This is a genomic window from Mesorhizobium sp. YR577, assembly GCF_900116595.1.
Lineage (GTDB): Bacteria > Pseudomonadota > Alphaproteobacteria > Rhizobiales > Rhizobiaceae > Mesorhizobium_M.
In genome coordinates, this window is sequence record NZ_FPBI01000001.1 from 167,420 (window position 1) to 282,005 (window position 114,586).

Sequence of the window (114,586 nt, forward strand, 5' to 3'; positions counted from 1 at the left end):
GGCGCCCTCCGCCAACACGGCTGCCCAACCCGCTGACGGCCCATCCATCATCCATGTCGAACCGCCGGAAGGGACTTCGAATGGCGTCGTCGTCATCCGCGATCCTTCGGCGCTGGGCCAGAACCTGCGCGTTGCGCATCTGCCGGACAAGGCGCTGATCGAGCAGAGCGAAACCGGGCCGCTGCCGATCCGCGGCGCAGATGGCAGGCGGCCGTTCGATGTCTATGCGCGGCCATGGTCAGGTGCGCGCGGTGCGCGCGTGGCGATCGTCATCGGCGGTCTCGGCCTGTCGCAGACGGGCACGCAGGAGGCGATCGGCAAGCTGCCGCCGGAAGTCACGCTGGCCTTCGCGCCGGCGGGCAACAGTATCGGCCGCTGGATGCAGGAGGGCCGCCGCAAGGGCCATGAGATCGTCATGCAGGTGGCGCTGGAGCCGTTCGATTATCCCAACGTCAATCCGGGCCGCAACACGCTGACGGTGGCAGCACCCGCCGCCGAGAATTTGAAGAACCTCCGCTGGACGCTGTCGCGTACGACCAATTACACCGGCGTGATGAACTATATGGGCGCCCGCTTTGCCGCCGATGCGGCGGCAATGGGGCCGGTCATGGCCGAACTCGGCAAGCGCGGCCTGCTTTATCTCGACGATGGCTCGACGGCGCGCAGCGTCGCGCCGGAACTGGCGCTGAAGAACCGCGTGCCGGTTGCCGTCGCCGATGCCATGATCGATGCGGTGCGCGACCGTGGCGAAATCCTCAAGAAACTCGACCAGCTCGAAAGCACGGCACGCGCCAAGGGCTTTGCCATCGGAACGGGATCAGCCTTCGACATGACAGTCGATGCCGTCTCCTCCTGGGTCGAGGAAGCAAAACGGCGCGGCATCGAGATCGTGCCGATCTCGGCACTCGCCACCGACCCGGAACGGGGCTGAAGGACATCATGGCAAAGAACAAGAAGATCGATCCGGAATCGCTTCCCTATCGCCCCTGCGTCGGCATCATGGTGCTGAATGGCGACGGGTTGGTCTGGTCCGGCCATCGCATCGCCGAGCCGGACAGCGAGATGGAAGGAACCGACAAGCTCTGGCAGATGCCGCAGGGCGGCATCGACAAGGGCGAGGACCCGCTGCCGGCGGCCCTGCGCGAGCTCTATGAGGAAACCGGCATGCGCAGTGTCTCGCTGCTGGCGGAAGCGCCGTGCTGGATCAACTACGACCTGCCCGCCGACAAGCTCGGCATTGCCTTCAAAGGCAAGTATCGCGGCCAGACGCAAAAATGGTTCGCCTTCCGCTTCGAGGGCAATGAGAGCGAAATAGCGATCAACCCGCCGCCGGGCGGGCATGAGGCCGAGTTCGACGACTGGGCCTGGAAGCCGATGACCGACCTGCCGGATCTGATCGTGCCCTTCAAGCGCAAGGTTTATGAGGAAGTCGTCGCGGCCTTCCGCCATCTGGCGCCGTGACATGCGCGCGCTGACGGCTTAGGCCTCCGCCGACATCTCCAATAAATTCCCCTCGCGCACGGCGTTTCGCCGTTGCCTGATCCAACGTAAGCTGCGCTTTCGCTGCAGGCTGATGTTGCAGTGCAACCTTGTTTGCATTATGGGTGATTTGCGCAGGATCATCGAACAATGCCCTATTTATTGAAAGGATTCTGCGTAAATTTTTAGTATGGCGCAAGCAATCATCTAAATACGGTGATTTTGCGCTGAAATCTGAGGATTTCGAGCGGAATGGACCGGGACAACGCAAGAATATGCGAAACATCGCAGCCGAGCCTTGCGGAAGCGGGCGCGGTGCTGACGATCGACCTTTCCGCTTTGCGTGAAAACTACCGGCTGCTGAAGAGCCATCTCGGCGGCACGCGCTGCGCCGGCGTGGTCAAGGCCGATGCCTATGGGCTGGGTGCGGCCGAAGTGGCGAAGGCCTTGGCCGATGAGGGTTGCGACACCTTCTTCGTCGCGCATGCCGGCGAGGGACTGGCCCTGCGCTCCGTGCTTGGCGATGGCCCCGAAATCTACATCCTCAACGGCACACCGCCCGGCGCGGAAACCGAAGCCGCTGCGGCTGATCTGATCACGATCGCCAACAGCCTCGAGCAGCTTGCCGCCTGGACAGCCGCGGCAAAGGCGCTCGGCAAAAGGCTGCCCGTGGCGCTTCAGGTCGACAGCGGCATGTCGCGGCTCGGCATGATGCCGGAGGAAGTCGAGACACTGGCGCGGAATCCCGGCCTGCTGGATGGCGTCGAGGTCAAGCTTGTGATGAGCCATCTCGCCTGCGCCGACGAGCCGGAGCATCCGGCCAATGCCGCGCAGAAGAAGGCTTTTGACCTCCTGCGTTCGCTGCTACCGGCAGCACCCGCTTCGCTGACCAATTCGTCGGGTATCTTTCTGGGGCCGGACTATCATTACGACCTCGCCCGGCCGGGTGCGGCGCTCTACGGCATCAACCCGACGCCGGGCAAGCCGAACCCGATGCGCGAGGTCATCCGGCTTTCGGCAAAGGTCATCCAGACGCGCATGCTGGAGACGGATATCGGCGTCGGCTACGGCCACACTTTCCGCACCACTGGGCAGCTACGCGCCGCAACGATCTCGCTCGGCTATGCCGATGGCTGGCATCGCCGCGCGGCGGCCGGTGCCTTCTTCAACGGTGTCAGGCTGCCCTTTGTCGGCCGCGTCTCGATGGACAGCATCATCATCGACATCTCGGCGCTGCCCGAAGGCGCGCTGAAGGCGGGCGATCTGGTTGAGATGATCGGCAGCCACCAGACCGTGGACGACGTCGCCGGCCATGCCGGCACCATCGGCTACGAGGTGCTGACCGGGCTCGGCCATCGTTTTCATCGGATTTACGAAGGCGGCTGAGGGGGCTCTCCCGCCGCAGGCAATTTTCAAGGGGTTCTACAATGAAGGTTCTTGTTCTGGGAAGCGGCGTGGTGGGCATCACCAGCGCGCATTATCTGGCGGAAGCCGGCCATGAGGTCGAGGTGGTGGACCGCCAGAGCGGTCCTGCGCTGGAAACCAGCTTTGCCAATGCCGGCGAAGTGTCGCCCGGCTATTCTTCGCCCTGGGCCGGTCCCGGCATTCCGGTCAAAGCGATCAAATGGCTGCTGATGCGCCACGGGCCGCTGGTCGTTCGCCCGAAATTCGATCCGGCGATGTGGTCGTGGCTTCTGAAGATGCTCGGCAACTGCACTTCGGCGCGCTACGCCGTCAACAAGGCGCGCATGGTGCCGATTGCCGAATACAGCCGCGACATGCTGAAGGCGCTGCGCGCCTCGACCGGCATCGCCTATGACGAGCGCAGCCAGGGCACGCTGCAGCTTTTCCGCACGCAGAAGCAGCTCGACGGCATCGGCGGCGACGTCGAAGTTCTGAAGCAGTTCGGCGTGCCGTTCGAGGTGCTGGATCCCGCCGGCTGCATCGGTGCCGAGCCGGCGCTGGCCGCGGTGAAGGGCAAATTCGTCGGCGGCCTGCGGCTGCCGGGCGACGAGACGGGCGACTGCCAGATGTTCACCGAGCGTCTGGCAGCGCATTGCGCCGGGCGCGGCGTGAGCTTCCGCTTTAACACGAAGATCGAGAAGATCATCAGCGAGGGCGGGCGGATCACCGGGATTGCCACCAGCGCTGGCCTGCTTACGGCGGACGCCTATGTCGTGGCGCTGGGCAGCTATTCGCCGATCATCCTGAAGCCGCTCGGGCTTTCGGTGCCGGTCTATCCGGTGAAGGGCTATTCCATCACCGTGCCCATCACCAATGCCGACGGCGCGCCGGTCTCGACCGTCATGGACGAGACCTACAAGGTCGCGATCACGCGCCTCGGCGACCGCATCCGCGTCGGCGGCACGGCGGAAATCTCGGGCTACGACCTCAGCCTGCATCAGGCGCGGCGCGACACGCTGGAGCATTCGGTCTCCGACCTGTTTCCCAATGGCGGTGCGGTCAAGGAAGCGAGCTTCTGGTGCGGCCTGCGCCCGATGACGCCGGACGGCCCGCCGATCATCGGCAAGACCCGCTATGGCAATCTCTACCTCAACACCGGCCACGGCACGCTGGGCTGGACCATGTCCTGCGGATCGGGCCGCGTGCTGGCCGACATAGTTTCCGGCAAGACGCCGGAGATCGATACGGGCGTACTCAATCTCAGCCGCTACGGCTGAGGCAGGCTATTTCAGCGATCGCGGCAGCGTTTCCGACTGATACATCGAGACCGTATGCCCGTCCGGGTCGGCTATCTCGGCCGACCATCCGCCGGGAGCGTGGCTGACGGGCGTGACGATGGTCGCGCCCTGGGCTGCAAGGCCGGCGACGACATCGTCGATGCCACCTTCGGCGAGTTCAAAGACGATGATCGGTGAATTGCCGGGCCGCGACTCCTGCTTGAAGAACAGGAGTTCGATGCCGTTCGCGGTACGCGCCAGCAGCCAGTCATTGCCGCTGCCATCGTCGCCCATATTGTCGACAGCGAGGCCGAGCACGTCGCGATAGAAGGTTTCGGTTCGCGCTATGTCCGAGACGTAGTAGCAGACGGCGCCGAGCTTGGATTTTCCGAACATTTTTCATCCCTTTGTTGTGGCTGGACGATCCCCTGTTGCCGCGGCCCGTTGTTTTGTGAGGCGAAGTTCATAATAAAAAGATGACCGTCCGGATCGTGGCTTCCCAGCGCAGCCTGATGACGATGCACCGGTCCCAATAGCGTGCGCCTGATTGTGCCATAAGACAGATACCCGGACAGGCCGGGCATATCGTCGATGCGGCCAGTTCCACTCAGGCGCCATCGCCGTCTGATCTCGCATATGCGCTGCCGAAAGGCGGCCTCCGAGAGGCGCTGCATCCAGATGATTTCGGGTTTCGTGTGGCCGGTAAGCGCAAGCAGGGCGGTCGTGCGCAGAGCCGGCGAAAGCGTGGCGAGGAAAGCCATCGGCAGCTCGCTGGGCTCGCTGGAGCCGGATGCGCCGTCCAGCCAACGGTCTTCACGCTTGCGTCGACGGATCGCCGTGCGCGCGTCGAATGCGGCTCGCTTGCGCAGTGCGCCTTGCATCCAGCGGCGATTTTCCGGGCAGGCGAGATCCTGCCGGCCCGCCTCCACCGCCGCCAGAAGCACGGTCTGCAAAAGATCTTCGGCCTCGTTGCTTTTGCGCGTCACGCGTCGTGCCTGACGCAGCAGTTCCAGATAAGGTCGTGACAGCATGACTGCTCCCCCAGTCCATCACACAAACAGCGCGCGTTCCGCTTCCACCGCCTTGGTGATGTAGCCGGCGACGGTCTGGATGCGGCGCAGCGGGCGAACGGATTCATGATAGACCAGCCAATAGGCGCGGCGGATCGGTTTTGCCGCCGGTACCGGCACCAGGTCGGGATGCGAGCGGGCGATGAAGGTGTGCAGCATGCCGATGCCTGCGCCCGCCCGTACCGCCTCCACCTGACCCAGGCTCGACGAGATCGAAAAGCCGGCGTTCCAGTCCGGGCTGAACTCGGCGGCATAATCCAGCGAGGGGCTGACGACGAGGTCCGGCACATAGCCGACGAGGCGGTGGTTGGCGAGGTCGACCACCGTCTGCGGCAGGCCGTTTTCCTCGGCATAGGCGCGCGAGGCGAAAAGGCCGAGCGTGTAATCGACCAGCTTGCCGGCGACGAGGCGCCCTTCGCTCGGCCGCTCGACGGTGATGGCGATGTCGGCCTCGCGCCGCGACAGCGAGAAGGAGCGCGGCACCGGCACCAGCTGGATTTTCAGGTCGCGATGCATGGCCGTCAGGGCGCCGAGGCGCGATGCGAGGAAGGCAACGCCTATACCGTCCGGCGCGCCGATGCGCACGGTGCCCGACACCGCGTCGCCTTCGCCGGCGATCTCGGCACGCGCAGAGATCATGTCGGCTTCCATACGTTCGGCGACTTCCAGAAACCGCTCGCCGGCGGGCGTCAGCTCGCTGCCGGTGGTGAGGCGCCGGAACAGCTTTGTATTGAGCGCTTCCTCAAGGGCTGCGACGCGGCGCGATACGGTTGCGTGGTTGAGCTCCAGCCGGCGCGCCGCACCGAGGATCTGCCCGGCGCGCGCGACCGCGAGGAATATTCTGACGTCGTCCCAGTTCATGGTTCCTCCGTTATCCCTCCCCCTTGAGGGGAGGGTGGTGAGGGAAGCGAGCCGGGAGGGGTCGTCGGTGAAACACTCGGCCTATAGAAATGCCGAGCGCTACCTTGACCGACCCCACCCCGATCCGCTTCGCGGATCGACCCTCCCCTCGAGGGGGAGGGAGACGCCGCGCCCTCTTATTTGCATTAAATCATATTCAGCAGCGCTCTGTACTCTACTTTTTGCACAACGGTTGGTTTTCTGCTCGCGTTGCAAAGTGGGCCGCAAAGCAGGACAATGGCCTAAATCAACAATCCCCAGGGAGAGAGAGCATGGTCGATTACGGTCATTTCATCGGCGGCAAGCATGTCGCTGGCACCAGCGGGCGCAAGCAGGACGTGATGCAGCCGATGGACGGCGCGGTGCGCGGCACGGTCGCGCTGGCATCTGCTGCCGAACTGCGTGCAGCGGTAGAGAACGCCAGGGCCGCCCAGGTCGGCTGGGCTGCGACCAACCCGCAGCGCCGCGTGCGTGTGCTGATGAAGTTCCTCGAACTGGCCAACCGCGAATATGACTCGCTCGCCGAACTTCTGGCGCGCGAGCATGGCAAGACCATCGCCGACGCCAAGGGCGACATCCAGCGCGGTCTCGAAGTGATCGAAGTCTGCATCGGCGCGCCGCATATGATGAAGGGCGAATTCACCGACAATGCCGGCACCGGCATCGATGTCTATTCGATGCGCCAGCCGCTCGGCGTTGTTGCCGGCATCACTCCGTTCAATTTCCCGGCGATGATCCCGCTGTGGAAGATCGGCCCGGCGCTCGCCTGCGGCAACGCCTTCATCCTGAAGCCTTCCGAGCGTGATCCAGGCGTGCCGCTGCGCATTGCCGAGCTGTTCATCGAAGCCGGCCTGCCGGCGGGCGTGCTCAATGTCGTCAATGGCGACAAGACGGTGGTCGATGCGATCCTCGATGATCCCGACATCAAGGCCATCGGCTTCGTCGGCTCGACGCCGATCGCGCAGTACATCTATTCGCGCGGCTGTGCCAACGGCAAGCGCGTGCAGTGCTTCGGCGGCGCCAAGAACCACATGATCATCATGCCCGACGCCGACATGGACCAGACCGTCGACGCCCTCATCGGCGCCGGCTACGGCTCGGCCGGCGAGCGCTGCATGGCGATCTCGGTTGCGGTGCCGGTCGGTGAGGACACCGCCAACCGCCTGATGGAAAAGCTGGTCCCGCGCGTCGAAAGCCTGAAGGTTGGCCCCTCGACCGACTCCTCGGCCGACTTCGGTCCCGTCGTGACCGCCCAGGCGCTGGAGCGCATCAAGGATTACGTCGACATCGGCGTCAAGGAAGGCGCCAAGCTCGTCGTCGACGGCCGCGGCTTCAAGATGCAGGGCTACGAGAACGGCTACTATATGGGCGGCTGTCTGTTCGACAATGTCACTGCCGACATGCGCATCTACAAGGAAGAAATCTTTGGACCGGTGCTCTCGGTCGTGCGCGCGCCGACCTACGAAAATGCCATCAAGCTCGCCAACGACCATGAAATGGGCAACGGCGTCGCCATCTTCACCCGCGACGGCGATGCAGCGCGCGATTTCGCATCCCGCGTGCAGGTCGGCATGGTCGGCGTGAACGTGCCGATCCCGGTGCCGATCGCCTATTACACCTTCGGCGGCTGGAAGGCCTCGTCCTTCGGCGACCTCAACCAGCACGGCCCGGACGCCTTCCGCTTCTACACCAAGACCAAGACGGTAACCTCGCGCTGGCCGTCGGGCGTCAAGGATGGGGCTGAGTTCGTCATTCCGACGATGAACTAGAGCCCGCTCGCTAACTCTACCCTGCCGGCCATCTGAGGCAATTTTCTGCGCTTCCGGTGCTCACGTACTTTAACGTACGCTCCGCTCCGGTTCTCGAAAACCACCCCATATGACTCGGCAGGGCGAGTTATCAAGCAGCCTCTGGGCCCGCGATGAACTGATCGAAAAGAGCGCGGCATCGTCCGCGCTCTTTTCGTTTGTGGCATGCACCGTTGGCGATTGGCGGTTCCTCGCCCCTACGAAGTGGGGGAGAGGTGGCTCGGGCGAAGCCCGAGACGGAGAGGGGGTCTCGTTGATCTCGGCCGCCCCGATATGATCGACGCCCCTCCGCCAACCGTACCGCGCTTCATCCTCCCCTCTCCGGTTTGCTGCGCAAACCACCTCTCCCCCGCAACAGCGGGGGTGAGGAACCGCAGCTTCGGCGTGGGAATCACCGCATCGCGGCTGCCTGCGCGTGCAGGCGCAGAAGCGCCATCAGGCGGTCGGCTTCGGTGCCGGCGGCTTCCTCGTCGCGCTCGAGGATGGCGCGGATGAGCGAGACGTGGTTGCCGGCGGCTTCGGCGAGGCCCGTTCCGCTCTGGAAGCGGAACCAGAACCGGCGGCTATGCGTCTGCAGCGGCGCGACGAGCTGGGCGGCAAAGCGGTTGTCGGCGGCGAGCGCCATGGCTTCGTCGAGCGATTTGTCGGCTTCGAGATAGCCGATCACGTCGTTGGTGAGGACCGCATCGTGCATGGCCATCGCCGTCTCCTGGAAACGGCTGGACATTTCAGCGGTGGCGAAGCGTGCCGCGGAGCGGGCCAGAATCACTTCGACGCCACGGCGTGCATCGAGCACGCGCAGCCAGTCACCCGCATGCAGCGGTGCGATCTCGAGGCCGGCGCGCGGGCGCACCGAAACCAGCCCTTCCCACGCCAGGCGCTGGATCGCCTCGCGGACGGGCGTTCGCCCGAGCGACAATTTTTCGATGAGCGCCTTTTCGGTGGTGACGCTGCCCGGCGCCAGTTCGAGCGTGACGATCATTTTTTCGAGCACGCGATAGGCTTTCGCGCTGGCGGATTCGGCTGTGTCCGCACGTTCCGGCTTGCTGTCGACGGTATTCAAGGCTGCTCATTCCGGTTAACATATTTTTGATATATCAGGCTGCAAAGCCAATTGACAGAAGGAATTCATTACTGATATATCTGTGGTATATCAGATGGAGCGACCGATATGTGGACCGGAGTTTTCCCCGCCGTAACGACCAAATTCACCGAGGACGACCGCCTCGACCATGCCGAGATGGAGCGCTGTTTTGCGCTGCAGATGGAAGCGGGTTGCGACGGCATCATCGTCGCCGGGTCGCTGGGCGAGGGGCCGATGCTGTCGGTCGAGGAGAAGCTTTCGGTGCTGAAGACGGCGCAGGGCGTGGCCAATGGCAAGCCGGTGCTTCTGACCATCAACGAGGCCGGCACACGCGAAGGTGCGGCCATTGCTAAGCAGGCAGCGGTGGCAGGGGCCGACGGTCTGATGATCGTGCCGAGCCCGATCTATCACACCAACCCGCAGGAGACGGTCGCTACGCTGAAGGCGATGGCCGCCGGCGGCGGGCTGCCGGTAATGATCTATTCCAACCGCGTCGCCTACCGCGTCGACGTCACCATTGAGGTGATGGAGGAACTGGCGTCCGATCCGCTGTTCGTGGCGGTCAAGGAATCGTCCGACGATATCCGCCGCTCGACCGAGATCATCAACCGCTTCGGTGACCGCTTCGACCTGTTCACCGGCGTCGATAACCTGGCCTTCGAGGCGCTCAGCGTTGGCGCCATCGGATGGGTTGCCGGGCTGGTCACGGCCTTCCCGCGCGAGACGGTTGCGATCTACCAGCTCATGAAGCAGGGTCGCCGCGATGAGGCGCTCGCCATCTATCGCTGGTTCCGCCCGCTGCTCGACCTCGACGTCTCGACCTATCTGGTCCAGAACATCAAGCTTGCCGAGGTTCACGCCATCGGCACGAATGACCGCGTGCGCATGCCGCGCCAGCCGCTTTCGGGCGAACGCCGCAAGGCTGTCGAGAAGATCATCAAGGATGCACTTGCAGTCAGGCCGGTATTGCCGTCCTTCTGATCACTGAAATCGCAGACGACGGGAGGCGTCATGAGTGTAGGCAGTTCAGGCGAGGTGGAAGTAGCCATCATCGGTGCCGGCATCGTCGGCATCTGTGCTGCGGCCCATCTCGCTGAGGCCGGGCTCAAGGTGACGGTGTTTGACCGCACCGGCATCTGCGAGGAGACGAGTTCCGGCAATGCTGCGGCACTCGCTTTTTCCGACGTGCTGCCACTGGCGCATAAGGGCATGCTGGCGCAGGTGCCGAAATGGCTTCTCGATCCGCTCGGGCCGCTCGCCATTCCGCCGGCCTATTTCCCCAAGCTTATGCCCTGGCTCTATCGCTTCTGGCGCGCCGGCGCGGCCGGAAACTATGAAGGCGGGCTGGTCGCGCAGGCCAGCCTGATGAAGCTCGCCGAGACGGCCTGGGCCGGACTGATGCAGCGCTCCGGCACGAAATCCATGCTGCGCGAAGACGGCTCGCTGGAGCTCTATGAGAGCGAGCAGGAGTTTCGCGATTCGCTACCCGGCTGGGCTGCGCGCGACCGCTTCGGCATCGGCTATCGCCATCTGGAAAAGGATGAACTCGCCGCCTATCAGCCCGGCCTGTCGCCGGACCTGGTACGCGGCACTTTCGTGCCGGGATGGAAGACCGTTTCGGATCCGAAACTGCTCGGCAAAGCGATCTGGCGCTATGCCGAAAAGCATGGCGCGAAGTTCGTGCAGGGCGACGTCGCGCTCGCCGTGCCTTCGCGTGACAGGATCGCGATACAGCTGAAGCAGGGCCGCACGATCCTGGCCGACAAGCTCGTTATTGCTGCGGGCGCGTGGTCGCATCTTCTGGCGCGGCAGTTCGGCGACCGCATCCCGCTGGAGACCGAGCGCGGCTACAACACGACGCTGCCGGCAACCGCCTTCGACCTGAAGCGCCAGCTCATCTTCTCGCATCAGGGTTTCGTCGTCACACCGCTGGAAACCGGCATTCGCGTCGGCGGTGCGGTGGAGCTTGGAGGGCTCAATCGGCCGCCGAATTTCGCGCGTTCCAAGGCGATGATGAAGAAGGCGCAAAAGTTCATGCCGGGGCTCGATCCGTCGGGCGGGCGCGAATGGATGGGCTATCGCCCGTCACTGCCGGATTCGCTGCCGGTCATCGGCCGCGCCAGAGGCCGCGACAATGTCTTCTACGCCTTCGGCCACGGCCATCTTGGCCTGACGCAATCGGCAGCCACCGGCGCCTTGATCCGCGACCTCGTTCTGCGGCAGGCTCCGGAAATCGACCTGTCACCTTTTTCCGCTCAACGCTTCTGAGGCATCATGGCTCGGCATTCCTTCTTCTGCATCGACGGTCACACCTGCGGCAACCCGGTCCGGCTCGTCGCCGGGGGCGGGCCGCAGCTTCAGGGCTCGACCATGATGGAGCGGCGCGCGCATTTCCTGGCTGAGTACGACTGGATCCGTACCGGGCTGATGTTCGAGCCGCGCGGCCATGATGTCATGTCCGGCTCGATCCTCTATCCGCCGACGCGCGAGGATTGCGACATCGCCATCCTCTTCATCGAAACCTCAGGCTGCCTGCCGATGTGCGGCCACGGCACCATCGGCACGGTGACGATGGCGATCGAGCATGGGCTGGTGAAGCCGAAAACGCCGGGCACGCTGCGCCTCGATACGCCGGCCGGGCTGGTCATCGCCGAATACAAACAGGTCGGCGAATATGTCGAGGAAGTGCGCATCACCAACGTCCCCTCCTTCCTCCATGCGGAAGGGCTGACGGTCGAGTGCCCGGTACTCGGCGAGATCAAGGTGGATGTCGCCTATGGCGGCAACTTCTACGCCATCGTCGAGCCGCAGGATAACTACCGCGACATGGCCGATCACTCCGCCGGCGACCTGATCGCCTGGAGCCCGGTGGTGCGCCAGCGGCTGAACGAGAAATACACCTTCGTGCATCCGGAAAATCCCGGCATCAACCGGCTGTCGCACATGCTGTGGACCGGCGCGGCAAAGCATGAGGAGGCCGATGCGCGCAATGCCGTCTTCTATGGCGACAAGGCAATCGACCGCTCGCCTTGCGGCACCGGCACCTCGGCGCGCATGGCGCAGCTTCACGCCAAGGGCAGGCTGAAGACCGGCGACGACTTCATCCATGAATCGATCATCGGCTCCCTGTTCAAGGGCCGGGTCGAAAGCGAAACGAAAGTGGCGGGAAAGACCGCCATCATTCCATCCATCGGCGGGTGGGCGCGGATGACGGGATTGAATACAATCTTCATCGATGATCGCGATCCCTTCGCGCATGGCTTCGTCGTCACATGAAGGGGCGCGCGGCACGCACGGGTTGCCGAAACAATGCTGCCGCGCTTGCTGCAACAATTCGTCGTGATTTGCCTATTGCGCGCATGATTGTACGATAGAATGGAAAAGGCATCACAAATTCAGCAAGGACATTGCGTTATGCCAATGATAGCTTCCGAGTAGTCCAGCAAGCCAGGATCAAAAACAAGCAGCTGGACGCATGCCTGAAATCTTTCCACCCGATCGCGAAAATTGACATTGCAATCCGGGTTCGAAACTTTAGGACTAGGGGAAATACGAAAAGGAATGCGACCCAAAAGGCGACATTCCAGGGGAGCCGCAGCTAGATGCAATATTTTATCCAGCAGCTTATCAACGGGCTGACGCTGGGATCGATCTATGGGCTGATCGCAATCGGCTACACGATGGTCTACGGCATCATCGGCATGATCAACTTCGCCCACGGCGATATCTTCATGGTCGGCGCGTTCACCGCGCTCATCGTCTTCCTCATCCTGGTCGGGCTGTTCTATTCGGTGCCGGTGGTCGTGGCGCTGCTGATCATGATGATCGTGGCGATGCTGCTCACCAGCCTTTACAACTGGACGATCGAAAAGGTCGCCTACAGGCCCTTGCGCGGCTCCTTCCGGCTCGCACCGCTGATCACTGCCATCGGCATGTCGATCGCGCTGTCGAACTTCGTGCAGGTCACGCAGGGCCCGCGCAACAAGCCGATCCCGCCGATGGTCAGCCAAGTTTACACGATCGAGGGCATCAGCGTGTCGCTGAAGCAGATCATCATCGTGGTGGTGACCGCGGCCCTGCTGGCGATCTTCTGGTATCTGGTCAACAAGACTTCGCTGGGCCGCGCGCAGCGCGCCTGCGAGCAGGATCGCAAGATGGCAGCGCTCCTCGGCATCGACGTCGACCGGACGATCTCCATCACCTTCATCATGGGCGCCTGCCTTGCGGCTGTCGCGGGCACGCTGTTCCTGATGTATTACGGCGTCGTGGTCTTCTCCGATGGCTTCGTGCCCGGGGTGAAAGCCTTCACCGCAGCCGTTCTCGGCGGCATCGGCTCCATACCGGGCGCCGTGCTTGGCGGGCTGATGATCGGCTTCATCGAATCGATGTGGTCGGCCTATTTCTCCATCGACTACAAGGACGTGGCGGCCTTCTCCATCCTGGCGATCGTGCTGATCTTCCTGCCATCCGGCATTCTTGGCCGGCCAGAAGTGGAAAAGGTCTGACATCATGGTTCAAACCGTCTCCACCAGCCGGGAAGAGGTCGCAAACCCCTTCCCGCAGGCTATCCGTGAAGCGCTCTATGCCGGCGCGATCTCCTTCGGCCTGTTCGTTCTGTTCATCGGCCTCAAGAGCGACCAGAACATCCGCAACGAGCTGATCCTCGTCCAGCGCTGGGGCCTGCTCGCCGTCGTCGTCGCGCTCGTCATGATCGGGCGTTTCGTCACCGTCGCCTATATCCGCCCGTTCGTGGCGAACCAAAAGATCGCGAACATCGCGACCGGCCTGTTTCCCGACAGCGCTGCGACACGCTTCTTCAGGCTGCCCTATTTCATCGCAGCTGTCGTCATTGCCGTCCTTCTGCTGCTCTTCAGCGGCACGCTGGCAGGCTCTCTCAGCCCGCAGTCGGCCGCCTATGTCGGTCTGCTGCGCGGCCTTGCGATCATCTATGCGCTGGCGTCGGTGCTGTTCTATTTCCGCAGCTTCATCCTGGCCCATTTTTCGCTGCTGTCGGTCATCCTCCTGGTGCTTTATCCGGTCGCCATGGTGCTTATGTTCGGCTTCCAGGGTTCGCTTAAATGGGTGGACAATTTCGGCATCCAGATCCTGATCTATGTGATGCTGGCATGGGGTCTCAACATCGTCGTTGGCCTCGCCGGCCTGCTCGATCTTGGTTACGTCGCTTTCTATGCGGTCGGTGCCTATTCCTACGCGCTGCTCGGCACGCATTTCGGCTGGTCGTTCTGGATATTGCTTCCGGCCGCCGGCCTGATGGCTGCTTTCTGGGGCGTCATCCTCGGCTTTCCGGTGCTGCGCCTGCGCGGCGACTATCTGGCGATCGTCACACTGGCCTTCGGCGAGATCATCCGCCTCGTGCTGATCAACTGGCGTGAAGTCACCAACGGGTCGGCCGGCATCTCCGGCATTCCCAAGGTCAGCTTCTTCGGCCTGTTCTCGTTCAACGTCAGCGATCCGAATTACATCGCCAAGGTCTTCAACATCGCCCAGTCCGGCGCTTATTATAAGATCTTCCTCTATTACCTGATCCTCGCTTTGGCGCTGCTCACGGCATTCGTCACCATCAGGCTGCGGCGCATGCCGGTCGGCCGTGCATGGGAAGCGCTGCGCGAAGACGAGATCGCCTGCCGTTCGCTCGGCATCAACACCACCACCACCAAGCTCACCGCCTTTGCCACCGGCGCGATGTTCGGCGGCTTCGCCGGCTCGTTCTTCGCGGCGCGGCAAGGTTTCGTCAGCCCGGAATCCTTCGTGTTCCTGGAATCGGCGATCATCCTTGCCATCGTCGTCCTTGGCGGCATGGGCTCGCTTACCGGCATCGCCATCGCGGCGCTGGTGATGATCGGCGGCACCGAGATCCTGCGCGAGATGCAGTTCCTGAAGGCGATCTTCGGCGACGGCTTCACGCCGGAACTCTACCGCATGCTGCTGTTCGGCTGCGCCATGGTGATCGTCATGCTGTGGAAGCCGCGCGGCTTCGTCGGCAGTCGCGAACCCACCGCATTCCTGCATGAACGAAAATCCGTTTCAGCTTCCTTCACCAAGGAAGGGCACGGCTGATGACTACGGGAACAGACATGAGCAAACCGATCCTTTCGGTCGAGCATCTTTCGATGAAGTTCGGCGGGCTGGTCGCCATCGGCGACCTGTCCTTCGAGGCCAAGCGCGGCGAAATCACCGCACTGATCGGGCCGAACGGTGCGGGCAAGACGACCGTGTTCAACTGCATCACAGGCTTCTACAAGCCGTCGGAAGGCATGATCCGGCTCAGCGGGCATGACGGCAAGGAGTTCCTGCTGGAACGCATGCCGGATTTCCGCATCACGGCGCAGGCAAAGGTGGCGCGCACCTTCCAGAACATCCGCCTGTTTTCGGGCATGACGCTGTTGGAAAACCTCCTCGTTGCCCAGCATAACAAGCTGATGCGGGCCTCGGGCTACACGGTGCTCGGCCTGCTCGGCATCGGCGGCTACCGCAAGGCTTCGGCCGAATCCGTCGACCTGGCGAAGTTCTGGCTCGAAAAGGCCGACCTGATCGACCGCGCCGACGATCCGGCCGGCGACCTGCCCTATGGCGCGCAGCGGCGCCTGGAGATTGCACGCGCCATGTGCACCGGGCCGGAGCTCCTGTGCCTGGATGAGCCGGCAGCCGGTCTCAATCCCAAGGAATCGCTGGCACTGAATACGCTGCTCAACGACATCAAGGACAATACCGGCACGTCGATCCTCCTGATCGAGCACGACATGTCGGTGGTCATGCAGATTTCCGACCATGTCGTGGTTCTGGAATATGGCCGCAAGATTTCCGACGGCAATCCGGAATCGGTCCGCAACGACCCGCGCGTCATCGCCGCCTATCTCGGCGTCGACGACGAGGAGGTCGAGGACGTCCTGATAGCGGTCGGCGACGATCACGTCATCGAGCAACTGGATGTCGGTCCGGACTCGGCGCATGGCCCCGGCTCGTCCTCTTCCATGCTCGCCGGGCCGGTAAGCGACACGATCGGCCACAGCGAAGGCGAGCGCATCACGGTGGCTGACGGCGCGTCGAAGGCTTCGCAGGTCGATGCCCGGGCAGCCAGAGCCGCATCTGCGCCCGCCGCCTTGGCGGCTGTGCCGGCAGCGGCGCCGAAGGCTGCTCCGGCCAAGCCAGCTGCCAAAAAGCCCGCTGCAAAGCCGGTTGAGGCGAAACCTGCTTACACTGCGGTAAAGGCAAAGCCGGAAGCAAAGGCAGCAACGCCGAAAGCTGCTGCGGTATCTGGTGCGGCGGCGAAACCGGCAAAGCCCACTGCTTCGACCAAGCCGGTCGCGGCAGCGAAACCTGCTACGACGGCGAAAGCTCCACCGAAGCCAGCAGCTGCTTCTGCCGGCAAGGCCTCGGCCAAGAGCGATGCTCCCGCAAAGGCTGCGCCTAAACCTGCGGCCAAGGCCGTTGCCCCAACCAAGGCCGTCGCCAGCAAGCCGGTGAAGGCTGCGCCCAAGCCGGCCAGCGCGAAGCCAGCTGCGAAAGCTCCGGCTGCGCCCAAGGCTGCCGGTGTTTCCAACCGGCTCGCCGCGCCGCGCGGCAACAGGGCCGACAACCTGACCCGCATCAAGGGCATCGGCCTCGTCAACGAGAAGAAGCTCAACGAGCACGGCATCTTCCATTTCGACCAGATCGCGGCGTGGAAGAAGGCGGATGTGGTTGCGGCGGAAGCCTATCTCGCTTTCGACGGGCGCATAGCGCGTGAGGAATGGGTGAAGCAGGCAGCGTTGCTCGACAAGGGCAAGGAGACCGAGTTCTCGAAGCGCGTCGACGCCGGCAAGGTCGCGACCAGTCATCCTTCGCAGAAGCCCAAAAGTGCCGCGCCGAAAGCGGCCAAGAGCGGGGAGCGTAAATAATGACCGGCAAGACCCTGCTCAAGGTCGAAGGCGTCGAGACCTATTACGGCAATATCCGCGCGCTCAACGGTGTCAACGTGTCGGTCAATGAGGGCGAGATCGTCGCCTTGATCGGCGCCAACGGCGCCGGCAAGTCGACGCTGATGATGACCATCTTCGGTTCGCCGCGTGCGCGCGCCGGCAAGATCACGTTTGCCGGAACCGACATCACCGAAATGCCGACGCATGAGATCGCGCGGCTGAGGATTGCGCAGTCGCCGGAAGGACGCCGCATCTTTCCGCGCATGACGGTGCTGGAAAATCTTCAGATGGGCGCGAGCCTCGACAATCTGAAGCATTACGACGAGGACGCCGAAAAGGTGTTCACGCTGTTTCCGCGCCTCAAGGAACGCATCGGCCAGCGCGGCGGCACGCTGTCGGGCGGCGAGCAGCAGATGCTGTCGATCGCGCGTGCGCTGATGGCGCGACCGAAGCTCCTGCTTCTGGACGAGCCGTCGCTCGGCCTGGCGCCGCTGATCGTCAAGCAGATCTTCGACGCCATCCGCGTGCTCAACAAGACGCAGGGGCTGACGGTGTTCCTGGTCGAGCAGAACGCGTTCGGCGCGCTGAAGCTGGCTACGCGCGGCTACGTGATGGTCAACGGCAATGTGACGATGAGCGGCACGGGCAAGGAACTGCTCGCCAATCCGGAAGTGCGCGCGGCCTATCTGGAAGGCGGGCGTCATTAGACCATGGTCCCGAAAGTGGAAACCGGTTTTCGGACAAGATCATGGTCAAGAAGAAGAGTGTCGGTGCGATGACGGTTTCGGCGCGGTGAAGAAAAGGAGACGGACCTTTCAAGGTCTGTCCGGAGGGAAGCAAAATGCAGGGCATTCTTTATGAAGAACCCTCGATATGGCAGTTCTTCTTCGTCACCTGCCTGCTTGGCGGGTGGGCGGCCTGGATGACGGGGCGCGCCTGCGCGCAGACCTGGCGCAACTATGTGGCGCTGGTGTTTTATCTGCTGCTGCTCGGCATCGCGATCCGCTTCATCCATCATGCGCTGTTCAACGGCACGATGTTTTCGCTGCAATACTACATCGTCGACACGATCATCCTTCTGGTCCTGGGATCGATCGGCTTTCGATACACGCGCACCAACCAGATGGTGACGCAATATAATTGGCTCTACGAGAGAGCTTCACTGTTGAGCTGGAAGCCGAAAGGTTGACGTTCATGATTAACGCCGCGTCCTCGTGAAACGGCGTGACAACGGCCGGAAAATCGGCAAACTCATCTTTCTGCGATAGGGTGGGCATCGCATGAAAGCATCATCCACGCCCACTCAGTTAATGGGAGTGTTTCAATGAGAAAATCACTTTTGTCCGCAGTTGCACTGACCGCTATGATGGCGTTCAGCGGCAGCGCATGGGCGGACGTCCTGCTTGGCGTTGCCGGCCCGATCACGGGTCCGAACGCTGCCTTCGGCGCTCAGCTCCAGAAGGGTGCCGAACAGGCTGCAGCTGACATCAATGCCGCCGGCGGCATCAACGGCGAGCAGATCAAGGTCTCGATCGGCGACGACGTTTCCGATCCTAAGCAGGGCATCTCGGTTGCCAACAAGTTCGTCGCCGATGGCGTCAAATTCGTTGTCGGCCACTTCAACTCGGGCGTTTCGATCCCCGCGTCGGAAGTCTATGCCGAAAACGGCATCCTGGAGATCACCCCGGCTGCGACCAACCCGGTCTTCACCGAGCGCGGCCTGTGGAACACCTTCCGCACCTGCGGACGTGACGACCAGCAGGGCGCTGTTGCCGGTGCTTACATCGCCGCCAACTTCAAGGACGCCAAGGTTGCCGTCATCCATGACAAGACGCCTTACGGCCAGGGTCTTGCCGACGAAACCAAGAAGGCGCTCAACGCTGCCGGCGTCACCGAAGCCATGTATGAAGGCGTCAATGTCGGCGACAAGGATTTCGGCGCGCTCATCGCCAAGATGAAGGAAGCCGGCGTCACGCTCATCTATTGGGGTGGCCTGCACACCGAAGCCGGCCTGATCATCCGCCAGTCGGCTGACCAGGGCCTCAAGGCTCCGCTGTTCTCGGGCGACGGCATCGTGTCGAACGAACTTGCCTCGATCGCGGGTGACGCGGTTGCCGGCACCTACAACACCTTCGGCCCGGATCCGCGCAACAACCCGAACGCCAAGGAAATCGTCGAGAAGTTCCGCGCTGCCGGCTTCGAACCTGAAGCCTATACGCTGTACTCCTATGCCGCGACGCAGGTCGTAGCACTGGCTGCTGCGGCTGCCGGTTCGAACGATCCGGAGGCAGTTGCCAAGGCGATCAAGGAAAAGGGACCGTTCAAGACGGTTCTGGGCGAGCTCTCCTTCAACGAGAAGGGTGACCGCACCGACGCCGACTATGTCGTCTACCAGTGGAAGAAGGGCGACGACGGCAAGTACAACTACTTCCAGCTCTAAGGTTTTCTACCTTGCGGAAATGCCCGGCGTTCGCGCCGGGCATTTTTTCTTGCTTCAAATTAAATCGATTGAAATTAGTTCTTCGATTTGGGTTGCACTGCAGCAATTTCCCGCTAATCATGCGCCGGCCAATTTCCCTCGGTGTATGGAGCCTTGCTAGTGCCCATTTCGAAGATCCTCGTCGCCAACCGTTCCGAGATTGCCATTCGCGTGTTTCGCGCGGCCAATGAACTCGGGCTGAAAACGGTCGCGATATGGGCCGAGGAAGACAAATACTCGCTGCACCGCTTCAAGGCCGACGAGAGCTATCAGGTCGGGCGCGGGCCGCATCTCGCCAAGGATATGGGGCCGATCGAGAGCTATCTGTCGATCGAGGAGGTGATCCGGGTCGCGAAGCAGTCCGGCGCGGATGCGATCCATCCCGGCTACGGCCTGCTTTCGGAAAGCCCGGAATTCGCCGACGCCTGCGCCGAGGCGGGGATTACCTTCATCGGGCCTAAGCCGGAGACGATGCGCCGGCTAGGCAACAAGGTGGCGGCGCGCAATCTGGCCATCGAGGTCGGCGTGCCGGTCGTTCCGGCGACCGAGCCGCTGCCTGACGACATGGAGACGGTCAAGAAGCTTGCCGCAGGGATTGGCTACCCCGTGATGCTCAAGGCTTCCTGGGGCGGCGGCGGGCGCGGCATGCGCGCCATCCGCTCGGAGGCCGATCTTGCCCGCGAAGTGACGGAAGGCAAGCGCGAGGCCAAGGCTGCCTTCGGCAAGGACGAGGTCTATCTCGAAAAGCTGATCGAACGCGCCCGCCATGTCGAGGTGCAGGTGCTGGGCGACACGCATGGCAATGCGGTGCATCTGTTCGAGCGCGACTGCTCGATCCAGCGCCGCAACCAGAAGGTCGTGGAGCGCGCGCCGGCACCCTATCTCGACGCCATCCAGCGCGGCGAGCTTTGCGACTACGCGCTGAAGATCGCGCGCGCCACGAATTATATCGGCGCAGGCACCGTCGAGTTCCTGATGGATGCCGACAGCGGCAAATTCTATTTCATCGAGGTCAATCCGCGCATCCAGGTCGAGCATACCGTCACCGAGCAGGTGACCGGTATCGATATCGTCAAGGCGCAGATACACATCCTGGATGGCTTCGAGATCGGCAAGCCGGAATCTGGCGTGCCGTCACAGTCCGAGATCCGGCTGAACGGCCATGCCATGCAGTGCCGCATCACGACGGAAGACCCGGAGCACAATTTCATTCCTGATTATGGCCGCATCACCGCTTATCGTGGCGCGACTGGCTTCGGCATCCGCCTCGACGGCGGCACGGCCTATTCGGGCGCGGTCATCACGCGTTTCTACGATCCGCTGCTTGAGAAGATCACCGCCTGGGCACCGACGCCGACCGAGGTTATCGCCCGCATGCACCGGGCGCTGCGCGAGTTCCGTATCCGCGGCGTGGCGACCAACCTGACCTTCCTCGAAGCGATCATCACGCATCCGAGTTTTCACGACAATTCCTACACGACGCGCTTCATCGACACGACGCCGGAACTGTTCGCGCAGGTGAAGCGGCAGGACCGCGCCACCAAGCTGCTCAACTATCTGGCCGACGTGTCGGTCAACGGTCACCCGGAAACGCGCGGCCGCCCGGCGCCGAAGGAAGATGCGGCCGCCCCGATCGTGCCCTATCTCAACGGCAAGGTTCCGGACGGCAGCAAGCAGCGGCTCGATGCGCTCGGGCCGGAAAAATTCGCCGCCTGGATGCGGGACCAGAAGCAGGTTCTGGTCACCGACACGACGATGCGCGACGGCCATCAGTCACTGCTGGCGACGCGCATGCGCACCCATGACATCGCCCGCATTGCCGGCACCTATGCCCGCGCCTTGCCGCAGCTGCTTTCGCTGGAATGCTGGGGTGGTGCGACCTTCGACGTTTCCATGCGCTTCCTGACCGAAGATCCGTGGGAGCGCCTGTCGTTGGTGCGCGAGGCGGCACCGAACCTGCTGTTGCAGATGCTGCTGCGCGGCGCAAACGGCGTCGGCTACACCAACTATCCCGACAATGTCGTCCAGCATTTCGTCAAGCAGGCAGCTAGCGGCGGCATCGACCTGTTCCGCGTCTTCGATTGCCTGAACTGGGTCGAGAACATGCGCGTCGCCATGGATGCCGTGCGCACTGAGGGCAAGCTCTGCGAGGCGGCGATTTGCTACACGGGCGACATCCTCGACCCGGCGCGGGCGAAGTACGATCTCAAATATTATGTTGGCCTCGCCGGCGAGCTGGAAAAGGCCGGCGCGCATATCATCGCCGTCAAGGACATGGCCGGCCTGCTCAAGCCGGCAGCGGCGCGCGTATTGTTCAAGGCGCTGCGCGAGGCGACCGACCTGCCGATCCATTTCCACACGCATGACACCTCCGGCCTGTCGGCGGCGACCGTGCTTGCTGCAGTGGAGAGCGGCGTTGACGCTATCGATGCGGCGATGGATTCGGTGTCCGGCAACACCTCGCAGCCTTGTCTCGGCTCGATCGTCGAGGCGCTGAAGGGCGATCCGCGCGATCCGGGCCTCGACCCGCAATGGATCCGCCGCATCTCCTTCTACTGGGAAGCCGTGCGCAACCAGTATGCCGCCTTCGAAAGCGACCTCAAGGGGCCTGCCTCGGAAGTCTACCTGCATGAGATGCCGGGCGGCCAGTTCACCAATCTCAAGGAACAGGCGCGCTCGCTGGGGCTTGAGACGCGCTGGCACGAGGTTGCGCAGGCCTATCACGACGTCAACCTGATGTTCGGCGACATCGTCAAGGTGACGCCCTCGTCCAAGGTGGTTGGCGACATGGCGCTGATGATGGTCAGCCAGGACCTGACGGTGGCCGATGTCGAGAACCCCGACAAGGACATTGCCTTCCCGGATTCGGTCGTCTCGATGCTGCGCGGCGATCTCGGACAGTCGCCCGGCGGCTGGCCGAAGGCGTTGCAGAAGAAGGCGCTGAAGGGCGAGAAGCCGATCACGGTGCGCCCCGGCTCGCTGCTCAAGCCCGCCGATCTCAAGGCCGACCGCAAGGAGATCGAGGAGAAGCTTGGCCGCGAACTCAGCGAATTCGAATTCTCGTCCTGGCTGATGTATCCCAAGGTCTTCACCGATTTCGTCGGCGCGCAGGATACCTACGGTCCGGTCAGCGTGCTGCCGACGCCCGTCTATTTCTACGGCATGGCCTCCGAGGACGAGATTTTCGTCGACATCGAAAAGGGCAAGACTCTGGTCATCCGCTGCCTTGCCATCGGCGATGTCGATGAAAAGGGCATGGTCACCGTCTTCTTCGAGCTCAACGGCCAGCCGCGCCGCGTGAAGGTGCCGGATCGTGCGCATGGTGCCTCGGCCGCCAAGGCCCGCCGCAAGGCAGAGCCGGGCAACGAGGCCCATGTCGGCGCGCCGATGCCGGGCGTGGTCTCGACGCTGGCCGTGGCTGCAGGGCAGGCGGTAAAGGCCGGCGACGTGCTTTTGTCGATCGAGGCGATGAAGATGGAAACCGCGCTCCACGCCGAGCGCGATGGCACCATCGCCGAGGTGCTGGTAAAGGCCGGCGACCAGATCGACGCGAAAGATTTGCTCATAGCCTTCGGCTGAGAGACCGTTCGCTAATTCTACCCTGCCGGTAAATGCGCCGGCAGGCAGAAGTTTCAAACGACTTCCAACTCTTGCCGCATTGGCGCGAAATAAGCTGACCGGACAACGCGGCTGGCCCAACGTTTGGCTATGCCTTATGCGTTGACAAGAAATTAAACCGATTTAATTGTCGCTAAATCGCAAATCCGGACGCAGAATCGCTTATGAACGCAACGAACACGATCGCTGCCGCGAAGAAAGGCCGCTGGGCAGTTGCCGCTGCTTTCTTCGCCAATGGCTTCATCACCGGAAGCTGGGCGCCGCAGATTCCCGTTTTCCTGACGCGGCTCGAGATCAGCGAATTCACGCTCGGCCTGCTGATCCTGGTGTTCGGCGTCGGCGCCATCGCCTTCATGTCGTGGTGCGGTCATCTTATTGCGCGTCATGGCTCGCGCAGCGTCATGCGCTGGTTTGGCGCTGCCGCCACATTTGGCCTGCTGATCGTAGCACTCGCGCCGAATGTGCCGCTGGCTGCGCTCTCTATGTTCCTGTTCGGCGGCGTCATCGGCGGCCTGGACGTGGCGATGAATTCCAATGCGGTGGCCGTCGAAAAGAAGCTTTCGCGGGCAATCATGTCGTCCTCGCATGGCTTCTGGAGCCTTGGCGGTTTCGTCGGCGGCGGCATCGGCGGCATCGCAATCCAGACCTATGGCTATCTCGCCCATGCGGCGGGTGTAACCGTGGTAGCGCTTGTCCTCCTTGGATTTGCGCTGCGCTACCTCGTCGTCGAGGACAGGCATGTCGCGGCTGAGCATCGCAAGTTCACATTGCCGAGAAATCCGGTGATCTACCTGGTCGGCGTGATGGCGCTGTTCTCGATGGTCCCGGAAGGCGCCGTGCTCGATTGGGCAGCACTCTATCTCAAGCAGGAACTCGGCGCGGATATCGCAACGGCCGGCTTCGCCTTTGGCTGCTTCGCCGGCACCATGGCGCTGGTGCGCTTCATGGGCGATGCGGTGAGGAACCGCTATGGCGCGGTGACCACGCTCAGGGTTTCCAGCCTGATCGCCGCTGCCGGCATGCTGGTGGCAGGCTTTGCGCCGACGCCATGGATTGCCATTGCTGCCTTCGCCTTCTGCGGCCTCGGCATTGCCAATATGGTGCCGATCGCCTTTTCGGCGGCGGGCAACCAGCCCGGCATATCGGCTGGGGCCGGCATGAGCGTCGTCACCACCATGGGTTATTCCGGCATTCTGGTAGCGCCGTCGGCCATCGGCTTCATCGGCGGGCACACCGGCTTTGCGCCGGTGTTCGTGGCGGTTTCGGCGCTGCTCGTTGTGGTGTTCCTGCTTGCCGGATTGGCGCGCTCGGCCGATTTCGTGCCTGCGGCGCAGCCTGCCGAATAGCTTCGGATTTCAAGCCCATACAAAAAAGCGCGCCGCGTGATGCGGCGCGCTTTTTTGTTGCAGGCGGCTGCCTGTCAAATTCGTCCCATCAGAAGCAATACGAGCAGCACGACGAGGATAATGCCGACGATACCGGATGGGCCATAACCCCAGGCGCGCGAATGCGGCCACGCGGGAACCGCGCCAATCAGGATCAGAATGAGAATGATGATCAGAAGTGTTGTCAGCGTCATGGCAATTCCCTCGTCTGGAGTGTTGCAATGAACTGACAATGCGCAATCGCGCCACATTGTTCCGCCGGCTACGAAACAGCGGCCGTCCCGGGCACCCGGGACGGCCGCTTTCGCTTCGATTTATTCGGCGGCCTTGGGGTAGGTGACCGGCTCGGCGGTGGTCACCACGGGAGCCGTCTCAGTGGCCGCATCGTCCTTCTTGCCGCGCCGGAACAGCCGGCTGAACCAGCTGCGCTGCGCGCCGGGCTGGCGTTTTGCGCGGGTGAACACCATCAGCATGGCCGGCGTCACCACCAGCGTCAGCACGGTGGCAAAGGACAGGCCGAAGACGATGGCGCTGGACAGCGAGATCCACCACTGGGTCGACGGCGCGTTGATCGTCGTCTCATGGTGGAAGATTTCCAGACCGAGGCCGAAGGCGATCGGCAGCACGCCGAGGATGGCCGAAACGGCTGTTAGCACCACCGGCCGCGCACGTTCGCGGCAGGTCTGCAGGACGGCTTCGGTCTTGTCCCATCCTTCCTCACGCAGCCGGTCGTAGGTGTCGATCAGCACGATGTTGTTGTTCACCACCACGCCGGCCAGCGCGATGACGCCGATGCCGGACATGACGATGCCGAAGGCCTGGCCGGTCAAGAGCAGGCCCAGGAACACGCCGATCGTCGCCATGACCACGCAGGACAGCACCAGCCAGACGCTGGTGAACTTGTTGAACTGCGCCAGAAGCACGAGGAAGATCAGGAAGATCGCGGCACCGAAGGCCTTGCTGAGGAAGGCGCTGGCCTCCTCGCTGTCCTCGTTGGAGCCGGCGAGTTTCCAGCGCACGCCTTCCAGCTTCATGTCGGTGACCGCCTGGGAAACCTGCGCCTGCACCGCGGCGACCTGCTGGCCGGCAGCGACGTTTGCCTGCACGACCACCGTGCGGGCGCCGTCGATACGGTGGAGGATGCCGGTCGTCGGCTCCGGCGTGCGGACGACGAAGTTGGAGATCGGCACCGAGCCCTGGCTTGTCTGGACCCGCAGCTCGTCGAGCGCCGACAAAGTGCGTCGGTCTTCCGGCAGGCGCAGCCTTATGTCGACCGCGTCGTCAGCACCGGCAGGGCGGTATTCGCTGAGCTTCAGGCCGTTCGTCACCAGCTGGACGACCGTTCCGACCGAAGTCGGGCTGATGCCGTATTGCGCGGCCTTTGCCCGATCGACCGTCAGCGCCCAATCGACGCCGGGCGGCGGCAGGCCGTCCGAAATGTCGATGACGCCGGGTACCTGGGCAATGCGGGCAGCAACGTCGCGCGCCTTCTGGTCGAGGCCGGCCGGATCGGCAGCGGAAAGCCTGATCTGCACCGGCTTGCCCGTGGGCGGGCCGGCGTCGGGCACACGAACTTCCACGTCGACGCCCGGAATGCCGGCCATCACGCCACGCAGATCGTCGAGGATGCTGTTGGCCGACTTGCGCTCGCGCCAGTCGACGAACTCGTACTGGATCACGCCGACGACATCTTCCGGTATGTCCTGGCCGCCGCCCTGCGTCTTGCCGACGCGGGTGTAGACCGACTTGATGCCGGGCCAGCCGAGCAGCCTGTTTTCAGCCGCCTTGGTGGCGGCATCCATTTCGGCAAGCGACAGGTTGCCGCGCGCATGAACGTAGAGAAGGCCGTAGTCGGGCTCGACATTGGGGAAGAACTCGACGCCGGCACCGTATTTGCCATAGGCCATGAACACGCCCACCAGCAGCGCGACGGTCAGCAGGCAGACGGTGATCGGATAGCGCACAGCCTGCTTGACGATGGCCATATAGCGGCCGTCGCGATGCTCCTCCTCATGGGCAGGCGCCTTGGCGAAGATGGCCCCGAGCGTCGGCGCAAACACCAGCGCGTAAAGCATCGATGCTGCAAGCGTGACGATCAGCGTGATCGGCAGATACTTCATGAAATCGCCGATGATGCCGGGCCAGAACAACAGCGGCGAGAAGGCGGCGATGCGCGTCATGGTGGCGGCGATGACCGGACCGGCCATGCGCTGGGCGGCCAGTGCGAACGCCTCTTCCTTCGGCATGCCTTCGCTCATGCGGCGCTCGGCGAACTCAGTGACGATGATGGCATCGTCGACCAGCATGCCGACCGCCAGGATCAGGCTGAACAGCACGATCATGTTGATCGTGTAGCCCATCATGGCGAGCAGCAGGATGCCCATCAGGAACGATGACGGGATCGCCAGGCCGATGAGCAGCGAAGCCCGGCCGGACAGCGCATAGAGGATGACGATGAACACCAGGATCACGGCGATCATGACGTGGTTCTGCAGGTCACCCAGCAACTGGTTGACGAAGACCGACTTGTCCTGCGTGTAGGTTACGTTCATGCCTTCCGGCATGGTCTTGATATACTCGTCGGCCACTTCCTTCACATGACCGATCGTATCGATAAGATTGGAGCCGATACGCTTCTTGACTTCGATGGCGATGGCCGGCTTGCCGTTGAGCCGGGTGATCGTCTCGGCATCGGCGAAGGTCGAGCGCACCGTGGCGATGTCCTTGGCCTGGACAACCGCGTTCGGGCCGGCGACGATCGGGAGCGAGGCCACATCCTCGGGCGTCTCGATCAGGGACGGTACCTTGACCGCGTATTTGCCTTCCGACCCTTCGATGTTGCCGGCGGCGACCAGGCTGTTGGACGCCGCTACGCCCTGGATCAGCTGGTCGAGCTGCAGGCCGTAGGACGACAGCTTCATCGGGTCGATGAGCACCTCGACAAGGTCGTCGCGGGAGCCCTGCAGCGAGCCTTCGAGCACGCCGGGAATCTCTTCGATGCGGTCGCGCAGCTCGCGCGCGGATGCAGTGAGCACGCGCTCCGGCACGTCGCCCGACAGCGTCACGACAAGGACGGGAAACTCCGAGATATTGACTTCGTTGACGGTCGGTTCCTCGGCCGCCTGCGGCAGGTCGGCCTTGGCGTCCTGCACCTTGGAGCGCGTGTCCTGCAACGCTGTCGCCAGATCGGTCTGCGGCTGGAACTCGACCAGCACGTAACCGCCGCCCTGGAAGGCGGCAGAGCGCATTTCCTTCAGGCCCTTGAGGCTTTTGAGCTTGCTTTCCATCGGCCGGAGCAGAAGGCGCTCCGAATCCTCAGGCGAAATGCCTTGGTAGATCAGGCTGATATACATCATCGGAATCGGAACGTCGGGTTCCGCTTCCTTGGGCGTGGACTCATAGGCGATGGCGCCCGCCAGCACGAGGAAGAACAGCACCGATATTGTTAGGCGCGCGTTGTTTATTGCGAGCTTGACGATATTCATGCTCTCTGGTCCCGCTTATTGCGTGCTGCCGGTAGCTTCGCCCATCAGCTTGCGCAAGGTTTCCTGGTCGGCGTCGACGGGCTTGACCACGTCGCCTTCCTTCACCAATTCCTGACCGGCAACGATTATGCGTGCGTCGCTTGGAATGCCGCCGAGCACCAGCCCTTTCGGCGAATCATCGACGAGGTCGATCGGGAAGAAGGTGACCTTGCTGTCCTTGTCGACGGAGCGAATGCCGAGATCGCCCTTGTCGCCCAGCGTCACCACCGAGCGCGGCAGCATCACTGCGTCGGTCGGCTGCGCGCTCAGCGCGATTTCGGCGGTCATGCCGGCTGGAATGGCGCCGTCGGCATTGGGGATGGCGATCTCGATGCGGAAGGTGCGGGTCGCCGAAGACGCATCGCGGCTGATGTAGCGCACCTTGCCCTTGACGGTCTGGTCGTTGACCATGCGCACATCGGCCTCGTCGCCGATCTTGATGTAGCGCAGGTCGCGTTCGCTGATTTCGCCGCGCGCGATCACCGGGTCGAGGGCGAGGATGGTCGCGACCTCACCGCCTTGCATGACCGCGCTGCCGAGTTCCACCGGAACGCGGTCGATGACGCCGTTGAACGGGGCCTTCACCTCATTGCGATCGAGTTCGGCCTGGGCGGTGTCGAGCAGAGACTGCGCCGAGGAGAGATTGGAGCGTGCGGTGTCGAGCTGGAGCTTTGCCAGGTTACCGGTCTTGGCCAGCCGCTCGGCGGCGTCCAGTTCCGCCCGGCGCTGAACCAGCAGTTGCTTGGCGTTGGCCACTGCCGACAGCTTTTCCTCTGCCGCCAGCATCAGCACGAGATCGCCGGTCTTGACGCGATCGCCCTGCTTGACCGGCAGTTTGTCGATGACGCCGCCGACGCGGGTCGCCAGAACGGCACGCTTGTCGGCCTCGGTCAGGCCGGAGATGCGGATAACGCGCGCATAGGTGCGCTGCGGCGGCGTGATGACAGCGACGGTGCGGGGCGGAGCCTTTGGCGCTACAGTCTCGGCCTTCTTCTTTTCGGCTTCGGTGGCAGCGCTGCCGACGGAGGAGAATTCGCCCGTGCCCATCCAGGCGGCGAAGCCGATGAGCACAATGATAGCGGCAAGCTTGTGGAACCTAATCTTGGCCATGACCATTTCCAATGTAAGGGCCCCGGCGAGGCCACTCTCGTGCTTGAGGCGCGCCGCCGGATATGGGTGCGCCTATCGCCGGGTTCAATCGGTTCGTTCGCGAAAAGTTGAACGGTGTGCGCCTTTTATCGCAAGTTTGTGACGCAAAATAGTCAGAAAAATTCATGGGTCGTCCAATCCTGACAATGGGTTGTCAGGAGCTCTCGTTAACCGGCGAAGATGACGTCAGCCTTGCAAATACATGCAGGGATTTGACGATTACGGGCAGGGCGCGCCGGCAGCCGTCCATTTCTCGATTGCCTGATAGGTTTCCTCGGCCGAGCCAGGTGCTGGTTCGCGCCCAGGGCCGGGATTCCAGCCCCAGCCGACGAGCTTGTCGCTGCGCACATGCTCAGCGACTTCGGCGAGCGACCTGCCGCCATTGCGCGCCGGGTCCTTTATCTGGGCGCAGATTTCGCCGGACGACTTTCCGAACCAGACCATTTCGGCCGGCGCCAGATGCCAGTTCTCGGCACCGGGCGGGCCGTGCAGCACGGCGGAGTTGGTCTCGAAATGGCAGGTCATGCAGCGCAACCCCGGATTGCCCAGGCCCGAGCCGTCAATCCCGCGCTGGACATTGAAGGCGTGGAAGCGGGTCTTGCCGTAATGCGCGCCCGACCAGCGCGGATGATCGTCCTCGACATGGCAATTGGCGCAACGCGGATGCGAAAACACCGCATAGATCTTTTCCCATTCCGGCAATCCCGCCGCTGCATCGACAGTCGCCGGCGTCTGCGCTTCCTGCGCCAGAACCCATGTCGCCATGGCAAAGACCATGATGGCCGAGGTCAGGATTACGATGAAAGCCCTCATGCGAAACTCACTTCCTTCGACAGCGGAAGGCTGCGTATGCGCTTGCCTGTCAGCGCGAAGACGGCGTTGGCGAGTGCGGGGATCGCCGGCGGCGTGGCGACTTCACCGACGCCGCCCATCTTCCTGGCGTTTTCCAGAATGGCGACTTCGAAGGTCGGGCACTGGAAGATGCGCATGGCGTCGAAATCGTGGAAGTTCGATTGCTCGACCATGCCATCGGCGAAGGTGATCTCCTGTCCCATCGCCGCCGACAGGCCATAGATTGCGCCGGAAACCAGCTGAGCCTCGATGATGCCGGGGTCGATCGCCGTGCCGACATCGGCGGCGATCCAGACCTTTTCGATGCGGATGCCGGCCGGCGTGTCGGCGACCTGCACGACCTCGCCGACCCAGCTGCCGAAGCTCAGCGTGAAGGCAAAACCCTTGGCCTTGCCGGTGGGCAGCGTCTCGCCCCATTTCGCCATCTCGGCGACTTTCTCTACGACCTTCAGCGCGGTCGGGTGTGCCGTCATCAACTTCCGGCGCAGCTCGACGGGGTCGGTTTTGCCGGCGGTCGCGATCTCGTCCATGAAGGCTTCGTGGAAGAAGCCGTTGTAGGAATTGCCGACCGAACGCCAGAAGCCGACGGGCACCGAAACCTGCGCGGGGATCGCAGCGACGCGGTAGTTCGGCACGACATAGGGCTGGTCGAACGAGCCCTCGGCGATGGTCTTGTCCGGCCCGACCGGCGACAGCGATGGAAACGTCCGCCGCAGCACGCTGGCGATGATCGAGGGGGAGGCGATCTTCATGTCGATTGCCACCGGCAGGCCGTCGTCACCGAGCCGCGCCTGGAATTTTCCGGCTGCCGCGGGGCGGTAGACGTCGTGGCGGGTGTCTTCCTCGCGTGTCCAGATGATCTTCACCGGACGCCCCCCTGCCTCCTTTGCCAGAAGGGTGGCATAGATGGAAAAATCCATCTCGCCGCGCCGGCCGAAGCCGCCACCGAGGAATGTCGTGTGGACATTGACCTTGTCCTGCTCGACGCCCGCAGCACCGGCGCAAAGCTGGCGGGTTATGGTCGGCATCTGGTTGGGCGACCAGATGTCGAGCACGCCGTCCTTCAGCCGTGCCGTGGCGTTCATCGGCTCCATGCAGGCATGGGCCAGATAAGGCACGGCATAATCGGCCTCGACGATCTTTTCGCGTGGCGCGTCGGCGAAGGCGGTGTCGACATTGCCGTCGTCGCGCAGCGCCGAGCCCTGCGTGGCAAGCGCGTCGGTCAACGCCTTGGAGATCGCTGCGCTATCTATTGGATATTCGGCGCCGGCCCATTCGACCTCGATGGCTTCAGCCGCCTTGAACGCCGCCCAGGTGTTTTCGGCGATCACGCCGAAGCCGTGGCCGTAGGTCGTTTCGAGCGGCACGATCCTGATCACGCCGGGCATCTTCTCGGCCTTGGAGAGGTCGGACTTAACCGGCTTCGACCAGAAGCGCGGGCTCATCTTCACTGTACCGTGCAGCATGTCGGGCAAGGTCACATCGACGCCGAAGATCGGCGCGCCGGTGACCTTGGCCAGCATGTCCGTGCGCATCTGCGGCTTGCCGAGCAGCTTCCACTCGGTCTTTTCCCTGAGCTTCAGCGTTGCCGGCGGTTCGATCTGCGCGGCTGCAACTGCAACCTCGCCATAGGTCACGCTCTTGCCCGACGCCTTGTGGGTGATGGTGGCGTCGGCCGTTTCCAGTTCGGAAGCCGGTACGCCAAGGTTCTTGGCTGCCGCTTCCACCAGAACATGGCGGGTTGCGGCGCCGGCCTGGCGCATCTTGTCGAAACCGTCGCGGATCGATGACGAACCGCCAGTGCCCTGGAAACCGAGGACCTTGCCGAGAGCGCCCATCGCACCGCGCGCCGTTTCGGCGACGAGGCCGTCATTGTAGAAGGCGAAGGGGCCGCCGTCGGCCAGCATTTCGGAATTGTAGTAAGCGTAGGCCGCCGGCCCGTGCTCGACCTTGATCCTGTCGAGGCCGACATCGAGTTCCTCGGCGACCAAAGCGGCAAGCGAGGTCGAAACGCCCTGGCCCATCTCGGCGCGCGGCGCGATGACGGTGATGGTATTGTCGGAGGCGACCTTCACATAGGGATTGAACGTCGCCTCGCCCTCGGCAAGCTCGCCTTCGAGCGGGTTGGGGTAGGGCTTGCGATAATAGTAATAGCCGATGGCGACGCCGCCGGCGATTGCGGCTGCACCAATCAGGAATGTGCGGCGGGCGATCTTGCCAACGCTGGCCATGGTCAGATCCCCGCCGTCTTGAGTGCTGCCGCTTTCTTGATTGCGGCGCGGATGCGCGGATAGGTGCCGCAGCGGCAGAGATTGCCGCCCATGGCGTTGTCGATGTCCTCGTCGCTCGGGCTCTCGATCTCGTCGAGCAGCGCCACCGCGCTCATGATCTGGCCGGCCTGGCAGTAGCCGCATTGGGCGACCTGCTCTTCCAGCCACGCCTGCTGCACCGGATGCAGCTTGCCGTCGGTGGAGATGCCTTCGATGGTGGTGATTTCGCCCTGCACCTCTCGGAGCGGTAGTATACAGGAGCGCACTGGGGTGCCGTCCATATGCACGGTGCAGGCGCCGCAGGCAGCGATGCCGCAGCCGAATTTCGGCCCGGTCTTGCCGGCGAGGTCGCGCAGCGCCCAAAGCAGGGGCATCTCCGGATCGGCTTCGATGTCGATTGGTTTTCCGTCGACGATGAGGCGCATGGGGATACCCTTTGTTGTCATCCACAGCCTGCCGTGAAGCCTGCGCCTCCGACGTTTCTACATCTTGACAAAATTCGTCATTATGTCAATAGACGTTTGCAAGGACAGATTTGCCGTGAGCCAAACCGCAGAAACAGCCGCCGACCCGAAACGCGCCCGCATCCTCGACGGGGCGTTGAAGATGTTTCTCGCCTATGGGTTTTCGCGCACGACCATGGACGACATCGCCCGGGCAGCTGAGGTCTCACGCCCGGCGCTCTATCTCCTGTTCAGGAACAAGACCGACATTTATCGCGCGCTGGCGTCGATCCTGCTTGAAGGCTCATGCGCGAAGGCGAAGGCGGCGCTGGCCACCGGCAAGCCGCTCGGTGAGCGCATGTGGCTTGCGATCGACACGGCGATCATCTCGGTCATGGCTGAGATTTCGGAATCGCCGCATGGCGCGGAAATCCTCGACATGAAGGGCAGTCTTGCCGGCGATGTCGTCGAGGCGTGGCGTTCGACGCTGGTCGGTCATTTCGCCGCTGCAATCGAGAGCGAAGCCAAGACTACCGGTGCCGATCTGGCGGCTCGCGGCCTGTCGCCGATGATGCTCGCCGACATGCTGTTCGATGGTCTCGAAGGCATGAAGATGAGGATCACCGGCGCGGAAGAGCAGCGCAAGGCGGTGCGGGGATTGGTCCGGGTTATCGAACTTTCACTTCAGGCGTGAGGGCGAGCACCGGCAGGCTTCTTGCGGGTCGCAAGGAATTCGCGGACGCGCTTGCCGGGATCGCGCTGGCGCAGCGGGCCGAAGCGGCCTTCGAATTCGTCCGTCAGGTCCAGCGTGCCACGCTTGCCGATAGCATCGAAATTCTCTTCCAGCCAGTCGCCGGCGGCATTGCGGCCGAGATCGCGCAGATATTCGAGGAAGGCCCATTCGGCGTTGATCTTGGATGAGGCCGAAAGGTTCTTGAAGGCCTCGTCGGCATCAATGCGATGCATGCGGATGTCGCGATACTCGCCATGCGGCAGCCGGCCCGAGGCGATCATCTCCTTGATGAAGGCGATGGCGCGGAATTCGCGCAGCAGGGCGGCGTTGAAGGTGATCTCGTCGATGCGGTTCTGGATTTCGTTGGCGGTCTTTGGCGTTTCCTCGCGCACCACCGGGTTGATCTGCACGAGCAGAACGTCTTCGGTCGCGGCCTGATCGAAGAACGGAAAGATCGCCGGGTTGCCGCCATAGCCGCCGTCCCAATAGGGCTTTCCCTCGATCTCCACCGCCTGGAAAATCTGCGGCAGGCAGGCCGAGGCCATGACCACGTCGAGGGTAATCTCGTTGTGATCGAAGACGCGCAGCTGGCCGGTCTCGACATTGGTCGCCGAGATGAACAGCTTGATCGCCTTGCGCGAGCGGACATTGTTGAAGTCGATCTCGGCCTCGACCACGTCGCGTAGCGGATTGACGTTGAGCGGATTGGCGAGATAGGGCGACAGCGAGCGGGACATCATGTCGTACCAGATGTAGCCCGGCGTGTTCTCGATCGACCAGTTGCCCCACAACACGTCCCAGGGTGCGCGCCGCACCGGGCTGAAACGGCCTTTGAGCGCGATCGCGCGCCACAGATCGTGAAGCTTCTGGCGCGCGCCGTCAGCGCCGTCGCGGACCCAGCCGTCGGCCAGGGCTACGGCATTCATGGCGCCGGCGCTGGTGCCGGACACCGCCGCGATATCAAGCCGGCCGTCTTCCAGCAGGCGGTCGAGCACGCCCCAGGAAAAGGCGCCATGCGAGCCGCCGCCCTGAAGGGCGACATTGATCGGTTTGTTATCCTCCGCCTTGCCGTTGGTGGTCATGGCGTTGTCCTTTCAATCGCTTTCTGGTGAGCGTAATCGCATTCGAAATACCCCCACCCCTAACCCCTCCCCACAAGGGGGAGGGAAATCTTGCTTCGTGGCCGCCCAGCCCCGATCTTCACCGTTCTTGCTGGCTAAAACAGTGAAATCGTCCCCCTCCCCCTTGTGGGGAGGGGTTAGGGGTGGGGGTATAATGCCGCCCAGGCTCTATCAGAGCATTCATATGCAATTGCCTTGCCGTAAACGGCGAGAAAGAAAAACTCAGCGCCTCACTCCGCCGTCCAGCCGCCGTCGACGGAGATATGCGTGCCGTTGATCTGGGCGGCGGCGTCCGAGCAGAGGAAGGCAGCGGTTGCGCCGATCTGCTCGACGGTGACGAATTCCTTGGTCGGCTGCTTGTCGAGCATGACCTCGCGGATCACCGTTTCGCGGTCCATGTTGTGGGCCTTCATCTGGTCAGGAATCTGGGCTTCGACCAGCGGCGTCAGCACATAGCCGGGGCAGATGGCGTTGCAGGTGATGCCGTCGGTGGCGACTTCAAGCGCTACCGTCTTGGTCAGGCCCATGATGCCGTGCTTGGCCGAGACATAGGCAGACTTGAACGGCGAGGCGACGAGGCCGTGGGCCGAGGCGATGTTGACGATGCGGCCATAGCGGGCCTTCTTCATCAGCGGAAGGGCTGCCGCGATCGTGTGGAAGGCCGACGACAGGTTGATGGCGATGATCGCATCCCATTTGTCGATCGGGAATTCCTCGACCGGCGCGACATGCTGGATGCCGGCATTGTTGACCAGGATATCGACCGAACCGAATTTTTCGGCGGCCTTGGCAACCAGCGCGCGGCATTCGGCCGGCTTCGACATGTCGGCCTGCACATAGATCGTCTTGACCGAATGATCCCTGGCGATCTTGTCCGCGATGGCGTGATCGTCAGCCGTGTCGGAGAAGGAATTGACGACGATGTTGCAGCCCTGCGCGGCGAGCGCATGGGCGATCGCCAGGCCGATGCCGGAGGTCGAACCGGTGACGATTGCTGTTCTTGTGGCGGCCATGGCAAAATGTCCTTTGTCCAAAATGGTGCGGCGCACTCTATATATTGCATTGCAGCAAAATTGCGAATGTGGTGCGACAGGACGGCACGGAAGGATAGGCCACAAAATGAAAATTACTTGACTAAGTCAAGTAATTTGACGAGGATAGGCGCTTTCCATGGTGCTTCAATGCTCAAAATTCTCGCTCCCACCGAAGACCAGATCGAAGCCGTGCGGATCTTCAATCGCTTCTACACGCGCCAGATCGGCTTGCTGCAGGAGGGATTGCTCAAGAGCAATTTCTCGCTGACCGAGGCGCGGGTTCTTTATGAGCTGGCGAACCGCGACGGCTTGACGGCGAGCGACCTGACGCGCGAGCTGGGGCTCGATGCCGGCTACCTCAGCCGGCTTCTGAAGAAGTTCGAGACCCGCCGTCTGTTGACGCGCGCACCGTCCACACTCGATGGCCGCCAGACGGTTCTGTCGTTGACCGTTGCCGGCCGCGCAGCCTTCGCGCCGCTGAACCGCGCATCCGCAGAAGAGGTCTCCACGCTGCTGGGGCGTCTTTCCGTCGAGGATCGGGAAAAGGCGGTGAAGGCGATGCAGGCCGTGCAGCGCCTGCTTGGCGGCGCGGAACCGAAGGAACCCTATATCCTGCGGCCGTTGCAGGTCGGCGATATCGGCTGGATCACGCACCGGCAGGGTGTGCTTTACGCGCAGGAATATGGTTTCGACGGGAGCTACGAGGCGCTGGTGGCGGAAATCCTCAGCACCTTCGTCAGGGATTTCGACCCGCAATGGGAGCGTGCCTGGATCGCCGAGCGGGACGGCGAGGTGGTCGGCTCGGTCTTCATCGTGCGCAAATCAGAAACCGTCGCCAAGCTCAGGCTGCTCTATGTCGATCCATCTGCGCGCGGCCTCGGCATCGGGCGCCGGCTGGTCGAGGAGTGTATCTCCTTTGCCCGTTCCAAGGGCTACAAGACGATGACGCTATGGACCAACGACATACTGCTGGCTGCCCGGCACATCTATCAGACGGCGGGGTTCAAGCTGGTTGAGGAAGATCGCCACCACTCCTTCGGCCAGGATCTGGTCGGGCAGACCTGGGAGCTGGAGCTTTGAGTTTCAGCTCGCCTCGTCGATCTGGAAAAGCTGGATGTAATTGCCGCAAGTGTCGTTGAGCGCAACGGTGGTTGGCCCGCTTGCCGGTTTCGTCGGCGAGCCGCGAAACTCGACGCCGAGCAATGTCAGCCGCGCATATTCGGCGTGGATGTCGTCGACGCCGAAGGCCGTGATCGGGATGCCGGCGGCGAACAGGGCCTTCTGGAACGTCACCGCCTCGGCAACGCCGTGCACCGGTTCGAGCAGCAGTTCGGTGCCGTCCGGTTCATCGGCAGCCGTCACCGTCAGCCAGCTTGCGCCATTGCCGAAGGGAATGTCGCGCTTGAGCGCAAAGCCAAGCTTTTCCGTATAGAAAACCTTCGCCTTCTGCTGGTCATCGACCAGCACGCTGGTGAGTTTTACCCGGATCATGGCGGTTCTCCCTGCTTTTGTTCATCCTCGGCGCGCAAGATGGCCTCGAGCGTGTCGAGCCGGTCCAGCCAGTAATTCTCGTAGAAGCGCAGCCATTCGTCGGCGGCTTTCAGCGGCGCGGGCTCGATGCGGCAGATATGCGACCGGCCCTCGACGCGACGCCGGACGAGGCCTGCCGCTTCCAGCACGCGAATATGCTTCGAGGCTGCGGCAAACGACATGTCGAAGGGTGCGGCAAGCTCGCCGATATTCTGCTCGCGGGCTGTCAGGCTGCGCAGCATCGCCCGCCGCGTCGGGTCCGACAGCGCACGGAAAATACCGTCCAGGGCGGGGGTGTCATCTAAAACCATATGGTTCAATATCAGCCCGATAAAAAACTGTAAACCCTTTGGTTCAATAATGCTGCTCGATATAGACTGACGGGTGAGCGAAACGTCGCGGCCATTGACATCGGGCGCGGCGTCCTCCACGTCAGGCGCGACTACCTTTTCGCAAAGAGGCTGCCGGCAATGACCGGATATTTTTCCTCCCCATTTCCCCGCCGCCACTCGGTCGGCGTCGACGTCGGTGGCGTAATCGTCGGCGGCAGTGCGCCGGTCGTCGTTCAGTCGATGACCAATACGGACACCGCCGATATCGACCAGACCGTGGCGCAGGTTGCGGCACTCCATCGTGCCGGCTCCGAGATCGTGCGCATCACCGTCGACCGCGACGAATCGGCTGCCGCAGTGCCCGCGATCCGCGAGCGGCTGGAGCGGCTCGGCATCAATGTACCACTGGTCGGCGACTTCCATTATATCGGCCACAAGCTGCTTGCCGATCACCCGGCCTGCGCCGAGGCGCTGGCGAAATACCGCATCAATCCGGGCAATGTCGGCTTCAAGGACAAGAAGGACAAGCAGTTCGCGGCGATCGTCGAAATGGCGATCAGATACGACAAGCCGGTTCGCATCGGCGTCAACTGGGGTTCGCTCGACCAGGAGCTTCTGACGAAGCTGATGGACGAGAACCAGAACAGCGGTTCGCCGCTGACGGCGCAGGAAGTGACGCGCGAGGCGATCGTGCAGTCGGCGCTGATCTCGGCCGACCTCGCCGAGGAAATCGGCTTGCCGCGCGACAAGATCATCCTGTCGGCCAAGGTCAGCCAGGTGCAGGACCTCATCGCCGTCTATACGATGCTGGCGCAGCGCTCCGACCACGCGCTGCATCTGGGCCTCACCGAGGCCGGCATGGGCTCCAAGGGCATCGTCGCCTCGTCGGCGGCCATGGGCATCCTGTTGCAGCAGGGCATCGGCGACACGATCCGCATTTCGCTGACGCCGGAGCCCAATGGCGACCGCACCCGCGAGGTGCAGGTGTCGCAGGAACTTCTGCAGACCATGGGTTTCCGCCAGTTCGTGCCGATCGTGGCGGCATGCCCAGGCTGTGGCCGCACGACCTCGACGGTGTTCCAGGAACTGGCCCAGAACATCCAGGCCGATCTGCGCAAGAACATGCCGGTGTGGCGCGACAAATATCCGGGCGTCGAAGAGCTCAAGGTTGCGGTCATGGGCTGCATCGTCAACGGACCCGGCGAATCGAAGCATGCCGATATCGGCATTTCACTGCCCGGTACCGGCGAGATGCCGGCAGCTCCCGTCTTCATCGACGGCAAGAAAGCGGTGACGCTGCGCGGTCCCTCTATTGCCGAGGATTTCGAAAGGCTGGTCGCCGACTATATCGAGCAGCGGTTCGGCCGCGGCAAGCAGGCAGCAGAGTAGCGCATGCGCAGCCTCGCAAAAGCAGCCCTGCTCTTTTGCGTGATCGCCTGGAGCGACACAGCCCTTGCCGACCCGCCCGGACGGACAAAACCGGTGACGGTCGGTCGCATCTGCAATCTCATCGACACCCATGCCGGCCGCTTCGGCGTGCCGCGCGATTTCTTTGCCCGTCTGATCTGGAAGGAAAGCCGCTTCGACGCCAATGCGGTCAGCCCTGCAGGCGCGGAAGGCATTGCCCAGTTCATGCCCGGCACGGCCAGGATACGCGGGCTGGTCGACCCGTTCGACATCGAGCAGGCGATCGAGGCATCGGCCAAATATCTCGGCGAGCTCAAAACCGGCTTCGGCAACCTCGGCCTGGCGGCTGCCGCCTACAATGCCGGCGAGACCCGGGTGTCGCGCTGGCTCTCCTCCGGCGGCTTCCTGCCGATGGAAACGGAAAACTACGTGCTCGACATCATGGGCGAGCCGGCGGACAATTTCACCAACGCTTCCTATGCCGGCACCATTCACCCGCTCGATAAGAAGCAGGAGTTTTCCGAAGCCTGCCGCAGGCTGCCGATCGTCAGGACGGCGACCATTCCCATGTCGCGCATAAACGTCAAGCCGTGGGGCATTCAGGTGGCGGGCAATTTCCGCCAGTCGGCGGCCATCCGCCAATGGCAGCGCGAGAGGGCGAAATTCCCGGCGCTGCTGCGTGGTTACGATCCGGTGGTCAGCCGCATACGCTCGCCCATCGGCCGGCGCGGCATCTACGCGGTCAGGATAGGCGCCGACAACCGGGCCACGGCCGACATCATCTGCCAGAAGTTGCGTGGCGCCGGCGGCGCCTGCGTGGTGATGCGAAACAGGTAGATCCGGAAGTATTCACCGGCATAACCGAGGCAGCGAAGCCGATTTCCTGTCCGATTTTCAATTGCGGCGTCACTCGCCGCAACAACGTCTTGTGGTTGCATGTTCTATGTGATCGACTTGCAGAATGGGAACGGACTGGATGGAGAAGGCGCGGCGCTTTCGCACCTGGCGAGGCAGATGAGCAAGACGGCGGAAGAGATACTGGCTCATCCCCGTTTTGCCGAGGCGCGGCGCGCGCATATCGATGCCCTGGTAGGGTTGTTTGCCGACAACCGCTTCGTCACCCGGCTCATGATCGATTCCGGCACGATCATGCTGAGGGCGCTTCTCGTCGGCTTCCATGTCGCCCACGACGAGGATGACCGGACGACCTGGGCAACGCTCGGGCAGGTTCAAAATGTTCTTGTGGAGCGCGGTCTGGCAAGTGCGCGCCGTGTCGAGGATCTCGTCGCCCGCTTTCGTCAGGTGGGCTACGTCGTTTCGGTCGAATCTCCGTCGGATATCAGGGTGCGCATCCTCAAGCCGACCGAGCAGTTGCTGGCGCATGATCGTGATCATCTCGCCGTCTACCATCGCTTCCTGTACGATCTTTATCCTGATCGCGGGCACGATTGGACCTTGCGGCAGGATCCCCGGGTGCATTTTGCAATACGCAAAGCAATGTTTCTGGCGCTCGACAAGGCCACGGTTTTCACGCGCCACCAACCGATAATGACGTTTCTCTCCCGCAACGCCGGCTATTGCGCGTTCCTGCTCGTGGCGCAGGCAGCACTTTCGCGCTACCCCCGCGAGCAGAGTTTCGGCTCGATCGCCGATCGTCTTGGCGTCTCGCGAACGCATGTCCGCAATATTTTTGTCGATGCGGAGGCCGCGGGGTTTGTCAGTTGCGAAGGCAAGCCGGGTAGTCCCGTCGAGATATTGCCACCGCTCTGGCAGGCTTACGACGATTTCCTTGCCGATATGCAGGCAGGTCAGGACGCCATCGCGCAGGCCGCCTTCGCCACTCTGCGAGCGGATTGCGGCGCCGATCACCCAGCCTGACAGGGCATCATTCAACGTGTCCCTGAGCGGATGCTGCCCAGGTCATTCGTGCTGGACACGGCCGGCGTGACGGGCTTGTCTGTCGGGGATCAGAATCCAAGGAGGCAGCCACATGGAAAAATCCTTTCGCAGATCGATCATCCTTGCCATTACCAGCGCGGTCGGCTTCATCCCATTATCGTCCGCCTTTGCCGTATCGCCCGAGCCGCTGGAAGCGGAGCACGGCATGGTGGTGACCGCGCAGCATCTGGCGTCGGAGGTCGGCGTCGACGTGCTGAAGAAGGGCGGCAACGCCGTGGATGCGGCGGTTGCGGTCGGCTACGCGCTGGCAGTGGTCTACCCGACCGCCGGCAATATCGGCGGCGGCGGCTTCATGACCATCCGCCTGAAGGACGGCAAGACGACGTTCCTGGATTTCCGCGAGCGCGCGCCGCTTGCCTCGACCAAGACGATGTATCTCGATGACAAGGGCGAGTTCATAAAGGGCCTCAGCACCAGCGGCTATCTTGCCGTCGGCGTACCGGGCTCGGTCATGGGATTTGAGACTGCCCGGACCAAATATGGAAAACTGTCGCGTGAGGATCTTATGGCGCCGGCGATACGTCTGGCCAAGGAAGGTTTTGCGCTGGAGGAGGGTGACGCGACCTCGCTGGAGGGTGGCGCCAAGAAGCTGGCGAAGGACCCTGCGGCGGCAGCAATTTTCCTCAAGCCGGATGGCAAGCCCTACGCTGCCGGCGAGACGCTTGTTCAGCCTGAACTTGCCGCGTCGCTTTCCAGCATTTCTGAAAAGGGGCCGGACGCTTTCTACAAGGGGCCGATTGCCGACGCGATCGTCAATGCCAGCATGTCGATGAAGGGCATTCTGGCGAAGGAGGATTTCGAGCAGTACTCGGTGCGCGAACTGGAGCCGATCAAGTGCAATTATCGCGGCTATGAGATCGTCTCCTCGCCGCCGCCGAGTTCGGGCGGGGTCATCATCTGCGAAATCCTCAACGTGCTGGAAGGCTATCCGCTTTCCTATCTCGGCTACGGTTCGGCCGACACCACACATGTCATGATCGAGGCGATGCGGCATGCCTATGTCGATCGCAATACGGCACTTGGCGATCCTGATTTCGTGAAAAATCCGGTCGAGAAGCTGCTCGACAAGAATTATGCCAGGGAAATCCGCACCAAGATCAGCCCGTTCAAAGCGGGCGTTTCGCAGGATCTGAAGCCGGAGGGTTTTGGCGAGAGCAACGAGACGACGCATTATTCCATCGTCGACGACGAGGGCAACGCGGTCGCCGTCACCTACACGCTCAACGGCTCTTTCGGCGCCGGCGTCGTGGCGCCGGGAACCGGTATCCTGCTCAACAACGAAATGGACGATTTCACCGCCAAGCCGGGCGTGCCCAATCTCTACGGGCTGGTTCAGGGCGAAGCCAATGCGATCGAGCCGAAGAAGACGCCGCTGTCCTCGATGAGCCCGACCATCGTTTCCAAAGACGGCAAGCCGTTCATGGTCATCGGCAGCCCCGGCGGCGCGCGCATTATCACGATTACGCTGGAAGCGATCGTCAACGTCATCGATCACGGCATGAACATCCAGGAAGCGATCGACGCGCCGCGCATCCACCACCAATGGCTGCCCGATAAGGTCTATATGGAGCCCTATGCGCTGTCGCCTGACACGCGGCGTCTGCTCACCGGCATGGGACATGATGTCGATATCGACCCGGACTGGACGATCTGGGGGCAGGCCGCGGGCATAATCATCGGCGGCAAGAGTGTGGCCGAAATCGAGAAGGGTGGCGGCGCGCGCTATTACGGTGCGATGGACAGCCGCGCTGCTGCGGGAGCGCCGCGTGGGTATTAAAAGGCCCTGACAGCTTATTGCCTTTTTCGAGCGTTAACGCTGTTCCTTCGAGGAAGAGGGATGTTCGCTGGTTTGAATTGAGTGAGCGAACGGGTTCGGTTTAGGCTGCCATGCTTGTGGGGCTGCCTGCGCTTTTGACGAGGAAAAAAGAATGACAGGAACGCGATCCATTGTTCTGGCTGCCGGTTTGACGGCTCTTATGGCGATGGGGTCTTTCCCAGCCTACGCACAGGACGCGAAAACGACGAACCAGGCGATCGACGAGGCGCTCGGCAACCACGCCCAGTATGAGACGGTCATCAAGGCGTTGCAGCAGGGCGTGAAGGGCAAGGATGCCAAGGCGGTCGCGGCGCTGGTCGATTATCCGATCAGCGTGAAGATCAGCGGCAAGGATACGGAGATCAAATCCGAGAAGGATTTCGTCACCCATTACGACGCCATTTTCACGCCCAAGATCGCCAAGGTGGTCGAGGATCAGAAATATGAAGACCTGTTCGTGAATTATCAGGGCATCATGTTCGGCGACGGCCAGGTCTGGATCAACGGCATCTGCAAGGACAGCGCCTGCAAGGCCTTCGATGCCAAGATCGTCACCATTCAGGATGGGCCGTAACAGCCTCTAGGCCGACCGCGCCAACTCCGTCGTCTCGCTCAGCCACGCGCCGATCTTGGTGCCGAGGCGGTCAGGCGAGATCGGCTTGGGCAGGTAGTCGTCCATGCCGGCGTCGATGCATTTCTCGCGGTCGCCCTTCAGCGCATGGGCGGTGACGCCGATGATCGGCGTATGCGCGCCGATGGCGGCCTCGGCGGTGCGGATGGCGCGCGTGGCCTCATAGCCGTTCATCTCCGGCATCGACACATCCATCAGGATCAGGCGCGGGCTGAAGGTGCGGTACATCTCCACCGCGGTGCGGCCGTTGGCGGCGATCCTGTAGGATAGGCCGAGACCGTCGAGGATCTGGCCGAAGACAAGCTGGTTCACTTCGTTGTCCTCGGCCACGAGGATGTCGAGCGGTACATTGGCCGAGGGCTGTGCCGTACTCTGCATGGGCGTCGTGGCAGCCGAGCCGCGCAAGACGGTGAAGGCAGGTGTTGCGGGTTTGGGCGCCGGCGCTGGTGCGACAACAGGTGCGGCCTCCCGCACGAATTGCGCCGCCTTGCCAAGCTGGGTGCGCGCCTTCTGGATCGCGCCGATGACGGTGCCCAGAAGTATCGCCGAACGGGCCGGCTTGGTCAGGTGCGCGGCAATGCCGTAATCGAGCACGAGGCGGCCGAAATCGACCTGGTCGACCGAAGTGAGCAGCACGACGGGGATGGAGGCAAGCCGGCTGTCGGAGGACATCGCCTTGGCGACGTCGGCGCCGTTCATGCCGGGCATCTGGTAGTCGAGGATGACGCAGTCCACCGTCGCGCCGAGCTGGTGGGCGCGGTCGAGGAAGGCGAGGCCGACGGCGCCCGTCTCCGCAGCGGCGCAATCGAAGCCCCAGCTTCTGAGCTGTTCGAGCAGGATGTCGCGGTTGACCGGGTTGTCGTCGATGACCAGAACGCGCGCGCCGGTGACATCGGTCGGCACGATCTCGGTCTGCGCGGTGGCCTCATGCGCCGGCAGTGGCACGGTGAACCAGAACACGGAGCCACGCCCGACCTCGCTCTCGATGCCGATCGTGCCGCCCATCAGGTCGACAAGCCGCGCGGCAATGGCGAGGCCCAGGCCGGTGCCTTCGTGACGGCGCGTGGAAGAATTGTCGACCTGCGCGAATTTCTCGAACACGGTCTGCAGCTTCTCGGCGGGAATGCCGATGCCGGTGTCCTCGACGCGAACCTTCAACTGAACGGTGCCGTCCTCGACCGTGCCGGAAACGTCGATGAGAACGTGGCCCTTCTCGGTGAACTTTACCGCATTGCCGAGCATGTTGGTGATGATCTGGCGGAAGCGCCCGACATCGCCGACGACATGGGCCGGCAGGCGGGGGTCGACGCGAACGATGAGCTCGAGGTTCTTTTCAGCGACGCGTGCCGAAACCAGCGTGGCGACGTCCTCGACCGCCTCCGAAAGACGGAACGGCGCGGGGTCGAGCGTGAGCTGGCCGGCATTGATCTTCGAAAAATCGAGAATGTCGTTGATGATGGTCAGCAGTGCGTTGCCGGATTTGACGATCACGTCGGTGAAGGTCTTCTGGCGCGGCGTCAGCTCGGTCTTGGCCAGAAGCTCGGCCATGCCGAGAACGCCGTTCATCGGCGTGCGGATTTCATGGCTCATATTGGCGAGGAATTCGGATTTGGCCCGGTCGGCGGCCTCGGCCTGGAACAGTGATTCCGCCGACTCGGCAAAGGCCTTGCGAATCGCCTTTTCCATCGGCCGGAATATCCACAGTGCAACAAGTCCAAGCACCGCAATCAGCGCCAGTCCGGCATAGGACAGGAACGTGTCGCTGCGGTGCTCGACGAATGCGCGCTCGCGATCGAGTGCGGTGCGGGCGCGGATCAGCAGAGGCTGGGCGAAAAGATCGTTCTGGTTGCGGATTTCGCGATTGCCCCACTCGTCGATCTTCTGCGCGCCGGCAAGCACGCCGAGATTGCGCACGATATCGCGCGCCGACCAGAACAGGTCGCCATTGACCGAAGCGGAATCGAGATCACCGATGGTTTTTGCTGAAAGATCGTTCCGCACCGCGGCGAGATCGGCGGTCAGCGCGTCGATTTTTTCCTGCAGCCGGTTGGCGTGGCCGCTCGCGGCATTGGAAAGGTCGGCGCGGGTGTCGGCGCGCCAGGCGGTGGTTGCGGTCTCGGAGAATGTCGTGGCGTTGCGAAGATCGCGCCCGAGCGTGGTGAGGTTGCCGCCGATCTGGTCGATCGCGTTGCGCAGCTGGTTCATGCTGTTCAGCGTGTAGAAGATCGCGCCCGAGGTCAGCGCGAAAATCAGCAAACCCGACAGATATCTGATCCGGATCGAACGGATGAACAGCGAATAATCTGGCACGCACACACTCCGGACACATACGCACAATTTTACAGAGCCGGATTACGCTTGATTTACATTAAAATTTCGTGATCGAGAATCACCGGTTCTCCCGCAGGTTGCGCCAGGGTGTGTGGAGATTCAGCCTATTTGCGCCGGTCGGCGACGAAGCTGGCCGCATCTTTCAAGAGGGCGGCGCGTTCGCCGTAGGGCTCAAGCAGAAGATGCGCCTGTTCCACCAGGCCGTGCAGTTGATCCTGAGCCCAGTTCGCGCCATGCAATCCGACCAGCGTCGCCTTGCCGGCGGCAGCATCCTTGCCGGTCGCCTTGCCCATGGTTTCCGCGTTAGACGTCAGGTCGAGCAGGTCGTCGGCAAGCTGGAAGGCAAGGCCGATGGCCGAGCCGAATTCGGCAAGCCGCTCGCGGTCGGCGGGTGCTGCACCGGCAAGGATGGCGCCGGCCTCGCAGCCGTAGCGGATCAGCGCGCCGGTCTTCATCGCCTGCAGCGTGATGATGCCGGTCTCGTCGGGGCGCTTGCGCTCTGCCTCGAGGTCGAGCGCCTGGCCGCCGGCCATGCCGCCGATGCCGGCTGCCCGCGAAAGGCCTAGCACGAGGTCGAGCTTTCGCTGCGCCGGCAGTTCCGTCGCCTCATCGGCGATAATGTCGAAGGCGTAGGTCAAAAGGCTGTCGCCGGCCAGGATGGCGCTGGCCTCGTCGAAGGCGCGGTGCACGGTCGGCTGGCCGCGGCGCAGATCGTCGTCGTCCATGGCAGGCAGATCGTCGTGGATCAGCGAGTAGCAGTGCACGCATTCGAGCGCTGCGGCGACGCGCAGTGCTGCCTCGCCGTCTGCTTCAAAAAGGGCTGCACTTTCCAGCACCAGAAAGGGGCGCAGGCGCTTGCCGCCGTTCAGCACGCCATGGCGCATGGCGGCCAGCAGCGTGCCCGGCCGGACAATCTCGCCGGGCAGGATGCGCTCGTCGAGCAGGCGTCGCAGCAGCGCCTCGACAGACTGGGCGCGCAACTCAAGGTGGGCTTCGAACGGCAAAATGTCTTCCTCGATCATGGCCGCCACGGTTTACGGCAATCGCAGCCGCGGTCAAGTTCGTCGCATTGAGACATTGCGCTGCCGGCCAAGCGCCATTATGCCGAAGGCAAGGAGCGCTGAGGGACAGAAGGCTTGGACGAACCAATAATCGATCCCGAGACGCGGGGGCTCGAAATGGCACCGAGGCGGAAGGCAAGATCGCTCGGCGATATGCGCGTGTGGGTTCGCCGCGCCATCCTCGCGGCCATCGGCGTTGCGCTGATTCCCGCTGTGCTGACGTTTCTCTACATGCTGCCCTTCATACATCCGGTCTCGACCTTGATGCTGAAGGATCTGGCGACGTTTTCAGGCTACGACCGCCGCTGGGTTTCGATCGACGATGTCGCGCCGGTGCTGGCGCACTCCGTCATCATGTCGGAAGATGGCCAGTTCTGCTCGCACCGGGGCATCGACTGGGGCGAACTGCGGCTGGTGATAGACGATGCGCTGGCCGGGGAGGCGACGCGCGGGGCATCGACCATTCCCATGCAGACGGTGAAGAACCTTTATCTCTGGCAAGGCCGCTCGATGATCCGCAAGGGGCTGGAGGTGCCGCTGGCGGTTTACTTCGACGCGGTCCTGTCGAAGAAGCGGATCATGGAGATCTATCTCAACATCGCCGAATGGGGGCCGGGCATCTATGGCATCGAGGCTGCCGCCCAGCATCATTTCGGCGTTCCGGCCAAACAGCTCACGGCACGGCAGGCCGCTCTGCTTGCAGTGACGCTGCCCAATCCGATCGATCGCAATCCGGCGAGAGCCGGTGCCGGTTTGAAGCGGCTCGCCAACCTCGTCCAGCGCCGGGCTTCACGCGCTGGCGCCTATGTCGGCTGCGTCGACTAGGCTGGATCGAAAAAAATTCGCCGCGGTGCTGGTCAATCGCGGCTTTGCCGTGTATAGGCACGCCACTTATCTCAGATTACGGCCTGTTACGTGCGGCCCTTTAGCGAGGGCAGTCGGGGCTTTTACGATGGATGGAGCAATTCCATGGCTGTGCCAAAACGAAAGACCTCGCCTTCCAAGCGTGGCATGCGCCGTTCGGCGGATGCGCTGAAGGCTCCGACCTATGTCGAAGACAAGAACTCGGGCGAAATGCGCCGTCCGCACCACATCGACCTGAAGACCGGCATGTATCGCGGTCGCCAGGTTCTGACGCCCAAGGAAAGCTGAGAAGCCTTCCTCGCGCCGTTATGCGGTGAAACGATCAAGGGACTGGCCGCGCGCCGGTCCTTTTTCGTTTGTCAGGCGTTCAATCGGATGACCTGTTAGTCTACCAAGGCGTTTCGCCGTTCTTTGCGAGAAAAGAGAATAGATGCTGTCCCTTGTGCCGCTGCTGATCATCCCCTTCATCCTGTTCAATCTCGGCCTTGCCGGCCTGTTCGGTTCGGGCACCGGCGATCCTTTCGCCACGCAGATGTTTTCCGTGCAGATGATGTCGGGCGGCATCTGGACGATGACGGTCGGCGATCTGCTCATCGTCGTGGCGCTGCTTCTGCTCTTCGTCGAGATGATGAAATCGACGCGCACCTCCAATGCCTCGATCGTCGATCACCTGCTTTCGACCTTCGTCTTCGTCGCCTTCCTGGTCGAGTTCCTGCTGGTCAGGAGTGCTGCGCATCCCGTCTTCTTCACGCTGATGGTGATTGCGCTGATCGACGTGCTCGGTGGCTTCTCGGTTTCGCTCCGCTCCGCAGGGCGCGACGTCAATCTGAGCTGACGCACTCAGCTGCTGTCGACGCCGGCCGCCGTCATCGCGACAAGATGGCGGTCGCTTTCGCCCGACAGATCGACGGTAATGCGCATCCCGTCCTTTGCCGGTCGCCGCATGAAATGCCTGTCCGCCGTTGCGGTCAGGCACTCTTTGTCATGCAGTGCCTGTATGCGGCTTCGCGACAGGCCAAGTTCATTCGCCAGAAGACGGTCGACGCGCAAGCTGGTTTTGGACGGCGCAGCGAGATGGATTTCCATTTTCGCTGCGGAGTGGGGATTACCTGAGACGACGTTCTTTCGAACTTCAACGTCGCCGAACTCTTCGACCCGTTCGGCGCTGCGCCGCAGGTCGTCGAGATCGAAGGCCAATCGCGCCGTCCATTCGGGGTCGTTCGTGCGCAGCGCGTGCAGCAGGCCCGGATCGATCGAGCGGACATTGCGGCGCTCCAGCAGCGGGCGGTTCCAGGTGCCGTCGCAGTCGATGCAGCGATAGATCAAACAGGCATCGATGCGCTTGCCATTGGCGTTGACCCTGGCCTTGCCTGAGCTGCTGAAGGGCCTGATGTCGCCGCATCGGCGGCAGGGAAGCCAGGGTTGCGGGGCGGTTTGAGGGATAATGGTCCATTGGACGCAGAGTACGTCTGACATGCCGGCTTGATCTTCCTGGTCGGAAGTTCCTCAAGACGGCGGTGTCGGAGAGCCTCAGGCGAGGCACGGTTTGGCAGAAGTCGGGTGCGGATCAAGGGCGAGCCGGCGGCGATGACACCAGCGGCAGTCCAGCCATGCCATCCCGGTCTCGATCCGCCACCTGAAGAACGCAAATTCGCGATTGCGACAGGCCTGCGCCATGCCGCGTTTCTGGTGGAACTGACGAGACCGGAATTACAAAGGCAAGACGAGCCGAACCTGGGATTGTTGCGCTGGAGCGCGTTTGTAGCGAAACCCGAATAGGATGGGAAGTGGCCGCGAAGGCCGAAAACGCTGCCGCTGCGCTTGGAGTCTTTCCGGCTGATAAGACCCCCACCCCTAACCCCTCCCCACAAGGGGGAGGGGAATGATTTCCATCGCTTGGAGACCAAGAATGAGGTCGGGCGGGTGGTACAGCAAGGTTCCCTCCCCCTTGTGGGGAGGGGTTAGGGGTGGGGGTGAATCGCCCGATCCAACCCTCAGATCAGCCGCCGTCGGCTTCGAAACCGGCGGCCTGGATGCCGGCGATTGCCACCAGCTCGTCATTGTCGGAGGTGTCGCCGGAAACGCCGACCGCGCCGATGACCTCCCCCTGCGAGCGGATCAGCACGCCGCCGGCAACCGGCACGACCTTGCCGCCGGAAACGCCGGACAGGCCCTGCATGAAATGCGGACGCTCCTTGGCCATGGCCTCCACCCGGCGCGAGCCTGCGCCGACCGCCAGCGCGCCATAGGCCTTGCCCGACGCGATCTCGAATCGCAGGAACGATGCGCCGTCCTGCTTCTGGAACGCGATGACATGCCCGCCGGCATCGAACACGACAATGCCAAGCGGCTTGAGATTGATTTCCTTCGCCTTGGCAAAAGCGGCATCGATGATTTCGTTAGTCTTGGCGAGTGTCAGGCTTGGCATGGTTTCTCCTCTAGGGCCGATTTGGCCCATTGCTTTTATGCGGCGGGGCGTGAAATTTGTATGCCTTCCGGAAAAGAAGCTGTTTTGCCAGATCGGCCATGACCAGCCGCAATGAGGGAATTGACGCTTGAGAAGATTCGATGTGCCGGGGCGCTCGCCCGTCTACGCGGAAAACGGCATGGCCGCGACCTCGCATCCGCTGGCAACCGCTGCGGCAATCGCAGTGCTGAAAGAAGGCGGCAACGCCGTCGATGCGGCCATCGCTGCCTCGGCAACGCTTACCGTGGTCGAGCCGCATATGACCGGCATCGGCGGTGATTGTTTTGTCATCCTGGCCGAGCCTGACGGCTCCATTCATGGTTTGAACGGCTCCGGCCGCGCGCCTGCTGGAGCGGACGCGGCACGCCTGCGCGATCTCGGTTACAGCGCCGTGCCGGAAAGCGGGCCGCATTCGGTGACCGTGCCCGGCGCCATCAATGCCTGGGAAATGCTGCATGCCCGCTTCGGCAAGCTCTCCTTCGAGCGGCTGTTTGCGGACGCGATTGCCTATGCCGAGAACGGTTATGCGGTGCATCCGCGCGTCGCCTCGGATTGGGTGGGTGTGGTCGAGGAACTCGCGGCAGACGAGGGTGCCGCCCGGCACTATCTGGTCGATGGCAAGGCGCCTGCTCTCGGCACACGCCACAAGGTGCCGGCGCTGGCAGCAACGTTGCGCAAGATCGCCACGCAGGGCGCTAAAGCTTTCTACGAAGGCGAGGTCGCTGCCGAAATCGCCGCCACGATCCGCGCCAAGGGCGGCTTCATGACCGAGGATGACCTTGCCGCGACTTCCGCCGACTGGGTCGAGCTGATCTCGACCCGCTATAACGGCTACGATATTCTCGAAATTCCACCGAACGGGCAGGGTATCACCGCGCTCATCCTGCTCAACCTGATGGCCAAGGTCGGCACCGGCAAGCTCTCCCCCGACAGTGCCGAGCGCTATCATCTCGAGATCGAGGCGGCGCGGCTGGCCTATTCGGTGCGCGACCATCTGGTCGCCGACCCGAAGTCGATGACGGTGACGCCGGCGCAGCTGCTTTCGGACGCCTATACCGCCGCACTCGCCGAAGGAATCGATCCGGCGCGGCGCAATGCAAAGATCGTGCTGCCGAAGACGCCGGCCTCCGACACGGTCTACCTCACGGTGGTCGACCGCGACCGCCGCGCCGTCTCCTTCATCAACTCGGTCTATGACAGTTTCGGCTCCAAGATCGTGACGCCGAAATCCGGCATCGCGCTGCAGAATCGTGGCGCCTGCTTTTCGCTGGAGGAAGGCCACCCCAACGAACTCGGCCCGCGCAAGCGGCCCATGCACACCATCATCCCGGCGATGGCGCTGAAGGATGGCAAGGCGGCCGTATCGTTCGGCGTCATGGGCGGCGCCTATCAGCCGATGGGCCACGCCCATGTCTTCTCCAACCTTGCCGATCACGGCATGGACCCGCAGGAGGCGCTCGACCACGCGCGGCTGTTCTGGGCCGAGGATGGCGTGCTCGAGGCTGAGGCCGGAATCTCGGCGGAGGTGCGCGAGACGCTTGCGAAGAAGGGCCATGCGCTGCGCGACGCGGCCAAGCCGCATGGTGGCGGCCAGGTCATCGTCATCGACGACGAGAATGGCTTCCTGATCGGCGGCTCGGACCCGCGCAAGGACGGGCTGGCGCTGGGCTGGTGATGCAGGACCATCGCATATGGAAAATCGGGTTGATCGCCTTAGGACCCCCCACCCCTAACCCCTCCCCACAAGGGGGAGGGGGATTTTGCGGCCGACATGCGGTGCGAAACCGTTCATGATCGGCGCCTTGCGCGGATGCCGTTAGGTTTCCCTCCCCCGTGTGGGGAGGGGCTAGGGGTGGGGGTTCTTGCCTTGGCAGGTGAGCATCCTACGGCACATCGCGCCGCAGTGACTTCGAGGCGCGGGCATGTCATTGACGCTGCATGAAGCTCATGCGGCACCTCTTGAAGGACAGGCTGTCGGTCGGCGCGATTGCTGCGCTGATCGGCTATATGCTGTTGCTTCAGGGGCTGGTTGCCGGCTTCTCGCAAGGGGCCATGGCCGCTTCGGCCCTCGATCCCTTGCATGTCATCTGCGCTTCGGACGGAACGATCTCTACCGCCGCAAAAGAGCCCGGCGGCTCGCCGGTAGACAAGGCGTTCCAATGCCCTTGCGCGACGCTCTGCCAGCTTGCCGCGACCGCCACGCCGGCGGTTCTTGGCCAACTCGCGGTCTTTGCCTATGCCGCGCCGAAAGACACGAATGCGGTGCGCTTCGAGCAAGCCGACGTCTTCCAGTCGGTCTTCCGAGGCCTTCTCGCAGAAGCCAGGGCACCACCACTCTCCATGTGACGTCGAGCGATACGAAACCGGCCTGACAGGCCGTTCGATATTTCACGCCTATGGAGACACTCATGTCCGATCTGACCATCGGGCGGGAAAGTGCCGGCATTGCCGCGCAATCCGCGTCCGACCTTTACCGCGCCGTCTGGCGCTGGCATTTCTATGCGGGCCTGCTGGTCCTGCCCTTCATGATCACGCTGGCCGTCACCGGCGCGCTCTATCTGTTTCGGGACGAGCTGGATGCAGTCATTCATGCCGACCTGAAACGCGTTGAAATCCGCGAGAGCGCGGCCAAGGCGACGCCGTCCGCCATGGTGGCCGCAGCTCTCGCTGCCCATCCCGGCACTGCCGTCAAATTCACCGATCCCGATTCGCCAAATTCATCGGCCGAGATCACCGTCAATACCGAGACGCAAGGCAAGCTGGCGGTCTATGTCGATCCCTATGACGGCAAGGTGCTCGGCTCGCTCCCCGATCGCGGAACGGTGATGTGGACTATCCGCTACCTGCACAGCCTGAAATATTTCGGGTCGACCGCCCGCATGGTGATCGAGATCGCTGCCGGCTGGTCGGTCCTGCTTGTCGGCACCGGCATCTATCTGTGGTGGCCGCGCCGGCAGACGGGCGGCGTCGTCAGCGTGCGCGGAACCCCGAAGCGACGGGTGTTCTGGCGCGACACCCATGCCGTCACCGGCATTTTCGTCGGCTTCTTCATCGTCTTCCTGGCGATCACCGGCATGCCGTGGTCGGGCGTCTGGGGCGGCAAGGTCAACGAATGGGCCAACGGCAGCAATTTCGGCTATCCAGCAGGCGTGCGGATCGCGGTGCCGATGTCGGACGAGCATCTCGATCATGTCGCCAAGACATCATGGTCGCTCGAACAGGCGCAGGTTCCGCAATCGCCCGCCGGACACCACGGCGCCACCCCGATCAGCCTGGACGATGCGGTCTCGACGTTCGACCGGCTCGGCCTGCATCGCGGCTATGCCGTCAACATTCCGTCGACACCCACCGGCGTCTATACCGGCTCCGTCTATCCAGACGACCTGTCGCAGCAACGGGTGGTTCACCTCGACCAGTATTCGGGCAAGCCGCTGATCGACATGAGCTATGCCGATTACGGGCCGCTCGGCAAATGGCTCGAGTGGGGGATCAATGTCCACCTCGGCCAGCAGTTCGGTCTCGCCAATCAGCTTGTGCTGCTGGCAGCTTGCATCGCCATCGTCGCGCTTGCCGTTTCGGCGGGCGTCATGTGGTGGAAGCGTAGGCCGCAAGGTTCGCTCGGCGTGCCGCCCATGCCGTCGGACAGGCGCGTGTTTCGCGGGCTGATTGCGATTCTTGCGGTCGGCGGGGTGGTGTTTCCGCTCGTCGGGGTATCGCTGGTGGTGATGCTGGCGCTGGATTGGGCGTTTGGGCGGGTGCGGATGGTTGGGAAGGTTTGAGGAGAAGGAGGCTGGCCGCAACGCTGGCGACCCCCTCTCCCCGTCCTTCACGGGGAGAGGGTAAGGGTGAGGGGCCGTTTAAGGCCTTCTGCAGTTCGCACCTTCAACGAGGCACCGCTGCCCCGGCCCTTCGCTAGGGCTCCGGGCGTTCGAAACTCGAAAAGCCAAATCGTTGGCTTTTCGCCGGCCAAAGGCCGGACGTTTCTCACCCCATAGAATCGATCTTCCGCTGCATGGCAGCAATCTGCTCCTTCAGCTCCTGAAGGTCGCCCGGCTTTTCAGAACTTTCCTGCTTTGCCGGCTCGGCGGGTGCGGAGGCAGTGCCGCCCTGCGGGAAGGGCGTGAACAGGCGCATGGCGTTCTGGAACATTTCCATGTTGCGGCGCGTCTGTTCTTCCAGCGCCTTCATCGGCGCAAGCTTCATCATCTCCATCGGCGACTTGCCGAGAGAGGTTTTCATCTGCTCGCGAAAGCGTTCCTGCTCCTTGGCGAAAGCCACCATCGACTGTTCGAGGAAGCTCGGCACGATCATCTGCATCTGGTCGCCATAAAAGGCGATGAGCTGGCGCAGGAACGGGATCGGCAGCATGTTCTGCCCATCCTTGTTCTCCAGCTCGAAAATGATCTGCGTCAGCACCGGGTGGGTGATGTCCTCGCCGGTCTTGGCGTCCTGCACGGTGAATTCCTCGCCCTTCTTGACCATCTCGGCCAAGTCCTCGAGCGTCACATAGGTGCTGGTGCCTGTGTTGTAGAGTCGGCGGTTGGCGTATTTCTTGATCACGACCGGATCGTCTTTTGCGGGCATCAAATTCCTCCCCAGGGACCGGAACGCGAAGTATGCAGCCGGTAACGATTGCGCCATGGCGAGGATATGCGCAAAACGTCTGCAATTCCAAGCGCTTTGTGCAGTGCGGGAATTTTGTGCGGAAATGCTGCGTTGCGCGGGCGATTTTTTGGCTGCGTTTTATTGCGGCAGCAATCCTGACCCATCGATTTCCAGTTTGACTCGGGTTCCTTAACGGGCAAGAAAAGCCCTTGAGAAGACCTCTATGCGGTCCGGCCCTAACTGTTCTGGAGAGTGAAATGCCCGCCTCGAATTCCATCGTCATCGCCAGCGCCGCCCGCACTGCGGTAGGTTCCTTCAACGGCTCGTTCGCCAATACGCCTGCCCATGAACTGGGTGCTGTCGTCGTCAAGGAAGTGCTGGCACGTGCCGGTGTGGATGCCGCCGAAGTCGACGAGGTCATCCTCGGTCAGGTGCTGACGGCGGGGCAGGGCCAGAACCCGGCGCGGCAGGCGTCCATCGCCGCCGGCCTGCCTATTGAAACCACCGCCTGGGGTCTCAATCAGGTCTGCGGCTCGGGCCTGCGCGCCATCGCGCTCGGCATGCAGCAGATCGCGACGGGCGACGCCAAGATCATCGTTGCCGGCGGCCAGGAATCGATGTCGCTGTCGACGCATTGCCAGCATCTGCGCGCCGGCACCAAGATGGGCGACCTCAAGCTCATCGACACGATGATCAAGGACGGTCTGTGGGACGCCTTCAACGGCTACCACATGGGCAACACCGCCGAAAACGTCGCGCGTCAGTTCCAGATCACCCGCGACGATCAGGACGAATTCGCGCTCGCCTCGCAGAACAAGGCCAAGGCCGCTCAGAAAGCCGGAAAGTTCAAGGACGAGATCGTCGCCTTCACCGTCAAGGGCCGCAAGGGCGACACCATCGTCGACCAGGACGAATATATCCGCATCGGCGCGACGATCGATGCCATGCAGAAGCTTAAACCCGCCTTCGACAAGGACGGCACGGTAACTGCCGCCAACGCGTCCGGCCTGAATGATGGTGCCGCCGCTGCCGTGCTGATGACCGAGGCCGAAGCCGAGCGGCGCGGCATCACCCCGCTTGCCCGCATCGTTTCCTGGGCGACCGCCGGCGTCGACCCATCCATAATGGGCACGGGGCCGATCCCGGCATCGAAGAAGGCGCTGGAGAAGGCCGGCTGGTCGGTGGCCGATCTTGACCTTGTCGAGGCCAACGAGGCTTTTGCGGCTCAGGCCTGCGCGGTCAACAAGGGTCTCGGCTGGGATCCGGCCATCGTCAACGTCAATGGCGGGGCGATTGCCATCGGCCACCCGATCGGCGCGTCCGGCGCGCGCATCTTCAACACGCTGGTCTTCGAGATGAAGCGCCGCGGCGCCAAGAAGGGCCTCGCCACGCTATGCATCGGCGGCGGCATGGGCGTGGCGATGTGTGTGGAAGCGATCTGAAGAAAAGCGAATAGGGAATAGTGAGTAGCGAATAGGAAGTGTCGAAAGCGGAAGCGGCCAAAAGAAGCCCTACTCGCTATTCGCTACTCCCTACTCGCTCTCCGATCAAACGAGGAGGAGCACTTCATGACCAGAACAGCACTCGTCACCGGGGGATCGCGTGGCATCGGGGCGGCCATTGCGGTGGCGCTGAAGAATGCCGGCTACAAGGTTGCCGCCAATTATGCCGGCAATGACGAAGCAGCGCACAAATTCACCGCCGACACCGGCATCAAGACCTACAAATGGTCGGTTGCCGACTACGACGCCTGCGAGGCCGGGATAAAACAGGTCGAGGCCGATCTCGGGCCGGTCGATGTTCTGGTCAACAATGCCGGCATCACCCGCGACGCACCTTTCCACAAGATGACGCGCGACCAGTGGCGCGAGGTCATGGAAACCAATCTCAACGGCGTCTTTAACATGACGCATCCGCTGTGGAACGGCATGCGCGAGCGCAAGTTCGGCCGCGTCATCACCATTTCCTCGATCAACGGCCAGAAGGGCCAGTTCGCGCAGGCGAATTATTCGGCGGCCAAGGCCGGCGATATCGGCTTTACCAAGGCGCTGGCGCAGGAAGGCGCGCGCGCCGGCATCACCGTCAACGCCATCTGCCCCGGCTATATCGCGACAGACATGGTCATGGCGGTGCCGGAAAAGGTGCGCGAGTCCATCATCGCGCAGATCCCTGTCGGCAGGCTCGGCGAGGCCGTCGAGATCGCGCGCTGCGTGGTGTTCCTGTCATCCGACGATGCCGGCTTCATCACCGGCTCGACGATTACCGCCAATGGCGGGCAGTATTTTGTGTGAGGTTGGGTGGCTGCCACGTTGCCAGAGGCACGGCTGACGACCGTTGATGTTGGCAAAAAAGAAAACGGCGCCCGAGGGCGCCGTTTCCGTTTGATCTGCCGCAAAAATCACTCGTCGCCGAACAACGACTTGTGGGCGATGCCGGCGAGGATGGCGCCGACGATCGGGGCGACCCAGAACAGCCAGAGCTGCTGTAGCGCCCAGCCGCCGACGAACAGTGCCGGGCCGGTGGAGCGTGCCGGGTTGACCGAGGTGTTGGTCACCGGGATCGAGATCAGGTGGATCAGGGTCAGCGCCAGGCCGATGGCGATCGGCGCGAAGCCGGCCGGAACGCGTTTCGTCGTGACGCCAAGGATGATCATCAGGAACATGAAGGTCAGCACGATTTCAGCGACGAGTGCTGCACCCATCGAATAACCGCCCGGCGAATGCTCGCCATAGCCGTTCGATGCAAAGCCGCCGGAAAGCGAGAAATCCGCCTTGCCGCTGGCGATGAAGTACAGGATCGCCGAGGCGACGATGGCGCCGATGACCTGGGCGATGACATAGGGGACGAGATCCTTGGCCGGAAGACGCCCGGCCACGGTGAGGCCGACGGATACGGCCGGATTGAAGTGGCCGCCGGAAATCCCGCCCACGGCATAAGCCATGGTGAGGACCGTCAGGCCGAACGCAAACGCAACGCCAAGAAAACCAATACCGAATTGGGGGAAAGCGGCGGCAAGAACGGCGCTGCCGCAACCGCCGAAGACAAGCCAGAAAGTACCGAGGAACTCGGCGAAGAGACGTTTGGACATGGTAATACCCTCCTAGTACCAATGACCTAGAAGATTCACGAAATCGGGCACAACGCAATGGCGAGACATGCGGTGGGGCCTGCCACTTCAACGATTGTCACAGCTATTTACGTCGGGTCAGCCTTTGCGTTTGCAAAGCTGTGCCGGAACGGGGCATTTTGGTTAATTCCTGCCGCCCGGTCGGCATGCCGGAGCGACGCCGGCAGGGGATAATTGTGCCTCGCCGGACAAGCCTCACCATATGCTGTGGTGAACAAACCGGGAAACGACCGCCATCAGCGATTCGTCGCTGCTTCGTTCTTCCTTTGAGCGGAACGTTAACGGAAATGCTCGCCACGGGGCTCTCCGTGGTCATTTCCGCTTAAGCATCTTTACGAAAGCCTTAAGGCGCGAGTCGCGCCTTCGGCCGGGCAAGTGCTGCGCCGGGCAAAGGTTAACAACAGTAGCGAAAAAGGCGTAGTCAGGTGAATACGCGCTCCTGCATGTGGATGCTGAATCGCTGTCAAGTCCCACATGTTGCGTCGAACAAACCGTGAATCCAGCTAAATCAGTGATTCGTCGCTGATTCGTTCCGGGTTTGACCGGAACGTTAATTTCGGGACACGCGAGGTCGGATGTTCTCGATGTGAAATTCTATAAAATATAATAAATTCAATCTGTTAAACGTTTCTGGCGCCATCCAGCCGGCGAAAGGTTAATGCCGAGGGACGAATCCCGAGCCTGTCGAATTTCAGCGATTCAGCATGTGGTGAGATTCACCGTGACTCAGGCTACATGTGGGGGTGAACAAAAGCTGAATCTGCTGGAGTCAGCGATTCGTAGCCGATTCGTTCCAGACTCGTTCCACCTCTTAATTTTCGCGAAAATTCAGGCTTTCGTTTCCGCGCCCAAGTGCCTATCTGTCGAAACGAACGTGCTTGCCCGGAAATTGCCGCGATAGCCGGCCAGTCGGGTCTTTCGCGACAAACCGCGCCAGAAAGGCCGCCACCGCCGCCGATGAACATTCATCCCAAACAGAATGACCCGCTCGTGCTTTCCGGCCGCGACGTGACGGCCGTGCTCGGGCCGACCAACACCGGCAAGACGCATCTGGCGATCGAGCGCATGGTGGCGCATGAAAGCGGCATCATCGGCCTGCCGCTCAGGCTTTTGGCGCGCGAGGTCTATGGCCGCGTCTGCGACAAGGTCGGTGCTGCCAAGGTGGCGCTCGTCACCGGCGAGGAAAAGATCCTGCCGCCCGGCGCCAAATATTCGGTCTGCACAGTCGAGGCGATGCCGCGCGAGACCAATGCCGCCTTCGTCGCCATAGACGAGGTGCAGCTTGCCGGCGATCTCGAGCGCGGCCACATCTTCACCGACCGCATCCTGCATCTCAGGGGCCGGCAGGAGACGCTGCTTTTGGGCGCGGCCACCATGCGCGGCATTCTGGAGCGGCTGCTGCGCGGCGTTTCCGTGGTCACCCGCCCGCGCCTGTCGCATCTCGCCTATGCCGGTTCCAAGAAGCTGACGCGTCTTCCCCGGCGCTCGGCCATCGTCGCCTTTTCGGCCGACGAGGTCTATGCCATTGCCGAGCTGATCCGGCGCCAGCGTGGGGGTGCTGCCGTCGTGCTCGGAGCGCTCTCGCCGCGCACCCGCAATGCGCAGGTGGCGCTCTACCAGTCCGGCGACGTCGATTACCTCATCGCAACCGACGCCATCGGCATGGGCCTCAATCTCGATGTCGACCATGTCGCCTTCGCCCAGAACCGCAAATTCGACGGTTTCCAGTTTCGCGATCTCACCGCTGCCGAACTCGGCCAGATCGCCGGCCGTGCCGGGCGGCATCTGCGCGACGGCACTTTCGGCGTCACCGGCCAGGTCGATCCGCTTTCAGACGAGCTGATCGAGAAGATCGAAGGGCATGAGTTCGACCCGGTGAAAGTGCTGCAGTGGCGCACGTCGCAGTTCGATTTTTCCAGCCTCGACGCGCTGAAGCGTTCGATCGAGACGACAGCGCCAGTCGAAGGGTTGACGCGGGCCTTGCCAGCGGTCGATGCGCAGGCGCTGGAGCAATTGTCGAAGGATGCCGACATCCGCGCGCTGGCGACAAGCCGCGACCGCGTCGCGTTGCTGTGGGAGGTCTGCGCGCTGCCGGACTATCGCCGCATCGCGCCGGCGCAGCATGCCGACCTCATTTCCTCGATCTTCGTCGATATCGCCGATCGCGGCCATGTCGACGAAAATTACATGGCCGAACAGGTGCGCCGCGCCGACTCGACCGAGGGCGATATCGACACGCTTTCACACCGCATCGCCCAAATACGGACGTGGACCTATGTTTCCAATCGGCCTGGCTGGCTTGCCGATCCGGCACATTGGCAGGAAAAGACGCGGGAAATCGAAGACAGATTGTCGGATGCGCTGCATGAACGGTTGACGAAACGCTTCGTAGACCGCAGGACTTCCGTCCTCATGCGCCGCCTTAGAGAAAATACAATGCTTGAAGCCGAAATAAGCCCAACCGGAACGGTCCTCGTCGAAGGCCACCATGTCGGGGAATTGCAGGGGTTCCGTTTCACCGCCGACCAGAGCGCGGCCGGTGAGGATGGCAAGGCCATCAAGGCGGCAGCGCAAAAGGCGCTCGGCGTCGAGTTCGAAACGCGCGCGGATCGCTTCTCGGCCTGCGCCAATGGCGATCTGGCGCTTGGTTCCGACGGCACGCTGCGCTGGATCGGTGCGCCGATCGGCACACTGGTGTCGACCGACGACGCGCTGCGTCCACGCGTCATCCTGCTTGCCGACGAGCAACTGACCGGCCCGGCACGCGACAAGGTCGCCGTGCGCGCCGAACGCTTCGTCAATTTCCAGATCGACACGCTGCTCAAGCCGCTGCTCGATCTGAAGAACGCCGAACAGCTTTCCGGCATTGCGCGCGGCATCGCCTTCCAGCTCGTCGAGAATTTCGGGCTGATCAACCGCCGCGATATTGCCGATGACATCAAGACGCTCGATCAGGAAGGCCGCGCCGGCCTGCGCCGTCTCGGCGTGCGCTTCGGCGCCTACCATGTCTTCGTGCCGTCATTGCTGAAGCCGGGTCCGGCCGGGCTGGTGACGCTCTTGTGGGCGCTGAAGAACGACGGCAAGGACAAGCCCGGCTTCGGCGACGTGGTTCATGCGCTGGCTGCCGGCCGCACTTCGGTCGTCATCGATCAGACATTCGACAAGGCGTTCTACAAGCTTGCCGGTTTCCGCAATCTCGGCCGCCGCGCCGTGCGCGTCGACATTCTCGAGCGGCTGGCTGATCTCATTCGCCCGGCACTGGCCTGGAAGGCCGGCATCGGCGCGCGGCCTGATGGCGCCTTCGACGGCAGCGCCTTCCTGGTGACGCCGGCGATGATGTCGATCCTGGGTGCTACTGCTGACGACATCGAGGAAATCCTGAAGGGTCTCGGCTACCGCGCCGAGCCTAAGCCGGCCGTCGAGGTCAAGGCACGGCTGGAAGCGCTGGACACCGCCGCGCGCGAAGCCGCCGAAAAGGCAGCTGCCGCAAAGATCGAAGCGCAGGAGGCTGCTGCGAAAGCTGCCGCCGACGAAGCGAATGCAGTATCGGAAGATGCTGCGACCACTGAGGCGGAAGCCGCCACGCCGGAAGCCGACGCAACGGTGGCTGAAGTTGCCGAGCCGGTTTTGGAGCCCGAAGGTGAGGTAGTGGCAGAGGCTGCTGCCGCCGCGCCCGAAGCCGACACAACTGTTGCGGACGCTGTCGAGGCAACTGCTGACGCAGCCGCCGCGCCGGTTGAGGTTCCCGCATCGGAACCGGCCGCGGAAGAACCGGTTGCGGAATCCGCACCGGCGGCGCCCGAATCTGAAAACGCAGAAGCGACGCCCGCTCCAGAGGCGGCTGCGGAAACGCCTGCCGAGGCTGCGCCCGCCGTCGAAGCGACTGCGCCTCAGCCGGAAACGCCGGTCGAAGAGCCCAAGCCCATTCTTTTGTGGCGGCCGGCCCGCTTCGAGCGTCATCCGCGTCCACGCCATGACAATCGCCCGCGCGGTGGCCAGGCGGAAGCGCGTGGCGCACCCGGCCAGCCGCGCCGGGATGGCGAACGTCCGGCCCGCGAAGGCGACAGGCCGGCACGCGAGCAGGGCGGCAAGGAGCGTTTCGACCGCAGCAAGTTCAAGGGCAAGTCCGGCAAGCCGAGCACCGAGGGTGGACGGCCCGATCGCCGCGACGATCGTGGCGGCGGCAAGGGCGGCTTCCAGGGCAAGCCCTCGTTCCAGTCCAAGCCGCGCGAGGAGCGGCCGGTGCGCGTCGATCCGGACTCGCCCTTCGCCAAGCTCGCCGCGCTGCGCGACCAGCTCAAGAAGTAGGCTGCAGGGTCGATGCCCGCCGACGGTCGTCAGCGTATCGACAAATGGCTGTTCTTTTCGCGCGCGGTGAAATCGCGTTCGCTGGGCGCGAAACTGGCCCAGGCGGGCCGCGTTCGCATCAATGGCGAGAAGTCCAGCCAGGCTGCGGATTCGGTTAAGCCAGGCGATGTCCTGACCATCACGCTGGAACGGCGCATCCTCGTCTACAAGGTGCTTTCGTGCGGGTTCCGCCGTGGGCCGGCGGAAGAAGCTCGGCTGCTCTACGAGGATCTTTCGCCCGCACCCGCGCCGAAGGATGCTTCACTTCCCGACGCACTCGTTCCCGTCCGTGACGCCGGCAGCGGCCGCCCGACCAAGCGCCAGCGCCGGGAAACAGACCGGTTGCGCGGCGGCGATTGACGGTATCGGTTGCCATTGCTGCTTGGGTGGGGTGAAAATGCATTCCGGTGTGAGGCAATTGCGCGCAAAAGCCACCCTTGCAAGACATTGGCAAAGGCGCTACCTCACCCCATCTTAAGGTTCGAAAGGGCCGTCCCGGAGCAGTAGCAGCATGACCTATGTCGTGACCGATAATTGCATCAAATGCAAATACATGGACTGTATCGAGGTCTGTCCGGTCGACTGCTTCTATGAAGGCGACAACATGCTCGTCATTCACCCCGACGAGTGCATCGACTGCGGTGTCTGCGAGCCGGAATGCCCTGCCGACGCCATCAAGCCGGACACCGAGCCGGGCTTGGACAAATGGCTTCAGATCAACGACGAATATGCATCCAAATGGCCCAACATCACGGCCAAGAAGGATGCGCCGGCCGACGCCAAGGAATTCGACGGCGTCGAGGGCAAGTTCGAGAAGTATTTTTCGGCGGAGCCCGGCGAAGGCGATTGAAGGCAGCAACGCTGCAATCAGCATGAACGGGCGTTGATTACGCCTTCCGGCGGACATTTCCGGCGGTCGGGTCTTCGCGCATGCAGCAAAACCTTGATTCTTTCAACTTTTTGTGGTACCACTGCTGCAACATGCCGCTGACACGCTGTCGATTTATGGCGCAACGCCCTAATCACTGAAAGGTGAACACGAACTCCGGACCAAGGCATCTTGGGCCAGGCAAACGCTTTTGATGCGATTTGCCAGGTCCTGCTTTACCGGAGGGCGTTAGCCTGTGTGTGGCATTCCCAGTTCGGCCAGTTGGCCGTCCCATCAGGTCCGCCGGCGCTCTAGCCGGGACCACAAAAGGAGTTCAGGGCGTAATGGCAACCACAACCCCGCAGAAGAAGCCTTCCTCAGCAGGCCGTCACGGCTTCAAGACCGGCGAATACATCGTCTACCCGGCACATGGCGTCGGCCAGATCATGTCCATCGACGAGCAGGAAGTAGCGGGCCACAAGCTGGAGCTCTTCGTCATCGATTTCCAGAAGGACAAGATGCGCCTGAAGGTGCCGGTCGCCAAGGCGACCTCCATCGGCATGCGCAAGCTTTCGGAAACCGACTATGTCGACCGTGCGCTGAAGGTTCTTCAGGGCCGCGCTCGCGTGAAGCGCACCATGTGGTCGCGCCGCGCGCAGGAATATGATGCGAAGATCAATTCCGGCGACCTGATCTCGATCTCGGAAGTCGTTCGCGACCTTTTCCGTGCCGAGAACCAGCCCGAGCAGTCCTATTCCGAGCGCCAGCTCTATGAAGCTGCCCTCGACCGCATGGCCCGCGAAATCGCAGCTGTGAACCGCCTGTCGGAAACCGAAGCGGTTCGCATGATCGAGATCAACCTTGCCAAGGGCCCCAAGCGTGGCGCCAAGGCCGAGGCCGACAACGAAGAAGCCGAGCAGGAAGAAGCTGCGTAAGCAGCGGCTTTCAGGCTTTCGACATTTGAAAAACCCGGCGGCAACGCCGGGTTTTTTTGTTGCCACCATTTAGGCATCGAAGATCGATCGTTATTGCTCTTGCCTCATAACGATATAAAATCCCGTCAATCCGCCAGAGGAGTGCCGGCCATGGACGAAGACGCCCTCAACATGTCGATCCGTAAATTCCTGAAGGAAGTCGGCATCACCTCGCAGCGTGAGATCGAGGCGGTGGCGCGCAACGGCAAGGTCAAGGGCGGCAAGCTCAAGCTGCGCATGACCCTGACCGCCGAAGGCACCGACCTCAACCATGTCGTGGAAGGCGAGATAAAGCTGGCTTGAGCCCGCCGTTGTTTCAGAACCACTCCGGCTTCATCGTCAATGTCGTGTCGTCCAGGCTGTCGAGCAGCGCGCGCTGGGTGCGGGCCTTGGGCAGCTCGTAGGCGAAGAAGTAGCGGCAGGTGGCAAGCTTGCCTTCGAGGAAATCCCGGTTGGCCCCGTCGTTCCTCAGCTTGCGCGACGCGGTGAGCGCCTGGCGCAGCCACATCCACGCGACCACCACATGGCCCATCATATCGAGATAGAGCGTCGCATTGGCAAGGCCGCTTTCGGGGGAACTGGCGGCCCTGCTGGCAAGCTTGCCGGTCGTCGCCACCGCCTCACCGAGATGGGCGGCCAGATCCTCGGCATGAGCGGCGAGGTTTTCGAAGGCGTGCGCCTGCGTCACGTCGGCCATGATCCTTGTGGCCAGCGTCTTGATGCCGGCGCCGTTGTCCTGCATCACCTTGCGGCCGAGCAGGTCGAGGCCCTGAATGCCATGCGTGCCTTCGTGGATGGCGTTCAGCCGGTTGTCGCGGTAGAGGCGCTCGACCGGATAGTCGCGCGTATAGCCGTATCCGCCAAGCACCTGTATCGCGTGCTTGTTGGCCTCGAGGCAGAATTCCGACGGCCATGACTTGGCGATCGGCGTTAGCAGATCGAGCAGCAATTCGGTTTCGTGGCGGGTTTCGGCATTGGGGGCTGCCTTCGTCGCGTCGACAAGAAAGGCCGTGTAGAGCAGCAACGCCAGCGCGCCCTCCACAGCGGCCTTCTGGGCGAGCAGCAGGCGCCTGACATCGGCATGCTCGATGATCGGCACCTGGGCGCTCGCTGCGTCCTTGTGGCCGGGGTGGCGGCCCTGCGGGCGCTCCCTGGCATAGACCAGCGAAGCACGATAGCCGGCGGCACCAAGGGCAGCCGCCCCAAGGCCGACGCCTATGCGGGCCTCGTTCATCATATGGAACATGTAGGTGAGGCCGCGATTGGCCTCGCCGACCAGATAGCCGCGGCAGGGCGCCTTCTCGCCGAGATTGAGCGCTGCATTCGTCGTGCCGCGATAGCCCATCTTGTGGTTCAGCCCGGCAAGCTCGACGCCGTTTCTCTTGCCCCGCTTGCCGTCCTTCCGGAGCAGGTATTTCGGCACGATGAACAGCGATATGCCCTTCACGCCGGGCGGGCTGTCGGGAAGCCGCGCCAGAACCAGATGGACGATGTTTTCCGAGATTTCCTGATCGCCGCCGGAGATCCACATCTTCTGGCCATGCAGGAGATAGCTGTCCTTGTCCGGTTCCGCCTTGGTGGTGATGTCGGAGAGTGAGGAGCCCGCCTGCGGCTCCGACAGGCACATGGTGCCGAAGAAGCGGCCCTCGATCATCGGTTTCAGGAAGCGTTCCTTCTGGTCGTCAGAGCCGAAGGCCGCGATGAGGTGCGCTGCCCCAACCGTCAGGAACGGGTAGGCTGCGGTGCTGGCATTGGCCATCGAGAAGATGAAGCTTGCAGCACTGCGCAGGGTTTCCGGCATCTGCGCGCCGCCCCATTCCTGATCGAAGCCCGCGCCGAAGAATCCGGCTTCGCGATAGGCGGCCAGCGCCTGCCCCACGCGGGGGTCCATCGCCACCTTGCCGCTTTCGAAGCGCGGCTCGTCGAGATCGAGCGCTGCCGCATGCGGCAGGAAGTGATCCATGGCGATGCGCTCGGCGGTGTCCAGCACCTCCTCCATGGCAGTCCGGTCATAGTCGGCAAAGCGCGGCAGTGCCGCCAGGCTGGCGGTCGGCAGGGCGTCGAAAAGCTGGAAAGCAAGATCGGTACGGTCGACGGAGATCATGGAACAATCCTTCGCGCGAGACGTTTCAAGGCCTGTAGGGCGATGTGCGGCGACTTCAACCCTCCCCGACCATCCCCGTCTAATGTCCACCCCCGGGTCGGAAGCCTCGAAGTATAGAGCAATTGCGCCGGAGTTTGGGAGTGCCCGGATGATTGAAGACAAAGCAAGGCGAACCATGATCCGGGCGGCCATGAAGGCGCCCTATCTCGAGCGCGGCGAGGAGCATGAACTGGCACTTCGGTGGCGCGACCACCACGACCAGGCGGCGATGCACCGCATCACCACTGCCCACATGCGCCTCGTCATCTCGATGGCGACGAAATTCCGCTATTTCGGCCTGCCCATCGGCGATCTGATCCAGGAAGGCCATGTCGGCCTTCTCGAGGCCGCAGCGCGGTTCGAGCCGGACCGTGACGTGCGTTTCTCGACCTATGCGACCTGGTGGATACGGGCCTCGATGCAGGACTACATCCTGCGCAACTGGTCGATCGTGCGCGGCGGCACCAGTTCGACGCAGAAGGCGCTGTTCTTCAACCTGCGCCGGCTGCGCGCCAAGCTGGCGCAGGGCCCGGGCATGCTTTCGGGAGAGGCGCTCTACAAGGAGATTTCCACCGCCCTTGGCGTTTCGGAATCCGATGTCGCGATGATGGATTCGCGGCTTTCCGGCCCCGATACCTCGCTCAATGCCCCCTTGGTCGATGATGGCGGCGGCTCGGCCGACCGCATGGATTTCCTCGTCTCCGACGATCCCTTGCCCGATGAAGTCGTTGGCGAGGCAATCGACGACGAACGGCGCTCTGGCTGGCTGAAGAATGCGCTCCATGTGCTGAACGAGCGCGAACTGCGCATCATCGAGGAGCGCCGGCTTCAGGACGAGGGCGCCACGCTGGAATCGCTCGGCGAAACCCTCGGCATCTCCAAGGAACGCGTGCGGCAGATCGAAAGCCGCGCGCTACAGAAGCTCAGGGTTGCGCTCGTCAAGGAAAGCCCTGCGTTTCTGAGCGCTTGATGCTGCGATTTTCCTTCTCCCACAAGGGGAGAAGGGCTCTTTCCCTACCGATCCGAAACGATCTTCACCTTGTCGCCGGCCGATACCGTGGCGCCGGGCGCAAGGCCGTTGAGCACCCTGAACAGGTCGAGCTTGCGGTCGACGCCGATCATGCCGGCAGCCAGCGTGCCCATCGTCTGGCCCGGCCTGACGGTGACGACGCGGATGCGCAGGGGTTTGAGCGCTGCCTTTTCCGCCTCGCTCAGCACGTGGAAACTGCCGCCCACCGACCGTGCCACGGCATCGAGCGAATTGCCGGCCAGCGGTGCGGCCGTCAGCAGGCGATAGACCTGGCCGTTGGCGCGGATGACGGTGACGTCGAACTGCCAGCCGTCGGCCCGCGCCTGGGCGACTGCCGCCTCGTTGCCATTGATGGTCTCGGTGCGCACGCTTGAATCCACCAGCCCGGCAACCCAGCCGCTGCGCAGATAATCGGTCAGCGACATCTTCGGCTCGATGGTCACGCCGTCGAAGCGGATCGCCATGTCGCCGGGGCCGGTCGCGGTGACGGCTGCCGCCGTATTGTCGATGGCAAAGCCTGCGGGGACCGAGAACGACACGCCAAGACGCGGATGCATGAACGTGTTGCCGCGCACATAGCCTTCTTCCGGCGTGTCGCCGAACAACAACCCGTCAATGCCGGCGAGGAAGGAATCGCGATCCTTGACCCCGGTGCCGGGAGGGCCGATCAGGCGGGCGTGGCGCTGCGCCAGTTCGATGCGCTGCGGCGTGTTGGGGTGGCTGGCCAGGAAGTCGAGGCTCGGATCGGTCGCGCCGCTGATCGAGCGGAAATCGCTGTAGGCAGCCATGGACTGCAGGAAGCGGCCGGCGGCATAGGGGTCGAAGCCGGCCTGCCCGATCGCCTTGATGCCGATGGCGTCGGCTTCCAGCTCCTGGTTGCGCGAGAACTGGGCGAGCCGGAGCTTGCCGCGGATCAGCGCCACCTTGGCCGTCTGGCTTTCGCCGAGAACGTCGGTGACGACCTTGTTGGCCAGCACCTCCTCGGCTTCCTTCTGCTGGCGCTGAAGGCCGTGATTGGCCGTCACATGGCCCATCTCGTGGGCGATGACGGCGGCAAGCTCGGAGGAATCGTTGGCGAGCGCCAGCAGCCCGCGCGTCACATAGAGATAGCCGCCGGGCAGGGCGAAGGCGTTGACGTTGGGCGAGTTGAGAATGGTGATGCGATAGGTCTGGGTCGGGTTGGCCGACACGGTGGTCAGGCTGCCGACGACCTTGGCGACCATGCGCTCAAGCTTGGGATCGGAATATTCGCCGCCATAGGTCGCGAGAATGCGCGGATGCTGGCTCTTGGCGAGTTCGGCCAGCCGGTTGTTGCGCGAAACGCTGTCGACGGTGACCGGGTTGTCGGACGGGCGGAAAGCAGATTCCGTGATGTCGCTGCCGGTCAGCGCCTGGCAGCCGGCCAGCAGTGCCACAAAAGCCACGGCAAAGCCGAAGCGCGCCGCAGGGCGCACCGGCGAGAGCATCTCTCTGGCTGTGATCCGGCAGGTCGACAGAACGGCTTCCTTTCGTCGGGCAATGACTGCCATCCACGGCAGCCCAGTGTTACGCGGACCTAGCCATACTCTTCCTGGCAAAACAAGAATGCGGATAAGCCCCTGAAACTGCTCTGGCCGCAAATTATGTCCGCTTCCGGGCGATTCAATCGAATCGCTACGCGCCAGCATCAAAACCAATATAGTCCCGGAACGCCGCAGGTCCATCTTTGGTGAAGAATGTAACGGTTTCACCGGTCGCGGCCACCGTTCCACGGTCGAGAAACACCATGTTTCCGCCGATTCTGCGGGCATCCTCTGGTTGATGTGTCACGAAAACCACAGTCATGCCGCGTTCGGCCTGAAGCGCCTTCACCAGATCGACCATGTCCTCGCGCAGGGCAGGCCCAAGCGAGGCAAAGGGTTCGTCGAGAAGCAGCACGGGCCGGTCGCGCACCAGAACGCGGGCGAGCGCCACGCGCTGGCGTTCGCCGCCGGAAAGCTCGCGCGGCAGGCGTTTTGGCTTGTCGCCAAGGCCCGTGCGGTCAAGCGCTTCGGCTATGGCGGCACGGTCGGTGTCGATTAGGCGCAGGGCCGCGGAGCGGCCGAGGCCGACATTCTGCTCGACCGTCAGATGGGCGAAGAGGTTGTTCTCCTGGAACACCATGGAGACAGGCCGTTCCGAGGGCGGCGTAGCGGTCACGTCGGTGCCGCCGATCAGCACGCGGCCCGAACGCGGCAGTTCGAAGCCGGCTATCAAATTGAGCAAGGTCGATTTGCCGGCGCCGCTTGGCCCCATCACCGTGGTGATCGCGGCCGGCTCGATCGCGAGGTCGAAATCCACCCCCGTCTCGCCATAGCTGAAGGCCACCTTGTCCAGCGTGATGCCGGCACCTGTCCTGTCGATCATCGCGAAGCGTCCTTTCCGAGCCGGTCGGCGACAAGCATCAGCACGAGGCAGAGAAGGCCGAGCATCAGGGCAAGCCCGGCTGCATCCGCGGTACGATAGCTGCCCATGCGGGCGAGCAGAAGATAGGGCAGCGTCTGCACGGAATCGCTGCCGAACAGTGCGATGACGCCGAGATCGCCAAGTGACAGCTCCATGGCGAAGGCAAAGGCGGTCGAAAGCGGGCGGCGCAAAACGGGCCAGTCGACCAGCCTCAGGCGGTTCCAGCCGCTGATGCCGAGCTGGGCGCAGAGGCGCTCGTGCCGCTCGCTGGCGGCGTCATAGGCTGGGCGTATGGCGCGGATGGCGAAGGGCATGGCCATGACCGCATTGACGGTGACGACCATGATCGGCGCAACAGTGAAGACATCGCCCATATGGCGCAGCAGCACGAACCAGCCCGCACCGAGGACGATGGGCGGCACCACCAGCACGAAGCCGGCGCCTGTGTCGGTCATGCGCTCCAGAAAGGTCTTTTCGCCGGCCCCGCGCCGCAAGGCCAGCGCGCGCCGCGCCATGATCAGCGACAGCGCCAGCATGGCCGACAGGCAGGCGGAAAGCGTTGCCAGCACGAGGCTGGTGATCGTCGCCTGCCGCACCGTGCTTTCGCCGGCGAGGCGGAAAAGATCGGCGTTGAGTCCGGCAAGGACGGTCGCCAGCATCGGCCCGGCAACGAAGGCAAGTGCGGCAATGAGAAGGACCGCGTTGAGGGCGGTTTCGCCACGCCCGGCGGAGACATAGCGGCGCTGCGTCACCGACAGATTGGCATCGCCGGTGGTGTTTGCGCCGAGCCGCATCAGCGCAAACACGACCGCCATGGTGAGCGCGATCTGCAGCAGCGTCAGTGCCACGGCGCGGGCGGGGTCGAAGTCGAAGCGCAGCGACTGGTAGATCGCGACTTCCAGCGTGGTGGCGCGCGGGCCGCCGCCCAGTGTCAGCACGATGGTGAAGGATGTGATGCACAGCATGAAGACAAGGCCGGCGACACCCGGCAGGCTGGCGCGCAGGGCCGGCCATTCGATCAGGCGAAAGCTGGAGCGAGCACCCATGCCGAGCTGGCTCGCCAGCCGCCACTGGTCGGCAGGCACCGTGTTCAGGGCCTCCAGAAAGAGGCGGGTCGCCAGCGGCAGGTTGAAGAAGACATGCGCGACCAGAATACCCGACAGGCCGTAGATGCCGGGCCAGTCGCCGCCGCCGATGGTCGAAAGCAGGCCGGAGAAATAGCCGGCGCGGCCGTAGAGGGCGAGAACGCCAAGCGCCACGACGATGGCCGGCAGCGCCAGCGGCACGGCAAACAGGCGCAGGATCAGCCCGCGCCCTGGAAATGCCGGGTGCCGGGAGAGGGCGCGCGCGACGAAGATCGCGGGGATGATGGAAAGCGTAGCTGATAGAAGCGCCTGCCACAGCGTGAAGCGGGCGACGCGGAAGAGGTAGGAATCGAAGGCGGCGATAGCGCCGGACGTGTCGCGCGCGCCTTCGAGGATCAGGCCGAGAAACGCGCCGCCGATGAGGACGGCTATCGCGGCAAGCGCGATGATGCCGGCGGTGATGCGCCTATCCCTCCCCCTTGAGGGGAGGGTACGGCCGAAGGCCGGGGGTGGGGTCGGTGCGGCCGTACTCGACATTCAATTGCGCCTCGCGCTGCCTCCGGCAACCCTCTCCGTCGCCTGCGGCGACACCTCCCCCTCAAGGGGGGAGGAAGGCCGCCGCCGCCCGCTCACTTGCTCATAACCCCCAGCCACTCGTCCACCCACGCCTTGCGGTTGGCGGCCACGTCGTCGGCGCTGATCTGCAAGGTCTTCGCCGGCTTTACGAGCTTGTCGAAGGCCGGGTTGAGCGGCTTGTCGGTCTTGCCGGCGGGGAACATCCAGTTGGTTTCGGGAATGGCGTCCTGGAAGCCGGGCCTGGTCATGAATTCCATGAACTTCTTCGCCAGTGGGTTCTTCGCGCCGGTGGTGGTGATGCCGGCGACTTCGACCTGCAGGTAATGACCCTCCTCGAAGGGTGCAGCCTGATATTTGTCCGTGCTCTCAGCGATCATGTGGTAGGCGGGCGAGGTGGTGTAGGACAGCACCATCGGCGCTTCGCCCTTGGTGAACAGGCCGTAGGCCTCGCTCCAGCCCGGCGTCACGGTCAGCACGCGGTTCTTCAGCTTGGCCCAGGCTTCCGGTGCCTTGTCGCCATAGACCGCCTTGACCCAGAGCAGCAGGCCGAGGCCCGGCGTGGACGTGCGCGGGTCCTGGATGGCGATCTTTTCCGAAGGATCGCCCTCGACCAGTTCCTTCAGGCTCTTGGGCGGGTTCTTCAGCTTCTCGGTGTCGTAGACGACGGCGAAATAGCCGTAGTCGAAGGGCACGAACGTATCGTCCGTCCAGCCGCCCGGCACCTTGATGCTGGCGAGATCGATGCCGGAGGGCGAAAACAGGGCGGTGGCCTTGGCCTCGGTGGTCAGGTTGGTGTCGAGGCCGAGCACGACATCGGCCTTGGTGGAAGCGCCCTCCAGCTTGACGCGGTTCAGCAGCGCCACGCCGTCGGCCACCGAGACGAACTCGACATCGCAGCCGCACTCAGCCTCGAAGGCCTTTTCCACCTGCGGGCCCGGGCCCCATTCGGCGGTGAAGCTCTCATAGGTGTAGACGGTGAGTTTTTCAGCGGCGAGCGCCGGCAGGGCGGCGGCCACGGCAAGGGTGGAAACGAGCGAGAATAGCAGCGTGCGCATCGGCGCCTCCTTCATTAGCGTTGAAAGGGAATTTGAAGCGCCGGGCGTCCGAAGCATCTAATCCCTCCGCCGGTACAAACCGGATCAGGTTCAGCGGGTTGGCCGGGTTTCCCCCTTGCCTCTCAGCCGGCTCACGAAAATCGTGTCCGGCACCCCGTTAGAGCGGGATCAGACATAGGACCAAGCGAAGAGGCGCGCAAGCGGTAGTTTCGGGCTGCGCGGCGCATTGGCGGCTTCCCGTATGGCCGCGCGGCATGATAGAGGCGAGCCACCATGAGCCGATTTTTCATCCTGCTTGGCGGCGAACTCGTCCGCACGCCCCGCATCGACGCGCAACTCGAAGGCAGCCGCATCATCGCGGCCGATGCCGGCATCGGCCATGCGGCGATGCTTGGCGTGACGCCGGAGCTGTGGGTCGGCGATTTCGACTCCGTTCCGGAAAACCTGCCCGAAAGCTACGCAGCTATACCGCGCGAGACCTTTCCAGCGGAAAAGGACAATACCGACGGCGAACTGGCGATTGCAGCAGCGCTCAAGCGCGGCGCGACCTCGCTGGTGCTGGCCGGCGCCTTCGGCGGCCCGCGCGCCGACCATGCCTTCCTGCATCTGGCGCTGGCCCTGAGGCTGGCCGAACAAGGCACGCCGACGGTGCTGACCAGCGGCGCGCAGGAGGGGCACCCGCTGCTGCCCGGCACGACCGGTTTTGACTATGCCGACGGCACGCTGTTTTCCGTGCTCGGCTTTTCCGAATTGTCGGGCCTCACCGAAATCGGCGCGAAATGGCCGCTCGACAATGTCGAGGTCGCCTTCGGCTCATCGCTGACGCTCTCCAACGAAGTGCGCGGAAGCCTGCGCATCACGCTCGAACGTGGCCGCGCGCTGCTGCTCGCCCATCCTTATCCTCTTCCGGAACACTGAAAAGACATGGCGCCACCGCTTCTCAATCTCGACGGCATCCGGCTGACCTTCGGCGGCACGCCGCTGCTTGACGGTGCAGCACTGTCGGCCTCGGCGGGCGAGCGCATCGCGCTGGTCGGGCGCAACGGCTCGGGCAAGTCGACGCTGCTCAAGATCGCCGCCGGCATCATCGAGCCGCAGGACGGCGAATTCTTTCGCCAGCCCTCCGCGACCATCCGCTATCTGCCGCAGATGCCCGACATGGAAGGTTTTGCGAGCGTGCGCGCCTATGTTGAGGCGGGTCTCGGGCCGGCTGACGATCCCTACCGCGCCACCTATCTGATGGAACATCTCGGCCTGACCGGCGAGGAGCGCCCCGACGATCTTTCGGGCGGCGAGGCGCGGCGTGCCGCACTTGCCCGCGTCATGGCGCCTGAGCCCGACATCCTGCTGCTCGACGAGCCGACCAACCATCTCGACCTGCAGGTGATCGAATGGCTGGAAGACGAGCTCAACCGCTCGTCCTCGGCACTGATCGTGATTTCGCACGACCGGCGCTTTCTCGAGCGCGTATCGCGCGCCACCGTCTGGCTCGATCGCGGCCAGACACGCAAGCTCGACAAAGGTTTCGCGCATTTCGAGGAATGGCGCGACACCATCCTCGAAGAAGAAGAGCGCGAACAGCACAAGCTCGGCCGCCAGATCGTGCGCGAGGAGCACTGGCTGCGTTATGGCGTGACCGCGCGGCGCAAGCGCAATATGCGCCGGCTGGGTGAGCTTCAGACGATGCGCCAGCGCTTTCGTGGTCACAAGGGCGCGGAAGGTGTGGCGACCATGGTGGCGAGCGATGCCGCCGAATCCGGCAAGCTGGTCATCGAAGCCAAGAACATCGAGAAAAGCTTCGGCGATCTCACCGTCGTCAAAGGCTTTTCGACACGCATCCAGCGCGGCGACCGCATCGGCCTGGTCGGACCCAACGGTGCCGGCAAGACGACGCTGCTGAAGATGCTGACCGGCGAGTTGCAGCCGGATTCCGGTTCGGTGCGGCTCGGCACCAATCTGGAGATCGCCACCCTCGACCAGAAACGCGAGGCGGTCGATCCGCAGGAAACGCTTGGGCATTATCTCACCGACGGGCGCGGCGACAACCTCGTCATCAATGGCGAGGAGCGCCACGTCGTCTCCTACATGAAGGACTTCCTGTTCAAGCCGGAGCAGGCGCGCACGCCGGTGCGCGAGCTTTCCGGCGGTGAGCGCGCCCGGCTGCTTTTGGCGCGGGTGCTGGCGCGTCCGGCCAACCTTTTGGTGCTCGACGAGCCGACCAACGATCTCGACATGGAAACGCTGGAGCTGCTGCAGGAACTGGTCGCCGGTTTCGCCGGCACGGTCATCCTCGTCAGCCACGACCGCGACTTCCTCGACCGCACCGTCACCAGCATCATCGCACCGGACGGCGAGGGGCGCTGGATCGAATATGCCGGCGGCTATGCCGACATGCTCGCCCAGCGCGGCGGCACGCGGCTGAACGACCGCCGTGCGGTGCAGAAGCAGGCCGGCGACACGCCGCGCGCCGAGAGCGCGTCGGAAGCGCAGAAGGGACCGGCGAAGAAGCTTTCCTTCAAGCAGAAATTCGCGCTGGAAAGCCTCCCCGGAAAGATGGCTGCCGTCTCGGCCTCGATCTCGGCGCTGGAAAACAACATCGCCGACCCGGCCTTCTACGAGCGCGACCCGAAGGGGTTTCAAAAAACCATCGCCGCCCTCGACAAGGAACGCGCGACGCTGGTTGCCATGGAAGAGGAATGGCTGGAACTGGAAATGCTTCGGGAGGAGCTGGAGGGGTGAGACATGTCCGACCGTAGGTCGGCGAAAAGCCAACGATTTGGCTTTTCGAATGTCGAACGCCCGGAGCCCTAGCGGAGGGCCGGGAGGCGTTCGATCGAAGGGCCTGTGCCCCGCCGACGCCTAAGATTCTCTTCCTGATCTAAAGTTCGCGCTGCCCCTCATCCCCCTGCCGGGACCTTCTCCCCGTAAACGGGGAGAAGAAGGCTGGCCGCGACCTCGCCGCTTCTTCCTTCTCCCCGTTTACGGGGAGAAGGTGGCCCGAAGGGTCGGATGAGGGGCAGCGCGAACCTATGCGAGTTCACGCCGTCTCAAGCCAAAAAAGAGTCTGACGTCATCACCCGCTGCGGGCTGCGTCCCAGGCCTTGATGGCCTCGTCGAAGGCCTTCTGGCCGGGGATGCCCTTTTCCATGGTGAACAGGGCGCGGCGGCCGGATTTGTAGACGATCGGCACGTCGATCCAGCTCTGGCGGCGCAGCAGGGCCATGTTGGCGTCCATCTCCTGCTTGCCGTCGTTGAGAGCAACGAGGAAGAAGCCATCGGCTATCTTCGCCGGAATGCCGATCAGCGGGCTGCCGGCCTCCTGTTCCGATCCCTTCATCGACACGCGCAGGATGTTCTCTATGCCGCCGCCCTCGAAGCCGTCTGGCGTCAGAAAGATGACCTCGATGATGTGGCTTGCCGGCAGGGTCTGGTCGGCGTTGCGGCGGATGGTCATGCGCAACTGCAGATCCTTGCCGGGAATGGTCGCCTCGGCGCGGATCGCCGGCTCAGGCGGCAGGTCGCCGCCCGGCGATTCCTGCACCACCGACCAGACGATGCTGCCCGGTTCGGCCGAACCCTCGGCGACGTTGGTGCGTTCCTCGTAGAAGATCGCTCGCTGGCCGACGGCCACGCCCGGCTGGGCAGCCGGCGCGCCGGGAGCGGCAGGTGTCTGGCCCTGCGCGGCAGGTGGCGCTGCCGGGTCCGTGGTTGCGCCGGGTGCCGCGGGGGCGGGCGTCTCCGGCGGCTGGGTCACCGCCGCGACAGAGGTTCCCTCGCCGATGGCGGCAGGCCCGCCGGCGGGGCCCGGGTCGATCTCCGAGCCGTCGGCGTTCAGGCGCTGGGTGAATTTGGGCTCGCTGTCCGTGCCGCCATTGGCCGGAGGCGGTGCCGCAGGCGAGGGTTGCTCCCCAGCCGGCGGATTGGCAGCGGTGTTGGTCTCTGGCTGTGCCGGGGTCGTTGCCGGCGGTGTCACCGAAGGCGTCGTCGTTGCCGTCTCGCTTCCGTTCGTGCTGAACAGGTTGGCGAAGGCATCCTTGTTGAGCCAGACGCCGTAGCCGCCACCCGCAATCACGGCAAGGGCGATCACGGCCGCGATCAGGCCGCCATAGCCGCGCTTGCGGGTTTCGCTTTCCCGCTCGTCTGTTTGAATGTCGTCGTCGTCATTTTCCGGACCGAACACGTCTTCGCGGACCGGGGCTTCGCCCCTGGCGGGTGCTGCGGCAGGAGGCGCCGTCACGACAGGCGTGGTTTTGGGCCACAAGTCGCCCTTGGGGGCAGGCTCAGCCTTGGGTTCTGGTTTTGGCGAGGGGTCAAACGCGGCCGGCGCGACGGGTGCAGCCGGCACGGGCGGCCTTGGCGCGCTGTCAGCCTTGAATGTGTTGTCGAAACGCGGCTTTGGCGGCTCGGTCTTCTGGCGCTCGATGGAGGCGAAGACGTTTTCCAGCTCCTCCAGCGGGTCGCTGGAGATCTTCGGACCGGGACGCGGTGGGTATTCCTTTTCCACCGCCTCGATGGCGTCTTCCAGCGCGCGCTTCTGGCGGTCGACGACAGCCTGCGGCGGCGGCGGGTTTATCGCCGCGAGCTTCGCGGCAATTGTTCCGCGGGCCTTGTCGTAGACCTTCTGGCGCAGTTCGGGCGTAGCTTCGCTCAGCCCATCCAGCGTCTTCTTCAGAACCGCAACGAAATCTGCCATGCTTTTGTCGACCTGTGGTTTCCTTCCCGCCTTGCCGCGAAGCGGCGGGAAGGGGCAAAATTAGTCTTGAAAGGGATCGGTCACAAGTATTGTGTCGTCCCGCTCAGGGCTGGTTGAAAGGAGCGCCACCGGCGCGCCGATCAGTTCCTCTATATAACGAACATACTTAACAGCCTGTGCCGGCAGATCGTTCCAGCTGCGCGCGCCGGCAGTCGTTCCCTTCCAGCCTTCCAGCGTTTCATAGATCGGCACGACGCGCGCCTGCGCGCCCTGGCTCGCCGGCAGATAGTCGATCGTCTCGCCGTCCAGCGTGTAGCCGGTGCAGACCTTGATCTCGTCGAGGCCGTCGAGCACGTCGAGCTTGGTCAGCGCGATGCCGTTGATGCCGTTGACGGCGACCGCCTGGCGCACCAGCACCGCGTCGAACCAGCCGCAGCGGCGCTTGCGCCCGGTGACGGTGCCGAATTCATGGCCTTTGGTGCCGAGGAATTCGCCGACCTCATTGTCCTGTTCGGTCGGGAACGGGCCTTCGCCGACGCGCGTCGTGTAGGCCTTGGTAATGCCGAGCACATAGCCGATCGCGCCGGGGCCGACGCCCGAGCCGGGCGATGCCTGGCCGGCAACGGTGTTGGACGAGGTGACGAAGGGATAGGTGCCGTGGTCGATGTCGAGCAGCGTGCCCTGCGCGCCTTCGAACAGGATGCGCGCGCCTGCGCGGCGCTTGTCGTCGAGTATTTTCCACACCCGGTCCATATAGGGCAGGATCGCGTCGGCAACGGAAGTCAGCTCCTGCATGATCGTCTCATGCGCGACTTCGGGATGACCGAGCCCGCGGCGCAGCGCATTGTGGTGCGTCAGCAGCCGGTCGACCTTCAGGGGCAGCGTATCCAAATCAGCCAAGTCCATCACCCGCACGGCGCGGCGCCCGACCTTGTCTTCATAGGCAGGGCCGATGCCGCGGCGGGTCGTTCCGATCTTCGTTCCGGAATTGGAGGCCGCGTCTTCGCGGAATCCGTCGAGTTCCCGGTGGAGGGACAGAATAAGCGCCGTGTTTTCGGCTATTTTCAGGCGTTCGGGCGTTACTTCCACGCCGAGCGCGCGCAATTTCTCCGCTTCGGCGACGAAGGCATGCGGATCGAAGACCACGCCGTTGCCGATGACGGAGAGCTTGCCGTCGCGAACGATGCCGGAAGGAAGCAGCGACAGCTTGTAGACCTTGCCATCGACGACGAGCGTGTGACCGGCATTGTGGCCGCCTTGAAAACGCACCACGACATCGGCGCGTTCCGACAGCCAGTCGACGATCTTGCCCTTGCCTTCGTCGCCCCATTGAGAGCCGACGACAACCACATTGGCCATGTTTTCTTCCCTTCCAGCACCGCGAAGCAGGCGGCGAACACGTAAAAATGACAGGCCTCTATAGCGTCATGCGTTTTGGAAGGCGACCATTCTTTGCACGGTTTCTCGGCAGTTGTGGGTAATCAGGCACAACAATTTCCGCGTTTGGCGCTGTTTACGCGAACCCGCATCCATTCTACGCCGGTATCTCAAGCCCGCCGCCGGAAATTCCCATGCATCGAAACGCCTATCTGCTGCTTATCCTGACCACGCTGTTCTGGGGCGGTAATGCGGTTGCCGGCAAGCTGGCGGTCGGCCATATCTCGCCGATGCTGCTCACCACCATACGCTGGGGGCTGGCAATGACAGTGCTGCTCTTCATCGGCCGGGCGCGCCTGAAGCACGACTGGCCGGTCGTGCGCCGGCATCTGTGGCTGCTGACCGCGCTCGGCGGGCTGGGCTTCACGGTATTCAACATGGCGCTCTATACGGCGCTTATCTACACCACCGCGATCAATGCCAGCATCGAGCAGGCAGGCATGCCGATGCTGATCTTCGCCGCCAATTTCCTGCTCTTCCGCCTGCACGTCACCTGGGCGCAGATCGTCGGCTTCGTGCTGTCGGTCGTCGGCATTGTCTTCACCGCGACCCATGGCGAGCCTCAGCGTCTGCTCGAGCTCGACGTCAATTTCGGCGACGCGCTGATGCTCATAGCGGTGCTGGTCTATTCGGCTTACACGGTGGCGCTGCGTTTCAAACCGGCCATCCACTGGCAGAGCCTGATGATCATGCTGACGGGAACGGCTTTCGTCACCAGCGTTCCCTTCGCGGTCGCCGAATTCTGGACCGGCAATGCGATCGTTCCGGACGGGCAGGGCTGGGCGATCGTCCTGTTCACGGTCGTCTTTCCGTCGCTCCTGGCGCAGATATTCTACATCAGGGGCGTGGAACTGATCGGCGCCAACCGCGCCGGCCTGTTCATCAACCTCGTGCCGATCTTCGGAACATTGCTGTCGATCGTCATCCTCGGCGAAGATTTTCACCTCTATCACGCGGTTGCCATGGCGCTGGTGCTGGGCGGCATCGGGCTGGCGGAGCATAGCGGGCGGAAGATGGCGGGTTGAAACTCTCGACCCCCATGTCGATATTTGCTATCATGATAGCAAAGGAGAATTGCCATGGCGCAATTGCTGGTCCGACAGCTCGATGACGACGTAAAGCAGCGCCTTCAGGAGCGCGCGGCAAAGCATGGCGTCAGCATGGAAGAAGAGGTCCGCATGATCCTGCGGGCGACGGTGCTGAAGGATGATGGGCAGGAGTTTGGCCTGGGGACCAGGATAGCCGAATTGTTTCGCGACATCCCCGACAATGACGAGCCGCTACCGGAATTTCCTCGTCAACCGCTCAAGCCGGTCGATTTCGGCGAATGATCGTTCTGGATACCAATGTAATCTCGGCGCTTATGCGGCCGGACATGAACCCTACGGTCGTATCCTGGCTTGATCGTCAAACGTCGAGCATCGTCTGGATAACGGCCATAAGTGTCCTTGAGGTTCGATCGGGGCTGTTTCTTCTACCGGATGGCAAGCGCAAAAGCGGTCTCCTTGAACGCTTCGATCAGTTTTTGCGAGATGAGATAGTAGGTCGCGTTCTGCCGTTTGACCGAAACGCTGCCGAAGCCGCTTCGATTTTAAGTGCCAAGCGAATCGCGATTGGTCGCAACATCGACAGGATGGACACGCAGATCGCCGGCATTGTGGTCTCAAGGCGAGCAGTTCTGGCCACGCGCAATATCAAGGATTTCAATGATCTAGATATTCCGCTGGTCAATCCCTGGCAGGATTGAGCCTTCAAGCGTGCACTTCAATATCCAGCTTCCCGTCCGTGCCTGACCGCCAGAATGATCACCATCTCGCCGTCGAAGCGATAGAGCGCGACATAGCCGCCCGAGCCGAATTCGATCGGCCATTCGCGAAATTCAGCCGGCATGTCTTCGATCGGCCTGCCGGCCTCCGGATGACGTCCCAGAAGTTTGACGCCTTCCCTTATTGCAGCGGCAGCGCGTTTGGCGGCATTCGGGTTTTTGGGAAGAAGGAAGCGGTATAGCCGCGAAATGTCGTGCAGTGCGCTGGGCGACCAGATCAGTCGTGGCATTCGGGTACGTCAGCGTTCTCACCGGATTCAAGCTTGGCCAGCCACTCGTCAGCTTCCTCCGCCGTCACGTGCTTGCCGGTTGCTTGATACTCCGCCCATGCAGTCAGCGCATCCTGTCGGAATTTCTCGTGCTTCTCCTCGCGCTCGACATATTGTTCGATCGCTTCGCGCATAAGCCAGTGGGCAGAACGACGGCGGGCGGAGGCGAGTTTCTGCACGCGCTCCTTGGTGTCTTGATCCAGCTTCAGGCTGGTGGTCGACGTAACGGCCACAGCGGGTACTCCAAGGTGTTACCTTTGGTATCAAGCTTAACACTATGGGCGCCTGAAAAACAAAAGAAAAGGCGCCGGTTGCCCGGCGCCTTCCAATTGCCTGAACGGCCAGTTGCCCGTTCTCAGATCCCGTTCACATCGAACTGCAGCGGCTTGGCCGAATCGATCGACGGGTTGGCGCGGACTTCGGCCAGCGCCTTTTCCGGGAAGGGCGCATCGAGATAGAGCAGCGCGATGGCATCGCCGCCGGGCCGGTTGCGGCCGAGCTGGAAGTTGGCGATGTTGACGTTGTTCTTGCCGCACAGCGTGCCGAGCAGGCCGATGATGCCCGGCGCGTCGGCATTGGTCGTGTAGAGCATGTGCTGGCCGACTTCGGCGTCGAGATTGATGCCCTTGATCTGGATGAAGCGCGGCTTGTGGTCGGAGAAGCAGGTGCCGGCGATGGAGCGCTCCTGCTTTTCGGTCTTCACCGTCAGCTTGATGTAGCCGTCGAAGACGCCCGACTTGTCGCGCTTGACCTCGGCGACGATGATGCCGCGCTCCTTCACCATGATCGGGGCCGACACCATGTTGACGTCGGATACCTGTGGCCGGATCAGGCCGGCAAGGGCAGCGCTGATCAGGGCGCGGGTGTTCATCGTCGCGGTGGCGCCGTCGAACAGGATCTCGACTTCCTTGATCGGATCTTCGGTGACCTGGCCGACAAAGGCGCCGAGCACTTCGGCAAGCTTGACGAACGGCTTCAGGCGCGGGGCTTCTTCCGCAGTGATCGACGGCATGTTGATGGCGTTCGATACCGCGCCCTTGACGAGATAATCCGACATCTGCTCGGCCACCTGCAGCGCAACGTTTTCCTGCGCCTCGCTGGTCGATGCGCCGAGATGCGGCGTGGTGACGACGTTTTCCATGCCGAACAAAGCGTTTTCGGTTGCCGGCTCGGTCTCGAACACGTCGATGCCGGCGCCCGCCACCTTGCCGCTCTTCAGCGCTGCAATGAGGTCGGCTTCGACCACCAGGCCGCCGCGCGCACAGTTGATGATGCGCACGCCGTCCTTCATCTTGGAGATGGCCTCGGCGTTGATGATGCCGCGCGTCTTGTCGGTCATCGGCGTATGCAGTGTGATGAAGTCGGCACGCTTGAGCAGCTCTTCAAGCTCGACCTTTTCGACACCCAGTTCCTCGGCGCGGCCTTCCGACAGGAACGGATCGAAGGCCACGACATGCATCTTCAGGCCGACGCCGCGCGTCGCCACGATCGAGCCGATATTGCCGCAGCCGATGACGCCCAGCGTCTTTGAGGTGATCTCGACGCCCATGAAGCGGTTCTTTTCCCACTTGCCGGCATGGGTCGATGCATTGGCTTCCGGGATCTGGCGGGCCAGCGCGAACATTAGCGCGATGGCGTGCTCGGCGGTGGTGATGGAATTACCGAAAGGCGTGTTCATCACGATGATGCCTCGGCGCGAGGCAGCCGGGATATCGACATTGTCGACGCCGATGCCGGCGCGGCCGATGACTTTCAGATTGGTCGCGGCAGCGATCAGCTTTTCGGTGACTTTGGTGGCCGAGCGGATGGCGAGGCCGTCATACTGGCCGATGACTTCGAGCAGCTTTTCCTTGTCCTTGCCGAGATCGGGCAGGTAGTCCACTTCGACGCCGCGATCCTTGAAGATCTGCACGGCAGTGGGGGAGAGTTTGTCGGATACGAGAACGCGAGGCATGGTTGGATTCCTTGGCGCTGGTTCCCTCCCCCTTGAGGGGAGGGTGGTCGCGAAGCGACCGGGTGGGGTTGTTGCGGCAGTGCTCGACGTAAGTCCTGTGATGCCGCCTGGATTTTGTTGAGGCTGGCGAGGTGGAGATGACCCCACCCGGCTCACTTCGTTCGCCACCCTCCCCTCAAGGGGGAGGGATGCGCTGCGTCAAGCAGCCGCCTTCAGCGATGCCTTGGCCGTTGCAAAAGCCCAGTCGAGCCAAGGCGTCAGCGCCTGAAGATCAGACGCTTCCACTGTGGCGCCGCACCAGATGCGCAGGCCGGGAGGGGCATCGCGGTAGCTGGCGATGTCGTAGGCGACTTTTTCAGCTTCGAGCAGGCCGGTGAAAGCCTTCACGAAAGCCTGCTGGCCGGCGTCGTCGAGACCCGAGACCGCCGGGTCAACGAAGCGCAGGCAGACCGACGTGTTCGAGCGCGTGTCTTCTTCGGCAGCGAGGAACGCCACTGCCGGATTGTTCGCAACCCAGTCGGCCAGCACCTTGGCGTTGGCATCGGCGCGGGCGATCAGCGCATCGAGCCCGCCGATGGATTTCGCCCAGTCGAGTGCGTCCAGATAATCTTCAACCGCCAGCATCGACGGCGTGTTGATGGTCTCGCCCTTGAAGATGCCTTCGATGAGCTTGCCACCGGAGGTCAGGCGGAAAATCTTCGGCAGCGGCCAGGCCGGCTTGTAGCTTTCGAGCCGCGCGACGGCGCGGGGGCTCAGGATCAGCATGCCGTGGCCGCCTTCGCCGCCCAGAACCTTCTGCCAGGAGAAGGTGACGACATCGAGCTTGTCGAAATCAAGCTTCTGCGCAAAGGCAGCGGAAGTGGCGTCGCAGATGGTCAGGCCCTTGCGGTCTGCCGGGATGAAGTCGCCATTGGCGACGCGCACGCCCGAGGTCGTGCCGTTCCAGGTGAAGACCACGTCGCGGTCGAAATCGACCGCTGCGAGATCGGGTAGCGCGCCATAGGGCGCGTCGAATGTGCGGACGTCCGGCAGCTTCAGCTGCTTGACGACATCAGTCACCCAGCCGGCACCGAAGGATTCCCAGGCGACCATGTCGACGCCGCGCTCGCCGAGCAGCGACCACAGCGCCATCTCGACCGCGCCGGTGTCGGAAGCCGGTACGATGCCGATGCGATAATCGGCCGGAACCTGAAGAACTTCGCGGGTAAGGTCGATGGCGCGGGCAAGTTTTGTCTTGCCGATCTTGGCGCGGTGCGAACGGCCAAGGGCCGCGTCGCGGAGGCCTTCAAGAGACCAGCCGGGGCGTTTTGCGCAGGGACCTGAGGAGAAATTGGGATTTGCCGGACGGAGTCCTGGCGCGGAAAGCGTCGTCATCGTGGTTCTATCCTTCCAGATAGCTGGCCCCTCGTTGGGGAGGGGTGGCCCACGGCGGGAAATACAGAAAGGCGCGGAAGTTCGCAAGAGGCAAAAGAGTTTGCGACAAACTGTCTTGCAGGCAAACGCAGAATGAAGATGGAAGGCGTCAAAAAAAGCGGCCCGTATTTGACGCGCCCTGTTCTGGTGATGCTCCGTTGGAGCGCAAAAAAAACCCGCGTGCTCCAGAATGAACACACGGGCATCAAGGGGCTTTAACAAGTGCTGAATAGCCGTTTCGAGCTATTCCCGCACCCTCCATTTTTGGGTGGAATAAACAGAAAACCCGCCACCCCGTGAGGGTGGCGGGTTGTTGCCTGGGCGCTTGCGCGCCGCGGTACTCAATGCTTTGCCGCTGGACCCGGAGGATGCATCTCCATGGTCAACGACCGGTTAATTCCATCGCTTGAATCCGACTTTATTTTGCAAGGAAATGTTTGCCGCGGCCCGGAACGGAAAAGGCGGGCCGAAGCCCGCCTTTTTGTTGCCGGTAATGATGTTGTAGCTCACCACAGGTCGTAGCGCAGGCCGACCTTGAGCTGGTGGTAGTCGATGCCTTTGCCGAACGTCGGGCCGTCGGCGCCATAGGAAACATAGCGGGCGCCGGGCACGGAATAGTATTCGTAGCCGAGATCGACCGAAGTGTTCTGGCTGATGCGATAGTTGAAGCCGGCGCCGATCGAATAGGCCAGGTTGTACTGCCGTTCCGAGGTGACATCGCCCGAATAGGTGCTGGCGTCGTCGCATTCGAAGATCGTCGTCGTCGTTCCGCCTTGGCCATTGGGAACCGAGGTGCTCGAGCCGTTGCAGTGGCGATCACCCTTGGCGGAGCGATAGGAGGTGTATGCAACGCCGAGGCCGCCGCCGACATAGGGCGTGAAGCCGGCAAATGTGCCGAGATCGAAATAGGCGTTTGCCATGCCGTTATACGCCTTGTTCTTGGCGTTGTCGGAACTCGGGCAATCGCGCGTGCTGCGGCCGGCGAAGGCGCTGGTGTTGCCTGTGCCGTCGGTAACCGTAACGGTCTGCGTGCCGTCGCAGGAGGCGGTATAGTTGTTGGAGAATTTGCTGCTCGGCAAAATGCCGAAATTCAGCTCTCCGCGCAGGTAGTCGTTGAAGTGATAGCCCATGCCGATGCTTCCCGACACGGGAATCTCGCTCGAGGTGAAGCCTGCGGGCGTCTCGAAGTAGTCATATGGCTTGTTGAGACTGTAGCCGAGGTCGCCGCGCAGGTACCAGCCGGAGCCGACTTCCACGGGAACGTATTCCGGCGCGTTGTCGACGAAGATCGGAGGATCGTAGTCGGCGGCATTTGCCGCGTTGCCAGCCAGCGCCGCTGCGACGGCAAGCGAAAAGATCAAAATGCCATGCGATTTCATCACGCCAAACTCCCGCAAATGCGGCACGACCGACTGTCGTGCAACCGCCACCCGAGAGCATTGTTAACCATAGGGGTTAAGCCACGGTTAAGGATAACGGATGGTTAGCGGATTTATCGTTTTGGCGGCCTTGTTAAGGTTTAGGGCGAGCCATTGATCGTTGTTTGGACCAAGAAAAAACCGCCCGGCGAAGGCCGGGCGGTCGAAGTAGTGGGCAGGGTAATTACTTGTAGACGGGCTCGACCGGGGGCGGCTCGTAGGCCACCGGCTCGGGTTCGGCGCAATCGGCCTTGCCGCCGCCGAACTGGTAGCGCAGGCCGCCGCGCACTTCATGCACGTTGAAGCCCTTGTCGTAGCCTGGGCCGGCGCCCGGGCCGCCGGCCGAGGAGTCGACATAGTCGAACATCTTGCCGCCGTTGACGCGGGTGAAGCGATAACCGGCGTCGAATTGCAGGTTCTTGGTGATGCAGTAGGAAGCACCGGCCATGAGCGCATAGGCAAAGCGCCATTCCTTGCCGCCATTATGGCTGTCGTCGACGCCCGGGAACTGGTTGCGCAGATTGTCCCACTTGACGTAAGCACCGCCGATACCGGCGCCGACATAAGGCGTCACGCGGTGCCAGGTGCCGAGGTCGACATAGGCGTTGGCGAGCAGCAGCAGCGCGCTGTAGGACGAGGTGTCGGTCGAGGTGTTGACGCCGTCAGAGGTCTGGCCGTTGAATTTCGACTTGAACCAGTAGTCGGCCGTCACGTCGGTACGGAAGTAGTTGTTGACCTGGTAGCCGACGCCGCCGCCGAACGACATTGCGCCCTTCAGGTCGCCGAAATCGAACGAGTTCGAGCCGGGAACGGCAACGGGTCCGCAGCCCGTGTCGCAGACGCCGTAGGTGATGTAGTCGGCGCCGCGGAATTTCGACCAGCGATAGCCGAGGTCGCCGCGCAGATACCATCCGCCCGTCTCGACCGGCTGGTAGACGACTTGCGGCTGCGGTTCGACGACCGGTTCATAGAGGTCGGCGGCGACTGCGGGCGCGGCAAAGCCGGTCACCAACAGTGCGGCAAACACCCGCTTGGAAATGTTGAGCATTTTCATTACCCCTGCGAATCCCTCGCACCCCCACCGGGGCGAGATCGGTTGAATTCGACGTGGATAATGGAGTCCAAAGGTTAAGTTGTGCTTAACCCTGTTCCTTAACTATGACGAGCACCCGGCAGGTGCTTCCCGAACGGAAAAAGCCCGCCGGAGGCGGGCTTTTCAAAGGCCTTGTCTGTCGTGAATCAGGCGGCCGTCTTGAGATCCGAAATGACGCCGACGATGTCGTTGACCACGGTCTCGACCAACTTGGGATCGTCGCCTTCGGCCATGACGCGGATCAGCGGCTCGGTGCCGGACGGGCGGATGACGAGACGTCCGGACTGGCCGAGGCGGTTGCGCGCGTCCTCGATCGCCGCCTTGACAGGGGCTGCTTCCAGCGGCTTGCCGCCGGAGAAGCGGACGTTTTTCAGAAGCTGCGGCACCGGCTCGAACTTGCGGCAGAGCTCGCTCACCGGCTTGTTCTGGCGCTTGATGCAGGCCAGCACCTGCAGGGCCGAGACGAGGCCGTCGCCGGTGGTGGAGAAATCCGAAAGCACGATATGGCCGGACTGCTCGCCGCCGATGTTCAGGCCATGGGCGCGCATATGCTCGACGACGTAGCGGTCACCGACCTGGGTGCGGTGAAGCTGCAGGCCGATATCGCCGAGGAAGCGCTCCAGACCGAGATTGGACATGACGGTGGCGACGATGCCGCCGCCGACGAGGCGGTCGTTCTGGTTCCAGGATTCGGCCACCAGCGCCATGATCTGGTCGCCGTCGACCACGGTGCCGTTCTCGTCGACGATGATCATGCGGTCGGCGTCGCCGTCCAGCGCGATGCCGATGTCGGCGCGAACCTCATGCACCTTCTTGGCGAGGCTCTCCGGATGGGTCGAGCCGCAGTCCTCGTTGATGTTGAAGCCGTTGGGGCTGTCGTGGATGGCGATGACCTCGGCGCCGAGTTCCCAAAGGGCTGCGGGTGCTACCTTGTAGGCAGCGCCATTGGCGCAGTCGATGACGACCCTGAGGCCCGACAGCGACATGGAGCGCGGCAAAGTGCGCTTGGCGAATTCGATGTAGCGGTCATGCACGCCGTCGATGCGCTTGGCGCGGCCAAGGGCGTCTGCGTCGGCAAGGGCGAGGTCAATGTCCTGATCGAGCATCGCCTCGATGCGCATCTCGATCTCGTCGGAGAGCTTGTAGCCGTCCGGGCCGAACAGCTTGATGCCGTTATCGTAGTAAGGGTTGTGCGAGGCCGAGATCATCACGCCGATGTCGGCGCGCAGCGAGCGCGCCAGCATGGCGACCGCGGGCGTCGGCACCGGGCCGAGCAGGAATACATCCATGCCGGCGGCGCAGAAGCCTGCGACCATGGCGTTCTCGATCATATAGCCCGAAAGGCGCGTATCCTTGCCGAGAACGACGCGATGGCGGTGATTGCCGCGCTGGAAGGAAAGGCCGGCTGCCATGCCGACTTTCATAGCGATCTCGGCAGTCATCGGAAATTTGTTGGCGCGTCCGCGGATACCGTCGGTTCCGAAATATCGTCTGCTCATACTCTACTATCCCCGGCCGAGGACTCATGTCCCGGCGCTGCTCTTGCCATAACAAGCCGGCCGCCCGATATCACATTATGTGATTATCTGTCATGAATCCTTCGAAATTCTTTCATTTTCAGCGTCTTTGATTGCATAGACCCTTCATCGCCGGAGCGCCACATCTCCATTCGAATGCGCGAAGGTGTTCAGACACTTGCATTGGCACATGATCCGGCCGGGAAATCGATTCCGATTTTCGGTGGATGGGCTAACGCATCGAGGCAATCCAGTCGCGCAACAGGGCTACCGCTTCCGGGTCTGCGACATGGCGGCCAAGCTCCGGCATCATGACGCCGGGCTCGGTGCTTTCGACGCGGTAGGGCAGGATCGAGCCGTCGGGATCGCCAGGCTTGATGTCGAAGGAGCGGTCGCCCGAACCCTTGCCGGCCGCCACCGGCCGCTTGCCGACGCCGTAGCGCACTCTGTCCTTCTCGCCCCAGGTCAGGAACAACCCTGAATTGCTGGCAGCGCCCTCCGCCCGGTGGCAGTGGGCGCAGTTGACGTCGAGCCAGGCGCGGGCGCGGGCATCGAGCGGAGCGGCCGCATCGCGCCAGTCCGGCACGGCGGGGGATGATGCCGGCAGGCCCGACAGGATTTTGGCCTCGGCCCAGTGTGCGAGCTGATTCTGTGGGCCGGAAGCGTAAGGGAAATCGCCGTTCAGGTTGCGCGCCTTGGGGCCCAGCGGCACGATCTCGCCATTGAAGGCATGGCAGCCCTTGCACTGGTTCTTGTTGGGCACGGCATAGGTGAAGCTGAGCGGCGTGCCGTCTGCCTTGACCGTCGCGATATCGACCTTGGCGCCGGTTATCTTCAGCGTCGCCTCGGTCTGCTCGTCGTTCCACAAATAGGCCCAGGCCTGCCAGCCGCCCTCATGCTTCAAGAGCACGCGGGTTTCGATCAGGCGGATGTCCTTGTCGGGTGCGCGGAAGTCGGCGGGAAAGGCAAAGGTTTTTATCAGCGCGGTGCCGACGGGGAAGTCGAAGGCTTCGGTGTCGTCGTAGGTCGCTGACTGGCCTTCGGGAAGGTAGACGAAGCGGTATTTCAGGGCGTTGTCGGAGAAGAGCGGCGTTATCGGCGCGAAGGGGGTGACGTTCTCGGCAGGTGTTTGCTTCGCGATATCGGTGAAAAAGCCGAACGCTGAAAGCTGCTTTGGCGGGGTATCTGCGAGGATAGCGTCGGGTGAGACGGCGAAAGCGGGGGAGGTGGCGGTGCAGAAAGCGATCGCCAGCAGCAAGTGTGCGAATGGGCCTGCTCGTCTTGCGTTAGCGCTGCCCCTCACCCTTACCCTCTCCCCGTAAACGGGGAGAGGGGGACATCGACGTTGCGGCCAGCCTTGTTCTCCCCTTGAAGGAGGAAGCGGCAAGATTGCGGCCGTCCTTCCTCTCCCCGTCACTATACGGGGAGAGGATGCCGGCAGGCAGGTGAGGGGCGGCGCCACGCTGCCAAGCAGTGCGCAAAGCCTTTGAAGCAAACTCACTGTTATCAGCCCCACGGCACTGATTCCGCCTAAGCCCCGTTCTCCTGCGGCAGCTTCACCGCAGCCGGCTCCGGCAAACTCCCTTTATACGCCGAGATATCCTTGTCCGGCGATGTCGACCACGGCAGCATCAGCTGCGAGATCATCTTCAGGTTGGCAAATGTCGTGCCCTCTGCCTCGTCGACATAAATGCGGTCGGCGGCTGAGACCCAGGTAAGATATTCGGGAATGCGGGTGACGCCGTCCCAGATAATGCTCGGCACCGGCGTGCCGGAAACGTCGGAAATGGTCTTGCCGACCTCTCCGTCCGGCGCGTTGCCGCCCTCGCCATAGGTGTTGCCATGGACGAAGACGCCGCGCGGCACGAACATGTAATTGTCGTCGTCGTATTCGTTAGGATAGGCGGCGATCAGCACATGGGTGGTGGCGTTGCCAGACAGGCGGTTGCCGAAGACATGGACGTTGCGGTTGGCCATGACCATGATGCCCATGCCTTTCGGCACCATAGCGACGGTGTTGCCCTTCGGCGCGAAATTGGCGGTGTCGTTGTCGACCACGTCATTGTCGAAGACGCGGATGTCGTGGCCGCCCTGCACCGGCAGGTTGGGCAGGTCGAAGATGAGGATGCCGCCGGTGTTGTGGGTGGCGGTGTTCTTGTAGACGTCGGCCTTCATCGAATTCTCGATCTCGATGCCGGCGACATTGTATTCGGCGCGCGAATTGCGCACCACGATGTTCTCGCTCTGGCCGACATAGATGCCGGCGTCCGCCGCCCCCTTCACCGTCACGCCATCGACCAGAATGTTCTTGGAGGTGACGGGATAGACGCCGTAGGCGCCGTTGTTGGCGTCCGGCCCGTTGGTCCATTCGACGCGCAGGTTGCGGAAGGTAATCTGGTCCGAGCCCTTGGCCTTGACGCCGTCGCCCTTGGAATCCTCGACGGCGAAATCCTCCAGCACCACCCGGTCGGACGTCACCAGCAGGCCCTCGCCCGAGCCGGTCTGGCCCTTGAAGGAGAGGATCGTCGCATCGGGCCCTGCGCCCTTGACCAGCACGTCGTCGACATCGAGCGACAGGCCCTCGGTGAGTTCGAATTTTCCAGCGCCGATGGCAATCGTGTCGCCGGGCTTGGCCATGATCAGCGCCTCGGTCAGGCGTTCGGCGGCACCGTCTCCGGCTTCGACAGGGATCTCTGCGGCCAGAAGCGGGCCGCAGGCGGCAGAGGTCAAAAGCACGGTAAGAAAGGCCGCGCGCGGCGACAATGAACGCATGAAAATCCTCCCTCTTTGCATTGACGATGCTCCCGCGATCCATCAAAGTCAATAAAGATGAAACAGTTTCAGCTTTTGCCGAAGCCAGAAGCCGGCGCACCCGCGACCGGTCCTGTGGTGCCGCGCCAGAAGCGAGCGCAGCGCACGCGCACGGCTCTGCTGGCGGCGGCGGAGGCGCTTGTCGCCACTGAGGGGGCGGACGCCGTGACGACGACGCGGCTCGCCGAGATCACCGGCGTTTCGGTCGGCACGATCTACCGCTATTTTTCCGATCGCGAGCAACTGCTGCTCGCCGCCTATGACGGCACCGTCGTGCGCATCGTCGAGACATGCGGCGAAGCCCTTGCGGATCTCGATCCCGGCATGCCGATGGCGGCGGCGGCGCGGAAGCTGCTCGGGCTCTATCTCGATACCGCCGAGACCATTCCTGCGCATTCCGGTCTGTTGGCGACCATGCGGGCGCTGCGTCCGATCGAGGCCGACCAGGGCGGCGGCAACGAGGCCAGCATCGTCGGCGATATCGTGGCGCCGTTTCTGCAGAAGTTTTCAGCCGGAAGCGGTGCTGTCGATCCTTCTCGCCTGCATTTCCTCAGCGTGCTGATGGGAACGCTGGTCGATCTATACCTCGTGACGCCGGATACTTCGGATCGGACAGGGCTGCGCGAGGAGATTGAAGCGCATATGTTGCTGGCGCTGGAGCGTCTTTCCGGCTGAAACCGCCAAGATCATGCCAGCGAAGTTTTAGTCATAACAACGTCCGAAATAGATAGTATCTGGCGCAACTGTCCGTTGCAGGGTAAAGATTTGCTCAGGGACGTTTTGTGGGCAGCATTTACGGAGAATTGCCATGCTCTTCAACAAACTAGTCACCCTATCGGGCTTCGCGGCCATCGCCCTGTTCATGGCCTCGCCAGCCAGCGCGCTGACCATGAAGGAATGCAGCGCCAAGTATAACACCGCCAAGGACGCCGGCTCGCTCGGCGGGCAGACCTGGAACCAGTTCCGCAAGGCTGAATGCGCGGCCGACGACGCCGCTGCAACCGCGCCGGCCAAGGCCGACACCAAGAAAGCTGCAAAGACGACCAAGAAGGCTTCCGACACGGCAGCTGCCGATGACGAGGCCAAGGGCCTGTCGATGAAGGAATGCAGCGCCAAATACAATGCCGCCAAGGACGCCGACGCGCTGAACGGCATGAAGTGGAACGACTTCCGCAAGGCCGAGTGCGGCCCGGGCGCCAGCACCACCGTTGCCGCCAAGCCTGCCAAAGCCGCCAAGTCGTCCGACACGGCAGCTGCCGGTGACGAGGCCAAGGGCCTGTCGATGAAGGAATGCAGCGCCAAGTACAACGCAGCCAAGGATGGCGATGCGCTGAACGGCATGAAGTGGAACGACTTCCGCAAGGCCGAATGCGGCCCGGGCGCCAGCGCCACGATGGCGGCAAAGCCGGCGGCAGCTTCCGACGACGATGCCAAGGGCCTGTCGATGCAGGAATGCAGCACCAAGTACAATGCCGCCAAGGACGCGAATGCGCTGAACGGCATGAAGTGGAACGACTTCCGCAAGGCCCAGTGCGGCCCCGGCGCCAGCGCCACAATGGCGGCAAAGCCGGCGAAAGCCTCGAAGTCTGACACCGCTGCTGCCGACACCGGCGGCAAGGGCCTGACGATGAAGGAATGCAGCGCCAAGTACAGCGCCGCCAAGGACGCCAATTCGCTCGGCGGCCAGAGCTGGAACCAGTTCCGCAAGTCGTCCTGCAGCGCATCGGCAGCTGACGACGACACCGTGCCGAACCTCGACCAGGCGACCTATGATGGCGAGCCGGACCAGCCGACCGTCACCGCGCCGCGTGGCGTCAGCTTCCCGAAGGCCGTTTCGAAGAAGTTCGCCACCGAGACCCCCGGCAAGGCACGCATGCACACCTGCCTTGAGCAGTATTATGACAACAAGGACAGCGACAAGCTCGCCGGCCTGCGCTGGATCCAGAAGGGCGGCGGCTACTACAGCCTCTGCAACGCCCGCCTGAAGGCCAGCGTGTCCGGCTAAGCGCCGACCGTTTCAGGACAACGCAAAAGCCCGCGCACCGAAAGGTTCGCGGGCTTTTTGTTGGGTCCGCCCGAACGCAACGCCCTCGAGATCAAAATTCTTGCATAGTGTTTGCTACATCAGGCCGCCATATTCCATCATCTTCTTGGCCGATGAAACGGGAGGTGAAGCTCCAGAACCTATATGGGGCGAGAAGATACTCTCGACGCGATCATGCGTGTCGATCGGCGTCTTCCCGGAAATAGACGGCAGGACGCGGCTTGCGTTCGGCCCTGCACGAGAAGTGTGGTTGAGGCGAGACGCGGATTTCGACGACTTCATCGAAACACCGACCCGGACATTGTTCGTGAGCACTGCAACAGGTGTCGTGCTTGTGATGGGGTTCATCGAGACGGAAATAACGCGCGTGCGAATCTGGCGCAGCCATCCCGATTGGCCGACACGCGTAACGGTTGGCTATGGCTGACGCTGTTCCTTGATTACTTCACGGAGCATCCGCGTCTCTTTCCTCCACCCCCCGCACCAACTCCCGCAGCAGATCGGCAAGCGCTGCGCGCTTTTCCGGGGTGAGCTTTTCGAGGAACTGCATCTCGTTTGCCATGTCGGCGCGGAACGCTTCTTCCGCCCGTTTCTGGCCTTCCGGCGTCAGCGCCACGAAAAAGCTGCGGCCGTCCTCGGGTGATTTTTCGCGGGTGATCAGCCCTGCTTTCTCCAGTCGCCCCAGCCGGTGGGTCAGGCCGCCTGAAGAAATCATCAGCGATGTGTAGAGGTCGGTCGGGGTCAGCCTGTAGGGCGGGCCGGAGCGGCGCAGCGTGCTGATGACATCGAACTCGCCGCGGTCGAGCCCGAAGCCGGCGAAGGTCGCCTCGATGCTCGGGCGGATGAGGTTCGACAGGCGGTAGGCCCGCCCGAGGATCGTCATCGGCGTGGTGTCGATATCAGGCGCTTCACGGGCCCATTGGCCGCGCAGGCGGTCGACATGGTCGGGTTTCGGCTTGTCGCTCATGCTTGTCTCCATGGAAAGCCTATAGGCGCATTATATCTTGACGTGAAGATATTTCTTTGCTAGATATCTTCACGTCAAGATAGTTTGCCGCATCAATCGAACCAACCGGGAGAAGCAAGATGTACGAAGTCATTCGCCGCACCGAACCGAAGCCCGGCGCAAGCCGCACCGTTCTCTTCCAGGGCAACGAGCATGGCTCCGGAGTGTCGTTCTTTCTTGTCGACAACGATCCGGGGCAGGGGCCGGGGCTGCATGTCCACCCCTATACGGAAACCTGGGTCGTGCGCTCGGGCGAGGCGGAATTCACCGTCGGGCGGGAAAAAACCCGCGCCACCGCCGGTGATATCGTCGTGGGCGCCGCCAACATCCCGCATAAATTCGTCAATGTGGGAACAGGCCGGCTGGAGATCGTCTGCATCCACGCCAACGACCGCGTCGTGCAGGAGTTTCTGGAAGAGGCGAATGCTTAGTTGAGCAGGCAGGGTTTGTTCGCATAACCCCCCTCCGTCGCGCTTCGCGCGCCACCTCTCCCCCGCCTTGCGGGGGCGAGGAACCCAAGTTCTGAAATGTCGCGGCCTCGATGGGTGCCGGTTCCTCGCCCCCATGAAATGGGGGAGAGGTGGCGCGCGAAGCGCGACGGAGAGGGGGCTGAGCGGCCAAACGAAAAACGCCGCCGGATTTTCATCCAGCGGCGCTTCACATTCCTTAAAAGTATTTAGTTTTGCGGCTGAGGCTCCATGCCGCCTTCGGGCTCCTCGCCCTTCTTGCGGCGGCCACCGGTCGAACCGGCTTTCGGCACGGCCGAACCGCGGCTCGGGGGCGTGTCGTCGCCGAGGTCGCGCGACGGCTTCTTGCCGGCCATCAGCTGCTTGATCTCTTCGCCGCTCAGCGTCTCGTATTCGAGCAGGCCTTCGGCTATCGCGATCCATTCCTTCTTCTTCTTGGTCATGATCCGCATCGCTTCGGCATAGGCCTCGTCGATCAGGCGGCGCACTTCGGCGTCGATGATCTGCGCGGTCTCTTCCGAGACGTTCTGCGTGCGGGCCACCGAATGGCCGAGGAAGACCTCTTCCTGGTTGTCGCCATAGGCGACGCGGCCGAGCTTGTCGGAATAGCCCCACTGGGTCACCATCGAGCGCGCCAGCTTGGTCGCCTGCTGGATGTCGGAAGAAGCGCCGGAGGTGATGTTCTCCTTGCCGAACTTCAGTTCCTCGGCGACGCGTCCGCCCATCATGATCGCAAGGCGCGAGATCATCCAGGTATAGGTCACCGAGTAGCGGTCGCCTTCCGGCAGCTGCATGACCATGCCCAGCGCGCGGCCACGCGGGATGATGGTGGCCTTGTGCAGCGGGTCGGCCTTCGGCACGTTCAGCGCGACGACGGCGTGGCCGGCCTCGTGATAGGCGGTGTTGGTCTTTTCTTCCTGCGTCATGGCCGAGGAGCGGCGCTCCGCGCCCATCATGATCTTGTCCTTGGCATCTTCGAATTCGGCCATGGTGACGAGGCGCTTGTTGCGCCGCGCAGCCATAAGGGCCGCCTCGTTGACGAGGTTGGCCAGATCAGCACCCGAGAAGCCCGGCGTGCCGCGCGCGACGACCTTGAGGTCGACATTCGGTGCCAGCGGCACGTTGCGCACATGCACCTTCAGGATCTTCTCGCGGCCGACGATGTCGGGGTTCGGCACCACGACCTGACGGTCGAAACGGCCCGGACGCAGCAGCGCGGGGTCGAGAACGTCGGGGCGGTTGGTGGCGGCGATCAGGATGATCGATTCATTGGCCTCGAAGCCGTCCATCTCGACCAGAAGCTGGTTCAGCGTCTGCTCGCGCTCGTCATTGCCGCCGCCGAGGCCGGCGCCGCGATGGCGGCCAACGGCGTCGATTTCGTCGATGAAGATGATGCAGGGCGCATTCTTCTTGGCCTGGTCGAACATGTCGCGCACGCGGGAGGCACCCACGCCAACGAACATTTCGACGAAGTCCGAACCGGAAATGGTGAAGAAGGGCACATTCGCCTCACCCGCCACCGAGCGGGCCAGCAGCGTCTTACCGGTGCCGGGAGGGCCGACGAGCAGCACGCCGCGCGGGATCTTGCCGCCCAGCCGCTGGAACTTCTGCGGGTCGCGCAGGAACTCGACGATCTCTTCCAGGTCTTCCTTGGCTTCGTCGACGCCGGCGACATCGCCGAAGGTGACGCGGCCATGCGCCTCGGTCAGAAGCTTGGCCTTGGACTTGCCGAAGCCCATGGCGCGGCCGGAGCCGGACTGCATCTGGCGCATGAAGAAGATCCACACGCCGAGGATGAGGATCATCGGCAACCACGAAAGCAGCATCGAGAACAGCGAGCCGGAGCCGTCGTTCTCAGGACGCGCCTGAATGGTGACGTTCTTGTCCTGCAGGCGCTGCACCAGTGTCGCATCGCCCGGAGAATAAGTCTGGAAGGCGCTGGCGCTGTCGTTATAGGTGCCTGAAATGCGGTCGCCGGCAATGGTTACCGTCTTGACGCGGCCCGCCTCGACCTCCTTCAGGAAATCCGAATAGGCGACATCGTTCGATGCGCCCCGCGTCTGCGGCGTCTGGAACAGATTGAACAACGCGATCAGAAGAACGGCGATGATCGCCCAGAGCGCGAGATTACGATAATTCGGATTCATCGATTATCCTGTTCGTGCCCGCAAGCGGACACGCATTGTTGGTGAAAAGCTTGGCTCTAACATAGGCACCGTCTCGGCCAATGCCAAGCAGAAGAGCACGGATCGGTTAAGCTTTAGCTTTGTGGCCTCGCCATGGCGAAGCGGGCAGGGGCTCAGCGCCCAGCAGCGCAACGACGGCGCGGGCTGGTTCGAGATCGAAAGCCGGCAGAAAACGCGCCCACGGAGCCGCAACCGGCATCGCCTTGAACCCCCGCAAAGCGGCGTCCGCCGCAATCCGTCCGAGGCATTCTTCGCCCTGCCACAGCGCCGGCTCGGCGGCCAGGGCAGGGCGGACAAGGCTTGCCGGCGGGTTTTCCGTCTGTGTCGCCAAGGACTTGGCCTGCAGCAGTCCGAGCGGCGCGACGGCGGCGCCGTCGATCGAAGCGGCGGACGATATGTGGTAGCGGCTGTCCCAGATCATGCCGTCATTGGGCGTCGATGGGGCCGGCAGTCCGCGCGTCTCGCGGTGGAGAAAAATGCCGCTTCGCCGCTTGTCGATCACCGTCCGCGACAATGTGGCGCAAAAAGTGTCCCGCCCAAGATGGCCGAAAAGTTCGGCGGCGCGCACTTCGTCGGGCAGGAAAGGCGTGCCGCCGACGACAGCAAGCAGGATGCGCAGCGCGTAGACGGCGGCGTCGTGATTTTTCGGCGCTGCGAAATCGCGGTCGAGCCGCCAAAGTCCGGGTGCCGGGCGGCTGGCAAAAGCGTCGATCAGGGCGGCTGCTTCGGCTCCCAGCCGCATACGTTGGCCGGCAGCTTCACCGGCAATCTCCAGTGCTTCGGCCACCCGCTCGCTATCCTGTCTAAGTTCTGCCCGCATGCGCGGGCGCTCGAATGTCTCGTTGGTGTTGGTCGGGTCGTCCAGCCATGCAACGTCCCGCGCGCGCAGGACATCCCGCAAGGCTTCGCGGCGCGTGCCGAGCAGGGGACGGGCGATCCAGACACTGCCGTCGAACAAGGTCGCCGGTGCCATGCCGGCCAGCCCGCGCCCGTCGTCCTGGCGCGCCTTGCGCATCAGCACCGTCTCGGCCTGGTCGTCGGCGGTATGGCCGGTGAGGATCAGGTCGGTGCCTTCGAGCTTCGCCGCCTGCGCCAGCAGCCTGTAGCGCGCCTCGCGCGCGGCGGCGGGAATGCCGGTCGCCGGCTTTTCGCCGGTCCATGTCATGGTGCGGTGGGCGATGCCATGGCGGGCAGCGAGCTGTGCCACTGCCTCGGCCTCGTCTGCCGAGCCCGGCCGCAGTGCGTGATCGACGGTCACCGCCACCAGCCGCGTCGCCGGGGCGGTCCGGTCGAGAAAGGATTTTGCCAGGAGAAGGAGAGCGAGCGAGTCGCTGCCGCCGGAAACCGCTGCAATCAGCGCGCGGCGGGGCGCGACATCAAAATTCGAGAATAGCTGAAGCGGGTCGATGCCCACCGGAGCGGTCAGCACGCGGCAAGCGCCTGTTCCTGCTTGATGCGCTCCTTGAGTGCGCCGGAAACTTCGGGATAGCGCTTGCCGATTTCGCCGAAGGTGGCGCAGGCAACGTCGCGCTGATGCAGGCCGACAAGCGAGACGCCGAGCTTGAACAGCATGTCGGGCGCTTTCTTGGCCTTGGGGAATTCCTTGTTGGCGGCGAGGAAGATTTCAGCCGCGTCGCGATATTTCTGCTGTCCGAGCAGGGCCTCGCCGAGCCAGTAGCGCGAATCAGCCGTCTTGGGGTCGGCCGGGAAGCGCGCAATGTGATCGCGGAAGCCCGATTCCGCCGTGCTGTAGTCGCCCGAAAGAATGAACTGGTAGGAGTTGCGATAGACCTCGTCCGGATCGTCGGTCGCGGGCAATGCTGCGACGACCGTGCCATTCGAAGGTGCCGCGTCGTCGTTGTTGGCTGGCGCGTCCAGGTCGCTGCCGCCGACCGAAGCCTGGTCGCCGACGCTGCCGCTGGTGACGTTGCCGTCGGCGTCGAAGGTGATCGTGCCGAAGGTCGTCGGCGCTTTTCCCGTTCCGTTGCTGGGCGGGGTGGTGGTGCCGCCGCCGTTCTCGCCGATGACCTGCTCGACGCTCTGCGATGACGAACCGCCGGTTGCGGCGGTCGTCTGCTTGTCGGAAGACGCCGCGGAATTCTCCGCGACGCTTCTATTGGTCTTGCCCGAGCCCGCGTCGGACTTCTTCTTGCCTTCAAGCTCCTGGAAGCGGAACTCGTTGTCTTCCTGCATCTTGCGGAGCTGTTCCTGCATCTGCAGGATCTGGAAGTTGAGTTCCTCGACCTTGCCGTTCAGCGAACGGATCTGCTCTTCGAGGCCGCTGACGCGCGGATCGCCGGCCTGTGCGACCTGATACGTGCCACCGCTGCGGTTGCCGAAAACGCCCGGCAGGCCTGCGGCTGGCGATGGTGTGGAAATACCCGCGCCGTCGCTTCTGCCCGGGCCGTGTCCCGGTCCGGCGTCACGCGCAAAAGCCGCGCCTGAAAGCAATAGCACGGCAAGTGTGCCGCTCAGGATGGATCGAAAATACATGTGCCTCTCGCCATTGAAAAACGGGAAATCGCGCGGTTGCGCACCGCCTTTTATCAGGGAGCGAGACTTCGGCCAAATTTTGTTTGCAAAATGTGGCAATGAAAAAGGCGGCCCTTGAGCCGCCTTTCCAAAACAGGTGTTGCTAATTTACCGCTTGTGGCGGGATCAGGCTTTCTGCTCGCGCATGATCTTGTCCGTAAAGTCTGCAACTTTACGGGATCAAGCGCTTAGCTTCCGGCGCCGGAGAGCGTGGTGACGGCGCGACGGTTCTGCGACCAGCAGGAGATGTCGTCGCAGACGGCGACCGGGCGTTCCTTGCCGTAGGAGATCGTCTTCAGGCGGTTCGAGGCGACGCCGCGGGCGACGAGGAAGTCGCGGGCGGCGGCGGCGCGGCGTGCGCCGAGTGCCAGGTTGTATTCGCGGGTGCCGCGCTCGTCGGCATGGCCTTCGACGACGATGGTGTAGTTGCCATACTTGTTCAGCCACTGGGCCTGACGGGACAGGATGCCCTGCGCGTCAGCGCGGATCGACGAGGAGTCGGTATCGAAGAAGATACGGTCGCCGACATTGACGGTGAAGTCCTGGGCCGAGCCAGGCGTTGCAGCGCCCGCGCCGCCGAGGCCGAGATCGGCTGCGCTGTTAGGGGTTTTCTTGGAAGCACAGCCGGCGATAGCCAGCGACATCATCAAGGCGATGACCACAGGGTTGGTTGCTAGTTTAGCGATGCGGCGCATCCCGCCTCTCCTTCGCATTCGAGTGATTTCGTTGATCGATCAGTAACCACATCGCAGTTAACCGCCGGTCAAGAAACAGGGTTAATGATTGGTTGCCGGCGCCCGTCCGCGCCCGGCATACGACCCACATTCCATTTCCCGCGCACCGTAGGCCGAAATGCGGCGGAAACGCGGCGATCCTATGAACCGCCGCGTTCTGAAGGCTTTCGTTTTACTCGAGCAGCGGCGACCAGGCCGGGTCGGAGGCGTAGTTGGCCGTCGGGATGGCCTGTTCGTTGCGGCCCGTCAGGTCGATCGAGTGGAGCTTCGGTCCGCCCGCACCTGCGGCGTCGCGGAAGAACATCAGCACGCGGCCATTGGGCGCCCAGGTCGGGCCTTCCTGCTGGAAGCCCGAGGAAAGAATGCGCTCGCCCGAACCGTCGGTCTTCATCACACCGATCTGGAACTGGCCGCCTGCCTGCTTGGTGAAGGCGATCAGGTCGCCGCGCGGCGACCATACCGGCGTCGAATAGGTGCCGTCGCCGAAGGAGATGCGGGTCTGGCCTGAACCGTCCGCGCCCATGACGTAGATTTGCGGGCGGCCGCCGCGGTCGGAGGTGAAAACGACCTTGGAGCCGTCCGGTGAATAGGACGGCGAGGTGTCGATCGAGTTCGAATTGGTCAGGCGCGTGGTGGTGCGGCTGCGCAGGTCCATGGCGAAGACGTTGGAATTGCCGTCGTCGCGCAGCAGGCTCATGATGACCTTCTGGCCGTCGGGCGAGAAGCGCGGGGCGAAGGTCATGCCCGGGAAATTGCCGACGAGTTCGCGCTGGCCGGTCTCGATCTGCAAGAGATAGACCTGCGGCTGGCCGCTCTCATAGGACATGTAGGTGATTTCCTGCCGCGTCGGCGAAAAGCGCGGCGTCAGGACGATCGAACGGCCATCGGAAAGGTAGCGGATGTTCGCGCCGTCCTGGTCCATGATGGCGAGGCGCTTCTTGCGCTGGTTCTTGGCACCCGATTCATCGATGAAGACGACGCGGGTGTCGAAATAGCCCTTCTCACCGGTCAGGCGCTCATAAATGGCGTCGGCGATGATGTGGGCGACGCGGCGCGAATTGGCTCGCGAGGAGAAGAACTGCTCGCCGATGAGCTGCTGGCCGGCGAAGGTGTCCCACAGCCGGAACTCGGCCTTCAGCCTGCCGTCCGCTTCCTGGCTGACCCGGCCGGTGACGAGCGCCTGTGCATTGATGACCTTCCAGTCCTCGAAGCGCGGGGCGGCGTCGGGATTGGAAATCTTTTCGATGAAAGCGCCCTTGTCGATCGGCGCAAACAGGCCGGAACGCTTCAGGTCGGCTGCGACGATGCTGGAAATCTCGGCGCCGACTGCATCACCCGACAGGAAGTCGGTGATGGCGACCGGCAGCGGCTCGACCGTGCCCTTGTTGACGTCGATCTCGACCAGCGCATGGGCCGGCAGAGTAGCGACCGCGCTCAGCCCCGTGGCAATCGCGCCCATCAGCATGATCGTCTTGAAAAAATTCTTCATGAAGTTCGGCCTCTTTGGTCCAGATGCGCGGATGTGGGTCAGAACATCTCGCTGGGGTCGAAATTGACGATGACGTCAGCCCAGGCGTCATATTTATCGGCGGGAAGATTGTAGGGCGAGCAGCGCGAGACGGCGCGGCGGGCAGCTTCTGCGGCCGCACGTTCGACGCCGGAGCTGCCGCCGCCGGAAATGATCTCGGGGCTGCCTTCCAACGCGCCGGTGCGGTCGAGCTTGAACTTGACCGAAACCTTCAGCGTGTCGCCGTCGAGCGCGCCGGCCGGAATGTTCCAGCAGCGCTGCACCTGGCCGCGCAGCGCGTCCATTTCGCTCATCGAAAGCTTCGAGCCGCCGGTCGTCTTTTCGCCGCCCAGCGATGCCTGTTCGGTCGAGCGCTTGGCGCCGCCACCGGAAGCCTTGTCCTTGTTGAGGAGGGCTGCGACTTCGTCGGCGTTGAACGACTTTTCCGTCGATTTCGGCTTGGCGGCTGCTTCCTTGGCCGGCTTTTCGGCTTCCTTGCGGTCGGGCGTCTTTGCCGTCTGGGCCTGCGGCGGCTGCGGCTTGGCAGCCGGCGAGGGCGCGGTATTCGGCAACTGGACGGTCTCGGCGTCGGGCTTTTCAGCCGCGATCGTCTCGGCCACCGGGTCCGGCTTTACTTCCTGCTTGGGCTGCGGCTGCGGCGTCACTTCGGTGGCGGGCACCGGCGTCGGCTTGGGCTCTTCCTGCTTCACCGGTTCGGGCTTGGGCTGCTCGGGCGCAGGCTTGGGCGTCGGCTCGGGCGAGGGCGGCGGCGCGTCGGCTGCTTCCACCGGCTTGGGCTTGGCTTCCGGCGTCGGCTTCTTGTCGGTGTCGACGGTGTTTTCGCCGACCTTCTGCGCATCAGGCACGATGTCGGGGCGCTGCGTCGGCTTGGGCGCAGGCTTTTCGTTTACGGCGGCGGTCTTGTCGCCCTGCTGGATCTGGGTGATTTCCTCGATCGGAATGATGTCGACCGGAAACGCCTCGACATCGGCGACCTCGAGGGCGCTCGGTGCCGACAGCGTCAGCATGCCGAAGGTAAGGACCGCGACATGCAGGACAACCGATGTGGTGAGACCGGCCTTCATCGAATTCTACTGGTCCTGTTCCTGCAGCGTCACAAGGCCGATCTTGGTGTAGCCGGCCGCCTGGATGCGGGCCATCACCTTCATGACCGTTCCGTAGTCAGCGGTCTTGTCGCCGCGCACATAAATGCGTTCCTCATAGCCGGCCTGCGCGATCGCGCCGAGCTTGGGCACCAGTTCCTCGATCGGGATCTCGGTTTCCTGGATATGGATCTGGCCGGCCTGGTTGATCGAGATGGTGATCGGCTGGGTTTCGGAATTCAGCGCCTTGGCCTGCGTTTCCGGCAGGTCGATCGGCACGCCGACCGTCATCAGCGGGGCCGCCACCATGAAGATGATGAGCAGCACCAGCATCACGTCGACGAAGGGCGTGACGTTGATTTCGGACATCAGGCCGTGATGGCGGCCGCGCCGCCTGTGGCCGCGCCCTCCGCGTCCGCCTCCCGCAGCTCCTACAGACATTCCCATGATTGCTCTACCTCAGGCCTTGGCCGCGACTTTTTCATCGATTTGGCGCGAGAGTATGGCGGAGAACTCGTCCGCGAACCCTTCCATGCGCACCGCGATCTTGCTCGCGTCCGATGACAGCTTGTTGTAGGCGATGACCGCCGGGATAGCGGCGAGCAGGCCGATAGCGGTCGCCAGCAGCGCTTCGGCGATGCCGGGGGCGACGACGGCGAGGTTGGTCGACTTCGATCCGGCGATGGCCTGGAACGAGGTCATGATGCCGACCACGGTGCCGAACAGGCCGATGAACGGGGCTGCCGAACCGATGGTGGCGAGGAAGCCGAGCCGGCCTTCCATGCGCTCCATCTCGCGGGTCAGCGCCAGGTCCATCGCCTTGTCGATGCGGGTCTGAAGGCCGAGCGGGGCCTTGGCGCCCTTCTCGAAGCTCTTCTTCCACTCGCGCATGGCAGCGACGAAAATCGCGCCCATGCCGGTGGTCTTGCGGTCCGACAGCGTGCGGTAAAGTTCTTCCAGCGACTGTCCCGACCAGAAGATCTGCTCGAAGCGGTTCAGTGCCGAGCGCATCCGGCTATAGGCGATAAGCTTGTCGACGACGATCGCCCAGGTCCAGACGGAAGCGCCGAGCAGGCCGAGCATGACCAGCTTGACGACCCAGCCGGCCTGCCAGAAAAGCGCCCAGATGGACAGTTGTGCGCTCGGTTCGGCGAGTGCGAGATTTTCCATGATAAGACAGTCCTTAATATTTCCGGGCGCCGCTCGCGGCCCGCCCTTGCGCATCATCCCATGTGGTCCGTTCGCGCGAAGCTTCCGGAAGTGCCCCAAAATGCGCCGTTGCCGGCCTTTTCAAGGCGAAATTTGGTCAAAGGAAGGCGTTAAAAAAAGACGCATTCCTAACGATCTTCTTCATGAACTGTTATGGTTAAGGATGAGTTAGTGTTTGCGGCGCGCGAATGCGAAGCTTTTATTTTTCCGCAAGTCGCTCTTCAGACCGCGTGGCTCAGCAATACAGTGATCCCGATCGCCCCCAGCGCCAGCACCGCCAGCTTCCAGAAGTCGCGCCGCTGCCTGAGGCCCGGCAAGCCAAGCGGCTTGATGAGCTGGATTGCCATGATGGCTATGATGACGAGCGACAGCGCCTTGGACATGGCCGTGTTTGAGCAGCAATGCGGGTGGCTGTCAAAGTGGTTGTCTGGTTGTCTCTGAACGCAGGGCAATTGCGCTTGAAGGACCCCCACCCCTAACCCCTCCCCACAAGGGGGAGGGGGACAATTTCGTCGTCATCGCCACGAGAAACAGTGAAGATTGGGGCGGAGCGCGCGGAAAATTCCCCTCCCCCTTGTAGGGAGGGGCTAGGGGTGGGGGTCCTTCACCCGCTCAGACCCATCAGAATTCCCCCCGGCGATAGTCCGTTTATCCCTTAGTCAGATGGACGCCTGCCCTGATCTTCATCTAATACGGCCACAGTCTGTCGCCGCTTGGGAGGTGTTGCGATGCGTTCGCGTTATCATGAAGTCTATGAAAGCTGGCAAAAGGACCCGGAGGCGTTCTGGGCCGAGGCGGCGCGCGATATCGACTGGGTAAAGCCGTGGGACAAGGTCTTAGATGCCGACGCCGGCATCTACGGCCGCTGGTTCGCGGGCGCCGAATGCAACACCTGCTTCAACGCGGTCGACCGCCATGTCGCCGGTGGTCGCGCCGGCCAGCTCGCGCTGATTTACGACAGCCCGATCACCGGCACCCAGAAAAAATTCACCTATGCCGAGCTTCTGGCGGAAGTCACCGCACTCGCCGCCGTGCTCCAGGATCAGGGCGTGGAAAAGGGCGACCGCGTCATCATCTACATGCCGATGGTACCGGAGGCGGTCTTCGCCATGCTCGCCTGCGCCCGCATCGGCGCCGTCCATTCGGTGGTGTTCGGCGGCTTTGCCGCGCGCGAACTCGCAACCCGGCTGGACGACGCGACGCCGAAGCTGATCATCTCTGCCTCCTGCGGCATCGAGCCGGGACGCGTGGTCGCCTACAAGCCGTTGCTCGACGGCGCCATCGAGCTGGCACGGCACAAGCCGTCCGCCTGCATCGTCCTTCAGCGCGAGCAGCAGACCTGCGACCTGATCCCCGGCCGCGATGTCGACTATGCCGAGACGGTTGTAGCTGCGAAGGCCTCTGGCCGCGAGGTCCCCTGCGTGCCGGTCGCCGCCACCGATCCGCTCTATGTGCTCTACACCTCCGGCACCACCGGCCAGCCCAAGGGCGTCGTGCGCGACAATGGCGGGCACATGGTGGCGCTGAAATGGTCGATGGAAAACGAATACGGCGTCAAGCCGGGCGAGGTGTTCTGGGCCGCTTCCGATGTCGGCTGGGTTGTTGGCCACTCCTACATCGTCTATGCGCCGCTGCTGCATGGCTGCACCACCATCCTGTTCGAGGGCAAGCCGGTCGGCACGCCCGATGCCGGCACTTTCTGGCGGGTGATTTCCGAGCATGGCGTCGTTGCCCTGTTCACCGCCCCGACCGCCTTCCGCGCCATCAAGGGCCAGGACCCGAAGGGCGCGTTCGTGCCGAAATACGACCTCTCGAAATTCCGCACGCTGTTCCTTGCCGGCGAGCGTGCCGACCCGGAAACGATCAAATGGGCCGAGCGCAACCTCAACGTCCCCGTCATCGACCATTGGTGGCAGACCGAGACCGGAAGTCCGATCAGCCAGAACCCGGTCGGGCTCGGGCAGCTGCCGGTCAAATACGGCTCGCCCGGCGTGCCGATGCCCGGATACGACGTGCAGATCCTTGACGATGCCGGCCACCCGGTGCCGCGCGGCACGCTCGGCAATGTCGTGGTCAAGCTGCCGCTGCCGCCCGGCTGCCTGCCGACGCTGTGGAATGCCGACGAGCGCTTTCGCGAGGCCTATCTCATCGAATTCCCCGGCTATTACAAAACCGCCGACGCCGGCTATATCGACGATGAGAACTACCTCTTCATCATGGCCCGCACCGACGACATCATCAATGTCGCCGGCCACCGGCTTTCCACCGGCGGCATGGAGGAGGTTCTGGCCGAGCATCCCGACGTCGCCGAATGCGCTGTCATCGGCATTGCCGACGCCATGAAGGGGCAGGTGCCCTGCGGCTTCGTCGTGCTCAATGCCGGCGTCTCCCGCGACGCCGCCGAGATCGAGAAGGAAGTGGTGGCGCTGGTGCGCGAGCGCATCGGCCCGGTCGCCGCCTTCCGCATCGTGGTGGCGATCAAGCGCCTGCCCAAGACGCGGTCGGGAAAAATCCTGCGCGCCACTATGCAGAAGATCGCCGACCGCGAGGAATGGAAGATGCCGGCCACGATCGACGATCCCGCCATCCTCGACGAGATCAAGGCGGCGCTCAATGCGCGGGGGATCGGCTAGAACGATGGGAAGAACCGACAAGGCGTCTCGCATCGTCACGGCTTCGCCGGCCACTGTCTACAATGCCTTCGTCGATCCGGCTGCCCTGGTGGAGTGGCTGCCGCCCAAGGGAATGATTGCCAGGATCGAAACCTTCGAACCGAAGGCCGGCGGCCATTACCGAATGGCGTTGACGTATGATGCGCCCGATCCTTCGGTGCGTGGAAAGGCGTCCGAAGACACCGATATCGTGGAGGGACGCTTCGTCGAACTGGTGCCGAATGATCGCGTCGTGCAGATCGTGACGTTCGAATCGGACGACCCGGCTTTTGCAGGTGAAATGAAGATGACCTGGAGTCTCAGGCCGGTAGCCGGCGGGACGGAAGTTAGCATCGTCTGCGAGAATGTGCCGGAAGGCATAAGTGCGGAAGATCATGCGGCAGGACTTTCCTCCACGCTCGACAATCTAGCGGAATTTGTCCGGCAGCTTGTATAGCGGAAACCCTGTTCCGATCGCCTTCGCGTGGATATAAACCGGCCAAGCGAACGGAGAATTCCATGGCCCTTACCGGCAAGACGGCGATTGTAACGGGTGCGGCGGGCGGCATCGGGCTGGCGATCGCCCAGCGTTTCCTGCATGACGGCGCCCGGGTGATGATCGCCGATGTCGATCACGAGAAAGGCGAAAAGGCCGAACGCGATCTCGCCAAGCTCGGCAAGGTCCAGTTCGTCAAGGCCGATGTCGGCAAGCGTCTCGACATCCACAATCTGGTCGCCGCCACCATCGATGCCTTCGGCGATATCGACATTCTCGTCAACAATGCCGGCATCGTCCACGGCGCCGATTTCCTGGAGCTCAAGGAAGAGGATTTCGACCGCGTGCTGCAGGTCAATCTGAAGGGTTCCTTCCTCGCCGGCCAGGCCGTCGCCCGCTTCATGGTCGAGAAGGTGGAGAAGGGCGGGTCTGCCGGCTCCATCATCAACATGTCCTCGATCAACGCCGTCGTGGCTCTCCCCGATCAGGTCGCCTATTCCGTCTCCAAGGGTGGCGTGAACCAGCTCACCAGGGCAATGGCACTGTCGCTGGCGCCTCATGGCGTTCGCGTCAACGCCATAGGCCCCGGCTCGATCATGACGGACATGCTGGCCAGCGTGAACAGCGACGCGGCGGCGAAGACCCGCATCCTGTCGCGCACGCCGATGGGCCGTGTCGGCGAGCCGTCCGAGATTGCAGCGATTGCGGCGTTCCTCGCCTCCGACGATGCCAGCTACATCACCGGTCAGACCATCTACGCCGACGGCGGCCGCCTGCCGCTGAATTATACGGTGCCGGTGAAGGGGGCGTAGGGTTTAAGCAAGGCGCCTAGAAAGGCCCCCTCTCCGTCTCGCTACGCGAGCCACCTCTCCCCGCAAGCGGGGCGAGGAACCCAAGTTCTGTGAGGTCGCGACCTCAGCGAGTGCCGGTTCCTCGCCCCATGAAATGGGGAGAGGTGGCTCGGCGAAGCCGAGACGGAGAGGGGGCTCCTTTTGATCGCCTGAAACGACCGCGCAAATCTTTCCGCCACCCCCAAAACCCTCCTGACAGACTGCTGTCAGTACGGGTGTGGGATAGTGTCTCCGTTAACGAAGGAGAGCTGTCATGTTTACCACCGATATCTTCCGCACGCTCAAGCACTATGCCGGCAAGGTCCAGACCCTGCATGACGAGATCCGCACCGAGCGTTTCATCAATTCCCTTCCGCGCAGCATCCAGAAGGATATAGGCTGGCCGGACAATTACGCCGCCCGCCGCGCACGTCGCGGTTGAGCGGGGAAGGAGATGCTCATGTCCGCCGGTAAAACGATCGGGTTCCTGTTCATCGAGGGGCTTGCCGACTGGGAATACGGCCTGCTTTCCGGCTCGGCGGTCGAATGGTTCAGCGCGCGCGCCGTGTCGCTGACCCCGACCGGCGAGCCGGTGACATCGATGAGCGGTTTCCGCCTTTCGCCCGATCGGGGCGCCGATCCCGCGGAAAACGCCGATCTTGACGCCATTGCCGTCATCGGTTCCGACGGCTGGGCCTCGAAAAAGGCGCCGGACGTCTCAGCACTTCTGCACACCGTCGAGGAACGCGGCGGGGTGGTTGGCGGCATCTGCGCCGGCACATTGGCGCTGGCGCGTGCCGGCCTGTTCAGGAAAGCAAAGCACACCAGCAACGGCCGCGACTGGATCCTCCACCACGAGCCAGACTATGCCGGGAGAGAAAACTACCAGGACGTGCCGCACGCAGTGGTTGACGGCCGCATCGTCTCGGCACCCGGTTCGGCCTCTGGCACCTTCGCGCTGGAATTCCTGCGCACGCTTTATCCCGAGCGGGCGGATGCGGTCAGCGAAATGCGCTCGCTCTTCGCGCGCGAATATTCCTGACTATCCCGACGAGGCTCCTGACATTATGCTGTCAGGAGGATCATGCCATGTTGCCATTTCGGGATCGTGGAGGATGCTCGACATGAAAAGCTGGACCGACAGGCTCAACGCGCCGGCGAAAGTCGAGATCAAGCCCGCGCCGGTGTCGATTGCCGGCATGCGCAAGGGCGAGGTCATGCTGGTGCCGACGCCGAAGCTGGTCGACGATTTCATTCGTGCCATCCCCTCGGGTCACCATGTCGACGTCGTGACGATGCGCAAGACGCTGGCCCAGGCCCACAAGGCCGAGGTTACCTGCCCGATCTATACAGGCTATCATCTGCGCACGGTGGCCGAGGCGGCACATGAGGCGCTGGAGCGTGGCGTGGGCCTCGACGACATCACGCCGTTCTGGCGGGTGCTCGATGCGAAGACGCCGACGACGAAGCGGCTGACCTTCGGCGCGGGCTTCGTTGCCGAGCAGCGGCAGCGCGAAGGATTGACGGGATAACACCATGCGGCGCGCCGACAGGCTTTTTCAGATCGTTCAGCATTTCCGCGGCGGCCGGCTGGTCACCGCGCAGAAACTTGGCCAGTGGCTCGAAGTGTCGGAGCGCACGATCTATCGCGACATCGCCGACCTCCAGTCGACGGGCGTGCCGATCGATGGCGAGGCCGGCGTCGGCTACATAATGAGGGAGGGGTTCGACCTTCCGCCGCTCATGTTCACAAGAGATGAAATCGTAGCACTCGTCGCCGGCGCGCGCATGGTCAGGGCCTTCGGCGGCGCCACCATGGCGCGGGCCGCCGACGAGGCGCTGGTCAAGATCGGCGCGGTGCTGCCCGACGCCGAAAAGGACCGCATCGCCCGCACTGAAATCCACACGCCGATGTGGGTGGTCAGCGACGCCGACCGCAAGGCGATCGACATTCTCGAGCGCTCCGTCGAAAAGCGCGACGTGCTGACGCTCGACTACCGCGACGAGGCCGGCCGCACCACCGCCCGCGACGTGCGCCCGCTCGGCCTGTGGTTCTGGGGCAAGGTGTGGACGCTGGTCGCCTGGTGCGAAATGCGCGACGATTTCCGCGCCTTCCGCATAGACCGCATCAGCGCCATCACCCCCACCGGCCGCCCCTTCCGCCACGAACGCGGCAAGCAGCTTGCGGACTTTTATCGGCGGGTGGAAAGGAATGAGTATGATGGGAGTGGGGCAAGATCGGCGGGGGCGTGAGGCGACTTCAGTCGCGGTTGTCTTGTAGGAAAAGTTCTAGAGGCGTTTTGCTTTTCCCAGAGCTTCGGAAGCGCGGCTTACAACGTCTTCATGCGCCCCAATTGTGATCGGAAACCCCTTCACGTCCAGAACCTTACTTTTAAGGGTAATAAGCAGTTTTCCATCGTGGTTTTTCAAGTCGAATAACTCTGCCGATGGAATGCCCAATGTTCTCGCTTGCGCATTGAGATCGACATCAGCCTGATGGGCCTTTGATGGTCTTCGTATGGCTGGTGAATAATGCGGTGAACGCGGATCTCCTCCTCACCGTCAACTCCTCCGCGCCAGTCAAACCGGCCTCCCAATAGGCAGACTTTTCAGCGAGAGTTTTTATCTCACTCCATCCGCTCTCTACAGTCGAACAAAAGTCTGCATGAACCTTTTTGAAAAAGTCCATGGCCGTTCCGCGGCCGCCTTTCGCAGCTGTATCATTGGCATCTGGAGAGTTGAGAAAGTATTGGCGAGCTGGTTCCCGTCGGTGAACGCGTCAGCATCTGCCAGTACCAGGGGTTCCTCTCCCCACACGCTCCAACACCGCAAATTTGATCGGTTTGTGATTGTCCCGGTCCCGTCTTCATCACAGTTGAAGCACCATCCAGGCGCATCCTTTGCCTACATCAGGAGGTAAGGACTATGCGTATGGCCTTGCTACTTTCACTGGGGCTGTTGGCCCCGCTGGCGGGCTGCGTGACGGAAGACACCGGCTATTACGGACCGGGTTATGCCGCCTACGCGCCGCTGGGCTATTATGACGGCTATGACGGGTTCGCGTTCGACGGCGGAGGCCGTTGCGGTTGGCGCTGCCATCGCCTGCCACCGCCGCATCATCATGGCTCGGGGTTCCCCGGCCATCCGTTCCAGGCCTTTTCGGCGGGCGGCTTCCACAGCGTCGGCCGCATGCCGATGATGCCGGAGGCGCGCCGTTAGAACAGCGGACCGGAAGGTGCGCGGCGGTCCATGGGATCGCCGCGCCGTTTCCGCAACGCGGCGAATCGGACATGTTGTGCCGACCCTGATGGAAATCGCGGATCGGCATGATCTGAATGAAAAACTGGTTTAGAAACTTGCTCGCGCGTACTCCGGTTGATCCCGAAACCCTGCGTGGGCAACAGAGTGACTGGATCAAGCAAAAGTTCGTGGAGTGGCAGGCGGCGTGGCACGATGCCTTCGACAAGGATGCGGCGCTGCGTGCGGCAGGAGAATTTGAGCGTCCCGATCCGCTTCCGGGTGAGGTTCAGACAGACTACCGGCTGATCTTCGGCATCGCTCGGGCGCAGCCCGAGACGCGACGGGTTTGCTTTGCTCTCTTTCCGAACGGAGCGGAGATGTTGCGGCGCTTCGAGAGTTACCTTGCCGGCCCCTCCACGTCGCTCACAGAAGGAGCGGCCCGCGATCTGGTGGCCGAGATTGCAAGGCATATCGACAAGGCCGATCCCAACGAACAGTTTGATTGGTCAACGATCGAAATTGTGGACACCAACGCTCCCCATGCTCAAGAGGTTCTGGCCCTGACCGAGGCGATATCTATTCTGTTCGAGCGAAATTTGCTGAACCCTGTTCCCGAGAAGGAACTGCCCGCCACTGCCGCTCAACTGTTTCTGACTGAACCGCTCTACAGTTCAGCAGGCAATTGCTATGAGCTGCGCGACTGGGTGACCGCTGCCATGTTCGATGCGCGCCGCGACAAGATCTATGAGCTGACCTACCGGCTTTGGCATGCGGGCTGGCGCCTTCATCTCGCGGAAAATGGCGTCGTTCTGGCTTGTAACCGCACGGATTGACGCCGTAGCTCTCCCGTTGAAAACGATGCTTTGCGTCTGATGCTGGCTGTGTTGCAAACCGGATTTTGCGACCATGGGTTTGGCCTGCCCGGTGTCCAAGTCAGGCCAATAAAAAAGCCCGCTCGAAGCGGGCTTTTTAAGAATCAGGGACGGTCGTCTTCGTCCTCGTCGGGGGTCTTCGACTTCAGCGCCGAGAGCTTGGCGAAGACGGCGTTGGCGTCGAGTTCCTTGTCCTCGTCGGCCACGGCTTCGATCTTCGGCTCCAGCCTTTCGGTCATGGAGGCCGGCAGCAGCGTGTCGCCGGACGGTGCGGCAGCCGGGCGTCCGCTCGAGGCGCGCTGCACTTCGATGTCGAGGTCGATCTGCGAGCACAGGCCCAGCGTCACCGGGTCCATCGGCTGCAGGCTGGCGGAGTTCCAGTGCTTGCGCTCGCGGATCTGCTCGATGGTCGCCTTGGTGGTGCCGACGAGGCGCGAAATCTGCGCATCCTTCAGCTCGGGATGGTTGCGCACCAGCCACAGAATGGCGTTGGGGCGGTCCTGGCGCTTGGACAGCGGCGTGTAGCGCGGACCTTTGCGCTTGCTCTCGGGCACCCGCACCTTCGGCTCGGAAAGCTTCAGGCGATGGTTGCCGTCCTTCTCGCCGCGGGCGATTTCCTCGCGGGTGAGCTGGCCGGTCATGATCGGGTCCATGCCCTTGATGCCCTGCGCGGACTCGCCGTCGGCGATCGCCTTCACTTCCAGCGGATGCAGGCCGCAGAACTGGGCGATCTGCTCGAAGGAAAGCGCGGTATTGTCGACCAGCCAGACTGCGGTCGCCTTGGGCATCAGAAGCGTGTTGGCCATCAGATAATATCCTCTCGTTCGCCCGCGTCCCTTGTGCGCGGGCGGTGGTTCAGACCACCGGAATTGGGAAATTCGAGGCGTATATAACCTTGTTCGCGGCCGGGAGCAAGAAAACTTCGCATCGGGCCGCGATGACGGTTCGTTGTCATCGAACTGTCACCTGTCCGTCATCGCAGTGAAATATCGATCGCCCAAAGCAGCATGGAACTCAGCAACCAGGAGAGGTTCATGATGCCCCGTCACTCCCGTCTTTTGATACTCACGGCGGCCCTTGCCGCGTCGGTCGCGCTGCCGGCCCATGCCGACAGTTTCTTCAACCGCGTCGCTTCCTTCCCGGTCGCCTCGAACCTGCCTTCCGACATCGACCAGAAGACGCCGACCTCGTCGGAAATCATCAAGGCGAGTGAAGACGGCAAGACGCTGGTCTATTCCGACAGCCCGCTGGGTGCGGTCGGCTTCATCGACATTTCCGACGCCAAGGCGCCGAAGGCCGGCGGCATCGTCAAGATCGAGGGGGAGCCGACCTCCGTCGTCTTCGCCGGCACGAAAGTGCTGGCCGGCGTCAACACCTCCGAGAGCAAGGCCAAGCCTTCGGGCAACCTCACCGTCATCGACGCCGCCACCAGGAAGATCGAAGCCACCTGCGATCTCGGCGGCCAGCCCGATTCCGTCGCCGTCAGCAAGGATGGCAAGTTCGCGGCCATCGCCATCGAGAACGAGCGCGACGAGGACCTGAACGACGGCGAGCTGCCGCAGCTTCCCGCAGGCTTCCTCAAGATCGTCTCGCTGAAGGACGGCGCTCCCGACTGCGCCACCATCAAGACCGTCGACATGACCGGCCTGTCGGAAATCGCCCCGGAAGACCCGGAGCCGGAATTCGTCGACTTCAACGACGCCAATGAAATCGCCGTCACGTTGCAGGAAAACAACCACATCGCCATCGTCGACGCCGAAACCGGCAAGGTCACGGCGCATTTCTCCGCCGGCTCGGTCGACCTCGAAGGCGTCGACACCAAGAACGACGGCGCGCTGAACTTCACCGGCAGCATGAAGGGCGTGGCTCGCGAACCCGACGCGATCAAATGGCTCGACAACGACCGTTTCGTCATCGCCAATGAAGGCGACTACAAGGGCGGTTCGCGCTCCTTCACCATCTTCGACAAGACCGGCAAGGTGCTCTACGAATCCGGCCCGTCGCTCGAAATGAAGATCGCCGCTGCCGGCCACTATCCGGAAAAGCGCAACAAGAAGGGCGTCGAGCTGGAAGGCGCTGAAGTCGCCAAGTTCGGCGACACGCAGTACATCTTCATCGCCAGCGAACGCGCCTCGATGATTGCCGTCTACAAGGACACCGGCGCCGAACCGGAATTCGTCCAGCTGCTGCCCTCGGGCATCGGCCCGGAAGGTCTGGTCGCCATCCCCTCGCGCAACCTGCTCGTCACCGCCAACGAGACCGACCTGGTCGAAGACGGCGGCGTGCGCTCGCATGTCATGGTCTATGAGATGGGCGAAGGCCCGGCCGCCTATCCGATGATCGTCTCCAACACTGCCGAAGACGGCAAGCCGATCGGCTGGGGAGCGCTTTCGGGTCTGGCTGCCGATCCCAAGGAAGCCGGCAAGCTCTTTGCCGTGTCGGACTCGGTCTACCGCTCGCAGCCGTCGATCTTCACCATCGACGCCACCAAGACGCCTGCCGTCATCACCGGCAAGCTGGTCGTCACCCGCGACGGTGTGCCGGCCCAGAAGCTCGACATCGAAGGCATCGCGTCGGATGGCGACGACGGTTTCTGGCTGGCCTCCGAAGGCGATGCCGCCAAGCTGACGGCGAATGCCATCTACAAGGTCAATGCCAAGGGCGAGATCAAGCAGGAGATCCCGCTTCCTGCCGAACTTATCGGCAAGGACGGCCGCTTCGGCTATGAGGGCATCACCACCATCGGCGAAGGCGACGACCTGACGCTGGTCATGGCCGTGCAGCGCGAATGGGCCGACGACCCGAAGGGCCAGGTCAAGCTGCTCGCCTATAAGCCGAAGGCCAAGGAGTGGTCGGGCGTGCGCTATCCGCTCGAAAAGACCGAGAAGGGCTGGGTCGGTCTGTCGGAAATCACCGCCCATGACGGCAAGCTCTACATCATCGAGCGCGACAATCTCATCGGCACCGAGGCCAAGCTGAAGAGCATCCAGTCCGTCTCGCTCGACGCCTTCAAGCCGGCCAAGCTCGACGGTGAGCTGCCGCTGGTCGAAAAAACGCTGGTGCGCGACCTCGTGCCGGACCTGAAGGCCGCCACCAAT

102 protein-coding genes, 1 pseudogene and 1 riboswitch (2 of these 104 cut by a window edge) are annotated in these 114,586 nt (G+C 63.0%); of the genes and pseudogenes, 56 read left to right on the top strand and 47 right to left on the bottom strand.

Going from position 1 to position 114,586, the window contains the following annotated elements:
* From BM413_RS00840 to BM413_RS00855, 4 genes are all read left to right on the top strand, one after another.
* Positions 1-931, top strand: the 3' portion of a protein-coding gene (locus tag BM413_RS00840; RefSeq protein ID WP_091909087.1) for a divergent polysaccharide deacetylase family protein. It extends 242 nt beyond the left edge of the window; only the last 931 of its 1,173 coding nucleotides appear in the window; its start codon lies off the left edge, out of view; it ends in the stop codon at positions 929-931.
* 8 nt (positions 932-939) lie between these two features.
* Positions 940-1,461: an RNA pyrophosphohydrolase gene (locus BM413_RS00845; protein ID WP_091909090.1), complete on the top strand. Its 522-nt coding sequence runs from the start codon at positions 940-942 to the stop codon at positions 1,459-1,461.
* A 270-nt stretch (positions 1,462-1,731) separates the two neighbouring features.
* Positions 1,732-2,865, top strand: a complete 1,134-nt coding sequence (gene alr, locus BM413_RS00850) for an alanine racemase (RefSeq protein WP_091909095.1) — start codon at positions 1,732-1,734, stop codon at positions 2,863-2,865.
* A 41-nt stretch (positions 2,866-2,906) separates the two neighbouring features.
* Positions 2,907-4,160 carry a D-amino acid dehydrogenase gene (locus BM413_RS00855; protein ID WP_091909098.1) on the top strand — a complete coding sequence of 418 codons (1,254 nt, stop codon included), beginning with the start codon at positions 2,907-2,909 and terminating at the stop codon, positions 4,158-4,160.
* 6 nt (positions 4,161-4,166) lie between these two features.
* On the opposite strand, the gene BM413_RS00860 is transcribed toward BM413_RS00855, so the two are convergent.
* The 3 genes from BM413_RS00860 to BM413_RS00870 form a co-directional block, all read right to left on the bottom strand.
* Complete coding sequence (locus BM413_RS00860) at positions 4,167-4,556, bottom strand: VOC family protein (protein ID WP_091909101.1); 390 nt, start codon at positions 4,554-4,556, stop codon at positions 4,167-4,169.
* On the bottom strand, positions 4,505-5,146 hold the full coding sequence (locus BM413_RS00865) for an RNA polymerase sigma factor (protein ID WP_175544218.1): 642 nt from the start codon (positions 5,144-5,146) through the stop codon (positions 4,505-4,507). The genes BM413_RS00860 and BM413_RS00865 overlap by 52 nt, the downstream gene beginning before the upstream one ends.
* A gap of 63 nt (positions 5,147-5,209) precedes the next feature.
* Entirely contained in the window at positions 5,210-6,091 is an 882-nt protein-coding gene (locus tag BM413_RS00870; protein WP_091909105.1) for a LysR family transcriptional regulator, read from the bottom strand.
* Between the two features lie 311 nt (positions 6,092-6,402).
* On the opposite strand from BM413_RS00870, the gene BM413_RS00875 reads away from it, so the two are divergent.
* The gene (locus BM413_RS00875) at positions 6,403-7,899 is read left to right on the top strand and encodes a CoA-acylating methylmalonate-semialdehyde dehydrogenase (RefSeq protein ID WP_091909108.1); all 1,497 of its coding nucleotides are present in this window, start codon (positions 6,403-6,405) and stop codon (positions 7,897-7,899) included.
* Positions 7,900-8,329: 430 nt separating this feature from the next.
* Here BM413_RS00875 and BM413_RS00885 read toward each other — a convergent pair whose 3' ends face one another.
* The gene (locus tag BM413_RS00885; protein ID WP_091909115.1) at positions 8,330-9,001 is read right to left on the bottom strand and encodes a GntR family transcriptional regulator; all 672 of its coding nucleotides are present in this window, start codon (positions 8,999-9,001) and stop codon (positions 8,330-8,332) included.
* Positions 9,002-9,109: 108 nt separating this feature from the next.
* Between BM413_RS00885 and BM413_RS00890 the strand changes: the two genes are divergently transcribed.
* From BM413_RS00890 to BM413_RS00945, 11 genes and pseudogenes are all read left to right on the top strand, one after another.
* Positions 9,110-10,003, top strand: a complete 894-nt coding sequence (locus BM413_RS00890; RefSeq protein WP_091909118.1) for a dihydrodipicolinate synthase family protein — start codon at positions 9,110-9,112, stop codon at positions 10,001-10,003.
* 30 nt (positions 10,004-10,033) lie between these two features.
* Positions 10,034-11,290 carry an NAD(P)/FAD-dependent oxidoreductase gene (locus BM413_RS00895; RefSeq protein WP_091909121.1) on the top strand — a complete coding sequence of 419 codons (1,257 nt, stop codon included), beginning with the start codon at positions 10,034-10,036 and terminating at the stop codon, positions 11,288-11,290.
* Positions 11,291-11,296: 6 nt separating this feature from the next.
* Positions 11,297-12,298 (top strand): 4-hydroxyproline epimerase, encoded by a 1,002-nt coding sequence (locus tag BM413_RS00900; RefSeq protein ID WP_091909124.1) that lies wholly within the window; start codon positions 11,297-11,299, stop codon positions 12,296-12,298.
* 326 nt (positions 12,299-12,624) lie between these two features.
* On the top strand, positions 12,625-13,527 hold the full coding sequence (locus BM413_RS00910; RefSeq protein WP_091909130.1) for a branched-chain amino acid ABC transporter permease: 903 nt from the start codon (positions 12,625-12,627) through the stop codon (positions 13,525-13,527).
* Positions 13,528-13,531: 4 nt separating this feature from the next.
* Positions 13,532-15,100 carry a high-affinity branched-chain amino acid ABC transporter permease LivM gene (livM, locus tag BM413_RS00915; protein ID WP_091909132.1) on the top strand — a complete coding sequence of 523 codons (1,569 nt, stop codon included), beginning with the start codon at positions 13,532-13,534 and terminating at the stop codon, positions 15,098-15,100.
* Positions 15,100-15,933 (top strand): annotated as a pseudogene (locus tag BM413_RS34095) (ABC transporter ATP-binding protein); the annotation flags it as partial. The gene livM and the pseudogene BM413_RS34095, both read left to right, overlap by 1 nt.
* Before the next feature lie 986 nt (positions 15,934-16,919).
* Positions 16,920-17,648 (top strand): ABC transporter ATP-binding protein, encoded by a 729-nt coding sequence (locus tag BM413_RS00925; protein ID WP_091909138.1) that lies wholly within the window; start codon positions 16,920-16,922, stop codon positions 17,646-17,648.
* Positions 17,649-17,782: 134 nt separating this feature from the next.
* Positions 17,783-18,130, top strand: a complete 348-nt coding sequence (locus tag BM413_RS00930; protein WP_091909141.1) for a DUF6867 family protein — start codon at positions 17,783-17,785, stop codon at positions 18,128-18,130.
* A 135-nt stretch (positions 18,131-18,265) separates the two neighbouring features.
* The gene (locus tag BM413_RS00935; RefSeq protein ID WP_091909144.1) at positions 18,266-19,381 is read left to right on the top strand and encodes a branched-chain amino acid ABC transporter substrate-binding protein; all 1,116 of its coding nucleotides are present in this window, start codon (positions 18,266-18,268) and stop codon (positions 19,379-19,381) included.
* 159 nt (positions 19,382-19,540) lie between these two features.
* Positions 19,541-22,999 carry a pyruvate carboxylase gene (pyc, locus tag BM413_RS00940; protein ID WP_091909146.1) on the top strand — a complete coding sequence of 1,153 codons (3,459 nt, stop codon included), beginning with the start codon at positions 19,541-19,543 and terminating at the stop codon, positions 22,997-22,999.
* A 203-nt stretch (positions 23,000-23,202) separates the two neighbouring features.
* Positions 23,203-24,384, top strand: a complete 1,182-nt coding sequence (locus BM413_RS00945; protein WP_091909149.1) for an MFS transporter — start codon at positions 23,203-23,205, stop codon at positions 24,382-24,384.
* 74 nt (positions 24,385-24,458) lie between these two features.
* Here the strand turns inward: BM413_RS00945 and BM413_RS00950 are convergent, their stop codons facing one another.
* From BM413_RS00950 to BM413_RS00975, 6 genes are all read right to left on the bottom strand, one after another.
* Positions 24,459-24,617, bottom strand: coding sequence for a DUF3309 family protein (locus tag BM413_RS00950; RefSeq protein WP_091909152.1), 159 nt, complete (start codon positions 24,615-24,617; stop codon positions 24,459-24,461).
* A 120-nt stretch (positions 24,618-24,737) separates the two neighbouring features.
* Positions 24,738-27,908: an efflux RND transporter permease subunit gene (locus BM413_RS00955; RefSeq protein WP_091909155.1), complete on the bottom strand. Its 3,171-nt coding sequence runs from the start codon at positions 27,906-27,908 to the stop codon at positions 24,738-24,740.
* Between the two features lie 15 nt (positions 27,909-27,923).
* A complete protein-coding gene (locus BM413_RS00960; RefSeq protein ID WP_091909157.1) occupies positions 27,924-29,057 on the bottom strand; it encodes an efflux RND transporter periplasmic adaptor subunit in 1,134 nt (377 codons plus the stop codon).
* A gap of 258 nt (positions 29,058-29,315) precedes the next feature.
* On the bottom strand, positions 29,316-29,909 hold the full coding sequence (locus BM413_RS00965; protein WP_091909160.1) for a hypothetical protein: 594 nt from the start codon (positions 29,907-29,909) through the stop codon (positions 29,316-29,318).
* A complete protein-coding gene (locus tag BM413_RS00970) occupies positions 29,906-32,179 on the bottom strand; it encodes a xanthine dehydrogenase family protein molybdopterin-binding subunit (protein ID WP_091909163.1) in 2,274 nt (757 codons plus the stop codon). The genes BM413_RS00965 and BM413_RS00970 overlap by 4 nt, the downstream gene beginning before the upstream one ends.
* Before the next feature lie 2 nt (positions 32,180-32,181).
* Positions 32,182-32,643 carry a (2Fe-2S)-binding protein gene (locus tag BM413_RS00975; protein ID WP_091909165.1) on the bottom strand — a complete coding sequence of 154 codons (462 nt, stop codon included), beginning with the start codon at positions 32,641-32,643 and terminating at the stop codon, positions 32,182-32,184.
* A 115-nt stretch (positions 32,644-32,758) separates the two neighbouring features.
* Between BM413_RS00975 and BM413_RS00980 the strand changes: the two genes are divergently transcribed.
* Positions 32,759-33,355 carry a TetR/AcrR family transcriptional regulator gene (locus BM413_RS00980; protein WP_091910206.1) on the top strand — a complete coding sequence of 199 codons (597 nt, stop codon included), beginning with the start codon at positions 32,759-32,761 and terminating at the stop codon, positions 33,353-33,355.
* Here BM413_RS00980 and BM413_RS00985 read toward each other — a convergent pair.
* Positions 33,346-34,476: a patatin-like phospholipase family protein gene (locus BM413_RS00985; protein WP_091909167.1), complete on the bottom strand. Its 1,131-nt coding sequence runs from the start codon at positions 34,474-34,476 to the stop codon at positions 33,346-33,348. The genes BM413_RS00980 and BM413_RS00985 overlap by 10 nt on opposite strands.
* A gap of 269 nt (positions 34,477-34,745) precedes the next feature.
* Entirely contained in the window at positions 34,746-35,528 is a 783-nt protein-coding gene (locus BM413_RS00990; protein WP_091910209.1) for a 3-hydroxybutyrate dehydrogenase, read from the bottom strand.
* A 168-nt stretch (positions 35,529-35,696) separates the two neighbouring features.
* On the opposite strand from BM413_RS00990, the gene BM413_RS00995 reads away from it, so the two are divergent.
* Positions 35,697-36,629 carry a bifunctional helix-turn-helix transcriptional regulator/GNAT family N-acetyltransferase gene (locus BM413_RS00995; RefSeq protein WP_091909169.1) on the top strand — a complete coding sequence of 311 codons (933 nt, stop codon included), beginning with the start codon at positions 35,697-35,699 and terminating at the stop codon, positions 36,627-36,629.
* 3 nt (positions 36,630-36,632) lie between these two features.
* Here the strand turns inward: BM413_RS00995 and BM413_RS01000 are convergent, their stop codons facing one another.
* Both BM413_RS01000 and BM413_RS01005 read right to left on the bottom strand, forming a co-directional pair.
* On the bottom strand, positions 36,633-37,040 hold the full coding sequence (locus BM413_RS01000) for a VOC family protein (protein WP_244537705.1): 408 nt from the start codon (positions 37,038-37,040) through the stop codon (positions 36,633-36,635).
* Entirely contained in the window at positions 37,037-37,390 is a 354-nt protein-coding gene (locus BM413_RS01005) for an ArsR/SmtB family transcription factor (RefSeq protein ID WP_091910215.1), read from the bottom strand. The genes BM413_RS01000 and BM413_RS01005 overlap by 4 nt, the downstream gene beginning before the upstream one ends.
* A gap of 159 nt (positions 37,391-37,549) precedes the next feature.
* On the opposite strand from BM413_RS01005, the gene ispG reads away from it, so the two are divergent.
* The 5 genes from ispG (at position 37,550) to BM413_RS01030 (ending at position 43,167) form a co-directional block, all read left to right on the top strand.
* On the top strand, positions 37,550-38,800 hold the full coding sequence (ispG, locus tag BM413_RS01010; protein WP_091909171.1) for a flavodoxin-dependent (E)-4-hydroxy-3-methylbut-2-enyl-diphosphate synthase: 1,251 nt from the start codon (positions 37,550-37,552) through the stop codon (positions 38,798-38,800).
* A 3-nt stretch (positions 38,801-38,803) separates the two neighbouring features.
* Complete coding sequence (locus BM413_RS01015; RefSeq protein WP_091909172.1) at positions 38,804-39,655, top strand: lytic transglycosylase domain-containing protein; 852 nt, start codon at positions 38,804-38,806, stop codon at positions 39,653-39,655.
* A gap of 177 nt (positions 39,656-39,832) precedes the next feature.
* Positions 39,833-40,696, top strand: a complete 864-nt coding sequence (locus BM413_RS01020; RefSeq protein ID WP_139238538.1) for a hypothetical protein — start codon at positions 39,833-39,835, stop codon at positions 40,694-40,696.
* Between the two features lie 112 nt (positions 40,697-40,808).
* Entirely contained in the window at positions 40,809-42,554 is a 1,746-nt protein-coding gene (gene ggt, locus BM413_RS01025) for a gamma-glutamyltransferase (protein ID WP_091909175.1), read from the top strand.
* Positions 42,555-42,705: 151 nt separating this feature from the next.
* Positions 42,706-43,167 carry a hypothetical protein gene (locus tag BM413_RS01030; protein ID WP_091909177.1) on the top strand — a complete coding sequence of 154 codons (462 nt, stop codon included), beginning with the start codon at positions 42,706-42,708 and terminating at the stop codon, positions 43,165-43,167.
* 6 nt (positions 43,168-43,173) lie between these two features.
* On the opposite strand, the gene BM413_RS01035 is transcribed toward BM413_RS01030, so the two are convergent.
* Together BM413_RS01035 and BM413_RS01040 are read right to left on the bottom strand one after the other, a co-directional pair.
* Complete coding sequence (locus BM413_RS01035; protein ID WP_091909179.1) at positions 43,174-45,534, bottom strand: response regulator; 2,361 nt, start codon at positions 45,532-45,534, stop codon at positions 43,174-43,176.
* A 125-nt stretch (positions 45,535-45,659) separates the two neighbouring features.
* Positions 45,660-46,577: a polyprenyl synthetase family protein gene (locus BM413_RS01040; RefSeq protein ID WP_091909181.1), complete on the bottom strand. Its 918-nt coding sequence runs from the start codon at positions 46,575-46,577 to the stop codon at positions 45,660-45,662.
* A gap of 156 nt (positions 46,578-46,733) precedes the next feature.
* On the opposite strand from BM413_RS01040, the gene mtgA reads away from it, so the two are divergent.
* The 3 genes from mtgA (at position 46,734) to BM413_RS01055 (ending at position 48,315) form a co-directional block, all read left to right on the top strand.
* Entirely contained in the window at positions 46,734-47,441 is a 708-nt protein-coding gene (gene mtgA / locus BM413_RS01045; protein ID WP_091910235.1) for a monofunctional biosynthetic peptidoglycan transglycosylase, read from the top strand.
* 144 nt (positions 47,442-47,585) lie between these two features.
* Positions 47,586-47,768: a 50S ribosomal protein L32 gene (gene rpmF / locus BM413_RS01050; RefSeq protein ID WP_008834724.1), complete on the top strand. Its 183-nt coding sequence runs from the start codon at positions 47,586-47,588 to the stop codon at positions 47,766-47,768.
* Positions 47,769-47,910: 142 nt separating this feature from the next.
* Entirely contained in the window at positions 47,911-48,315 is a 405-nt protein-coding gene (locus tag BM413_RS01055; protein WP_091909184.1) for a hypothetical protein, read from the top strand.
* Between the two features lie 5 nt (positions 48,316-48,320).
* Here BM413_RS01055 and BM413_RS01060 read toward each other — a convergent pair whose 3' ends face one another.
* Positions 48,321-48,956 (bottom strand): DUF1062 domain-containing protein, encoded by a 636-nt coding sequence (locus tag BM413_RS01060; protein WP_091909187.1) that lies wholly within the window; start codon positions 48,954-48,956, stop codon positions 48,321-48,323.
* Between the two features lie 84 nt (positions 48,957-49,040).
* On the opposite strand from BM413_RS01060, the gene BM413_RS33385 reads away from it, so the two are divergent.
* The gene (locus BM413_RS33385) at positions 49,041-49,259 is read left to right on the top strand and encodes a hypothetical protein (RefSeq protein WP_210188893.1); all 219 of its coding nucleotides are present in this window, start codon (positions 49,041-49,043) and stop codon (positions 49,257-49,259) included.
* 220 nt (positions 49,260-49,479) lie between these two features.
* On the opposite strand, the gene BM413_RS01065 is transcribed toward BM413_RS33385, so the two are convergent.
* A complete protein-coding gene (locus BM413_RS01065) occupies positions 49,480-49,908 on the bottom strand; it encodes a GlcG/HbpS family heme-binding protein (RefSeq protein WP_091909189.1) in 429 nt (142 codons plus the stop codon).
* Positions 49,909-50,035: 127 nt separating this feature from the next.
* On the opposite strand from BM413_RS01065, the gene BM413_RS01070 reads away from it, so the two are divergent.
* The 3 genes from BM413_RS01070 to BM413_RS01080 all read left to right on the top strand — a co-directional run bounded on the left by BM413_RS01070 (position 50,036) and on the right by BM413_RS01080 (position 53,726).
* A complete protein-coding gene (locus BM413_RS01070; protein WP_175544221.1) occupies positions 50,036-51,622 on the top strand; it encodes a gamma-glutamyltransferase family protein in 1,587 nt (528 codons plus the stop codon).
* A gap of 272 nt (positions 51,623-51,894) precedes the next feature.
* Positions 51,895-52,293, top strand: coding sequence for a DUF2946 family protein (locus BM413_RS01075; protein WP_175544222.1), 399 nt, complete (start codon positions 51,895-51,897; stop codon positions 52,291-52,293).
* A 62-nt stretch (positions 52,294-52,355) separates the two neighbouring features.
* Complete coding sequence (locus BM413_RS01080; RefSeq protein WP_091909196.1) at positions 52,356-53,726, top strand: PepSY-associated TM helix domain-containing protein; 1,371 nt, start codon at positions 52,356-52,358, stop codon at positions 53,724-53,726.
* A gap of 205 nt (positions 53,727-53,931) precedes the next feature.
* On the opposite strand, the gene phaR is transcribed toward BM413_RS01080, so the two are convergent.
* A complete protein-coding gene (gene phaR / locus BM413_RS01085; RefSeq protein ID WP_091909199.1) occupies positions 53,932-54,531 on the bottom strand; it encodes a polyhydroxyalkanoate synthesis repressor PhaR in 600 nt (199 codons plus the stop codon).
* Between the two features lie 278 nt (positions 54,532-54,809).
* On the opposite strand from phaR, the gene BM413_RS01090 reads away from it, so the two are divergent.
* Positions 54,810-55,994 (top strand): acetyl-CoA C-acetyltransferase, encoded by a 1,185-nt coding sequence (locus BM413_RS01090; RefSeq protein WP_091909202.1) that lies wholly within the window; start codon positions 54,810-54,812, stop codon positions 55,992-55,994.
* 126 nt (positions 55,995-56,120) lie between these two features.
* A complete protein-coding gene (phbB, locus tag BM413_RS01095; RefSeq protein WP_091909205.1) occupies positions 56,121-56,843 on the top strand; it encodes an acetoacetyl-CoA reductase in 723 nt (240 codons plus the stop codon).
* Between the two features lie 107 nt (positions 56,844-56,950).
* Here phbB and aqpZ read toward each other — a convergent pair whose 3' ends face one another.
* The gene (aqpZ, locus tag BM413_RS01100; RefSeq protein WP_091909208.1) at positions 56,951-57,640 is read right to left on the bottom strand and encodes an aquaporin Z; all 690 of its coding nucleotides are present in this window, start codon (positions 57,638-57,640) and stop codon (positions 56,951-56,953) included.
* A gap of 996 nt (positions 57,641-58,636) precedes the next feature.
* Between aqpZ and BM413_RS01105 the strand changes: the two genes are divergently transcribed.
* The 5 genes from BM413_RS01105 to BM413_RS01125 all read left to right on the top strand — a co-directional run bounded on the left by BM413_RS01105 (position 58,637) and on the right by BM413_RS01125 (position 64,171).
* Positions 58,637-61,987 (top strand): helicase-related protein, encoded by a 3,351-nt coding sequence (locus tag BM413_RS01105; RefSeq protein WP_091909211.1) that lies wholly within the window; start codon positions 58,637-58,639, stop codon positions 61,985-61,987.
* Positions 61,988-61,999: 12 nt separating this feature from the next.
* Complete coding sequence (locus tag BM413_RS01110) at positions 62,000-62,386, top strand: RNA-binding S4 domain-containing protein (protein ID WP_091909214.1); 387 nt, start codon at positions 62,000-62,002, stop codon at positions 62,384-62,386.
* 151 nt (positions 62,387-62,537) lie between these two features.
* The gene (fdxA, locus tag BM413_RS01115) at positions 62,538-62,876 is read left to right on the top strand and encodes a ferredoxin FdxA (RefSeq protein WP_091909217.1); all 339 of its coding nucleotides are present in this window, start codon (positions 62,538-62,540) and stop codon (positions 62,874-62,876) included.
* Between the two features lie 362 nt (positions 62,877-63,238).
* A complete protein-coding gene (locus tag BM413_RS01120) occupies positions 63,239-63,829 on the top strand; it encodes a CarD family transcriptional regulator (protein ID WP_091909220.1) in 591 nt (196 codons plus the stop codon).
* Positions 63,830-63,979: 150 nt separating this feature from the next.
* A complete protein-coding gene (locus tag BM413_RS01125) occupies positions 63,980-64,171 on the top strand; it encodes a DUF6494 family protein (RefSeq protein WP_091909223.1) in 192 nt (63 codons plus the stop codon).
* 13 nt (positions 64,172-64,184) lie between these two features.
* On the opposite strand, the gene BM413_RS01130 is transcribed toward BM413_RS01125, so the two are convergent.
* Positions 64,185-65,972 carry an acyl-CoA dehydrogenase family protein gene (locus BM413_RS01130; protein ID WP_091909225.1) on the bottom strand — a complete coding sequence of 596 codons (1,788 nt, stop codon included), beginning with the start codon at positions 65,970-65,972 and terminating at the stop codon, positions 64,185-64,187.
* Between the two features lie 148 nt (positions 65,973-66,120).
* Here BM413_RS01130 and BM413_RS01135 point away from each other — a divergent pair, with 148 nt between their 5' ends.
* Complete coding sequence (locus BM413_RS01135; protein ID WP_091909228.1) at positions 66,121-66,981, top strand: RNA polymerase factor sigma-32; 861 nt, start codon at positions 66,121-66,123, stop codon at positions 66,979-66,981.
* Between the two features lie 44 nt (positions 66,982-67,025).
* Here BM413_RS01135 and BM413_RS01140 read toward each other — a convergent pair whose 3' ends face one another.
* The 4 genes from BM413_RS01140 to thiB all read right to left on the bottom strand — a co-directional run bounded on the left by BM413_RS01140 (position 67,026) and on the right by thiB (position 72,181).
* Positions 67,026-68,507: a M48 family metalloprotease gene (locus BM413_RS01140; RefSeq protein WP_244537727.1), complete on the bottom strand. Its 1,482-nt coding sequence runs from the start codon at positions 68,505-68,507 to the stop codon at positions 67,026-67,028.
* A 187-nt stretch (positions 68,508-68,694) separates the two neighbouring features.
* Complete coding sequence (gene thiQ / locus BM413_RS01145; RefSeq protein WP_091909234.1) at positions 68,695-69,426, bottom strand: thiamine ABC transporter ATP-binding protein; 732 nt, start codon at positions 69,424-69,426, stop codon at positions 68,695-68,697.
* The gene (gene thiP / locus BM413_RS01150; RefSeq protein ID WP_091909237.1) at positions 69,423-71,087 is read right to left on the bottom strand and encodes a thiamine/thiamine pyrophosphate ABC transporter permease; all 1,665 of its coding nucleotides are present in this window, start codon (positions 71,085-71,087) and stop codon (positions 69,423-69,425) included. The genes thiQ and thiP overlap by 4 nt, the downstream gene beginning before the upstream one ends.
* Positions 71,088-71,179: 92 nt before the next feature.
* Positions 71,180-72,181, bottom strand: a complete 1,002-nt coding sequence (gene thiB / locus BM413_RS01155; protein WP_091910237.1) for a thiamine ABC transporter substrate binding subunit — start codon at positions 72,179-72,181, stop codon at positions 71,180-71,182.
* A 44-nt stretch (positions 72,182-72,225) separates the two neighbouring features.
* Positions 72,226-72,348: riboswitch (TPP riboswitch) on the bottom strand.
* 106 nt (positions 72,349-72,454) lie between these two features.
* Between thiB and BM413_RS01160 the strand changes: the two genes are divergently transcribed.
* Positions 72,455-73,099, top strand: a complete 645-nt coding sequence (locus tag BM413_RS01160) for a thiamine diphosphokinase (protein WP_091909240.1) — start codon at positions 72,455-72,457, stop codon at positions 73,097-73,099.
* A 6-nt stretch (positions 73,100-73,105) separates the two neighbouring features.
* Positions 73,106-74,920 carry an ABC-F family ATP-binding cassette domain-containing protein gene (locus tag BM413_RS01165; RefSeq protein ID WP_091909243.1) on the top strand — a complete coding sequence of 605 codons (1,815 nt, stop codon included), beginning with the start codon at positions 73,106-73,108 and terminating at the stop codon, positions 74,918-74,920.
* Between the two features lie 334 nt (positions 74,921-75,254).
* On the opposite strand, the gene BM413_RS01170 is transcribed toward BM413_RS01165, so the two are convergent.
* Complete coding sequence (locus tag BM413_RS01170) at positions 75,255-76,874, bottom strand: hypothetical protein (RefSeq protein WP_091909245.1); 1,620 nt, start codon at positions 76,872-76,874, stop codon at positions 75,255-75,257.
* Positions 76,875-76,934: 60 nt separating this feature from the next.
* A complete protein-coding gene (locus BM413_RS01175) occupies positions 76,935-78,233 on the bottom strand; it encodes an adenylosuccinate synthase (RefSeq protein WP_091909248.1) in 1,299 nt (432 codons plus the stop codon).
* A gap of 212 nt (positions 78,234-78,445) precedes the next feature.
* On the opposite strand from BM413_RS01175, the gene BM413_RS01180 reads away from it, so the two are divergent.
* The 3 genes from BM413_RS01180 to BM413_RS01190 are packed head-to-tail and all read left to right on the top strand — an operon-like array spanning position 78,446 to position 80,058.
* Positions 78,446-79,336: a DMT family transporter gene (locus tag BM413_RS01180; protein WP_091909251.1), complete on the top strand. Its 891-nt coding sequence runs from the start codon at positions 78,446-78,448 to the stop codon at positions 79,334-79,336.
* A 54-nt stretch (positions 79,337-79,390) separates the two neighbouring features.
* Positions 79,391-79,642, top strand: a complete 252-nt coding sequence (locus BM413_RS01185) for a FitA-like ribbon-helix-helix domain-containing protein (protein WP_091909254.1) — start codon at positions 79,391-79,393, stop codon at positions 79,640-79,642.
* Entirely contained in the window at positions 79,639-80,058 is a 420-nt protein-coding gene (locus BM413_RS01190; protein WP_091909257.1) for a type II toxin-antitoxin system VapC family toxin, read from the top strand. Before BM413_RS01185 ends, BM413_RS01190 begins: the two co-directional genes overlap by 4 nt.
* A 17-nt stretch (positions 80,059-80,075) precedes the next feature.
* On the opposite strand, the gene BM413_RS01195 is transcribed toward BM413_RS01190, so the two are convergent.
* The 9 genes from BM413_RS01195 to BM413_RS01235 form a co-directional block, all read right to left on the bottom strand.
* Positions 80,076-80,366: a type II toxin-antitoxin system RelE/ParE family toxin gene (locus BM413_RS01195; RefSeq protein WP_091909260.1), complete on the bottom strand. Its 291-nt coding sequence runs from the start codon at positions 80,364-80,366 to the stop codon at positions 80,076-80,078.
* Positions 80,354-80,638, bottom strand: a complete 285-nt coding sequence (locus BM413_RS01200; RefSeq protein WP_091909262.1) for a CopG family ribbon-helix-helix protein — start codon at positions 80,636-80,638, stop codon at positions 80,354-80,356. The genes BM413_RS01195 and BM413_RS01200 overlap by 13 nt, the downstream gene beginning before the upstream one ends.
* A 122-nt stretch (positions 80,639-80,760) precedes the next feature.
* Positions 80,761-82,359 (bottom strand): phosphoglycerate dehydrogenase, encoded by a 1,599-nt coding sequence (serA, locus tag BM413_RS01205; protein ID WP_091909265.1) that lies wholly within the window; start codon positions 82,357-82,359, stop codon positions 80,761-80,763.
* Between the two features lie 198 nt (positions 82,360-82,557).
* Entirely contained in the window at positions 82,558-83,733 is a 1,176-nt protein-coding gene (locus BM413_RS01210) for a phosphoserine transaminase (protein WP_091909268.1), read from the bottom strand.
* Between the two features lie 545 nt (positions 83,734-84,278).
* On the bottom strand, positions 84,279-85,151 hold the full coding sequence (locus tag BM413_RS01215; protein WP_091909272.1) for an outer membrane protein: 873 nt from the start codon (positions 85,149-85,151) through the stop codon (positions 84,279-84,281).
* Positions 85,152-85,374: 223 nt separating this feature from the next.
* Entirely contained in the window at positions 85,375-86,238 is an 864-nt protein-coding gene (locus BM413_RS01220; RefSeq protein WP_091910240.1) for an outer membrane protein, read from the bottom strand.
* A 191-nt stretch (positions 86,239-86,429) separates the two neighbouring features.
* Positions 86,430-87,782: a phosphoglucosamine mutase gene (gene glmM / locus BM413_RS01225; RefSeq protein WP_091909276.1), complete on the bottom strand. Its 1,353-nt coding sequence runs from the start codon at positions 87,780-87,782 to the stop codon at positions 86,430-86,432.
* A 250-nt stretch (positions 87,783-88,032) separates the two neighbouring features.
* On the bottom strand, positions 88,033-89,103 hold the full coding sequence (locus tag BM413_RS01230; RefSeq protein ID WP_175544223.1) for an SO2930 family diheme c-type cytochrome: 1,071 nt from the start codon (positions 89,101-89,103) through the stop codon (positions 88,033-88,035).
* Between the two features lie 227 nt (positions 89,104-89,330).
* On the bottom strand, positions 89,331-90,572 hold the full coding sequence (locus tag BM413_RS01235; RefSeq protein ID WP_091909283.1) for a parallel beta-helix domain-containing protein: 1,242 nt from the start codon (positions 90,570-90,572) through the stop codon (positions 89,331-89,333).
* A gap of 57 nt (positions 90,573-90,629) precedes the next feature.
* Between BM413_RS01235 and BM413_RS01240 the strand changes: the two genes are divergently transcribed.
* Entirely contained in the window at positions 90,630-91,286 is a 657-nt protein-coding gene (locus tag BM413_RS01240; RefSeq protein ID WP_091909286.1) for a TetR/AcrR family transcriptional regulator, read from the top strand.
* Positions 91,287-91,419: 133 nt separating this feature from the next.
* Positions 91,420-92,616, top strand: coding sequence for a hypothetical protein (locus tag BM413_RS32960; protein WP_175544224.1), 1,197 nt, complete (start codon positions 91,420-91,422; stop codon positions 92,614-92,616).
* 484 nt (positions 92,617-93,100) lie between these two features.
* Here BM413_RS32960 and BM413_RS01255 read toward each other — a convergent pair whose 3' ends face one another.
* The gene (locus BM413_RS01255) at positions 93,101-93,622 is read right to left on the bottom strand and encodes a MarR family winged helix-turn-helix transcriptional regulator (RefSeq protein WP_091909293.1); all 522 of its coding nucleotides are present in this window, start codon (positions 93,620-93,622) and stop codon (positions 93,101-93,103) included.
* 119 nt (positions 93,623-93,741) lie between these two features.
* On the opposite strand from BM413_RS01255, the gene BM413_RS01260 reads away from it, so the two are divergent.
* Positions 93,742-94,092, top strand: coding sequence for a cupin domain-containing protein (locus BM413_RS01260; RefSeq protein ID WP_091909296.1), 351 nt, complete (start codon positions 93,742-93,744; stop codon positions 94,090-94,092).
* A 245-nt stretch (positions 94,093-94,337) separates the two neighbouring features.
* Here the strand turns inward: BM413_RS01260 and ftsH are convergent, their stop codons facing one another.
* The 9 genes from ftsH to BM413_RS32965 all read right to left on the bottom strand — a co-directional run bounded on the left by ftsH (position 94,338) and on the right by BM413_RS32965 (position 103,782).
* Complete coding sequence (ftsH, locus tag BM413_RS01265; protein ID WP_091909298.1) at positions 94,338-96,275, bottom strand: ATP-dependent zinc metalloprotease FtsH; 1,938 nt, start codon at positions 96,273-96,275, stop codon at positions 94,338-94,340.
* A 106-nt stretch (positions 96,276-96,381) separates the two neighbouring features.
* The gene (tilS, locus tag BM413_RS01270; RefSeq protein ID WP_244537706.1) at positions 96,382-97,743 is read right to left on the bottom strand and encodes a tRNA lysidine(34) synthetase TilS; all 1,362 of its coding nucleotides are present in this window, start codon (positions 97,741-97,743) and stop codon (positions 96,382-96,384) included.
* Positions 97,737-98,807 carry a tol-pal system protein YbgF gene (ybgF, locus tag BM413_RS01275; protein WP_091909301.1) on the bottom strand — a complete coding sequence of 357 codons (1,071 nt, stop codon included), beginning with the start codon at positions 98,805-98,807 and terminating at the stop codon, positions 97,737-97,739. The genes tilS and ybgF overlap by 7 nt, the downstream gene beginning before the upstream one ends.
* Positions 98,808-99,034: 227 nt before the next feature.
* The gene (pal, locus tag BM413_RS01280) at positions 99,035-99,541 is read right to left on the bottom strand and encodes a peptidoglycan-associated lipoprotein Pal (protein ID WP_091909304.1); all 507 of its coding nucleotides are present in this window, start codon (positions 99,539-99,541) and stop codon (positions 99,035-99,037) included.
* Positions 99,542-99,752: 211 nt separating this feature from the next.
* Positions 99,753-101,069 carry a Tol-Pal system beta propeller repeat protein TolB gene (gene tolB, locus BM413_RS01285; protein WP_091909307.1) on the bottom strand — a complete coding sequence of 439 codons (1,317 nt, stop codon included), beginning with the start codon at positions 101,067-101,069 and terminating at the stop codon, positions 99,753-99,755.
* A gap of 38 nt (positions 101,070-101,107) precedes the next feature.
* Complete coding sequence (locus BM413_RS01290) at positions 101,108-102,172, bottom strand: hypothetical protein (protein WP_091909310.1); 1,065 nt, start codon at positions 102,170-102,172, stop codon at positions 101,108-101,110.
* Between the two features lie 6 nt (positions 102,173-102,178).
* Positions 102,179-102,637, bottom strand: coding sequence for a protein TolR (gene tolR, locus BM413_RS01295; protein ID WP_091909313.1), 459 nt, complete (start codon positions 102,635-102,637; stop codon positions 102,179-102,181).
* Positions 102,638-102,649: 12 nt separating this feature from the next.
* Entirely contained in the window at positions 102,650-103,360 is a 711-nt protein-coding gene (gene tolQ / locus BM413_RS01300; protein WP_091909317.1) for a protein TolQ, read from the bottom strand.
* Between the two features lie 260 nt (positions 103,361-103,620).
* Complete coding sequence (locus tag BM413_RS32965) at positions 103,621-103,782, bottom strand: hypothetical protein (protein ID WP_091909320.1); 162 nt, start codon at positions 103,780-103,782, stop codon at positions 103,621-103,623.
* Between the two features lie 345 nt (positions 103,783-104,127).
* Here BM413_RS32965 and BM413_RS01310 point away from each other — a divergent pair, with 345 nt between their 5' ends.
* The 9 genes from BM413_RS01310 to BM413_RS01355 all read left to right on the top strand — a co-directional run bounded on the left by BM413_RS01310 (position 104,128) and on the right by BM413_RS01355 (position 111,449).
* Positions 104,128-106,032: a propionyl-CoA synthetase gene (locus BM413_RS01310; RefSeq protein WP_091909323.1), complete on the top strand. Its 1,905-nt coding sequence runs from the start codon at positions 104,128-104,130 to the stop codon at positions 106,030-106,032.
* A gap of 4 nt (positions 106,033-106,036) precedes the next feature.
* Positions 106,037-106,507 carry an SRPBCC family protein gene (locus BM413_RS01315; protein ID WP_244537707.1) on the top strand — a complete coding sequence of 157 codons (471 nt, stop codon included), beginning with the start codon at positions 106,037-106,039 and terminating at the stop codon, positions 106,505-106,507.
* 62 nt (positions 106,508-106,569) lie between these two features.
* On the top strand, positions 106,570-107,358 hold the full coding sequence (locus tag BM413_RS01320; protein ID WP_091909330.1) for an SDR family NAD(P)-dependent oxidoreductase: 789 nt from the start codon (positions 106,570-106,572) through the stop codon (positions 107,356-107,358).
* A 292-nt stretch (positions 107,359-107,650) separates the two neighbouring features.
* The gene (locus tag BM413_RS32970; protein WP_091909333.1) at positions 107,651-107,818 is read left to right on the top strand and encodes a hypothetical protein; all 168 of its coding nucleotides are present in this window, start codon (positions 107,651-107,653) and stop codon (positions 107,816-107,818) included.
* An 18-nt stretch (positions 107,819-107,836) separates the two neighbouring features.
* Positions 107,837-108,418 (top strand): DJ-1/PfpI family protein, encoded by a 582-nt coding sequence (locus BM413_RS01330; protein WP_091909335.1) that lies wholly within the window; start codon positions 107,837-107,839, stop codon positions 108,416-108,418.
* Positions 108,419-108,500: 82 nt separating this feature from the next.
* On the top strand, positions 108,501-108,908 hold the full coding sequence (locus BM413_RS01335) for a hypothetical protein (RefSeq protein ID WP_091910245.1): 408 nt from the start codon (positions 108,501-108,503) through the stop codon (positions 108,906-108,908).
* Positions 108,909-108,912: 4 nt separating this feature from the next.
* The gene (locus BM413_RS01340) at positions 108,913-109,629 is read left to right on the top strand and encodes a helix-turn-helix transcriptional regulator (protein WP_091909338.1); all 717 of its coding nucleotides are present in this window, start codon (positions 108,913-108,915) and stop codon (positions 109,627-109,629) included.
* 672 nt (positions 109,630-110,301) lie between these two features.
* Positions 110,302-110,595: a hypothetical protein gene (locus BM413_RS01350; protein WP_139238540.1), complete on the top strand. Its 294-nt coding sequence runs from the start codon at positions 110,302-110,304 to the stop codon at positions 110,593-110,595.
* 116 nt (positions 110,596-110,711) lie between these two features.
* A complete protein-coding gene (locus BM413_RS01355) occupies positions 110,712-111,449 on the top strand; it encodes a hypothetical protein (RefSeq protein WP_139238541.1) in 738 nt (245 codons plus the stop codon).
* 143 nt (positions 111,450-111,592) lie between these two features.
* Here BM413_RS01355 and BM413_RS01360 read toward each other — a convergent pair whose 3' ends face one another.
* Entirely contained in the window at positions 111,593-112,294 is a 702-nt protein-coding gene (locus BM413_RS01360) for a DUF1013 domain-containing protein (protein WP_091909349.1), read from the bottom strand.
* A 231-nt stretch (positions 112,295-112,525) separates the two neighbouring features.
* On the opposite strand from BM413_RS01360, the gene BM413_RS01365 reads away from it, so the two are divergent.
* Positions 112,526-114,586, top strand: partial view of an esterase-like activity of phytase family protein gene (locus BM413_RS01365; RefSeq protein ID WP_091910248.1) — the 5' portion only. Its footprint extends 141 nt past the window's final position; 2,061 of the gene's 2,202 nt are visible here — the first part of the coding sequence; its start codon is at positions 112,526-112,528; its stop codon lies beyond the right edge, outside the window.

Bases quoted from the DNA above. Each gene is read 5' to 3' on its own strand.
- BM413_RS00845 (WP_091909090.1), top strand. From the start codon at position 940: ATGGCAAAGAACAAGAAGATCGATCCGGAATCGCTTCCCTATCGCCCC.
- alr (WP_091909095.1), top strand. From the start codon at position 1,732: ATGGACCGGGACAACGCAAGAATATGCGAAACATCGCAGCCGAGCCTT.
- BM413_RS00855 (WP_091909098.1), top strand. From the start codon at position 2,907: ATGAAGGTTCTTGTTCTGGGAAGCGGCGTGGTGGGCATCACCAGCGCG.
- BM413_RS00860 (WP_091909101.1), bottom strand. From the start codon at position 4,556: ATGTTCGGAAAATCCAAGCTCGGCGCCGTCTGCTACTACGTCTCGGAC.
- BM413_RS00870 (WP_091909105.1), bottom strand. From the start codon at position 6,091: ATGAACTGGGACGACGTCAGAATATTCCTCGCGGTCGCGCGCGCCGGG.
- BM413_RS00875 (WP_091909108.1), top strand. From the start codon at position 6,403: ATGGTCGATTACGGTCATTTCATCGGCGGCAAGCATGTCGCTGGCACC.
- BM413_RS00890 (WP_091909118.1), top strand. From the start codon at position 9,110: ATGTGGACCGGAGTTTTCCCCGCCGTAACGACCAAATTCACCGAGGAC.
- BM413_RS00895 (WP_091909121.1), top strand. From the start codon at position 10,034: ATGAGTGTAGGCAGTTCAGGCGAGGTGGAAGTAGCCATCATCGGTGCC.
- BM413_RS00900 (WP_091909124.1), top strand. From the start codon at position 11,297: ATGGCTCGGCATTCCTTCTTCTGCATCGACGGTCACACCTGCGGCAAC.
- BM413_RS00910 (WP_091909130.1), top strand. From the start codon at position 12,625: ATGCAATATTTTATCCAGCAGCTTATCAACGGGCTGACGCTGGGATCG.
- livM (WP_091909132.1), top strand. From the start codon at position 13,532: ATGGTTCAAACCGTCTCCACCAGCCGGGAAGAGGTCGCAAACCCCTTC.
- BM413_RS00925 (WP_091909138.1), top strand. From the start codon at position 16,920: ATGACCGGCAAGACCCTGCTCAAGGTCGAAGGCGTCGAGACCTATTAC.
- BM413_RS00930 (WP_091909141.1), top strand. From the start codon at position 17,783: ATGCAGGGCATTCTTTATGAAGAACCCTCGATATGGCAGTTCTTCTTC.
- BM413_RS00935 (WP_091909144.1), top strand. From the start codon at position 18,266: ATGAGAAAATCACTTTTGTCCGCAGTTGCACTGACCGCTATGATGGCG.
- BM413_RS00945 (WP_091909149.1), top strand. From the start codon at position 23,203: ATGAACGCAACGAACACGATCGCTGCCGCGAAGAAAGGCCGCTGGGCA.
- BM413_RS00950 (WP_091909152.1), bottom strand. From the start codon at position 24,617: ATGACGCTGACAACACTTCTGATCATCATTCTCATTCTGATCCTGATT.
- BM413_RS00955 (WP_091909155.1), bottom strand. From the start codon at position 27,908: ATGAATATCGTCAAGCTCGCAATAAACAACGCGCGCCTAACAATATCG.
- BM413_RS00960 (WP_091909157.1), bottom strand. From the start codon at position 29,057: ATGGCCAAGATTAGGTTCCACAAGCTTGCCGCTATCATTGTGCTCATC.
- BM413_RS00965 (WP_091909160.1), bottom strand. From the start codon at position 29,909: ATGAGGGCTTTCATCGTAATCCTGACCTCGGCCATCATGGTCTTTGCC.
- BM413_RS00970 (WP_091909163.1), bottom strand. From the start codon at position 32,179: ATGGCCAGCGTTGGCAAGATCGCCCGCCGCACATTCCTGATTGGTGCA.
- BM413_RS00975 (WP_091909165.1), bottom strand. From the start codon at position 32,643: ATGCGCCTCATCGTCGACGGAAAACCAATCGACATCGAAGCCGATCCG.
- BM413_RS00985 (WP_091909167.1), bottom strand. From the start codon at position 34,476: ATGACCACCAACGGCAAGGCGGAGGATAACAAACCGATCAATGTCGCC.
- BM413_RS00990 (WP_091910209.1), bottom strand. From the start codon at position 35,528: ATGGCCGCCACAAGAACAGCAATCGTCACCGGTTCGACCTCCGGCATC.
- BM413_RS00995 (WP_091909169.1), top strand. From the start codon at position 35,697: ATGCTCAAAATTCTCGCTCCCACCGAAGACCAGATCGAAGCCGTGCGG.
- BM413_RS01000 (WP_244537705.1), bottom strand. From the start codon at position 37,040: ATGATCCGGGTAAAACTCACCAGCGTGCTGGTCGATGACCAGCAGAAG.
- BM413_RS01005 (WP_091910215.1), bottom strand. From the start codon at position 37,390: ATGGTTTTAGATGACACCCCCGCCCTGGACGGTATTTTCCGTGCGCTG.
- ispG (WP_091909171.1), top strand. From the start codon at position 37,550: ATGACCGGATATTTTTCCTCCCCATTTCCCCGCCGCCACTCGGTCGGC.
- BM413_RS01015 (WP_091909172.1), top strand. From the start codon at position 38,804: ATGCGCAGCCTCGCAAAAGCAGCCCTGCTCTTTTGCGTGATCGCCTGG.
- BM413_RS01020 (WP_139238538.1), top strand. From the start codon at position 39,833: ATGAGCAAGACGGCGGAAGAGATACTGGCTCATCCCCGTTTTGCCGAG.
- ggt (WP_091909175.1), top strand. From the start codon at position 40,809: ATGGAAAAATCCTTTCGCAGATCGATCATCCTTGCCATTACCAGCGCG.
- BM413_RS01030 (WP_091909177.1), top strand. From the start codon at position 42,706: ATGACAGGAACGCGATCCATTGTTCTGGCTGCCGGTTTGACGGCTCTT.
- BM413_RS01040 (WP_091909181.1), bottom strand. From the start codon at position 46,577: ATGATCGAGGAAGACATTTTGCCGTTCGAAGCCCACCTTGAGTTGCGC.
- mtgA (WP_091910235.1), top strand. From the start codon at position 46,734: ATGGCACCGAGGCGGAAGGCAAGATCGCTCGGCGATATGCGCGTGTGG.
- rpmF (WP_008834724.1), top strand. From the start codon at position 47,586: ATGGCTGTGCCAAAACGAAAGACCTCGCCTTCCAAGCGTGGCATGCGC.
- BM413_RS01055 (WP_091909184.1), top strand. From the start codon at position 47,911: ATGCTGTCCCTTGTGCCGCTGCTGATCATCCCCTTCATCCTGTTCAAT.
- BM413_RS01060 (WP_091909187.1), bottom strand. From the start codon at position 48,956: ATGTCAGACGTACTCTGCGTCCAATGGACCATTATCCCTCAAACCGCC.
- BM413_RS01065 (WP_091909189.1), bottom strand. From the start codon at position 49,908: ATGCCAAGCCTGACACTCGCCAAGACTAACGAAATCATCGATGCCGCT.
- BM413_RS01075 (WP_175544222.1), top strand. From the start codon at position 51,895: ATGCGGCACCTCTTGAAGGACAGGCTGTCGGTCGGCGCGATTGCTGCG.
- BM413_RS01080 (WP_091909196.1), top strand. From the start codon at position 52,356: ATGTCCGATCTGACCATCGGGCGGGAAAGTGCCGGCATTGCCGCGCAA.
- phaR (WP_091909199.1), bottom strand. From the start codon at position 54,531: ATGCCCGCAAAAGACGATCCGGTCGTGATCAAGAAATACGCCAACCGC.
- BM413_RS01090 (WP_091909202.1), top strand. From the start codon at position 54,810: ATGCCCGCCTCGAATTCCATCGTCATCGCCAGCGCCGCCCGCACTGCG.
- phbB (WP_091909205.1), top strand. From the start codon at position 56,121: ATGACCAGAACAGCACTCGTCACCGGGGGATCGCGTGGCATCGGGGCG.
- aqpZ (WP_091909208.1), bottom strand. From the start codon at position 57,640: ATGTCCAAACGTCTCTTCGCCGAGTTCCTCGGTACTTTCTGGCTTGTC.
- BM413_RS01105 (WP_091909211.1), top strand. From the start codon at position 58,637: ATGAACATTCATCCCAAACAGAATGACCCGCTCGTGCTTTCCGGCCGC.
- BM413_RS01110 (WP_091909214.1), top strand. From the start codon at position 62,000: ATGCCCGCCGACGGTCGTCAGCGTATCGACAAATGGCTGTTCTTTTCG.
- fdxA (WP_091909217.1), top strand. From the start codon at position 62,538: ATGACCTATGTCGTGACCGATAATTGCATCAAATGCAAATACATGGAC.
- BM413_RS01120 (WP_091909220.1), top strand. From the start codon at position 63,239: ATGGCAACCACAACCCCGCAGAAGAAGCCTTCCTCAGCAGGCCGTCAC.
- BM413_RS01125 (WP_091909223.1), top strand. From the start codon at position 63,980: ATGGACGAAGACGCCCTCAACATGTCGATCCGTAAATTCCTGAAGGAA.
- BM413_RS01130 (WP_091909225.1), bottom strand. From the start codon at position 65,972: ATGATCTCCGTCGACCGTACCGATCTTGCTTTCCAGCTTTTCGACGCC.
- BM413_RS01135 (WP_091909228.1), top strand. From the start codon at position 66,121: ATGATTGAAGACAAAGCAAGGCGAACCATGATCCGGGCGGCCATGAAG.
- BM413_RS01140 (WP_244537727.1), bottom strand. From the start codon at position 68,507: ATGCTCTCGCCGGTGCGCCCTGCGGCGCGCTTCGGCTTTGCCGTGGCT.
- thiQ (WP_091909234.1), bottom strand. From the start codon at position 69,426: ATGATCGACAGGACAGGTGCCGGCATCACGCTGGACAAGGTGGCCTTC.
- thiP (WP_091909237.1), bottom strand. From the start codon at position 71,087: ATGTCGAGTACGGCCGCACCGACCCCACCCCCGGCCTTCGGCCGTACC.
- thiB (WP_091910237.1), bottom strand. From the start codon at position 72,181: ATGCGCACGCTGCTATTCTCGCTCGTTTCCACCCTTGCCGTGGCCGCC.
- BM413_RS01160 (WP_091909240.1), top strand. From the start codon at position 72,455: ATGAGCCGATTTTTCATCCTGCTTGGCGGCGAACTCGTCCGCACGCCC.
- BM413_RS01165 (WP_091909243.1), top strand. From the start codon at position 73,106: ATGGCGCCACCGCTTCTCAATCTCGACGGCATCCGGCTGACCTTCGGC.
- BM413_RS01170 (WP_091909245.1), bottom strand. From the start codon at position 76,874: ATGGCAGATTTCGTTGCGGTTCTGAAGAAGACGCTGGATGGGCTGAGC.
- BM413_RS01175 (WP_091909248.1), bottom strand. From the start codon at position 78,233: ATGGCCAATGTGGTTGTCGTCGGCTCTCAATGGGGCGACGAAGGCAAG.
- BM413_RS01180 (WP_091909251.1), top strand. From the start codon at position 78,446: ATGCATCGAAACGCCTATCTGCTGCTTATCCTGACCACGCTGTTCTGG.
- BM413_RS01185 (WP_091909254.1), top strand. From the start codon at position 79,391: ATGGCGCAATTGCTGGTCCGACAGCTCGATGACGACGTAAAGCAGCGC.
- BM413_RS01190 (WP_091909257.1), top strand. From the start codon at position 79,639: ATGATCGTTCTGGATACCAATGTAATCTCGGCGCTTATGCGGCCGGAC.
- BM413_RS01195 (WP_091909260.1), bottom strand. From the start codon at position 80,366: ATGCCACGACTGATCTGGTCGCCCAGCGCACTGCACGACATTTCGCGG.
- serA (WP_091909265.1), bottom strand. From the start codon at position 82,359: ATGCCTCGCGTTCTCGTATCCGACAAACTCTCCCCCACTGCCGTGCAG.
- BM413_RS01210 (WP_091909268.1), bottom strand. From the start codon at position 83,733: ATGACGACGCTTTCCGCGCCAGGACTCCGTCCGGCAAATCCCAATTTC.
- BM413_RS01215 (WP_091909272.1), bottom strand. From the start codon at position 85,151: ATGAAATCGCATGGCATTTTGATCTTTTCGCTTGCCGTCGCAGCGGCG.
- BM413_RS01220 (WP_091910240.1), bottom strand. From the start codon at position 86,238: ATGCTCAACATTTCCAAGCGGGTGTTTGCCGCACTGTTGGTGACCGGC.
- glmM (WP_091909276.1), bottom strand. From the start codon at position 87,782: ATGAGCAGACGATATTTCGGAACCGACGGTATCCGCGGACGCGCCAAC.
- BM413_RS01235 (WP_091909283.1), bottom strand. From the start codon at position 90,572: ATGCGTTCATTGTCGCCGCGCGCGGCCTTTCTTACCGTGCTTTTGACC.
- BM413_RS01240 (WP_091909286.1), top strand. From the start codon at position 90,630: ATGAAACAGTTTCAGCTTTTGCCGAAGCCAGAAGCCGGCGCACCCGCG.
- BM413_RS32960 (WP_175544224.1), top strand. From the start codon at position 91,420: ATGCTCTTCAACAAACTAGTCACCCTATCGGGCTTCGCGGCCATCGCC.
- BM413_RS01255 (WP_091909293.1), bottom strand. From the start codon at position 93,622: ATGAGCGACAAGCCGAAACCCGACCATGTCGACCGCCTGCGCGGCCAA.
- BM413_RS01260 (WP_091909296.1), top strand. From the start codon at position 93,742: ATGTACGAAGTCATTCGCCGCACCGAACCGAAGCCCGGCGCAAGCCGC.
- ftsH (WP_091909298.1), bottom strand. From the start codon at position 96,275: ATGAATCCGAATTATCGTAATCTCGCGCTCTGGGCGATCATCGCCGTT.
- ybgF (WP_091909301.1), bottom strand. From the start codon at position 98,807: ATGTATTTTCGATCCATCCTGAGCGGCACACTTGCCGTGCTATTGCTT.
- pal (WP_091909304.1), bottom strand. From the start codon at position 99,541: ATGCGCCGCATCGCTAAACTAGCAACCAACCCTGTGGTCATCGCCTTG.
- tolB (WP_091909307.1), bottom strand. From the start codon at position 101,069: ATGAAGAATTTTTTCAAGACGATCATGCTGATGGGCGCGATTGCCACG.
- BM413_RS01290 (WP_091909310.1), bottom strand. From the start codon at position 102,172: ATGAAGGCCGGTCTCACCACATCGGTTGTCCTGCATGTCGCGGTCCTT.
- tolR (WP_091909313.1), bottom strand. From the start codon at position 102,637: ATGGGAATGTCTGTAGGAGCTGCGGGAGGCGGACGCGGAGGGCGCGGC.
- tolQ (WP_091909317.1), bottom strand. From the start codon at position 103,360: ATGGAAAATCTCGCACTCGCCGAACCGAGCGCACAACTGTCCATCTGG.
- BM413_RS32965 (WP_091909320.1), bottom strand. From the start codon at position 103,782: ATGTCCAAGGCGCTGTCGCTCGTCATCATAGCCATCATGGCAATCCAG.
- BM413_RS01310 (WP_091909323.1), top strand. From the start codon at position 104,128: ATGCGTTCGCGTTATCATGAAGTCTATGAAAGCTGGCAAAAGGACCCG.
- BM413_RS01315 (WP_244537707.1), top strand. From the start codon at position 106,037: ATGGGAAGAACCGACAAGGCGTCTCGCATCGTCACGGCTTCGCCGGCC.
- BM413_RS01320 (WP_091909330.1), top strand. From the start codon at position 106,570: ATGGCCCTTACCGGCAAGACGGCGATTGTAACGGGTGCGGCGGGCGGC.
- BM413_RS32970 (WP_091909333.1), top strand. From the start codon at position 107,651: ATGTTTACCACCGATATCTTCCGCACGCTCAAGCACTATGCCGGCAAG.
- BM413_RS01330 (WP_091909335.1), top strand. From the start codon at position 107,837: ATGTCCGCCGGTAAAACGATCGGGTTCCTGTTCATCGAGGGGCTTGCC.
- BM413_RS01335 (WP_091910245.1), top strand. From the start codon at position 108,501: ATGAAAAGCTGGACCGACAGGCTCAACGCGCCGGCGAAAGTCGAGATC.
- BM413_RS01340 (WP_091909338.1), top strand. From the start codon at position 108,913: ATGCGGCGCGCCGACAGGCTTTTTCAGATCGTTCAGCATTTCCGCGGC.
- BM413_RS01350 (WP_139238540.1), top strand. From the start codon at position 110,302: ATGCGTATGGCCTTGCTACTTTCACTGGGGCTGTTGGCCCCGCTGGCG.
- BM413_RS01355 (WP_139238541.1), top strand. From the start codon at position 110,712: ATGAAAAACTGGTTTAGAAACTTGCTCGCGCGTACTCCGGTTGATCCC.
- BM413_RS01360 (WP_091909349.1), bottom strand. From the start codon at position 112,294: ATGGCCAACACGCTTCTGATGCCCAAGGCGACCGCAGTCTGGCTGGTC.